Genomic DNA, 110,007 nt, shown 5'->3' on the forward strand with positions numbered 1-110,007 from the left:
TGTTGCAGGGTGCCTTGCGCATCGGGGCGCAGGAAAAAGGTTTCGACGGGCAGGGCCATGGGGCGAAGGTTAGGCTGGCCTTAGGGGGAGTTCAATCTGGCATTACGGCTTGCCGAATTTATCCCCGGGGCCGCGCCCGCACTTCCGTTCGCCCGGCCCCTCGCCTAGAATTATTGCATGAGCATTCCCGCCCCTCTCTTGATCGCCGTAGACGGCGGTGGCACCGGCTGCCGTGCGGCCATCGGCACGCAGCGCGGTGGCATCCTTGGCCGGGCCTCTGGCGGGCGGGCCAATATCGGCAATGACCCGGATCAGACCCTGATCAATATCCGCACCACGGTCGAAGCGGCGGCGGCCTCGGCGGGGCTGCCTGCCGAGGCGCTTGCCGGGGCCACCGCCTTTCTCGGCCTCGCCGGGATGAACGTCGCGCGGGACGCAGCGCGGCTGCGCGCGGCGCTGCCCTATGCCCGGATCATCGCGGAGGATGACCGCCCCGCCTGCGTGGTCGGCGCGCTTGGCGAAGGCGCGGCGGGCTGGGTCTTGGCCATCGGCACCGGCACGATCGTGGCCGCCACGGATGGCACGGCGTTTCGCTATGTCGGCAGTTGGGGGTTTCATCTGGCGGATCAGGGATCGGGCGCTTGGCTGGGCCGCGGCGCGCTGGATCTGGCGTTGCAATGTCATGATGGGGTGTTGCCCCACAGCAACCTGACCCGCGCTTTGATGGCGGATTTCGCAGATGATCCTGAGGCTTTCGTGGCCTTTAGCCTGACGGCGCAGCCGGGGGATTACGCGGCATTCGCGCCCAAGGTCATCGCGGCGGCTGAGGCCGGGGACCATCACGCGCAGGCGTTGATGCGGGAGGGCGCGGCCTATTACACCCGCGCGTTGAAGACGCTGGATTTCGCGCCCGGCGATCCGCTCTGTCTGCTCGGCGGGGTCGGCCCGCATTATGCGCCGTACTTGCCGGAAGACCATTTGGCAGGCCGGATCGCGGCGCGGGGCACGGCGCTCGACGGGGCGTTTCATCTGGCCTGCAAGGCCGCGGCGGAAGAGGTTCTGTGATGAGCGAGATCGCGAAGGTTTTCACCGAGGCCCAGATCCACGACGGCAAGCGGCTGCACCCCGGCAAGGTGCTGGCGCAGATGCAGGACGGCAGCCGCCGCATCCTCACCGCCGAAGAGGTGCCGCAGGGCATCGTGGCGGAGCCTATGGCGGGCGGCGTGCTCTGCCCCGGTTTCGTCGATCTTCAGGTCAACGGCGGCGGCGGGGTGATGTTCAACGACAGCCCCGATGTGGTGACCCTGCGGCGCATGGCCAACGCGCATCGCAGCACCGGTGTCGCAGCGCTGCTGCCCACCCTGATCACCGACACGCCCGACAAGACCGAAGCCGCCATAGAGGCCGCTGTCGACGCCATCGCAGAAGGGGTGCCGGGCATCATCGGGCTGCATCTGGAGGGACCGCATCTGGCGCTTTCGCGCAAGGGCGCGCATGACGGGGCGCTGATCCGCCCGATGCGTGAGGCCGACCTCGCCCTGATCCTACGCGCCGCCGCGCGTCTGCCGAATCTCATGGTCACCGCCGCGCCAGAGAATACCAGCACCGCGCAGATCGCCGCGATGGCCGAGGCGGGGGTCGTGGTCTCGCTCGGCCATAGCGATGCGGATTACGAGACCTGCGTGGCGGCCTTCGACGCGGGCGCGACCTGCGTCACCCATCTGTTCAACGCGATGAGCCAGATGGGCAACCGCGCGCCGGGGCTGGTCGGGGCGGCGCTGTCGCGGGATGGGGTGCATGCCGGGCTGATCGCCGACGGCATCCATGTGCATCCCGCCTCCATGCGCAACGCGCTGGCGGCCAAACCTTCGGGCATTTTTCTTGTCAGCGATGCCATGGCGACGGCGGGGTCGGATATCACGGGCTTCACCCTCAATGGGCGGGAGGTGTATCGCGCCGAGGGCCGGTTGACCTTGGCCGATGGCACGCTGGCGGGGGCTGATCTGGAAATGGGCCGCGCGGTCCATACGCTGACCCATGCAGTGGGGGAGCCGCTGGAGGTGGCACTCGCGCGGGCGATTTCGGGGCCGGTTGCGCTATTGTGCGATGACATGGGGCTGGGCCGGATCGAACGGGCGACCCACCCCTTGGTGCATTTCGATCCCGAAAGCGGCGCGGCGCGGGTGGTGGGTTAGCCCGCCCCGAGCCGCCAGACAAACACCGCGCTCATGCCGAACCCGATGGCGGCGATCAGCCAGCGCACGGTCTCTTTCGGCAAGGCCCGCGCCAAGGGCGCCCCGGCATAGCCGCCCGCCGTGGCCGCCAGCATCATCAGCAGCGCCTGCGGCCATGCAACCAGACCGGCCAAGGCAAAGACCGCCACGGAGATCGAGGAGAGCACGAAGCTCAGCCCGGTCTTGAGGCCGTTCATCCCGTGCAGATCGGTCATCCCCAAAGCGCGAAAAGGGCCAGCAGAACGATGCCCAAACCCCCGTTGAAATAGCCGCCATAGACACTGACCGCAAAGAGGCCGAGCGCGCCTTGGGGTGTCACGGCGCGGGCACGGGCGGCCGCGAAGGTACGGATGCGGTCGCCCAGCAGAAACACCAGCGTTGCCGCGAGCAGTAGGAAAGGCACGACAACGGAAAAGGCCGCGTTGGAAGAGATCAGGAGCAAGCCCGAACCGACCACCCCGCCCGACAGCGTGATGAGGCACAGCCGCAGCAGCGTGCGGCGGTCGAAGCGGCCAAGCTCGTTGCGAAAGCCAAGAGCGCCTGCAAGGTAGCCCGGAAACACCGCCACGGCGCTGGTCGCATTGGCGGCCACGGGAGGCATGCCGGTAAAGACCAGCGCGGGAAAGGTCAGAAAGGTGCCGCCCCCGGCGATGGTGTTCAACACCCCCGCGCCGAAGGCCGCGATCAGCAAGATCGCGATATCGCTTATTGTGGTCATGGTTCCTCCCCGCGCCCTTGGGGCGCTTGATCCCTGTTAGGATCAATTCATGCCGGTGCCAAGGTGAGGGGAGAAGCGGAAACGAAAAAGGGCTCCGACCAATGGTCGAAGCCCCGATAACGCGAAATCGCGCGATGTCAGCCGTTTATGGGCAAGCTGCGGTGTAACGCTGGCCGTTGGCGTTCTGGTAAACGCATTTGCCGGACTGTGTCTGGCCGATGTAGTTGCCAGCCGCCGCACCTGCGAGACCGCCGATGATTGCGCCTTGAACCTTGTCGTCACCGCCTGAAACGGCAGCACCGGTGGCAGCTCCGAGAGCCGCGCCAGTCAGAGCACCTTGGTTGGAGGTGGTGCCGTCACAAGCGGCGAGGCCGGCGATCATCGGAATTGCGATAAGAAACTTCTTCATGTCTTTCTCCCAGTTTACTCATTTGCCAACGCGGGGGGATTGGAAGAGGTTCCCGCGAAGGCGTTACATTTTCAGAAAAATCCCGCGGGTTTCGATCCGCGGCGATCTTTCGGTGCGATGTCATGTTCGGGCAAGACAGGGGTTTAGATAGACGAAGGCGGCACCGGGTCAACCGATGCCGCCTGTCGCATGCCGCAAGACGCGGTTTTACGCCGAAGTGAAGACCCGGCCCAAGGCGCCATCGACCGCCGTGATGATCTCATCAATATCATCGCGGGTGGCGATCAGCGCGGGCGAGAAACACAGCGTGTTGTTCTTGCCGGGCAGGGAGCGGTTGGTGGCGCCGATGATCACCCCTTGGGCCATGCAATCGCCCACCACGGCCTGAATGCGCTTTTCCTCAACAGGGGCGCGGCTGTCGCGGTCCGTCACCAGTTCAGCGCCCAAGAACAGCCCCTTGCCGCGCACGTCGCCGATCACCTTGTGCTTGTCGGCCAGCGCGTGCAGCTGCTCCAGCATGTAGTGGCCCATGTTGGTGGTGTTCTCCAACAGGTTCTCACGCTCGATGATGTTCATGTTTTCGATGCCCGCGGTCGGCCCCGCGGTGCAGCCGCCAAAGGTCGAGATGTCGCGGAAATAGTTCAGCGGATCGCTGGCATCGTCCTTGAACATATCGAAGACCGCATCGGTCGTCACCAGACAGGCGATGGCGGCATAGCCCGAGGCGACGCCCTTGGCCATGGTCACCATGTCGGGCTGGATGCCGTAGTGCTGATAGCCGAACCATGTGCCGGTGCGGCCCACGCCGCAGACAACCTCGTCAATGTGCAGCAGGATGTCGTATTTGCGGCAGATTTCCTGCACGCGCTCCCAATAGCCCTCGGGCGGGCAGATCACGCCGCCGCCTGCTGTGACCGGTTCGAGGCAGAGCGCGCCCACGGTTTCGGGGCCTTCGGTGAGGATCACCTTTTCGATTTGATCGGCGGCCCAGACACCGTAGTTTTCCTGCGGCGCGCCGTCCTGTTCAAAGCTGCGGTATTCAAGGCAATGCGGCACCCGCACGAAGCCCGGTGCGAAGGGGCCGTATTGCGCATTGCGCTCGTCCTGACCGCCCGCCGAGAGACAGCCAAGCGTGGTGCCATGGTAGTCGCGGTCGCGGTAGAGGATCTTGTGCTTCTTGCCGCCGTAGCGCTTGTGCGCGATCTGGCGGACCATTTTGAAGGCTTTCTCATTCGCCTCGGAGCCGGAGTTGCAGTAGTAGACGCGGTCAAGACCCGGCATCTTGTCGAGCAATTTCTCGGCGAAATGGGAGCCGGGGATCGAGCCTGCGGAACCGGCGAAATAGTTCAGCTTGATCAATTGGTCGCGCACCGCATTGGCGATGCTCTCGCGGCCATAGCCGACGTTGACCGTCCAGACCCCGCCCGAGACGGCGTCGAGGTGTTCTTTGCCCTTTTGGTCCCAGACCCGGATTCCCTTGCCTTCGACGATGATGCGCGGGTCGGTGGTTTCATAGGGTTTGTGCTGGCTCAGGTGGTGCCAGATATGCGCGCGGTCGGCTTCGACAACGCGGGAGATGTCGTTCTCGTTGAAATTGCCGTCCATGGGGCAAACCTTTCTTTACGGGTGGGCGAGCCCACGAATGAAGCCCGCGCAAAGGCGGGGTAAACTGTTCCAAGAACACCGCGAATAGGCAAGATCCAGTAGTGCCAGTTTGCCCCCTTCGGTGAGGCCAGAGGGGGCGATTTCTTTGAAGAAATTGCGCCGGATGCAAAAACGCCGGGGTGAGGCCCCGGCGTTTGGTCTTACTTCGATTTCGGGCCACCCTTGCCGCCCTGTTTGCCAATCTTATTCGGCGGGGTGAAGCGTTTGGACGGGTCGGAGGCCCGTTTGTAGGTCTTTTCGCCGCCCGGCGTGGTGGCCGAGGTGGTCGGTTTGCCTTTGCCCTTGCGCGGCGCAGCGCCCGCGGGCTTTTCCTTTTTCCAAACGGCCTTTGCCTTGGGCTTGCCGCTCGTGTCGCCGCCCGATTTGGGCTTGGGCGTCGCGCCGGGTTTCATCGGGCTACGCTCGGTCTTGTGTGACTTCGGCGGGCGTTCGCCCTTGGGCGCGCGGGGTTTATCGAACTTGGGCTTGTCGTATTTCGGCTTGTCGAAAGACGCAGCACCGGGGCCGTCGCTGGATTTCGCGCGGGGTTTGCGCGGCGCGGGGGCGGCATCCGGGTCGTAATCGCCGCGCGGCTTGCGCGGGCCGCGGTCGCCTTTGAAACCGCCGGGTTTCGGGCCGCGTTTGCCGCCGGGTTTGGGGCCGCGCGGCAGGTCCGGGGCCTTGTCCAACTTGGTCAGCACCACGCCGTCTTCCAGCGTCATTTCGCCGCCGAGCGTGTCGAGCAGGCCGGGCACCGAGGCTTCGGCCACCTCTACGAAACTGTGGCTGTCTTGCACGCGGATCGCGCCGATGTCGTCCTTGGTCAGGTCGCCCCGGCGGCAGAGCATCGGCAGCAACATGCGCGGCTCGGCCCCGTCCTTGCGCCCGGTCGAGACCGAGAACCAGACCGATGGGCCAAAGTCGCGGCGCGGCTTGTCCTCGCCCGGCGCGCCGGGGTCGCTCAGCTCTTCCGGGGCGGATTGCCGCTTGCGGTAGAGGTTGACGAAGGCGGTGGCCAATTGCTCGGCGCTGAATTTTTCAACCAGCGAGGTGACGAATTCCGCCGCATCCTCGGGCGCAGGCTCCACCCATGCGGAATCGGCCAGCAGGCGGGCCTCATCGGCGGCGTTGACCTCGGCGGCGGAGGGCGGTGCGGCCCATTCCACTTTCAGCTTGGCCCAGCCCAGAAGCCGGTTTGCCTTGCTGCGCATCTTGGGCGGCACGATCAGGGCCGAGACCCCCTTGCGCCCGGCGCGGCCGGTGCGGCCCGAACGGTGCAGCAGCGTGTCGGAGTTGCTGGGCAGGTCCGCGTGGATCACCAGTTCGAGGTTCGGCAGGTCGATGCCGCGTGCAGCCACATCCGTCGCGATGCAGACCCGCGCGCGCCCGTCGCGCAGCGCCTGCAGCGCGTTGGTGCGCTCGGACTGCGTGAGCTCACCCGAAAGCGCCACGACCGAAAAGCCGCGGTTGGTGAACCGCGTGGTCAGTCGCGCCACGGCGGCGCGTGTGTTGCAAAAGACGATGGCGTTCTTGGCCTCGTAGAAGCGCAGCACGTTAATGATTGCGTTCTCGGTGTCGCGCGGATGCACGTTCAGCGCGCGGTATTCGATGTCGCTGTGCTGCTTGGTCTCGCCCACGGTGGTGATGCGCTGCGCGTCGCGCTGGTAGGATTGCGCGAGCTTCGCAATGGCCGCGGGCACGGTGGCGGAGAACAGCAGCGTGCGGCGTTCCTCGGGGGATTCCGACAGGATGAACTCAAGGTCTTCGCGGAAGCCGAGGTCGAGCATCTCGTCAGCCTCGTCCAGCACTACGGCGCGCAAGGAATCGAGGTCGATGTTGTTGCGCTTAATGTGGTCACACAGACGCCCCGGCGTGGCGACGACGATATGCGCGCCGCGGTCCAGCGCTCGGCGCTCGGTCCGGGTGTCCATGCCGCCGACGCAGGTGGTGACCACCGCGCCCGCCTTGCCGTAAAGCCAGGTCAACTCGCGGCTGACCTGCATGGCCAATTCGCGCGTCGGCGCGATGATCAGCGCCAGCGGCGCGCCTGCTTGGCCGAAATGCGTGTCCTCGCCCAGAAGCGTCGGCGCGATGGCAAGGCCAAAGCCCACCGTCTTGCCCGACCCGGTTTGGGCCGAAACCAGAAGGTCTTGATCGTTCAGCGCAGGGTCTGTGACGGCCTCCTGTACGGCGGTAAGTGTTTCATAACCCTGTTGGGCAAGGGCATCGGCAATAGTCTGGATCACGAAGGCTGTCCTGTCTTGAACGTTGTGCGGGGGGCGGGCACGTGGGGTGCTACCAGCCACGGCAAAGGAATCCGACCGTCGGTAGAGGGTCGGGGATGGAATGTACATGGGGGTTTTGTGGCGAATTGTCACCCTTTTTACCGGTTTGGCGGCTTTCCGGGCCTGAATGGGCGGGGAAGCGCCATTTCCGCTTTGATCCGGCCCGCTCTGATCCGGCCCGCTCACATCTCGGTCAGGCCGATGGCGCGAGCGGGCGGCTTGGGGTAGCTATGATCCAAAGCGGAAAGAGAGAGTGAGGCAATCTGGTGCAAAGCGATCTGCCCCTGACGCGGGATTTGGTGCTGGTGGGGGCGGGCACGCCCATGCGCTGGTGCTGCGCAAATGGGGGATGGACCCGCTGCCCGGCGCGCGGCTGACCGTCATCAACCCCGGCCCCACCGCGCCCTATACCGGCATGCTGCCCGGTCATATCGCCGGGCATTACGACCGCGATGCGTTGGAGATCGACCTGATGCGCCTTTGTCGCCACGCCGGGGCGCGGTTGATCCTTGGGGCGGCGACGGGGATCGACCGCGCGGCGCGGGAGATCACGGTCGAAGGGCGCGGGGCCGTGGCCTATGATTTGGCGTCGATCGACATAGGCATCACGGCCAAGATGGACCTGCCGGGATTTGCCGAACACGCGGTCGGGGCCAAGCCGCTCGATCTCTATGCCGCGCGTTGGCGTGCGTTTCTGGCGGCGGTCAGGGCGGGGGAGCAGCCGCCCGAGGTGGCGGTGATCGGCGGCGGTGTGGCGGGCTGCGAGCTTGCCATGGCGATGGCTTTTGCCCTACGCGACGCGGGGGGGCAGCCTGCGGTAACGGTGGTGGAACATGGGCCGCAGCTTTCCGGCATGGCCCCCGGACCGGGGCGATGGTGCGGCGGCAGATGGCGGAGCTTGGGGTGACCGTGGCGCTTGAGGCCAAGGTCACGCAGATCACCGACCGGCAGGTGCTCTTGGCGGATGGCGCGCCGATCCCTGCGGCGCTTTGCGTGGGGGCTGCGGGGGCGGTGCCGCAGGGCTGGCTTGCCCAGACCGATCTGCCGCTGCACGCGGGGTTCATCCGCGTGGGGGCCGATCTGGGGGTGGTAGATGATGACAGGCTCTTCGCCGTTGGCGATTGCGCGCATATGGAGGCCAACCCGCGCCCCAAGGCCGGTGTCTTTGCCGTGCGGGCGGCGCCGGTGCTGCACGACAACCTGCGCGCGGCGCTCAGCGGCGGGGCACGGCGGGTGTTCAAACCGCAGCGGCATTATCTCAAGCTGATCTCACTCGGCGGGAAAGCCGCTGTGGCGGAGCGGAATGGGCTGGCCCTCGGCGGTGCGCTGCTGTGGCGGTGGAAGGACCGGATCGACCGGAAGTTTATGGACGGGCTCGATGACCTGCCCGAGATGAAGACCGATGCGCTGACGGACCCGGTGGCCTCGGGCGTGCAGGAGGCACTGGCGGGCAAACCGCTTTGTGGTGGATGCGGGGCCAAGGTGGGCGGCGCGGTGCTGGGCGATCTTTTGGCCGAGGTGCAGCCGCCCGTCTCGGGCGATGTGCTCACCGGGGCGGGCGATGATGCGGCGGTGTTGCGCCGCCCCGGCGGCGGCTTTCAGGTGATGAGCACGGATCATCTGCGCGGCTTTGTCGAAGACCCCGCAATGATGGCGCGGATTGCGGCGGTGCATGCCTTGGGCGATGTCTGGGCGATGGGGGCCACACCGCAGGCGGCACTGAGTTCGATCATCCTGCCGCGCATGTCGCCCGCATTGCAGGCCCGGACCCTGCGCGAAATCGCGGTGGCCGCGCAGGAGGTGATGGCGGGTGCAGGCGCGCAGATCGTGGGCGGCCATACGACCATGGGCGCGGAACTGACCATCGGCTTTACGGTCACCGGCACGCGGGGCGCGATGCCCATCGGCCTCGGCGGCGCGCAGCCGGGCGATGTGCTGATGCTGACCCGGCCCATCGGATCGGGGGTGATCCTTGCAGGGCATATGGCGGGCAGGGCGCCGGGGCGGGTGGTGGCCGAAGCACTTGGCGTCATGGCCACACCGCAGGCGCGGGAGGCGGAGATTTTGGGCAAGGCCCATGCGATGACGGATGTGACGGGCTTTGGCCTTGCCGGCCATGTGCAAGCGATCTGCCGTGCCTCGGGACTGGCGGCGGAGCTTTGGGCGGAGGCGGTGCCGCTCTACCCCGGCGCGCAGGCACTGTCGGATCAGGGGGTGGCCTCCTCCCTGCTGGCGGTCAATCAGGCGGATGCCCCGATTGCGGCGGCAGACCCGGTGAACCCGCTTTCCCACGATCCGCAAACCGCCGGGGGACTGCTGGCAGCCCTGCCCGAGGATGCCGCGAAAGCGGCGCAGGCGCGGTTAAGGGGCGAAGGTTTGGCGGGCCATATCATCGGCCGGCTTGAGGCGGGGGTGCCCTCTATCCGCCTGCGGTGAAACGGCTGTGCAGCGTGGCGGCGGTCTCGGCCAATGTGCTGTCATCAAGCCGGTCAAGCGTCAGCCGGGCGCGCGGGGGAGGGGTGCGGCTGGCGGCCTTGGCATAGCGCGGATCGTAATGCTGGCCGATCAGCCCTTCGGCGAGGCTGGCCCAATCGCCCGCGCGGGCTTGGGTCTGCCACTGGGTGATCGTCTCTCCGCTATGATAGGGCCGCAGCTTGTCGATGCGATTTTCGAGCATGGCGGGGTCGGTGGTCAGGTCATCATAGGCCCGGCACAGAAAATCCGCCCGCGCGGCCAAGGGGGCGGCGATCTCAACCCGCGCGGCGTCACGCATCGCGGCCCAAAGCGCAGGCGGAAGGGTGATGTCGCCGATCTTGCTGCTCTCGGCTTCGACCCATGTCACCTGCGCGGGCTCGAGCGGCAATAGCGCTTGGGCGAGCCGGGATTCGAACATCTTTTGATGCGGCTGCCCGCCATCCACCGCACCGAAAAGGGAGCCGCGGTGCTGCGCCAGCCCTTCGAGGTCAAGCACCTGCGCGCCTGTCTTGGCCAGATGGTGCAGCAGCCGTGTCTTGGCGGTGCCGGTGCCGCCTTCGATCAGCATCAGCCGATGCGGCAGGGGCGTGTCGTAGAGCGCGGCGACCACGAGCCGCCGGTAGCTGCGATAGCCGCCGCGCAGCAGTTGCACGCGCCAGCCGACCTGATCGAGGATCGTCGAGAATGCCCCCGACCGCTGCCCGCCGCGCCAGCAATAGACCAGTGGCTGCCAGCCGCCGTCTTTATCCGCCAGCGCCGTTTGCAAATGCCGCGCCGTGTTCTGCGCCACCAGCGCCCCGCCGATCTTGCGCGCGTCGAAGGGGCTGACCTGCTTGTAGATCGTGCCCACTTCGGCGCGCTCCGCGTCCGACAGCACGGGCAGGTTGATGGCGCCGGGCAGATGATCCTCGGCAAACTCCATTGGCGCGCGCACGTCGATGATCGTATCGACGCGGAGCTGGGCGAGGTCCGACAGGGCGGTGAGGGTGCAGGGTGTCATCTGGGGGTCCGGCAAGGCCCCGCGCCCCGTGACAGGGCGCGGGGGAATGGCTCAGGCCTTGGCGGCGATCACCAGCACTTCGACCAGATATTCCGGCGTGGCGAGTTTGGATTCGCCGCAGGCGCGGGCGGGGGCTTGGCCCTCGGGCACCCATGCGTCCCAGACGGCGTTCATGGCTTCGAAATCGGCCATGTCGGCCAGCCAGATGGTGGATTGCAGGATGCGGGTCTTGTCGCTGCCGACTTCGGCCAGAAGGGCGTCGACCTTATCAAGGCAATCTTGGGTCTGCTGGGCCACATCCGCCCCCGCCGTGCCGACCTGACCGGCAAGGTAGATCACATCGCCATGCTCGACGATTTGGCTCATGCGGGTGTTGGTGTGGTGGCGTTTGATCTCGGTCATTCTGTCTCTCCTTTGACGTTGCAAAACTTGTGGCAGCTTTACGTGGGGGAGGCCAGATCAAAGCCTGCGCTTCAAGACCTCTCGATCGGGCCGCCCGCTTTTTCCCAGCCGCCGAAACCGTCTTTCAGATGGGCCGCGTCAAAACCCATGTCTTGCAGCGTCGCGACCGAGATGGCCGAGCGCCAGCCAGAGGCGCAGTGAAAGACGAACTTCTTGTCTTGGGCAAAGACCTCTTTGAAATATGGGCTCTCGGGGTCAACCCAGAACTCCAACATGCCGCGCGGGCAGTGGAAGGCACCGGGGATGAACCCGGTGCGTTCGCGTTCGCGGGGGTCACGCAGGTCGACGAATTGCACGTTTTCGTCCTCCAGCATGGCGATGGCCTCAGTGCTGTCGATCTCTTCGATCCGGGCGCGCGCCTCGGCGACCATTTGCGCGGCGGTTTTCTTGAGGGCCATCGGTCTTCTCCTTACAGTTTGTTCAGCAACTCAGGCGTGGGCCAGCCATCGACGGGCATGCCGAGACGTTCCTGCTCGGCCCGCACCGCACCGCGGGTGCCAGAGCCGAGGATGCCATCCACATCGCCCACGTCATAGCCCTTGGCTTGGAGTTTGCGTTGCAGCGTTTTCATCGCCTCGCCGCCCAGACCGGGGGCCGGATTGCCCGCGTCATAGACCTGCGCGCCTTCCAGCCGGGTGGCGAAATAGGCGGCGGTCATGACGTAGGTAAAGCTCTGGTTCCACTCGAAATAAACGCGGAAGTTCGGATAGGCGATGAAAGCAGGCCCGCCGCGCCCCTGCGGCAGCAGGACAGAGGCGGTCAGCCCCTCGGCCAGCGGTCCGTTGCGGGGGAGACACCCATGGCCTGCCATTCGCTGACGGGTTTTGTGGTCTCCAGCCCGGTTTGCGACCAGTCGAAATCCTGCGGCAGGGTGACCTCGGCCAACCAAGGCTCGCCCGCGCGCCAGCCAAGGCTTTGCAGCATCTTGGCACCCGACAGCAGCGCATCGGGGGCAGATGTCTTGAGCGAGACCGCGCCGTCGCCGTCGCCATCCACCCCGTTCTCGAGGATGTCGCGCGGCAGCATTTGCACCATGCCGATCTCACCGGCCCAAGCGCCGGTGGTGGTGGCCGGGTCGAACGCACCGCGCTCGAAAAGCTCTAGCGCCGCGAAAAGCTGTGGGCGGAACAGTTCGGGGCGGCGGCAGTCATGGGAAAGGGTCGCCAGCGCGTTGGCGGTGTTGAAGTCGCCTTGGAACGCGCCGTAATCCGTCTCGAACGCCCAGAAGGCCAAAAGCACGCCACGGCTGACGCCGTATTCCGCCTCGATCCGGTCGAAGATGGCGTCGTATTTCTCGGCCATGGCGCGGCCTCGGTTGATCCGGTTTTCCGAGATCAGGCGGCGCGAGAATTCGATGAAGGGCTTTTGAAACACCCCTTGGGCCTGATCGGCGCGCAGCACGGCGGGGTCTTGGCGCAGGCTGGCAAAGAAACGCTCGGCCTTGGCGGGATCGGCGCCGTTCGCCACGGCCTCGGCCTTGGCATCGGCGATGAAACTGGAGAAATCCCCGCCGCATTTGGCTTGCGCATAGGCGCTGGCGGGAAGGGTGAGCGCCGCGAGTGCGGCGGCGAGAAACGTGGGGCGCATGGTTACCTCTTTGTCACAGACAGGCCAGAACTAGGGCGATTGCCCACATCACCAACCATGCCTGCCAGAGGCGGGTGATGGCCGCATCGATCTCCAAAGGTCCGATGACGCGCGCCCCGCGCCATGCACCCAAGGAAACTGCTGCACCCGCCCATCATAACTGCGCGGACCGGCGAGGGCCACACCTATGGCCCGCGCCATGGCGGCTTCCGGCCAACCGGCATTGGGCGAGCGGTGCAGCGCCGCGTCGGCCTTGATGTCGCGCCAGCGGTGCAGCACCCCGCCGGGCAAGGCAATCAGGAGGGCGGTCAGCCGTGCGGGGGCGAGGTTCAGAAGGTCGTCCATCCGCGCCGCGGCCCAGCCGAAATCGGCATAGCGCGGGGTGCGGTAGCCGATCATACTGTCGGCGGTGTTAACGATTTTATAGACCAGCAGCCCCGGCAGACCGCCCAGCAGGAACCAAAAGGCAGGGGCGATGATCCCGTCGCTGAGGTTCTCCGCCCCGCTTTCGATTGCCGAGCGGGCGACCGCATCTGCGGGCATCTCGCCAGTATCGCGGCTGACGATCATCGCCACGGCGCGGCGCCCTGCGGGCAGCGACTGGCGCAGCCCGTCGGCCACGGCGCGCAGGTGCTCGACGAGGGAACGTTGCGCCAGCAGGATGGCGGCGAGGATGATCTCGATGAGGGGGCCAAAAAGGCTGAGCGCCCAGCCGAGCAGCGCGGCCCCGATCATCAGCGCCAGCAGCAACGCCACGCCCTTGGCGCGGCGGGCTTGGCCGTGGTTCAGCCGACGGTCCCCCAACCGATCAGCCGCCCCATCAGCACCGCCGGATGCGGCAGGCGGCGCCAGAGCCAGTCCGGCTCTCCAAGCGCCGCGTCCAGCAGCATGGCCAGCGCGAGGATCGCCGCCGTGCTCATGCCAGCGCCCGCTCCAGCCGCGCCCAACCTATCGAGGGGGGCAGGCCAAGGCGCAGCCAGCGGGGGTTATAGGGGAAGACGCGGCTCCAGATATGGTGCCTTGCGAGGCGGGTTTGCCATGCCTGCGCGTCTTCGACCTCATAGAGCCGGAAAAGCGGGGTGCCGCCGACGATCTGCGCGCCTGCTGTGGTCATCAGCCCATCGAGACGCGCGGCCTCGGCCCCCAGCCGCGCCCGCGTGGCTTCGGCCCATGTTTCATCCCGCAGCGCCGCCGCGCCGATATGCAGCGCGGGGCCGCTGACCGGCCATGGCCCAAGCATCTGTTCAAGCCGCGCGACCAAGGCCGGATCGCCGATCACGAACCCCAGCCGCAGCCCGGCCAGCCCCCAGAATTTGCCAAAGCTCTTGAGGATCAACGTGCCGGGCACCGTGGCCTGCGCCATCAGGGTGGCGTTGGGCGTGATGTCGCAAAAGCTCTCATCAATGATGCTGAGCGGGCTGTCGTCTCTGCCATGGGCCACAGGCGCCCGTCGGGGTTGTTGGGATGGACGTGAACGGCGGCTTCGGTCTCGCCCGTCTCGACCACTTGCCAGCCGTTCTCGGCGAAGCTGGCGGCATGTTCGTTATAGGTCGGCCCGGGGATGCGCACGCGGCCCTTCGGGGCCAGCGCCGGGATTCGCGCGATGGCCGAGGAGGCCCCCGGCACGGCGAGGATCGCGGCCCCTTCGGGCACTTGCCAAAAGCCGCGGGCGGCGGCCAGCAGCGCGTCTTGCGCCACCGCGTCGGGGAGGGCAGCCCATGCGCCCGCAGGCAGGGCAGGTATTGGGTAGGGCGCGGGGTTGATCCCAGTGGAAAGGTCGATCCAATCCGACCGCTGCCCGCCGAAACGCGCCGCTGCCGCATCGACACCGCCGCCGTGGTCGCGCTGGTCTGGCTTTTGCATGATCATCCCCTGCCGTCGTCGCTGCGGTGAAAGCGCAAAAGCGCTGCGCGATCAAGCGCCTTCCACGGGGCAGGGGGAGGGGAGGTCAGCCGCGCCCGTGCGGCGCGTCGAAGTCCAGCACCGGATTGATCGGGATGATGCGGTGTGGGTTAATCGTGTCATGGCTGTAGTGATAGTGCCGCACGATATGGTCGAAGTTCACCGTCTCGGCCACGCCCGGCACCTGATAGAGTTCGCGCGTATAGGCCCAGATGTTCGGGTAATCGACGATCCGGTGGCGGTTACATTTGAAGTGCAGGTGATAAACCTTGTCGAAGCGCACCAGCGTGGTGAAAAGCCGCCAGTCGGCCTCGGTCATCCGGTCGCCCGCGAGGTAGCGGTTCTGCGACAGGATGTCTTCGATCCAATCCAACGTGTCGAAGAGCGGATGCACGGCAGCGTCATAGGCCTCTTGCGTGGTGGCGAAACCGGCTTTGTAGACGCCGTTGTTCAGCGTGTCATAGACGCGGGCGTTCACCTTTTCGATGCGGTCGTGCAGGGGGGCGGGGTAATAGTCATCACTGTTGCCGGTGATCGCGTTGAAGGCGCTGTTGAACATGCGAATGATCTCGGCGCTCTCATTGCTGACGATGGTCTCGCGCTCTTTGTCCCAAAGGATCGGCACGGTCACGCGGCCCGTGAAATCGGGATCGGCGCGGGTGTAGATGTCGCGGGCATAGGGCAGGCCGAAGAGCGTGTCGCCCGTGGCACCGGGGAAATCCGTGTCAAAGGTCCAGCCCTCGCCCAGCATATCGGGATGCACGACAGAGACACCGATGTGATCTTCCAGCCCCTTCAACTGGCGGAAGATCAGCGCGCGATGCGCCCATGGGCAGGCATAGCTGACGTAGAGGTGGTAGCGCCCCGATTCTGCCTTGAACCCGCCTTTGCCGCTCGGTCCGGCGCTGCCATCGGCGGTCACCCAGTTGCGAAACTTGGCCTCGCTGCGCTCAAATTTGCCGCCCGAGGATTTGGTGTCATACCATTTGTCTTGCCATTTACCGTCGACCAATAGGCCCATCTTGTTCTCCTTTCCGCGTTTGAGGGTATATCTAGGGCAGGGCGCGGGGGCCGCCCATCTTCATAGGCGCGCAGCCGCTCTGCGCTGATGCAGACTGCCCAAACGTCACCAATTCTTAACTTGAATTTTCTACGCTTTCCGCCAGCTTAGAGGCATCAGCGGGGGATTGTGCATGGAAGAATTTCTGTCGAAAGAAATACAGGCGGGGCTGGATGCCGCGCGTATGGCAAGCCTGCGCAAGGGCGCGCGCCTGCGGCTTGAGGCGGGCGGTGATGTCTACCGCGTGCTGCGCATGTGGAAGACCGGTTTCTCCGTCGATGCACAGGACGCGCCCAAGCTGCGCGGGCTGGTCGATCTCTATGACGGCAGCCTGCATCTGTTCCAATGTCTGATCGTGGCGAGCGAGGAAGAAGCGGGCGAGATGCGTTATGAGTTCAAGCGCGCCACCGCCGTGGCGGACCGTCCGCCGCTTGATTTCGAACGCTCCGCCGATGCGCCGCTGGATCTGATCGAAGACGGCCGCGCCTGATAGGGCGGCACGGCGGGGCTTCCCCGCCGCGCCGTTTCGTTACTGCAAATCACTGAAGGCTTTGGTGAGCCGCTCACAGGCTTCCTCGACCCGTGCGCGCGGGGTGGCGAGGTTGAAGCGCATGAAGCTTTCGCCCCCGTGCCAAAGGTGGCGCCGTGGTTGGCAGCGATAGCGGCGCTTTTCTCGACACGGTCCTGAAACTCTGCGGGCGCCATGCCGGTGCCCGAAAAGTCCACCCAAGCCAGATAGGTCGATTCCAGTGGCATCGAGCTTAGCCCCGGGATCGCGTTCACCGCCTCGTCGAAGATCTGCCGGTTGTTGTCGAGATAGGCGGTCAACTCATCCACCCAAGCGGCCCCTCGGGCGAATAGGCAGCGGTCGCCATGATCAGCCCGAAGGAGTTTGCCGAAACGCCCAAGGCCGCCATGCGCCGGGCTAAGCGCTCGCGCAGCTTGGGGTCATGAATGATGACGTTTCCGGTATGGCCGCCCGCGATGTTGAAGGTCTTGGTCGTGGCGGTCATCATCACCAGACGGTCTTCGATCCCGTCGATCTGGGCCATGGGGATATGCTTGTGCCCCGGCATCACCAGATCGTGGTGGATCTCATCCGAGACCAGCACCAGATCGTGCCGCTTGGCGAAGTCGGCCACGCCTTGCAGTTCCTCACGGCTCCAGACCCGCCCGCCGGGGTTATGCGGCGAGCAGAGGATCACCATCTTCTCATTCCCGGTCATCAGGGCGTCATAGGCGTCAAAATCCATCTCGTAACGGCCCGAGGCATTGGTCAGCGGGCATTCCACCACCCGACGCTCGGCGGCGTTAATCACGCGGGCGAAGGCGTGATAGACCGGGGTGAACAGCACCACCCCATCGCCGGGCTGGGTGAAAGCATCGACGCACATGGCGGTGCCGTTCACCAAACCATGCGTGGTAAAGATCGCCTCGGCGTCGACCTTCCAACCGTGGCGGTTTTCCATCCACCATTGGATCGCGGCGAGGTATTTGCTGTCATCGCCGAAATACCCGTGCACCCCGTGATCAATCTGGGCCTGAAGCGCGTCCTGCACCACCTGCGGGGGCGGAAATCCATGTCGGCCACCCACATGGCGATGCCGGTATCCGCGGGCACGCCATAGATCGCTTCCATCTTGTCCCATTTCGCACAATGGGTGCCGCGCCGGTCGATGATGTCGTCAAAGCTCATGCTGGTCTCTCCTGATATTGCGGCCAAGCTAACGGCTGCCGCAGGCGCTGCAAGCCCCCGGTTGCGCGATGCACGGGCATGGCCTAAATGAGCGGGATGAAACGCCCGATCCTTTTGCACCCCGATCCACGGCTCAAGAAAGCCGCAGCCCCGTCGCCGATCTCAGCGACGAGCTGCGCGTGCTGGGCGATGATATGTTGACCACCATGTATGATGCGCCGGGCATCGGCCTTGCTGCGCCGCAGATCGGCGTGTTGAGCCGGGTGATCGTGCTGGATTGCGTCAAGGAAGAGGGCGAAGCGCCCCGGCCCTTGTTGATGTTCAACCCCGAAATCGTGGCCTCTTCGGACGCGCTCAACACCTATGAAGAAGGCTGCCTCAGCATCCCCGACCAATATGCCGAGGTGACCCGCCCGGCGGAGGTTGAGGTGCGCTGGCTCGACCGTGACGGGAAAGAGCAGCAGGAGGCCTTTGACGGGCTTTGGGCGACCTGCGTTCAGCATGAGATCGACCACCTCGACGGCAAGCTTTTCATCGACTACCTCAAGCCACTGAAGCGCCAGATGATCACCCGCAAGATGGTCAAGCTCAAACGCGAGCTGGCGCGCGGATGAGCGTGCTCGAGGTTCTCCGCTGGCCCGACCCGCGACTGGCCGAGACCTGCGCCCCGGTCGAAGAGATCACGCCCGAGATCGAACGCCTCGCCTCCGATATGCTTGAGACGATGTATGCCGCGCCGGGGCGTGGCCTTGCCGGACCGCAGGTGGGCGCGATGCTGCGCATCTTCGTGATGGATGCGGGGTGGAAAGAGGATAAGTCCGACCCGCTGGTCTGCATCAACCCGATGTTTCAAGAGATCGGCGAAGAGCGGGTGACCAATACCGAAGGCTGTCTTAGCATCCCCGGCATCAGCACCGATATCTCGCGCCCTGCGCAGGTGCAGATGGTCTGGACCGGTCTGAACGGGGGCCGCTATGTGCAGAGCATGGAAGGCGCCGCTGCGCTGATCGCGCAGCATGAGATGGATCACCTTGATGGGGTGGTGACCTTCGATCACCTCGACGCAGAGACCCGCGCCGCCAAGATTGCGGAGTTCAACGCCCAATGACCCTACGCCGCTATGTTCCATGGCCCGACAAACGCCTGCGCAGCCCCGCCGAACCCATCGATGCGGTGACGGATGAAATCCGCACCCTCTGGGACGACATGATCGAGACGATGGACGCCATGCCCGGCGTTGGCCTTGCCGCGCCGCAGATCGGGGTGATGTTGCAGGTGGCGGTCGTCGATGCCTCGGAAGCGCGCAACAAACGCATCCGTCTCGCGAACCCGGTGATCGTCGATGCCTCTGCCGTGTTGCATCCTTACGATGAGGCCAGCCCCAATCTGCCCGGTTTCAGCGCCGTGATCCGCCGCCCGCGCGGGGTGAAGGTGCGTTTCCTTGACGAGACGGGAGCCGAGGTGGAGCGTGATTTCGTCGGGCTGGAAGCGGTGAGCGTGCAGCACCAAATCGACCATCTGGCGGGCAAGATGTATTTTGACAACCTCAGCAAAACCAAGCGCGACATGCTGTTGCGCAAGGCACGCAAACAGAACGGCTGACGGCGCTCTCCAAGGCGCTGTCCGGCAGGAGTGAACAGATGCGACTGATCTTCATGGGCACGCCCGATTTTTCGGTGCCGATCCTCGATGCCCTGGTGCAGGGCGGGCATGAGATCTGTGCGGTCTATTGCCAGCCGCCCCGCCCCGCCGGGCGCGGCAAGAAACCCCGCCCCAGCCCGGTGCAGCAACGCGCCGAAGCGCTTGGACTGCTGGTGCGCCATCCGGTCTCGCTCAAACATCCCGAGCCGCAGGAAGAATTCGCAGCGCTTGAGGCCGATGCGGCGGTGGTCGTGGCCTATGGTCTGATCCTGCCGCAGCCCATTCTCGACGCGCCGAAACATGGCTGTTTGAACATCCACGCCAGCCTGCTGCCGCGCTGGCGCGGGGCAGCGCCCATTCACCGTGCGATCATGGCGGGCGACGAAAAGACCGGCGTGTGCATCATGCAGATGGAAGCGGGGTTGGATACCGGGCCGGTGCTGCTGTGCGAAGAGACCGAGATCGGCAAGGCTGAGACGACGGCACAGTTGCATGACCGGTTGAGCGCCATGGGCGCGGTGGCGATCAACAAGGCGCTGTCGCAACTGACCGATCTGACGCCGCAGCCCCAGCCCGAAGAGGGCGTCACCTATGCCGCCAAGATCGACAAGGCCGAAGCGCGGATCGACTGGACCCGCCCGGCGGTCGAGGTGGATCGCCAGATCCGCGGGCTCTCGCCCTTTCCCGGCGCGTGGTTCGAGATTGACGGCCAGCGGGTGAAAGTCCTTGGCTCGGTGCTGGACGAGGGCACCGGCGCGCCGGGTGAGGTGCTGTCGGACGCGCTGCGCATCGCCTGTGGCGAGGGGGCGGTGCGGCTGACGCGGCTACAGCGCGCGGGCAAGGGCGTGCAGGAGGCGGATGTGTTTCAACGCGGTGCGCAGATCGCAGCGGGTGCGCGTCTTAGCTGAGGCTGAGCGTTCAGCTTTTGGGCGGGGTGCTTTTGTAAACCGGCAGGTGCCAGCCGAAATAAAGCGATCCGGCGCGCAGCACCCAAGTCGTCGCAGCGCAGGCCAGCAGCGGGTAGAGCGTGCCATCGAAATAGGGCGACAGCAGCACGGCAACGGCGGCACCGGAGAGCGCTGCGGTGGCGTAAAGCTCGCCTTGGGTCAGCACCAGCGGCAGCTGCCCCACCACCACATCGCGCATCAGCCCGCCCATGCAGCCGGTGATCATGCCCATGACGATGATGATCGGCGCGGACTGCTCTTGCGCTATCGCCACACCAACCCCCGCCGCGACCGCGACGGCAAGCGCCAGACTGTCGAGCCAGATCAAGGTGCGAAAGCGACTTTCGAGCAGGTGGGCGGTGAAAAACACCACCAAAGCGGCCAGGATGGCCACGCCTAACATGCTGGGGGTTTCGATCCAGAAGATCGGGTTGCGGTCGAGCAGGAGGTCACGGATCGTGCCGCCGCCCACGGCGGTCAGGCAGGCGATAAAGGCAAAGCCCACGATATCAAGCTGCGCCCGGCTGGCAACAAGCGCGCCGGTGATGGCAAAGACCAGCACGGCGGCATAGTCCAGCAGGGCCAGCAGGGTCACTTCTTGGTGCCCGGTTTGAAGGGGGCCATGCCCGCGCGGGCCAGTTCATCGGCGCGCTCGTTCTCGGGGTGGCCAGCGTGGCCCTTGACCCATTTCCACGTCACATTGTGCCGCGCATTCGCGGCGTCCAGCCGTTGCCAAAGCTCGGCATTCTTGACCGGCTTCTTGGCCGCGTTCTTCCAACCGTTCTTTTTCCAGCCGAAGATCCAACCAGTGATGCCGTTCTTGACGTAGTTGCTATCGGTCACCAGCGTGATCTCGGTCGGGCGGCTGAGCGATTCCAGGGCCGAGATCGCGGCCATCAACTCCATGCGGTTGTTGGTGGTCTGCGCCTCGCCGCCTTTCAACTCGCGTTCCTTGACGATCTGGTCCCCGTCCATCGCGCGCATCAGCACGCCCCAGCCGCCGGGGCCGGGATTGCCCGAACAGGCACCGTCAGTATAGGCGTAGAGGTCAGGCATGGGTATCTCCGGCAGTTTCCAGCGCGGTTTAGGCGGCTGGCGCGCGGCGGTCAATCAGGCGGGTTGGCGTAGAACGCGCGGCACTTTGAATTCGACGTTCTCCTGCGCGGTTTCGACCAGATCGGTGGTCACGTCATAACGCGCTTTGAAGGCGTCGATCACCTCATTGATGAGCACTTCGGGGGCCGATGCGCCCGCCGTGATGCCGATGCTGCCGATGCCCTCCAGCGCGCGCCAGTCGATGTCATCGGCGCGCTGCACCAGTTGCGCATAGGCGCAGCCTGCGCGGGCGCCGACTTCGACCAGCCGTTTAGAGTTCGAGGAATTGGGCGCGCCTACCACCAGCATCGCGTCGCATTTCGGCGCCATGGCTTTGACCGCTTCCTGACGGTTGGTCGTGGCGTAGCAGATGTCTTCTTTATGCGGGCCGATGATGGCGGGGAAGCGCGCCTGTAGGGCGGCCACGATATCGGCGGTGTCATCAACGCTGAGCGTGGTCTGGGTGACATAGGCCAAACGCGCGTCATCGCGCACGGCGACTGTGGCCACATCCTCAGGCGTTTCGACGAGCAGCACATCGCCTTCGGGCAATTGGCCCATGGTGCCGATCGTCTCAGGGTGGCCCGCATGGCCGATCATGATGATCTGAAGGCCCGCATCCGCATGGCGCTGCGCCTCGATATGCACCTTGGAGACCAGCGGACAGGTGGCATCGACGTAGATCATGTTGCGCGCCTGCGCCGCCGAGGGCACGGATTTCGGCACGCCATGGGCGGAAAAGATCACCGGGCGGTCGTCGGGGCATTCTGAGAGTTCCTCGACAAAGACCGCGCCCTTGTCGCGCAGCCCATCGACGACGAATTTATTGTGCACGATCTCGTGGCGCACATAGACCGGCGCGCCCCATTTCTCGATCGCCATTTCGACGATCTTGATCGCCCGGTCCACGCCCGCACAGAATCCGCGCGGCGCGGCAAGGTAGAGGGTAAGAGGCGGTTTGGTCATGGCGAAATCTCCGGACGGTTGGCGCAGAGGTAAGGGCTTGGGCCCGCTTCGTCCAGCCCGTCAGTCTGACTTGGGCGCAGGCTCGCCCGCCGTGGCGTGCACCAGCGCAGCCGCCTGCGCCCGGTTGCGGATGCCGAGCTTGCGGTAGCCGGATTTCGCATAGTCCGACACGGTGTGGATAGAGAGGTTGCAGCGGTGCGCGGTCTGCTGGCGGGTGTAGCCGTGGGCCAGCAGGTTCACCACTTCGGCTTCGCGCGGGCTGAGCTTGTCGAAGGCCGAAGGATTCTCGGGCAGGGGCAGGGGCGCGGTGCCGGTCAGGTCTTCGATCCGGCGGTGCATCAGCAGGCAGAAGAGGCGCAGATCCTCGGCAATGTCGCTGAAGGCGCGCTCGAACTCATCAGCCTCCATCCCGTTGCCGACGATGAAGCCGCCAAAACGTTCGGAGCCCTTCAGCCGCATCGGCACGGCGAAGGCAGCATGCAGACCTTCGCGACCTGCGCGGGCGATCAGCGAATGCTCGGACGGGGTGACATCGGGGTAGAGGTGTACGAAGGCCTGGCCGATCGTCAGCACATCATAACTGTTGCACGAGTGGTGCAGGAATGGATCATCCTCGGGCGGGAGGTCATCGTAAAGGTCGGGGATGGTGGACAGAAACTGAGCGTCTTTGAAATCCGCACCCACGCTGATGTGGATGGCATGGGTAAAGCCGGTCTCTCGAAATGTCTTTACGATCCCATCCCAAAGCGCGCTAACATCTTGCAGCTTTTCCAAACGTACAGCGGCATCGAACAGCATCTTCCCTCACTTTTACCCCCTTTTTCGGGGGGTCGTCTACTTCTACGGGAGCAGGTAGTGTGGGATCAAGGGGAACGCATGGGTTCATGTGCTGTATTGTATCTTCCCTGGGGTATTTTAGAAATTTCACAGGCCAGTGACGCCACAGTCGCTGGCCTGGTATTCGTTTGCCCATCATCCTGACGCTGCGCACAATAAGACCGCTGCCGCGCGGGGGCGGCATGGTTCTGCACGAAATGGGGCTGCGTCGATTAGTCGTGCGGTGCGGGATCGCGCGGCGGGCGGCCGATAACGTCACGCAGATCGTCAAGCTCGATAAAGTTGTCGGCTTGGCGGCGCAGATCGTCCGAGATCATCGGCGGCTGGCTGCGGATCGTGGAGACGACGGAGACGCGCACGCCTTGGCGTTGCAGGCTTTCCACCAGCGGGCGGAAATCACCATCGCCAGAGAAGATCACGATGTGATCGACACGCGGGGCCAGTTCCATCGCATCGACGGCCAGTTCGATGTCCATATCGCCTTTGACTTTGCGGCGGCCCATGCTGTCGGTGTATTCCTTGGCCGGTTTGGTCACCATGGAAAAGCCGTTGTAGTTCAACCAGTCGACAAGCGGGCGGATCGGCGAATATTCATCGTTTTCCAAAAGCGCGGTATAGTAGAAGGCGCGCAGCAGCTTGCCGCGGCGCATGAACTCTTGCCGCAGCAGCTTGTAGTCGATGTCGAAGCCCAGCGTCTTTGCCGCGGCGTAGAGGTTGGAGCCATCTATAAAAAGCGCCAACCGCTCATCTTTGTAGAACATTAAACTATCCTTTCGGCAGGCTTCGCCGTATTCCCGGTTTGAACTGTAATCGCCGCGGATTAATAAATCCGTGACCTCTGGCGATGCCCCCACATCAGGGTGCATAACTAAGGCTTTTTAACGATGTCGCAAGACCCGAGGGTATGGAATTAAGCAGTAAAGACCCTATACGAAAGTATAGTCTTCTGGTTGCACTCGGCGGTAACCTTGCATCTTCTGTGGGTAAACCTCAGGAAACGCTAAAATCGGCTTTAAAGCTATTGCAGACGTCCGGCGCGGTGATTCGCGCCACGAGTGCATTCTATCACACTCCGGCCTTTCCCGCAGGGGCGGGGCCAGACTATGTGAATGCCGCGGCCTGGCTCGAAGCGCCGTGGGATCCGCAGACCGCTCTTGGCGTCTTGCACCGGATCGAGGCGCAGATGGGCCGTGCGCGGGTGCAACGCTGGGGCCAGCGGACCTTGGATTTGGATCTTTTGGCCTGTGATGATATCGTGTTGCCAGACCGTCAGACCCACAAGATATGGCGCGAGCTGCCTTTGGAGGCACAGATTGGCCGCACGCCGGAGCAATTGATCTTGCCGCATCCCCGGCTACAGGACCGCGCCTTCGTCTTGGTGCCGCTGGCCGATGTGGCCCCCAACTGGGTGCATCCGCTGATTGGAAAGCCGGTGCGCGCCCTGCTTGAAGCCCTGCCTGAGCGGGATCGTGCCGAGGTGCGGCGGCTGCAATAACGGCTTGTAAATCTGCCCGAGGCGGCTTAAATACTGCACTTCTGGCAGCAAATGAGATATTGGAGGCTTCATGGCCCGCGTCACCGTCGAAGATTGTGTGGATAAGGTTCCGAACCGTTTCGAACTCGTCATGCTGGCCGCACATCGTGCCCGCGAGATCTCTGCCGGATCGCAGTTGACCGTTGACCGTGACAACGACAAGAACCCCGTCGTGTCCCTGCGCGAAATCGCCGAAGAAACACAGTCGGCCGATGACCTGCGCGAGCGTCTGATCGAAAGCAACCAGAGCCAGATCGAAGTCGATGAGCCCGAAGAAGACGCGATGGCGCTTCTGATGGGGGCCGAAGAGGACAAGCCCGAAGAAGACAGCATGTCCGAAGAGATGTTGCTGCGCCAGTTGATGGCCGCACAGGGGCAGGGCTAACCCCCGCGCCCCGGCCGGGGCTATGAGGCAGATGGCATGAACAGCGCCGACATTACTGCCGACGACCTGATCGCTCTCGTTCAAGGCTACAATCCGCGTACCAACGAACCCCTGATCCGCGCCGCTTTCGACTATGGGGCGCGGATGCATGAGGGGCAGTTTCGCCATTCCGGTGAGCCCTATTTCACTCATCCCGTCGCTGTCGCTGCGATCCTCACGGAACAGCAGCTTGACGATGCGACGATCATCACCGCCCTTCTGCACGACACGATTGAAGACACCAAAGCGTCTTATGCCGAGGTGCAAAGCCTCTTTGGCGGCGAAGTGGCAGAATTGGTCGATGGCGTCACCAAGCTGACCAACCTTCAGCTAAACTCGACCGAGACCAAACAGGCCGAGAATTTCCGCAAGCTTTTCATGGCGATGTCCAAGGACCTGCGCGTCATCCTCGTCAAGCTCGCCGACCGTCTGCACAACATGCGCACGATCAAATCCATGCGCCCGGACAAGCAGATCAAAAAGGCGCGGGAGACGATGGACATCTATGCGCCGCTGGCGGGCCGCATGGGCATGCAGTGGATGCGCGAAGAGTTGGAAGACCTCGCGTTTCGGGTGCTCAATCCCGAGGCGCGCGCCTCGATCATTCGCCGCTTCATCACCCTGCAACGCGACACCGGCGATGTGATCCAGCGCATCACCGGCGACATGCGGGTGGAGTTGGAAAAGGCGGATATCGAAGCCGAGGTCTTTGGCCGGGCCAAGAAACCCTATTCGATCTGGCGCAAGATGGAGGAGAAGGAGCAAAGCTTCTCCCGCCTGTCCGACATCTACGGCTTTCGCGTGATTACCGCCTCTGAAGAAGACTGCTACCGCACCCTCGGGGCGATCCATCGCCGCTGGCGCGCGGTGCCGGGGCGGTTCAAGGATTACATCAGCCAGCCCAAGACCAACGGTTACCGGTCAATCCACACCACCGTCTCGGGCCGCGATGGCAAGCGGGTGGAGGTGCAGATCCGCACCCGCCAGATGCATGACGTGGCCGAGACCGGCGTCGCCGCCCATTGGTCCTACCGCGACGGCGTGCGCAGCCGGAACCCCTTTGCTGTCGATCCTGCCAAGTGGATCAGCCAGCTGACCGAACAGTTCGACGCCGAGACCGATCACGAGGATTTCCTCGAAGCCGTGAAGCTTGAGATGTACGCCGATCAGGTGTTCTGCTTCACGCCCAAGGGCGATGTGGTGAAGCTGCCGCGCGGGGCTACGCCGATTGATTTCGCCTATGCGATCCACACCCGTATCGGCAACGCCTGTGTGGGGGCCAAGGTCGACGGGATGCGCGTGCCGCTGTGGACCCGGATCAAGAACGGCCAGTCGATTGAGATCACCACCGCGCAGGGCCAGACGCCACAGGTGACGTGGCTCGACATTGCCACCACGGGCAAGGCCAAGTCGGCGATCCGGCGCTCCCTGCGTGAGGTCGACCGCGAGCGCTTTATCAAACTGGGCCGCGAATTGGCGCGTTCGGCCTTTGCGCAGGTGGGCAAAAAGGCCACCGATAAGGTGCTGCATACCGTGGCCAAGAACATGCGGTTGAATGGCCCCGACGAAGTGCTCGCCCGGCTTGGCAGTTCGGAACTCACGGGCCGCGAAGTGGTGGAATGCGTCTATCCCGACCTTGCCCCGCAAAAGGGCGAACAGATCGACGTGCGCCGCGCGGTCGTGGGGCTGGAGCCGGGGCAGAGCTTTGACCGCGCGCCCTGCTGCACCCCGCTGCCCGGTGAGCGGATCGTCGGCATCACCTTCCGGGGCAAGGGCGTGACTGTCCATGCCATCGATTGTGACCGCCTCTCGGAATACGAAGACCAGCCCGAACGCTGGCTCGATCTGCGTTGGCATGACGGCAGCCATCCGGCGGTCTATACCTGTGCGCTGGACATCACTATCGGCAATGGCGCGGGCGTTCTGGGGCGGGTCTGCACCTTGATCGGCGAAGCCTCGGCCAATATTTCGGATCTGGAGTTTGTGGAGCGCAAGCCTGACTTTTACCGGCTGGTGGTCTATGTGGATCTCCGAGACGTGAGTCACCTGCATTCGCTGATGTCCACGCTCGAAGCCGAGAGTGAGGTCGCCGATGTCAGCAGGCACCGCAATATGAGCATGGGAAAGACCGTCGAAAAGACCACCTGACCCTGCGCAGACGAAACGCCGATACTGGACCTGAGACTTGATTTTCAAACGCCGCGATCCGAAACCGACCCTGCGCGCGCTGGCCGAGTTTCTGTGGCCGCGCGGTGGTTGGACGCGTGCGTTTCACTATGTCAAACACCGCATGCGGCGGCTGCCCGACAGCCCCGAGCGCATCGCGCGCGGCATCTGGGCCGGGGTCTTTACCACCTTCACGCCCTTCTATGGCCTGCATTTTATCGTGGCCGCGTTGATCGGGCGGGTGATGCGGGCCAATATCCTTGCTGCGCTGATGGCGACTTTCTTTGGCAATCCGCTGACCTATGTGCCCATCGGCATCGCGGCCCTGCAAACCGGGCATTGGATCCTTGGCGCGCCTGTGGCGCCGACGGCGCATCGCTCTTTCGGGGGTAAGTTTCTCGACGCCGGGCGCGATCTGAAAGAGAATTTCGTCGCGATCTTTACCGATACCCAGATGGATTGGACCGGGCTGACGGTGTTCTTCCATCAGGTCTTCTACCCCTATCTGATCGGGGGTATCCTGCCGGGGATGATCTGCGCCTCTATCGCCTATTACATTTCGGTCCCGGTGCTGCGCGCCTATCAAAAGCGGCGGCGCGGCATGATCAAAGCCAAGTTCGAGGCGCTCAAGCATAAGGCGGCGCAAAAGGCCGACGCCAAGCGCCACGCCGACTGATCCTGTCGCACCATCAATTTTCGGGAAAAACCGCTTCTCCCTATGGGGTTGGCGAAAGTTCCGACCTATGGTCGGGGCAAGTGATGCAAGGGGAATCGAGATGGCGGATCAACCAAAGCTGAGATTGGGCGTGAACATTGACCATGTGGCGACGGTGCGCAACGCACGGGGCGGCGCCTATCCCGACCCGCTGCGCGCGGCCAAGATCGCGGAAAAGGCCGGGGCCGATGGCATCACCGCGCATCTGCGCGAAGACCGGCGGCATATCTCGGATGCCGATATCGAAGGTTTGATGGAGGTGCTGTCGGTCCCGCTCAACTTCGAGATGGCCGCGACGGATGAGATGCAAAAGATCGCCCTGCGCCACAAGCCCCACGCGGTCTGCATCGTGCCTGAAAAGCGCGAAGAGCGGACCACCGAAGGCGGGCTGGAAGTCGCGCGGGAAGAGAACAAATTGGCCCATTTCATCGCGCCCCTGCGCGAGGCGGGCAGCAGGGTGTCGATCTTCATCGCAGCCGAGCGCGCGCAGATCGAAGCCGCCAACCGCATCGGCGCAGAGGTGATCGAATTGCACACCGGTGCCTATTGCGATGCCTTCGCCGAGGGCCGTTGGGATGAGGCGGATGCCGAACTCAACAAGCTGCGCGAGATGTCGCGTTTCGCCGACTCTCTCGGGCTTGAGGTGCACGCGGGCCACGGGCTGACCTATGACACCGTCACCCCGATCGCCGCTTTCCCCGAGGTGCGGGAACTTAACATCGGGCACTTCCTGATTGGAGAGGCGATCTTCCTCGGGTTGGAACCCGCGATTGCCGAGATGCGCCGCCTGATGGATGAGGCCCGCGAGGGCTGAGCCCGCCGCCCGCCGGTGGCGGAAAATCTCTCAAAGCGTGCCTCCCTCCGGACCTAAAGCGGCCTTGGCCGCGTTGGGCCGCCAGACTGGTTAACAAACCTAAGGAGGCACCAATGAGCGACCATATCGACACGCTGAAGAAACTGCACACCCGCCTGATCGACAGCCGCGACGGCTATCGTGAATCCCGCAAGCAGGTCTCGGACGAAGCGGCTTTTGTCGGCTTCTTCGACCAGCGCATCGCGGAACGTGAGAAGTTCCACACAGAACTGCACCGCCAGCTTGGCGTCGACGGCGTGGATGTATCCGAAGAAGGCTCTGCCGCCGCATCGGCTCACCGCGGTTGGCTGAAGCTGCGCGACGCAGTGACCGGCGACAACGAAGCTGTCTATGACGAGATCATCAACGGCGAATCCGCATTGGTCGAAAACTACGACGATGCGATCAAAGCCACTGCTGGCCGCCCCGGCTATGAGTTCCTGACCGAACAGCGCGCCGCCGTTCAGCGCGCCATCGACGAGGCGAAAGCCGAGAAGGCGCGCCACGTCGCAGCCTAAGCGCCGCGCCTTGTGGTAGGTTCAACGCCGTCCCGTTCCTGCGGGGCGGCGTTTTCGCGTCGGATTGCCGCTTTTCCTCGCTTTCGCCGCGTGATCTATTGAGGGCAAAGGGCCATCGGCCCCGTCACGCGGCAAGAATGGCACTCAATGATCCTCGGCATCGGCACTGATCTGGCAAATATCGAGCGTATCCAAGGCACGCTCGACCGTTTTGGCGACCGGTTTCGCAACCGGGTGTTCACCGAGGTGGAGCAACGCAAGGCCGAGCGCCGCCATGATGTGGCGGGCACCTATGCCAAACGCTGGGCTGCGAAAGAGGCATGTTCAAAGGCGCTTGGCACCGGGCTGCGCATGGGCATCGCTTGGCGCGACATGGCGGTGAGCAATCTGCGCAGCGGTCAGCCGGTGATGGAGGTCACGGGCTGGGCCGCGGACCGTCTCGCCGCGATGACCCCGCCGGGGCATGAGGCGATCATCCATGTCACCCTGACCGACGATCACCCTTGGGCGCAGGCTTTCGTGGTGATCGAAGCGCGCCCTCTTGCCGATTAGGCTGCATAGACTGGCGCACCCCGCCGTTTCGCGTCATATGCACGCGGGGCAGGCCGATCCGGCCCCGCGTCACTTGACTTGGCCCGCACGGCCCCGCATGTAACCCCAAACCTATATGTCAGGAGCGCCGCATGGCCGCTAAGGAAAAAACCGGCAACGCCTTTGTCGAAACCATCAAGACAATCTTTTGGGCGCTGCTGATCGCCGGTGTCTTTCGGACCCTGTTCTTCCAGCCCTTCTGGATCCCCTCAGGCTCCATGAAAGAGACGCTGCTGATCGGTGATTTCCTCTTCGTGAACAAGATGGCCTACGGCTATTCCTACGCCTCTTGCCCCAGCCTGATGCTGCCCGGTGTCGGGATCGAGATTGACGCCAAGGATGTCTGCGGAGTCTTTGATGGGGATAACGAGCGCCTCTTCGGTTCTGAGCCTGAGCGCGGCGATGTGGTCGTCTTCCGTCACCCTGTCTCGGGCCGCGACTATATCAAGCGCCTGATTGGCCTGCCGGGGGACAAGGTGCAGATCAAAAACGGTGTCATCAGCCTGAACGGCACCCCGGTCGAGGTCGAAGATGCCGGCACGTTTGAAGAGGTCATGGCCCCCAAGGCCCGCAACAACTGCGCCCGCGCTGCGAAAACGGCCCCGTGGGCCAAGGGGCGACCTGCGAAAAGAGCCGCCAGATCGAAACCCTGCCCAATGGCGTGTCCTACCCGACCCTGAACATCACCAATCAGCAGTCGGACAACACAGGCGTCTATACCGTGCCCGAGGGGCATTACTTCTTCATGGGCGACAACCGCGACAACTCTGCCGACAGCCGTCTGGCGCAGCGCGCCGGGGGCGTGGGTTTCGTGCCGTTCGAAAACCTCATTGGCCGCGCGGATCGCATCATGTTCAGCTCTGCCGGGCGTTCGATGCTGTTCTTCTGGACATGGCGCGGCGACCGCTTCTTTGAAGCTGTCAGATGAAGCTGAGCGGAGACCTCAAAGCCTTCGAGACGCGGATTGGCCATCACTTTGCCAAGCCGGAGCTGCTGGTGCGCGCGGTGACGCACGCCTCCATGTCCTCGGCCAACCGCGACGACAACCAGCGGTTGGAGTTTCTGGGCGACCGGGTGCTGGGCCTTGTCATGGCCGAAGCGCTGCTGGCGCTTGATCCCGGCGCCAGCGAAGGCCAGTTGGCCCCCCGTTTCAACGCATTGGTACGCAAGGAAACCTGCGCCGATGTGGCGCGTGAGATTGATCTGGGCAAGGTGCTCAAGCTCGGTCGGTCCGAGATGATCTCGGGCGGGCGGCGCAAACAGGCGCTTTTGGGCGATGCGATCGAGGCGGTGATCGCCGCGGTCTATCTCGACGGTGGTTTTGACGCTGCCAAAGACCTCGTGCTGCGGCTCTGGGGTGACCGCCTTAAAACCGTCAAGGAAGACGCGCGCGACGCCAAGACGGCGCTGCAGGAATGGGCGCAGGCGCGCGGGCTGAACCCGCCGCGCTATGTGCAGACCGGGCGCAGCGGCCCGGATCACGCGCCCGTCTTTACCATTACCGCGCGGTTGGACAACGGGGCCGAGGCCGCCGCCACCGCGCCGTCGAAACGCGCCGCCGAACAGGCGGCCGCCAGCACGCTGCTGCGGCAATTGGAGAGCAATACATGACCACCCGTGCCGGATTCGTCGCCCTGATCGGAGAGCCCAACGCGGGCAAATCCACCCTGCTGAACCGCATGGTCGGGGCCAAGGTCTCGATCGTGACACATAAGGTCCAGACCACCCGCGCCCGCATCCGCGGCGTGGCGATGGAGGGCGATGCGCAACTGGTCTTCGTCGACACGCCGGGCCTCTTCCAGCCGCGCCGTAGGCTGGACCGCGCCATGGTCGCCGCCGCTTGGGGCGGGGCCGCGGATGCCGACGTGATCGTGCTGCTGATCGAGGCGCACCGCGGCGTGACCGAGGGCGTGGAGCGCATCCTCGAAGAGCTCGGCAACATCGCCAAAGGCCGCCGCGTGGCGCTGGCGATCAACAAGATCGACCGCGTCGAGGCGCCGGTGCTGCTGGGGCTGGCCGAGAAGATGAACGAGCGGTTTGAGTTTGCCGAAACCTTCATGATCTCCGCCGAGCGCGGTCACGGCACCGATACCCTGCGCGAATGGCTGGCGGGCGAGGTGCCGGAAGGCCCGTGGCTCTACCCCGAAGACCAGATCGCCGACCTGCCGATGCGCAACATCGCCGCTGAGATCACGCGCGAGAAACTGACCCTGCGCCTACATCAGGAACTGCCCTACCAGCTCACCGTCGAGACCGAGAACTGGGAAGAGCGCAAGGACGGCTCGGCCCGGATCGACCAGCTGGTCTATGTCGTTCGCGACGGCCACAAGGGCATCGTGCTGGGCAACAAAGGCGAGACGATCAAGGCCGTGGGCAAGGCCGCCCGAGAGGAACTCGAAGAGTTCCTCGGCCGCAAGGTGCATCTGTTCCTGCAGGTGAAAGTCCGCGCCAATTGGCTGGAAGAGGCCGAGCGCTATTCCGAGATGGGCCTGGATTTCAAAGATGGCAATGACTGACGCCAAAGGTCTGCCATGGCCCGCCTGACCGCGCGCTTCTGGGTCGATGCCTATCTCGCGCGGCTCAGGTTGCAGGACATCCCCGCTTTCGTGGTCGCCCATGGCGATGACACCGGCGGCGCGGTGCTGGTGAAGCTGGCAACGCTCGATGGCCGCGCGGTGCTGTTCCAGCGTTCTTTCGATCTGATGAGCGGCGCGCGTAAGTGGGTCGAACTGGCCGCGGGCGACGAACCTGAGGTCGATGCCACCGTTACCCGCCAACGCAGCTTCGATCCCGACCTCTGGGTGATCGAGGTCGAGGACCGCGCCGGGCGGCACCTTCTGGACGAACCGGGGCTCGCCTGATGGAATGGCGCGATCAGGGCATCCTGCTGAGCGCGCGGCGACATGGCGAGACCTCCGCCATCATTGAGGTCTTCACCCCCGCCCAAGGCCGCCACGCTGGCATCGTCCGCGGCGGCACCAGCCGCAAGATCGCCCCCAGTCTGCAACCCGGCGCGCAGCTTGACGTGGCATGGCGCGCGCGGCTGGAGGACCACATCGGCGCCTTCACCGTCGAGCCTTTGCGCAGCCGTGCCGCCGTGGCAATGCAGGACCGTCTGGCACTGGCGGGGCTGAACGCGGTCACCGCGCTCTTGGCCTTTTGCCTGCCCGAACGCGAGCCGCATCCGGCGCTTTATCGGCGCACCGAGGCGCTGTTGGATATGCTGGGGCAGGGCGATGTCTGGCCGCTGGCCTACCTCAAGTGGGAGCTGCGCCTTTTGGAGGAAATGGGCTATGCGCTCGACCTCGACGCCTGCGCGGTGACGGGGGCGACCGAGGGGCTGATCTATGTCTCTCCCAAGACCGGGCGCGCGGTCTCGGCCAAGGGGGCGGGGGAGTGGGCGGATCGGCTCTTGCCCCTGCCGCCCGTGCTGCGCGGCGGGGCGGGCAATGATGCTGAGGTGGCGCAGGGGCTGCGGACGACGGGGCATTTCCTGACCGTGCATCTGGCGCGGGACTTGGGCGGCAAACCCCTGCCGGAAGCCCGCGCGCGCTTTGTCGAGGCCTTTAGTCGGCGGCTTTGAAAACCAGACGTTCGCCGCTGTCGTCCGACAAGATCATCGTGTCGCCCAGCACGTCTGAAATGGTCACCTCTGTCAGCGCATCGAGGAACGCCGTCTCGCCCGCAAGGTCGGGGCAGGCGCGGCGGGTGACGGCGATATGGCCGGTGTCGAACCACGGGTAGGGCACCGTCATCGCGGCGCTATAGGCGTTGCAGGGGGCCAGCCCGGCGATCTTGCCGGTCTCGGGGAAGGTCAGGGTCGCGCGGGCATCGAAGGGCTTGCCGTCCAACTTCACCAGATGCCATGTCTTGTCGCCCGCGCCATAGGCACGGACGGTTTCATCGCCTTGGCATTGCGGCAGGGCGCTGAGGGCGGCGAGGATCAGAAAGCTGCGCATGGGCTGTCCTTTGGAGTGAAGCGCCGCCTATGTCCCTGACATCGGCAGCGCTTGCAACCCCGGCAGATCAGCCCAGAAGGCGGCGGGCAATAACCTGCGCCTGAATCTCGGCGGCGCCCTCAAAAATGTTGAGGATCCGCGCGTCGCAAAGCACCCGGCTGATCTTGTACTCCAGAGCAAAACCGTTGCCGCCGTGGATTTGCAAGCCGTTGTCGGCCGCCGCCCATGCGACCCGTGCGCCCAGCAGTTTGGCCATGCCCGCCTCTACGTCGCAGCGGCGGCCGGCGTCCTTCTCGAAGGCGCTGTAATAGGTCAGCTGCCGCGCCACCATCAGCTCAACCGCCATCATCGCCAGCTTGCCTGAGACGCGGGGGAAGTTGATCAGTGCCTTGCCGAATTGCTTGCGGTCTTGGGCGTATTGCATCGAGATATCCAGCGCCGATTGCGCCACGCCGATGGCGCGGGCGGCGGTCTGGATGCGGGCGCTCTCGAAGGTCTCCATCAGCTGTTTAAAGCCGCGCCCCTCTTCGCCGCCGAGAAGGTTCTCGCCCTTCACCTCGAAACCGTCGAAACCCAGTTCGTATTCCTTCATCCCACGATAGCCCAGCACCTCGATCTCACCGCCAGTCATGCCGGGGGTGGGGAAGGGGTTGGCATCATCGCCGGGCGTTTTCTCGGCGAGGAACATCGACAACCCGCGGTGATCGCTGGTTTCGGGATCGGTGCGCGCCAGCAGGGTCATCACATGGGTGCGCGCGGCATGGGTGATCCATGTCTTGTTGCCGGTCACCTTGTAGTCGTCCCCGTCCTTGACCGCACGGGTGCGCAGACTGCCGAGGTCGGAGCCGGTGTTCGGCTCGGTAAAGACCGCCGTGGGCAGGGTCTCGGCGCTGGCGATGCGGGGCAGCCATTTCTCTTTCTGCGCCTCGGTGCCGCCGCAGAGGATCAGTTCGGCGGCAATTTCCGAGCGGGTGCCGAGCGAGCCGACCCCGATGTAGCCGCGCGACAGCTCTTCGCTGACCACGCACATCGACGCTTTGGTCAGGCCCAGCCCGCCGTATTCTTCGGGGATGGTCAGGCCGAAGACGCCCATCTCGGCCAGTTCCTCGATCACCTCCATCGGGATCAGCTCATCCTTGAGGTGCCAGTCATGGGCGTGCGGCTCGACCTTTTCCACCGCGTAGCGGCGGAACTGATCGCGGATCATTTCAAGCTCTTCGTCCAGTCCGCTGACGCCGAATGTCACATCGGCGTTGCGTTCCTGCATCAGTTCAACCAGACGGCTGCGCGCGGCTTGGGTGTTGCCCGCGCGGGTCAGACTGGTGATCGCAGGATCGTCGAGCGCGGCCTCATCCTCGGCGCTCAGCCCCAGATCTTGCAGGCGCAGCATCTCCCCTTGGTTCATCTGGATGCCGCCGCGGATCTGGCAGAGGTATTCGCCAAAGGCGATCTGGTGCAGCAGTTGCTCCACCTCGCCAAAGCGCCCCTCACTTTGCAGCCGCTCGGCCCAAAGCTGCATCTGACGCAGGGCTTGGACATAGGTGGCGAGCCAAGCAAGCCCGTGGGCGGCGGTCTGGTTAGCCTCGATCAGCTTGGCCGACACGCGGTCGCCATCGCTCACCTGCGCGCGGACCGCGGCGGTGGCGGTTTCGAGCAACTGGTCGAGCGGCAGCAGGGCCGCGCCGGTCTGCCCGATCAGATCGTCGAGAATTACGCGATGCATCGTCATGTCCTGACCGTCATGTGCCATGGGCTGTCCTTTCTTGCTTGGGACAGGCATAGACCTTTCGCAGTCGCAGCACAACAAAGATACGTTTTGCTGCGGCATTTTGTTCTAATCTTGCGCAGTCATTTTTGACGTGCGGCCCCGGAGGAGGGTGCTATGTAACGGTATGAACAGTATTTTCCCCTTTCTCACCCCGTTCGAATTTTATGCTGCACTTGCAATCGGTCTTTGCGGTGGCTTCGTCAAAGGCGTGGTGGGCTTTGCCCTGCCGCTGGTGCTGATTTCCGGTCTCACGACCTTCATGGCGCCCGATCTGGCATTGGCGGGGCTGATTTTGCCCACGGTGCTGGCCAATGCCTTCCAAGCGCTGCGGCAGGGGCCGCAGGCCGCGCTGCGGTCGATCAAGTTGTTTTGGGTGTTCCTGCTCTGCGGTGGCGTGATGCTGGTGCTCTCCGCCCAGATGGTGCGACTGGTGCCGGCGACCGTGATGCTGCTGATGATCGGCGTGCCGGTGGTGCTGTTTGCGCTGCTGCAACTGTCGAAACATCAGTTTCATCTGGCCCAGCGGTCGACGAAGGTCGAGGCGCTGGTGGGCGGATTTGCCGGGGCCGTTGGGGGGATTTCCGGCATCTGGGGGCCGCCCACGGTGGCCTATCTCACCGCGCTCGGGACCGCGAAACATGATCAGATGCGGATCCAAGGGGTGATCTACGGGCTGGGCGCGGTGGCGCTTCTCGTCGCGCATATCGGCTCGGGCGTTCTGAACGCGCAGACCTGGCCCTTCTCGGCGCTGTTGATTCTACCGGTGATGCTGGGCGTTTGGCTCGGCAGCAAGGTGATGGACCGGGTCGATCCGGTGCTGTTTCGCAAGATGACTTTGGTGGTCTTGATGGTGGCGGGGTTGAACCTGATCCGGCGGGCGGTTTTTTAATCGGTTGAAGTTGCCCCCCCGGGGCCCGGAAACCAGCCGCAGGCGCCGGGCCATCGCTTGCACGCGGGAAGGCGATGACCCTCAGGAAACGATCGCGACGCATCGTATGCAGCTAGGCGCTAGCATTGTCCGATTTTGAGTAGGGTGGGTTTGCGCTCTCATCGCTTCTGCGAAGCGACTGCCGCGCAACGCCTTTTGCTTTGCAAAAGGCTTGGTGGAGCCTAGCGGGATCGAACCGCTGACCTCCTGCATGCCATGCAGGCGCTCTCCCAGCTGAGCTAAGGCCCCATCGTGGATCGTGATCGTGTGATCCGGGTCGTTCTGTGGCGCTGTCTAGGCGCTGGCGGAGGCGGGATCAAGCGGAAAATTGACCCCGCCGCCGATTAATTAATCTTCGTCGTCCGACGCCACATCGGCGAGGTCGTCGAGCGGTACTGTATCGTCATCATCGTCGTCATCGTCGAGGATGTCGTCGTCCAGATCCACATCGACCGCGTCATCGTCATCGACCAAGGATTCCTCATCAACCTTGTCGCCCTTCTTGGCTTTGGCTGTGACCGCATCCTCGGCGTCCGCCGCGATCATGCGCGACTTGGAATTGTCGACCTCGACCTCTTCGCCCGTGTAGGGGCTGATGATCGGATTCTTGTTGAGGTCATAGAAGCGCTTGCCCGTAGTGGGGCACAGGCGCTTGGTTCCCCATTCTTCGTTGGGCATGAAACACCCCTTTATAATATTGCTGTTGCGTGTAGATGATTCCGGCCAAGTGCCATATGAGGGGGGCACTGTCAAAGGCTTTGGCCTCTATCTAGGGACGTTGCTCCGGTAATGAAAGACCCTGTGCTGCCCGGCAACCCGCCGATTCCGCTGATCCTGCGCCGTTCGGCGCGCGCGCGGCGCATCTCACTGCGCATCTCGCAATTGGACGGACGGGTGACCCTGACCATGCCGAAACGGCTGGCAGAGCGTGAGGCGCTGGCCTTTGCCGAAAGCAAACAGGACTGGATTCGCCAACACCTCGCCGCGCGCGGCGAGGATGTGATCGTGGCCCCGGGGGCCGAACTCCCGGTAGGCGGCAAGCTGCTGCGCGTGCGCGGCGGGCAGGGGAGGGGGGTGCGGATCGGCCCCGAAGAGATCCTCGTGCCCGGCCCGGAGGAAAGCCTGGGCAAACGTCTGGCCGCACACCTGCGCGAAGTGGCGCGCGACCGCCTCGCCGGGGCTTGTGACGACTATGCCGCGCTACTGGGCAAGCCCTATGCCCGCATCACCCTGCGCGACACGCGCTCCCGCTGGGGGTCTTGTTCAAGCGACGGGGCGCTGATGTTCTCTTGGCGGCTGATTATGACCCCGCCCGAGGTGCTCGACTATGTCGCCGCCCATGAGGTCGCGCATCTGGCGCAGATGAACCACTCCCCCGCCTTCTGGGCCGAGGTCACGCGGATCTACGGCGATTATCAGGCGCCGCGCCAATGGCTGCGCGACCACGGCGGCGGGCTGCATCGTTACCGGTTCTAGGTGAGCGTGGCGAAACGCGCCTTCAGCAGCGCTTCGGCATATTCATCCTCGGCCGTGCTGTCATGCACCACGCCGCCGCCCACGTTCAGCCGCAGCCGCCCCTCTGGGTGACAGGTCGCCGTGCGGATCGCCACATTGAACTGCATCGCACCCGTGGGGGCGATCCACCCCACCGCCCCGCAATAGGCATCGCGCGGGGCCGGCTCCAAAGCGCGCAGGATCTGCATCGCGCGGATCTTGGGAGCGCCAGTGATCGAGCCGCAGGGAAAGAGCGCGTGAAAAAGGTCGGTCAGCCGCTTTCCCGGCAAGACCTGCGCCGTGATGCGCGAGGTCATCTGATGCAGGGTCTCATAGGTCTCGATCTCGAACAGTTTCGGCACCTCGACACTGCCCACCTCCGCGATCCGGCTGATGTCGTTGCGCAAAAGGTCCACGATCATCAGGTTCTCGGCCATGTTCTTTTCCGAAGCCGCAAGCTCTCCGCGCAGCTTCGCGTCCTCCCCAGCGTCCCGCCCCCGCCGCGCCGTGCCCTTCATCGGGCGGGCGGTGAGCTGCCCCTCGGCGGTGAGCGCGAAAAACAACTCCGGCGAGCGTGACAACAGCACAGGGCCGCCAAGATCGACGAAAGCCCCATGTGCCACGCTTTGCCGCTGGCGCAGCCGGGCATAAAGCGCCGCTGGCGTCCCGGTATAGCGCCCCTCCATCCCGAAGGTCAGATTGGCCTGATAGATGTCCCCGCGCTGATGAAGTCCTGCACCTCAGCAAAGGCGGCCTGATACTGCGCAAAATCCCAATCCGGCGTGAGCGCCGATAGGCTGGCATCACCCGCATCTTCGGCAAAACCATAGGCCTCGGGCGCATCAAAAACGCCGAAACGCAGCAGGGGCAGCCCGCGCGCCGCAGGCATCAACTCGCGCAGCTTGTGCGAGCCGAGATAGCCCAACTCATAACTCGCATAGCCTGCCAACCACGCGCCGCTTTCCTGCGCCGCTTCAAGTGCTGCAAAGGCCGCAGGCACCTCAGCCGGGGTATCGGCACTGATGATCCGCCGCGGCGCGGTGAAGGCCGTGCCGTGCCCCAGCGGGCCAGTGTCGAAAAGAACGCGCGGGCCAGCCATGGCGCGCCTTAAAAGTCCGCAGGCACGCGCATATCGCGTAGGGGCCGCACGATATCGATGGATTCCTGGTAGATCGGATGCGCCTTATAGGCGGTCAGCGCCTCGGCATCCGGGAATTCGGCATAGACGACCACATCCACATCCCCGACAGCGCATCGACACGGGTGTTTTCGCAGATCTCGAAAGTCGTCGAATGCGGAATGTCGGCCAATTTCCAAAGCCCCGCCACGATCGTCGGAATGTCCTTGGGGTCCTTGGCTGAGAAAAAGACCACATGACGGATGAAGTTTCGTTTGGTCACAGCGCGTCTCCTTAAGGCAGTTTGACCTCCGATAAATCGCCGCAAGGCCCGCGACAACGGGTGATCGCGTCTTGGCTGCAAAATGCCGCGCTTGACGGGTGGCTGGTTTGTGATCACAACCGCATCATGAACCTGACTCCACGCCCTGTCGAGGCCACGCCGCTGGCCCATGATCGTGTCTACCGCCGCCTGCGCGCGCGGATCATGCATGGCGATCTGCCGCCCGGTCACGCGCTGACCCTGCGCGGCATTGGCAAGGAATATGAGGTCTCAATGACCCCGGCGCGCGAAGCGGTGCGGCGGCTGGCGGCAGAGGGGGCGCTGACCATGTCGACCTCCGGGCGCATCTCCACCCCCGAACTCAGCAACGAGCGGATCGAGGAGTTGGCCGCCCTCCGCGCGCTCTTGGAGGTCGAGCTTGCCTCTCGCGCCCTGCCACGCGCCCATATGGCGCTGATCGAGCGGATGCAGACGATCAACACCAATATTGCCGAGGCCGTGGCCCACCGCGATGCGGTCAGCTATATCCGCACCAATCTCGAATTTCACCGCACGCTCTACCTGCGTGCCCAAGCGCCCGCTATGCTCGCCATGGCAGAAACGGTCTGGCTGCAACTCGGCCCCACCATGCGCGCGCTCTATGGCCGCCTGCGCCGGACCGAGCCGCCGCATTTCCACCGTCTGATCATCGCCGCCCTGCGCGCCGGCGATGAGCCGGGGCTGCGGCTGGCGGTGCGTTCGGACGTGACCCAAGGGCTGCGCATGCTGGCCAGCTGATCCCGCCCATGGCTTGACAGTCAGGCAGCGGCGGCGCATCAAAGGCATATGGAAAAGACCAGCTTCACATCTGTCTATTACCCCCGCTCCTGACCGGCGCGGCACCCATTCCCATACCCACAAGCCGCCACAGCGCGGCTTATCCTGTCTCCCTGTGGCCTCACAGAAAGAGACGACATGCCCCCCATTCGACCCGCCGTGAAATCCGACCTGCCGATGGTGCTCGATCTGGCCCACGCGCTGGCCGCCTGCCATGGTGACACCGCCACCGTGACGCGCGCCGCGCTGGAACGTGACTGCTTCGGCCCCACACCCTGGGTGACCCTTCTGGTGGCCGAAGGCGCCACCGGCCTGCATGGCTATGCCGCGCTCTGCCCGCAGATGCAGTTGCAATTTGGCGCAAGAGGGATGGACCTGCACCACCTCTTCGTCTGCGACACGGCCCGCGGGCGCGGCATTGGCCGCGCGCTGGTCGAAGCGGCGCTGGACCACGCCCAGAGCCAAGGATGCAGCTATGTCACCGTGGGCACGGATACAAAAAACCGGCGCGCGCAGGGTTTCTACCGCGCCGCCGGTTTCGATCAAATCACGCCCGATCCGCGTTTTCGGCGGCGGCTGGCTTAGGCCGCCAGCCCCTTGCGCCCCATCTCAAGGAACTTGGTCCGGCGTTCCTGAACCAGCGTCTTGCCGTCCTTGCCATCAAGTTCCTTGAGCATCGCTTTGATCGACTTGCCCACGGCCTTGATCGATTCCTCGGCATGGCGATGCGCACCCCCATCGGCTCAGGGATGATCTGGTCGATCACGCCGAGCGTCTTGAGCTCATCAGCCGTCAGACGCATCTGCTCGGCGGCCTCGCGCATCTTCTCGCTGTCTTTCCACAGGATCGACGCACAGCCTTCGGGCGTGATCACCGAATAAACCGAATGCTCCAACATCGCGACACGGTTCGCCGTGGCGAATGCCACCGCCCCGCCAGAGCCGCCTTCGCCCACAATCACGCTGACCAAAGGCACGCCGATCTGCAGGCATTTCTCCGTCGAACGGGCAATCGCCTCGGACTGGCCGCGCTCTTCGGCACCCTTGCCGGGATAGGCGCCGGGCGTGTCGACGATGGTGACCACCGGCAGGTTGAACTTATCCGCCAGTTCCATCAACCGCACCGCCTTGCGATAGCCCTCAGGCCGCGCCATGCCGAAATTGCGCTCGATCCGGCTCTTGGTGTCATTGCCCTTCTCATGGCCAATCACCACGACAGGCGTATCATTGAACCGCGCCAACCCGCCCATGACGGCCAGATCATCGGCAAAGTTTCGATCCCCGGCCAAAGGCGTGAACTCGGTGAAAAGCGCCTCGATATAATCCTTGCAATGGGGCCGCTCCGGATGGCGCGCCACCTGACATTTCCGCCAAGGCGTCAAAGAGCCATAGAGGTCTTCGAGCATCCCGGCGGCTTTCTTATCCAGCGCGCGGGCCTCATCGGTGATGTCCATCTCTTCATTGGACCGGGCCAACGCCCGCAGCTCTTCCGCCTTGCCTTCGATCTCGGCCAGGGGTTTTTCGAAATCCAGATATTGGGTCATTGCATGCTCCGGCTTGTTGCCTGTGTATATGGAGCGCCGCGCGCCGGTTTGCAACGCGGGTTTGCAAGGCAGGCAAGCCCACGCCCCTCCCTCTTCATCCTTTTTCAAATACCCTCGGGGGTCCGGGGGCAGGGCCCCCGGCGGCTTGCCAAAAGCGCTCAGCCCCCGGCGATCATCTCGGACTGGCGCACGATCACCTCAGCCTGTTTGATGCTGGCGATATCCACCAAACGCCCCTTATAGACGGTGGCCCCTTCGCCCTTGGCCTTGGCCTCTTCCATCGCGGCGAGGATTTCGCGCGCTTCGGCCACAGCCTCTTCCGACGGCGTGAACACCTCGTTGCTCAGCGCCACCTGCTTGGGGTGGATCGCCCATTTGCCGACCATGCCCAACGTGGCCGAGCGGCGCGCCTGCGCCCGGAAACCTTCGTCGTCCGAGAAATCGCCGAAAGGCCCGTCGACGGGCAGCACGCCATGGGTGCGGCAGGCGGCGACGATGGCAGCCTGCGCCCAGTGCCACGGGTCCGACCAATGCTTCTGCTCGCCGCGCTGCATATAGTAGTTCTCCTGCGTGCCGCCGATGCCGGTGGTCTGCATCCCCATGGAGGCGGCGAAATCGGCGGCCCCCAGCGACATGGCCTGCAAGCGGGGGAAGACGCGGCGATCTCTTCCACATGGGCGATACCGGCAGCGGATTCGATGATGACCTCAAAGCTGATCTTCTTCTCGCGGCCCTTGGCGGTCTCGACCGCCGTCACCAGCGCGTCAACGGCATAGACATCCGCCGCGCAGCCCACCTTGGGGATCATGATCTGGTCAAGCCGCGGCCCGGCCTGCTCCAGCAGTTCCACCACGTCACGATACCAATAGGGCGTGTCCAGCCCGTTGATCCGCACCGAAAGCGTCTTGTTGCCCCAGTCGATCTCGGAAATCGCCTTGATGATATTGGCGCGCGCGCTGTCCTTGTCCGAAGGTGCCACGCTGTCTTCGAGGTCGAGGTTGATCACATCGGCATCCGACGCTGCCATCTTTTCAAAGATCGCCGGACGGGAACCGGGGCCGAACAATTGGCAGCGGTTCGGACGGGCAGGGGCGGCAGGCTGAATGCGAAAGCTCATGGGGCACCTATGGGTAATATTATTTCAACGTGTGTCTTCATTCTGGTATGAAATTGCGCCGTCAATCGCAAGGAGGTTTTCGCAGTTGCAGCATTTCGAAAGGCCCGCCCTTCGACGAAAGGTGCGCACGAATTTTGCGCAGCCAACGGTAATTCGCGGGAAATGCCGCGCATTTGCATGCAGACGCGTCGACAACGCCACGCACTTGCGTATTCTCGCGCGCAATATGCGGACAAATTCAATGCCGGAGGCTTGCCATGATCAAAACCCCCTATCTGCTCTTTCTGGGCGACGCGCCTGACTCTCTGTCCGCCAAGGTCGCTCAAGGTATCAAGGATTGGCGGCCCGACAATGCGGTCGGCCAGTTCCGCATGGAGGGCTGCAAGGCCGATCTCGGTCTGCAAGACATGACGCTGGCCGAAGCGCGTGAGGCGGGGGCCGAGACATTGGTCATCGGTGTCGCCAACCGTGGCGGTAAAATCAGCGCGGCATGGAAAGAGGTGCTGATTGAGGCGCTGAACATGGGCTTCGACATCGCCTCGGGCCTGCACAACCTGCTGCGCAACGAAGCCGATCTGGTGGCGGCTGCCGAGGCGAACGGCACCACATTGCATGACGTGCGCGTGCCCAGCGTCGAATACCCGATCGCCGACGGTAAGAAACGCAGCGGCAAACGGGTTCTGGCCGTGGGCACCGATTGTTCGGTCGGGAAAATGTACACCGCCCTCGCGCTGGACGAGGCGATGCGCGAGAAAGGCATGAAAAGCACCTTCCGCGCCACCGGCCAGACCGGCATCCTGATCACCGGCGAAGGCGTGCCGCTGGATGCGGTGATCGCCGATTTCATGGCCGGGTCGGTGGAATATCTCACCCCCGCCAATGACGATGACCATTGGGACATCATCGAAGGGCAGGGCAGCCTGTTCCACGTCTCTTATTCCGGGGTGACCATGGCGCTGATCCACGGCGGCCAGCCCGATGCGCTGATTCTGTGCCATGAGCCGACCCGGACCCATATGCGCGGCTTGCCGGAATACAGCCTGCCCAGCCTTGAAGCGGTGCGCGACATGGCGCTGACGCTGGCGCAGGTGCCGAACCCAGACTGCAAAGTCGTCGGTATCTCGGTCAACACCTACCACATGTCCGAGGCCGAGGCGGATGCCTATCTGGCCGAGGTTGAAGAGCGTCTTGGCCTGCCTGCGGTTGATCCCTTCCGCCAAGGGGCGGCGCGACTGGCCGATGCGCTGGCGGCGCTGTGACCATGCAGATCGACGTTACCGCAGATACGTTCAAACTGGCGCAGGTCTTTACCATCAGCCGCGGCTCGCGGACCGAGGCCAAGGTGCTGACCGTCCGCGTAACCGAAGGCGGCGTGACCGGCTGGGGCGAATGCGTGCCCTACGCGCGCTATGACGAGACCCTCGAATCGGTCACGGCTGAAATCAACGGCCTGCCGGGCGATATCACCCGCCAAGCGCTCTATGATCTGCTGCCTGCCGGGGCCGCACGCAACGCGGTCGACTGCGCGCTGTGGGATCTGGAGGCCAAACGCGCAGGCAAGCGGGTGTGGGAGTTGGCCGGGCTGACCGCGCCGGGGCCGGAGATCACGGCCTATACCCTCTCGCTGGACGAACCCGAGGCAATGCGCGCGCAGGCGGCGAAACACAGCTATCGGCCACTGCTGAAGATCAAGCTCGGCACGCCCGATGACATGCCGCGGCTCGAAGCGGTGCGCGCCGGGGCGCCCGATGCCACAATCATCATCGACGCCAATGAGGGCTGGTCGGCTGAGGTCTATGCCGACCTCGCCCCGCATCTGCTCCGTCTGGGTGTGGCGCTGGTCGAACAGCCCCTGCCCGCTGGCGAAGACGACGCGCTTTTGGGGATGGACCGCCCCGTGCCCGTCTGCGCGGATGAAAGCTGCCATGACCGCGCCAGCCTGCCGGGCCTCAAGGGCAAATACGATGTGGTGAACATCAAACTGGACAAGACCGGCGGGCTGACCGAGGCGCTGGCGCTGCGCGATGCAGCGCGGGCCGAGGGGTTTGAGGTCATGGTGGGCTGCATGGTCGGCTCGTCGCTGGCCATGGGACCCGCGACGCTGGTCGCCCAAGGCGCGAAGGTGGTGGACCTTGACGGCCCGCTGCTTCTGGCCGAAGACCGCGCCAATGCTTTGAAATTCGACGGCGCGGGCGTGCATCCCCCCGCCGCAGCGCTCTGGGGGTGACCATGCGAACTGTCTATGTAAACGGCGAATACCTGCCCGAGGATCAGGCCAAGATCTCGATCTTTGACCGGGGATTCCTGATGGCCGATGGGGTCTATGAGGTGACGAGCGTGCTGAATGGCAAGCTCATCGCCTTTGACGGCCATGCCCAGCGTCTGACCCGCTCGATGAGCGAGCTTGACATGCGCGCGCCTGCGACGACCGAAGAACTGCTGGAAATTCACCGCGAGTTGGTGCGTCTCAACGACATCAAAGACGGGTTGATCTATCTTCAGGTGACGCGCGGGTCGGATGGCGACCGCGATTTCGCCTTCCCCGACCCCGAGACGACCGCGCCCTCGCTGGTGCTGTTCACCCAGTCCAAGCCGGGGCTGGCCGACAATCCCGCCGCCCGTGACGGCATCCGCGTGATCAGCATCGAAGACATCCGCTGGGGCCGCCGCGATATCAAAACGGTGCAGCTGCTCTACCCGTCGATGGGCAAGATGATGGCCAAGAAAGCCGGTGTCGAAGACGCTTGGATGGTCGAAGATGGTTTTGTGACCGAAGGCACGTCGAACAACGCCTATATCGTCAAGGACGGCAAGATCGTAACGCGCGAGACCTCGAACGACATCCTGCACGGCATCACCCGCAAGGCGGTGCTGGAACTGGCCCGCGAAGCGCAGATGCAGGTGGAAGAGCGGAACTTCACCATCGAAGAGGCGCAGCAGGCGGATGAGGCTTTTGTCACCTCGGCCAGCGCTTTCGTGACGCCGGTGGTTGAGATCGACGGCGCCAAGATCGGCAGCGGCACGCCGGGCAAGCTTGCGCCCCGTTTGCGTGAAATCTATCTCGAAGAGATGCGCAAAACCGCGATCTGAGTTTCAGAACCGCGATAAAACCAGCCCCGCCGCCACCAGCGCGGCGGCGGCAATGCGGGTGGGGGTGATGGCCTGCACCGACAGCCCCAAAAGCCCCGTGGCATCGATCACCAGCGCCGCGCTCAACTGCCCGAGGATCAGCGCCGAGATCACTGTCAGCGCCCCCAGCGTCGGGATCGCCCAAAGCACCGACCAGACGTAGAAGGCCCCCAACACCCCGCCCAGCAGCAAAACGGGCGAGGCCGAGGTCGCGCGGGGCAGGGCGCTCAACTCGCCCCGCAGCAGCAAGACCCCCAACAGGATCGCAAAGCCGACGCCAAAGGACACCGCCGCCGCAGCGACCCCGCTGCCAATGTTGCGGCCCAAGGCAGCGTTGATCGGGGTTTGCAGGGCCACGGCGGCCCCGGCGATGGCGACGGTGATAAGGGCGAGGATGGGGGTGTTCATGGCGGCTCCGCTCTACTTGGCCCCAGCATGAGAGATGTCCCGCCGGGTGCAAGGGCTTTCGCAGCGAACGCCCGCGCGGCTAGACTGGCGCAAAGAGGAGGCCGCGATGCGCAGAGAGATTGACCGGGCAGAGATGGAAGCCGCCGTGGGCCGTGAGTTGGGCGTCTCGCCGTGGTTCATGATGGATCAGGCGCGGATCGACGCTTTTGCCGATGTGACCGAGGATCACCAGTTCATCCATGTCGACCCGCTCCGCGCGGCCAAGACGGATTTTGGCGGCACCGTGGCGCATGGGATGCTCACCCTGTCGATGATGTCGGGCATGGCTTACGGTGCGCTGCCGGTGGTGACGGGAACGAAGGCATCGATCAACTACGGGTTCGACAGCGTGCGCTTCGTGGCGCCCGTGCATTCCGGCAAGCGGATTCGGGGGCGGTTCACGCTGGCCGAGGCGCAGAGGCGCGGGCGGGGTGACCTGATGACCCGCTTTGCCGCAACGGTAGAAATCGAAGGCACCGCGCGGCCTGCGCTCAAAGCGGATTGGCTTGTGCTCTATCAGTTCTAGGCGAAGCCCTTCAGCGCGCTTGGCCGAGGCAAAGGCGGGCGCACAGGGATGCGCGCCCGCTTTGTGGGTTCATTCAGGCGGGTTGCTCAACCCTTTCCGACATTCTCTTCAAAGGCTGTTTTGAACGCCTCTTTCTGGCTGTCGTTCGCATCGGTCTGATAGTTGGCTTTCCATTCGTCCATCGTCATCCCGTAGAACAATTCGCGCGCCTCGTCCTTGCCCATCTCGATGCCGCGTTCGTTGGCGGCCTCTTGATACCAGCGCGAGAGGCAGTTGCGGCAAAAACCGGCGAGGTTCATCATGTCGATGTTCTGCACATCCGTCCGATCTTCCATCAGGTGTTTCTGCAACCGCCGAAAGGCGGCGGCTTGCAGTTCGATCTCTTGTTGGCTGGGCATGACAGCTTCCTTCTCATATCACTGGACGGAACCGCGATGGACCGTCATTCTGATGAAACCTTTGACAGGCACTCATGGGGGCGCTAGGCCACCGGACAGGCGATGTTATCGTTAACATTCGCTCTGGGGACATAGGACACGAAGGAACAGATATGAGACGTTTGCGCAATGTAAAGATCGTGGCCACGCTTGGGCCAGCCTCTGAAACCCGAGAGGTGATCGCGGCATTGCACAACGCCGGGGCGGATGTTTTCCGCCTGAACATGAGCCACGGAAGCCACGAAGAGATCCGGGAAAAGCACCGGATCATCCGCGATATCGAGAAAGAGACCGGCGGCGCGATCGGCATTCTGGCGGACCTTCAGGGGCCGAAACTGCGCGTTGGCGTGTTCGAGGGCGATGGGCCAACCTTGGAAGAGGGGGCATCCTTCCGGCTTGATCTTGACGAGACGCCGGGCGATGCGACCCGCGTCTGCCTGCCCCATCCTGAGATTTTCGCAGCCCTTGAGCCGTGCGCGAGCCTGTTGATCAATGATGGCAAGATCCGCCTCAAAGTGCGCGACTGCGGCCCGGATTTCGCCGATTGCGAAGTGGTGACGGGCGGTGTCATCTCAAACCGCAAGGGCGTGAACGTGCCCGACGTGCTGCTGCCGCTGGCCGCGCTTTCTGAGAAAGACCGCGCCGATCTGGAGTTCGTCTGCGAATTGGGGGTCGACTGGCTCGCCCTCAGCTTTGTTCAGCGGCCCGAGGATGTGACCGAGGCGCGCGATCTGGTCAGAGGCCGGGCGGCGGTGCTGTCGAAGATCGAGAAGCCCGCGGCGGTGGAGCGGTTCGAGGCGATCTTGGATGTCAGCGACGGCATCATGGTGGCACGGGGCGATCTGGGCGTGGAGCTGCCGGTGCAGAATGTGCCGCCGATTCAGAAACGTCTGGTGCGCAAATGCCGCGCGGCGGCCAAGCCGGTGATCGTGGCGACACAGATGCTCGAATCGATGATCGAAAGCCCGATGCCGACCCGCGCCGAAGTCTCGGACGTGGCCACCGCGATTTACGAAGGCGCCGACGCCGTGATGCTGAGCGCCGAATCCGCCGCCGGGGATTACCCGCTGCAGGCCGTTGCAACGATGGACAACGTGGCTCAAGAGGTCGAAGCCGATTCGACCTATACGCAGATCATCGAATCCTCGCGTACGGCGGATCGCACCACCGTGGCCGATGGCATCGTCGCCGCCGCGCGTGAGATTGCCGAGACGACGGACATCAAGGCGATCTGCTGCTTTACCCAATCGGGCACCACCGCCCTGCTGACCGCCCGCGAACGGCCCCGTGTGCCGATCATCGCCCTGTCGCCGCTGGTCAACACCGCGCGCCGTCTGGCGCTGAGCTGGGGCACGAATTGCATCATCACCGATGGGCATGACCGGTTTAAGCTGGCCGTGCTGAGCGCCGCGCGGGCCGCCCTGTCAGAGGGGTATGCCGGACCGGAGGATCATATCGTCGTCACCGCCGGTGTGCCCTTCAACGTGCCGGGCAGCACCAATATTCTGCGCGTCGCGCCCTGTGACGAACGTTTGATTTACGCCTCCGATCCAGAGTAGCCTTTCCTCAGATAGGGGGATGTTGCGTGGACTCTGATTTGGCAATGGTGGTGGGCATCGTTCTGGCGGTGCTGTCGATCCCCTCGATCCTGTCCGCGGTGACCGACCGTCGGTCGCCGCGCGCCTCGGCCATCACGATCTTGATCGCGGGCGGGCTGATCGTCTTTGCGCTGCGCGAAAACCCGGGGCGCTATTCCTTTGAGAACCTGCCGGAGGTCTTCGTCTCGGTCGCGGCGGACTTCTTGCCCTGAGGGGCTGCGCGAAACCTCTTGCATCCCTGACCGACCGCGCCTATACGGCGCATCTTAGCCTGCACGACCGGCCTCAAGTGGCATGCCGAGTCGTGTTTATACCGAACTCAAAAGACGGAGACGGAAATGCCCAAGATGAAGACGAAATCGAGCGCCAAGAAGCGCTTCAAGGTCTCGGCGACCGGCAAGGTCATCGCCAGCCAAGCCGGCAAACAGCACGGCATGATCAAGCGGACCAACAAGTTCATCCGTAACGCACGCGGCACGACAACCCTGTCGGAAGCCGATGCAAAGATCGTCAAGGGCTTCATGCCCTACGCCCGCTGATTAAGGAGAGCCGAGATGTCCCGAGTTAAAGGTGGTACAGTCACCCACGCGCGTCACAAGAAGATCATCAAAGCCGCAAAAGGCTACTATGGTCGCCGCAAGAACGTCTTCAAGGTCGCCACGCAGGCGGTCGACAAGGCCAACCAATATGCAACGCGTGACCGCAAGAACCGCAAGCGCAACTTCCGCGCCCTGTGGATCCAGCGGATCAACGCCGCCGTGCGCAGCCACGACGAGGCGCTGACATACAGCCGCTTCATCAACGGTCTGACGCTGGCCGGCATCGAAGTGGACCGCAAGGTTCTGGCCGATCTGGCCGTGCACGAGCCCGAAGCCTTCGGTGCGATCGTCAAGCAAGCGCAGGACGCGCTGGCGGCCTAAGCCAAGATTGCTTTGAATGTGCGAAAGCCCTGCCGGATGGCGGGGCTTTTTGCGTTTGGGGGATCTGCGTTTCGGGGCGGGCGCAAGGGCCTTGCCATAATCTTGCCCCGATAATCCCTTGCCACGGCCTTGCCTGCTCCTCACCCCCATGGACAATCTGCCCCAACGACAGGTCACTGTGCAGCCTATCTGCACCGGTGCCGCAGCAATTGGCGCTGTTTGTCGGCAAGTTATTTGTAAAAGGTGGGGACGTTTATGCCCGGAATTGTAATCAATAGGTTGGACGAAGACCCCCATGAGACGGTCTACGGCATTCGCGACGATACCAGTTCGCGCGGCGTCGATCTGGAGGGCGCGCGGATCACGCTGACCTATGCCGATGGCTCGGTCGAGACGCTGACGTGGCACGCAACAGATCCCTATACGAATGGCGCGGCGGTGGGCGAGGATACGCAGATGTCCTTCGGCTATGACTGGCACCATCTTGAGACGACCAAGCCGCTCGCCACAATGGAGATCGACCTTCAGCCCGCCAGTTCCGTTTTCGACACCACCACCACGGCGGACGATGACCCCAATGGCGGCTCGACCCCCACTTCGCTTGAGGGGTTTCCCTTCCGCGTGGAGTCCGGTTCGCGGGACTTGGCCGGTGATCTTGAGGTGACCTATTCCGGCATCGTCAATCTGGCAGGCAGCCCGGCTGCGGGGGATTTGTTCACCACCATGACAGTCGATTTCTCAGACCTGCCCGAGGGCGGGTTATTGGGGAATCTGGCGTGGAAATCCGACATCGACACGATGCGCGAGGAGGGCGATCTGGTCTCGACCGGCGTGGCCTGTTTCGCGCGCGGCACGCTGATCACCACCGAAGCGGGCGATCTCCCGGTTGAGGCTTTGGCCCCCGGCGTGCGTGTGCTGACCCAAGGCCACGGCTATCAGGAGCTTGTCGCGGCGCTGCGCCGCAGGGTCGGGGTGGGGGAGTTGGCGAAGAACCCCAAGCTCTACCCCATTCGGATCAGTGCCGGAGCCTTGGGCGCGGGGCTGCCGAAGCGTGACCTCATGGTCTCAAGACAGCATCGCATGGTCGCGCGTTCAGGCATCGTCAAGCGGATCTGCGGCGCGATGGCCGTGCTCGTCGCCGCGATCCGGTTGACCGAACTGCCGGGGGTGCATGTGGATGAGGGCATCTCACAGGTGGAGTATTTCCACTTGGTCTTTGAAAAGCATCAGATCGTCTATGCCGAAGGCGCGCCGAGCGAGAGCTTTTTGCTGAATGCCGAAACGGTGAAAACCCTCGGTCAGGCGCAGCGCGAGGAGTTCGCGACGCTCTTCCCCGCTTTGGTTGAGGGTGACGGCTTCGGCACCCCCGCGCATCAGATCCCAGCGGGCCCCGTGCAAAAGCGGTTGATTGCAAAGCACAAGAAAAACGGGCGCGCCCTGCTATCGGTTTAGGCTGTCGGGGTCATAGGGATTGTGGCTGGCGGCGGTCAGGTTGATCCCATCCTGTGAGGCGCGATGCGCAATCGCCTCTTCGCTGCGGTTCAGTTGCACCGCGATCACGCTGGTCGCCGTGCCCTCTGCTGCAAGAATGCGAAGCTGTTCGAGGTCTTCGGCGCTCCATGGGGCGCCGGTGCTGCGGTCATAATCTGCCATCTCGGAGGCTCCTTTCACGGGCAAAACACGGCGCGCCCTGTGGCGGTTCCTCCCATGGGGGAGAGGGGGCGCGGTCTTGCGCCCCCCACCTGCCGTCACTTCAAGAGCGCCAGCATCTCTTTCGCCGCTTCCTCGGAAGAGGCGGGGTTCTGGCCGGTGACCAGCTTGCCGTCGACCAGCACATAGGACGCCCAATCGTCGCCCTTGCTGTAGTCGCCGCCGTTTTCCTTCAGCATGTCTTCGACCAAGAAGGGCACCACCTCGGTCAGGCCAACGCCTTCTTCCTCGGTGTTGGTAAAGCCGGTCACGCGTTTGCCCGAAACCAGCGGCTTGCCGTTGGCTTGGGTGTCCTTGAACACAGCAGGCGCGTGGCAGACGGCCCCCACGGGGCGCTCGGAGGCCCAGAAGGTTTCGATCAGGCGCTTGCTGTCGGCGTCATTGGCCAGATCCCACAGGGGGCCGTGGCCGCCGGGGTAGAAGATCGCATCGAAACCATCCGCGTCCACATCGCCCAGCACTTTGGTCGAGGCCAGTGCCTGCTGCGCGGCGTCATCGCCCTTGAACCGGCGGGTGGCGTCGGTCTGCGCGTCTTCGCTGTCGCTATTGGGGTCGAGCGGCGGCTGCCCGCCCTTGGGCGAGGCAAGGGTCACATCCGCGCCCGCGTCCTTGAAAACGTAATAGGGGGCGGCGAATTCTTCGAGCCAAAAGCCGGTCTTGTTGCCGGTGTCGCCCAATTCATCATGCGATGTCAGAACCATCAGAATTTTCATCAGTCTGTCCTTTCGGGGGAGGTTGGGCGCGCCGCTGAAGCAGGGCGCGCCGAGGGGATGCGGCCTAACGCTTTGCAGAGGTGGTGGTTCCCCCGTGGCGCCACAACCCCTACGGCTTGCATTCGAGGGGCGAGAGGGCTAGCAGGACGGGGTATTATTCCAAGGGCCTGTCATGGACGATCTGAAGCAAAAGTACCTGAGCCAAATCGCCGATGCTGGCGACGAATCCGCGCTGGAAGACATCCGGCTGGCCGCCGTGGGCAAAAAGGGCGAAGTCGCGCTGAAAATGCGCGAGCTGGGCAAGATGACCCCCGAGGAGCGTCAGGTCGCGGGCCCCGCGCTGAACGCGCTGAAGGATGAGATCAACTCGGCGCTCTCGGCCAAGAAGGCGGCCCTTGCCGATGCCGCGCTGGACGAGCGCCTGCGCAGCGAATGGCTCGACGTGACCCTGCCCACGCGGCACCAGCGTCAAGGCAGCATCCACCCGGTGAGCCAAGTCACCGAAGAGCTGACCGCGATCTTCGCCGAGATGGGTTTTGCCGTTGCCGAAGGCCCGCGCATCGACACCGATTGGTACAACTTCGACGCGCTAAACATCCCCGGCCACCACCCCGCGCGGGCCGAAATGGACACCTTCTATATGCACCGGGCCGAGGGGGACGAACGCGCGCCCCATGTGCTGCGCACCCATACCTCCCCGGTGCAGATCCGCACCATGGAGGCCGAGGGCGCGCCTTTGCGCATCATCTGCCCCGGCGGCGTCTACCGCGCGGACTATGACCAGACCCACACGCCGATGTTCCATCAGGTCGAAGGTCTGGCGATCGACAAGGACCTGTCGATGGCGAACCTGAAATGGGTGCTGGAGGAGTTCTTCTCGGCCTTCTTCGAAATCGACGGCATCAAGACCCGCTTCCGCGCCTCGCATTTCCCCTTCACCGAGCCTTCGGCCGAGGTCGACATCCAATGTTCCTGGGTCGACGGCCAGCTGCGCATCGGCGAGGGTGACGGCTGGATGGAGGTGCTCGGCTCCGGCATGGTGCACCCCAAGGTGCTCTCCGCCGGCGGGATCGACCCCGAGAAATGGCAGGGCTTTGCCTTTGGCATGGGGATCGACCGGATCGCGATGCTGAAATACGGTATTCCGGACTTGCGGGCATTCTTTGATTCAGACCTGCGCTGGCTGCGGCACTATGGGTTTGCGAGCTTGGATCAGCCGAATTTGCATGGTGGGTTGAGTAGGTGAATGAGACCGGTGAAGTTTTCCAAATTATCGATTGGGCAAGATTTGCTGCTACACTAGTTTCGCCATTTGTAGCACTCGCCGGTGGTATATGGCTTTTCTTCATTAAGGCGTCTCAACAGCGGGCAGATGAGTTGCGGAGAGAGCGTCTTACTGTATATCGGAAATACCTCGCTGTTCTTCAGGAGCATAAGAGCGCAGACTATGATGATCCAGCTTCTGCTGGTTTGGCGCTAATGGAAAAATTATCGCCTTTTCAAGATCAGGTGGCCCTAATGGCACCAGATGACGTCGCGGTTGCGTCACTTAAGCTTCTCAACTCGAACATCGGCGACCACTATTGGCAGAATGGTAAGCGGGTTCAACATCTACACAAACTCGGTCGAACGCCCACGCAGGAGGAGTACGACGCTTTTATGGCTATGAGTATTCCTTTTAGAGAAGCACGTAGGGAGCTGATAAAGGAAATGAGAAAAGACATTGTTCAAGGTACGGGCATCAACGGCAATCTCACCGATGTTGAGGAACTAAATAAATGAAATTCACCCTCTCCTGGCTCAAGGACCATCTCGACACCACGGCGTCGATTGATGAGATCACCTATGCCCTGACCGACCTTGGCCTCGAAGTCGAAGGCGTCGAGAACCCGGCGGCGAAGCTTGCCGACTTCACCCTCGGCTATGTGCAATCGGCCGAGAAACATCCCGATGCCGACCGGCTGAACGTCTGTCAGGTGGAAACCGACGAAGGCGTCATGCAGATCATCTGTGGCGCGCCCAATGCCCGCGCGGGCATCACCGTCGTCGTGGCCAAGCCGGGCGTCTATGTGCCGGGCATCGACACGACCATCGGCGTCGGCAAGATCCGCGGCGTGGAGAGCTTCGGCATGATGGCCTCCGAGCGCGAGATGGAACTCAGCGAGGAACATGACGGCATCATCGAGCTGCCCTCGGGCAAGCCCGGTGACCGTTTCATCGACTGGCTGGCCGAGAACGATCCCGCCAAAGTCGACCCGGTGATCGAGATCGCCATCACTCCGAACCGCCCCGATGCGCTTGGCGTGCGCGGCATTGCGCGTGACCTCGCCGCGCGGGGTCTGGGCAAGCTCAAGCCGCGCGATTGCGATGCGGTCGAGGGCAGCTTTGCCTCGCCGATCTCCGTCAGCATCGACGAGGATACGCTTGACGGCTGCCCGGTGTTCTATGGCCGCTTGATCAAAGGCGTGAAGAACGGCCCCAGCCCGAAGTGGCTGCAGGACCGGCTCCGCGCCATCGGGCTGCGCCCGATTTCGTTCCTCGTGGACGTGACCAACTTCTTCACCTTCGACCGCAACCGCCCGCTGCATGTCTTCGACGCCGACAAGGTCGCGGGCAACCTGCGGGTACACCGCGCCAAGGGCGGCGAGGAGATCGCGGCGCTCGACGAGAAGAGCTACACCCTGCAGGAAGGCCAGATGGTCATCTCCGACGACAGCGGCGTGGAAAGCATCGCAGGCATCATGGGCGGCGAGGCCACCGGCGTGACCGAAGAGACGGTGAACGTCTTTGTCGAGAGCGCCTATTGGGACCCGGTTCAGATCGCCTACACGGGCCGCGCGCTGAAGATCAACTCGGACGCGCGCTACCGTTTCGAGCGCGGGGTTGATCCGGCTTTCACGCCCGAGGGGCTGGAGCTTGCCACGCATATGATCCTCGATCACGCCGGCGGCGAGGCCTCCGAGGTCGTGGTCGCGGGGCAGGTGCCGGACACGTCGCGCGCCTACAAGCTTGATGCCGCGCGGGTGCAGTCGCTCGTCGGCATGACGATCCCCGAAAGCGACCAGCGCGAGACGCTGACCGCGCTCGGCTTCCAGCTCGACGGTGACATGGCACAGGTGCCGAGCTGGCGCCCGGACGTGCAGGGCGAGGCCGATCTGGTCGAGGAAGTCGCGCGCATCGCTTCGTTGACGCAGCTCGAAGGCAAGCCGCTGCCGCGTCTGACCACGGGCGTGCCGCGCCCGGTGCTCTCGCCCATGCAGCGCCGCGTGGTGACCGCCCGGCGCACCGCCGCAGCGCTCGGCTACAACGAATGCGTGAGCTACAGCTTCATCGACCAAGCCTCGGCGGCGCTGTTCGGCGGTGGCACCGATGCGACGCGGCTGGAGAACCCGATCTCCTCGGACATGAGCCACATGCGGCCCGACCTGCTGCCCGGCCTGCTGCAAGCTGCCGCCCGCAATCAGGCGCGCGGCTTTGCCGACATGGCGCTTTTCGAGGTTGGCCCTGCCTTCTCCGGCGGCGAGCCGGGCGAGGAGCAGGTCATGGTCTCCGGTCTTCTGGTTGGCCGCACCGGCCCACGCGACGTGCATGGCGCCGCGCGTGCGGTGGATGTCTATGACGTGAAGGCCGATGCCGAGGCGGTGCTGGCCGCCATCGGCGCGCCCGCCAAGGTGCAGATCCTGCGCGGCGCTGATGAGTGGTGGCATCCGGGCCGTCACGGCAAGATCTGCCTCGGCCCCAAGAAGGTGCTCGGTGTCTTTGGCGAAGTGCACCCGCGGGTGCTGGCGGCGATGGACGTGAAAGGCCCGGCGATGGCCTTCACCCTCTACCCCGCCGAAGTGCCGCTGCCGCGCAAATCCGGCGCCACTCGCCCCGCGCTTCAGATCAGCGACCTGCAGGCGGTCGAGCGTGACTTCGCCTTTGTCGTCGATGCCGATGTGGAAGCACTGGCGCTGGTCAATGCCGCCAAGGGTGCCGACAAGACCCTGATCGAAGATGTGCGCGTTTTCGACGAGTTCATCGGCGGCAGCCTTGGCGAAGGCAAGAAATCCCTCGCCATCACCGTGCGCCTGCAACCCAGCGACAAGACGCTGAAAGACGCAGACATCGAAGCGGTGGGTGCTAAGGTGGTCGAGAAGGTGACCAAGGCCACCGGCGGCGTGCTGCGCGGCTGAACCAAGGAAGGACGGAAGCGATGAAAGTCTATCTCTCCGGTGAAATCCACACCGATTGGCGCGAACAGATCACCGAGGGGGCGCGTAGCCTTGAGGTGACATTTACCGCGCCCGTCACCGACCACGCCGCCAGCGACGATTGCGGCGTGGCGATCCTCGGCGCGGAGGACGACAAGTTCTGGCACGACCGTAAGGGCGCACAGATCAACGCGATCCGCACCCGCAAGGCGATTGCCGAGGCGGATGTCGTCGTGGTGCGTTTTGGTGACCAGTACAAGCAGTGGAACGCGGCCTTCGACGCGGGCTATGCCGCAGCACTTGGTAAATCGCTGATCATCCTGCACGGCCCCGACCACGCCCACGCGCTGAAAGAGGTCGATGCCGCGGCGCTCGCCGTGGCCTCCGAGCCTGCGCAAGTGGTGGAGATTCTGCGCTATGTCTTGACCGGTACGCTGCCGGGGTGACGCGGCAGCGGGGCTAGCCGCGTTAAAATTTAACATCTATCAAGGGTTTAAGCGCGAATCGATTCGGTAGCGTGCTGGACGCCGCTGCTTTGCGGACTAAACCTTCACTAGCTGGAGGTTCATCAGCCGTGATCTGCCCCCCGAAAGGCAGGCCATATCCGTCCCCCGCTGTCGTGCCATAGTCGCGCGGCGGGTTAACTTTGGAAGGAGAAGGTCCATTTTAGCCGACACGCCCGCAGAGCAGGACGAGCGTCTAGAGACGCTCTATTCCTATGATGTTCTTGATACCGAAGCCGAAGCGGATTTCGACGATATCGTCGAGCTTGCGTCCAAAATCTGCGAAACGCCCGTCTCTCTGATCAGTCTGGTTGATGAAAAGCGCCAATGGTTCAAGGCGCGCGTCGGGTTCGAGCCGCATGAGACGGCCCTTGATCAATCGGTCTGCTCTCATGCCATTCTCGACGAGGGCTATACTGAGATCGCGGATATGGGGGCGGATCCGCGCACCTCGGACAATCCGCTTTATGTTGGCGACCCTCGGGTGAAATTCTATGCCGGTGCCAATCTTGTCGCGCCGAACGGCCAGCCGATTGGCACGCTTTGCGTGCTGGATACCAAGCCGCGGACCCTGAATGATTTCCAACGCCAAGCGCTGCAAACCCTGTCGCGCCATGTGATGATGCAGTTGGAACTGCGCAAGAAAATCCGCATCGAAGCGGCGCTGCGCGCCGAGATGGACCACCGGGTTAAGAACTCGTTCCAGACCATCGCCTCATTGCTGCGCATGGCGACACGCAAGGTGCAAGACCCCGACGCCAAGGATGTGCTTGCCCTTGTCGAGCGCCGTTTCGGCGCGGTGGCATCGCTGCACAGCGAGTTGATGGGGCAGGGTGGCCGAAGCAAGGTGCAAACCACCTCCTACCTCGAACAGCTGAACAAGCTCCTCGCTGCCAGCGCGCCGGACCACGTGACCATCTTTTGCGCGGCTGAGCCGGGCGAGTTGCAGGCCGTGCAGGCCTCGGCGCTCGGCATGATCGTGAGCGAATTCGTGGCCAATTCGATCAAACACGCCTTTGCCGGGGACCGGGCGGGGGAGATCAGAATCTCCCTACGGCGGCAGGAGGGGGCCGAGGGCTGGCTTCTGGAATGCCGCGACAATGGCTGCGGCCATGCCAGTGCCGTCTCGGGGGCCGATAGCACGGGGCTGGGGCGGATGTTGATGGCCACGGCAGCCGAGCAGTTGAACGGGCGTCTGACGACCGATTTCAGCCCCGAGGGCGCGCTTTTGCGGGTCTGTTTTCGGGATTGAACGGGCGCGGGCCGTAAAACGCGCGATTTACCGTAAAACTTTATTGACCGTTCTATGTGCCAGTCCGCACTATCGACCGTGATGGCGGGGTTATCGGCGCGCCTTAGAATAGGGACAGAACTGTGATTCAAGAATTCAAGGATTTCATCGCCAAGGGGAATGTCATGGACATGGCCGTTGGTATCATCATCGGCGCGGCCTTCACAGCGATCGTGTCGTCACTGGTGGCCGATCTGATCAACCCGATCATCGGGCTTTTCACCGGCGGGGTGGATTTCACCAATAACTATGCCGTGCTGTCGGGCGATGTGCCTGCGACCGCTTCGCTAGAGCAGGCGCGGGAGGCGGGGGCGTCGGTCTTTGCCTATGGCTCGTTCCTGATGGCCGTGATCAACTTTTTCATCATCGCCTTCGTGGTCTTCATCTTGGTGAAGATGGTGAACCGGGTGAAGGCGGCAGCGGAAAAGCCGGATGAGGTGGCACCAGAGGTCAAGACCGGCCCATCGCAGCTCGATGTATTGCTGGAAATTCGAGACGCTTTGAAGGCGCGCTGAGCGCTGCTTTCGAAATGGAAAGGCCCGCCAATCTGGCGGGCCTTTTGTTTGGCCGCTGACGTTCAGCCCGCGATGGCCTGATCCGCGGTGATGCTGTCGATCCCAAGCGCTTCGCCCACGGCGGCATAGGTCAGCTTGCCCGCGTGGACGTTCAGCCCGGCCTTGAGGTGCGGGTCATCCGCGCAGGCCTGTTTCCAGCCCTTGTCGGCCAGTGCCAGCATGAAGGGCATGGTGGCGTTGCCAAGCGCGATGGTCGAGGTGCGCGCCACGGCGCCGGGCATATTGGCCACGCAGTAGTGCATGATGCCGTCGACCTCATAAACCGGGTCTTGGTGCGTCGTCGCCTTGGAAGTCTCGAAGCAGCCGCCTTGGTCGATGGCCACGTCAACCAGCGCCGCGCCGGGTTTGAGTTCCGACAGTTGCGCGCGGCTGATCAGTTTGGGGGCCGCGGCCCCGGGGATCAGCACCGCGCCGATGATCATATCGGCCTCACGCGCCAGTTCGATGGTGTTGCCCGCGCTGGCATAGGCGGTTTTGAAGGTGCCGCCATAGATGTCATCGAGATAGCGCATCCGGGGCAAGGAGCGGTCGAGCACGGTCACATCCGCGCCCATGCCCGCGGCGATGCGGGCCGCATGGGTGCCGACGACGCCGCCGCCGATGACCATGACCTTAGCCGGGCCGACACCGGGCACGCCGCCCATCAGCACGCCGCGCCCGCCATTGGCCTTTTGCAGCGTCCATGCGCCGACCTGCGGGGCCAGACGGCCCGCGACCTCGGACATTGGGGCCAGCAGGGGCAGGCCGCCATTGCGGTCGGTCACGGTTTCATAGGCAATCGCCGTACAGCCCGAGGCCAGCAGGTCGTGGGTTTGATCCGGGTCGGGCGCGAGGTGCAGATAGGTAAAGAGCAATTGCCCTTCGCGCAGCATCTTGCGTTCGCCCGCCTGCGGCTCCTTCACCTTGACGATCATGTCGGCTGTGGCAAAGATCTCCTCGGCCGTGTCGATGATGCGCGCCCCGGCGGCGGTGTAATCCGCATCTTCGAAGCCCGCGCCGACCCCGGCCCCCGCCTGCACGATAACCTCATGCCCATGGGCGATGGCTTCTTGTGCGGCATTGGGCGTCAGGCCGACGCGGAATTCCTGCGGTTTGATTTCTGTCGGGCATCCGATTTTCATGGGGGTTCCTCCTCCTCCGTAGTGGGACAGGGCTATCATATCTGCCGTGCATATCGCTGCGAAATTGGGGTCGCCAAGGGGCGCATCCTTCGAATATAATCGCGCTGGATTGCTTCCTCACGCGAAAGTATTGCGCATATGGGCTTGGATGAGATTGATCGGCGTGTTTTGCGGGCTTTGCAGCGCAATGGGCGGATGTCCAATGCCGAACTGTCAGAGGTGGTGCATCTGTCACCCTCGGCCTGTCATCGCCGTGTACAGCGGTTGGAGAAGGAAGGGTATATCCGCGATTATGTGGCCCTTTTGGACCCGCGCAAGCTGGATATGCCGACGACGGTCTTTGTGGAGATCACTCTACAGGCGCAGGCCGAAGAGGTGTTGGAGGCCTTCGAGAAGTCGGTCTCGCGCATTCCCGATGTGTTGGAGTGTCACCTGATGGCCGGGACGGCGGATTACCTGTTGAAGATCGTGGCCGAAAATACCGAAGATTTCGCCCGTATTCACCGCCAGCATTTGGCGCGGCTGCCGGGGGTGGCACAGATGCAGTCGAGTTTTGCGCTCAGGACGGTGTGCAAGACCACCGCGCTGCCGGTGTAGTTGGAAAGCCCGGAATCAAGGCCGAAGGCCGCCGGGCAGCGCCAGACCGCCCGGACGGGCTGGCGCTTTTGCTGAGGTCGTGCCGTCCTGAAGTATTTCTCAAGCGCAGCTACCATAAACTGCCCAATCGAAGGGATTTCGAGCGCCTTCCCGCGGTCTGGCGCCGCCCGGCTCCGCTGCGCTCCCCCACAAAACAAAACCCCCGCTGCCATGGGCACCGGGGGTTCTATATCTGTCGCGTGTCGCGGGGATGATTTACATCATACCTTCGCGTTGCGCTTTTTTGCGTGCCAGTTTACGGGCACGGCGGATCGCTTCAGCTTTCTCGCGCGCTTTTTTCTCGGACGGTTTCTCGAAATGTTGCTTGAGCTTCATTTCACGGAAAACGCCTTCGCGCTGGAGCTTTTTCTTCAGAGCCCGGAGGGCCTGATCGACGTTGTTGTCGCGAACACTAACCTGCATGTGGTTGTCACCACCTTTCTAGGATAAAGTTGCAAGGAATTGCAGGAAATGGGCCTATAACAGCCTATATCACGTTTGTCTACCCCATCACGCCCCGATAGGAGCCCGCCATGACACCGCCCAAGGCCGACCCAAAGGACCAATTGCTGGATGCCGCATTGATGCATGTGCCGTTTGACGGCTGGTCGCCCGCGACCTTCAACGCCGCGATCAAGGACAGCGGTCTGGACCCGGCGCTGGCCCGTGCGGTCTGCCCGCGCGGGGCGGTCGATCTCGCGGTGGCCTATCACCGGCGCGGCGATGCCAAAATGGTCGAAGGTTTGACGCAGGCCGATCTGTCGGCGCTGCGCTTCAGGGACCGTATCGCCAAGGCCGTGCGCTTGCGGCTCGAAGCGGGGGATCGTGAGGCGATCCGCCGGGGCAGCACACTGTTTGCTCTGCCGCATCACGCCCCCGAAGGGGCCGGGCTGATCTGGGAGACCAGCGATAAGATTTGGACCGCGCTTGGCGATACCTCGGAGGATGTGAACTGGTACAGCAAACGGGCCACGCTGTCGGGGGTCTATTCGGCCACGCTGCTTTACTGGCTGGGGGATGCCAGTGAGGGGCATCAGGCGACATGGTCGTTCCTCGACCGGCGCATCGACGATGTGATGCAGATCGAAAAGCTCAAATCCCATGTGCGCGAAAGCCCGACGCTGAGCCGTCTCATGGCCGGGCCGAACTGGCTGTTGAGCCATATCAAGGCCCCGCGCGGGCAAGGTGACCCCGATCTGCCGGGCCGTTGGACGCCGCCGAGCTAAGGCGCGCTGCGGGCTTCCCCGCCCGCGCGGCAGGTGGTAGGGCGGGGCACCCGGTTTTACCACAGGCACCCGATGACCAACCCGACCCTTCCGCTCATCGATATTGACAGCATCAGCTACACCCCCGGCGGCGCGCCGGTGCTGCGGGGCGTGAGCCTGAGCTCAGATGCCGCGCGGATCGGCATCGTGGGCCGCAACGGCTCGGGCAAGACCTCTTTCGCGCGGGTTCTGTCGGGGCTGGTGGCTGCCGATGAAGGGCAGGTGCGGATTGCCGGGGTCGATGTGGCCCGTGACCGCCGCCGCGCGATCGGGGCGGTGGGCATCCTGTTTCAGAACCCGGACCATCAGATCATCTTTCCCACCGTGGAAGAGGAAATCGCCTTTGGTCTGCGGCAGATGGGCCAATCCAAGGCCGAGGCCGCGCGGGGCGTGGCGGCGATCCTTGGTCAATTCGACAAGCGCCATTGGGCGCAGGCGTCGATTCACCAACTCTCCCAAGGGCAGCGGCAGTTGGTTTGCCTGATGGCAGTCTTGGCGATGCAGCCGCGGGTGGTGGTGTTGGACGAACCCTTTGCCGGGCTCGACATCCCCACGCGGTTGCACCTCGAACGGGTTTTGGCGGGGCTGGACCTGACGCTGGTCCATATCACCCACGATCCGGCGGCGGTGGCGGCATACGATCACGTTCTCTGGCTGGAGCGCGGCGAGGTCGTTCAGCAAGGCAGCGCCCGCCCGGTGCTGCGCGCCTTTGAGACGCGGATGAAGGAATTGGGGGCGAGCGATGATCTCTCTGACCTCGCCGGTTGAAACCCGCGCCCATGGCTGGCCCGCCGGGGCCAAACTGGGGGCGCTCTGCGTGGCCACGCTGCTGCTCTTCGGGGTGGAGGAGCCGGTTTGGCAAATCCTCTTCTGCGCTGGGATGCTGCTGCTCTATGCCCTGCCGGGGCGGGCCTTCCTGCGGGCCGGGTTGGGGCGTCTGTGGATGCTTTGGCCTTTCGTCGGGCTGATCCTGCTGTGGCATGTCCTGACCGACGATGCGGAGGCGGGGCTTGTGATCGCGCTACGGATGGTCACCGCCGTGGGGCTTGCGAACCTCGTCACCATGACCACCAAGCTCAGCGATATGATGGGGGTGGTGCATTGGCTCGCCGCCCCGCTGCGCCGTTTCGGGCTGCGCACGCGCAGCCTTGAGTTGGCCGTGGCGCTGGTGGTGCGTTTCACCCCGGTGCTGGCGGCCAAGGGGCAGATGCTGTCGCTGGCGTGGCGGGCGCGGTCGCGCAGGCGGGCGGGCTGGCGCGTGGTGATGCCCTTCACGGTTCTGGCCATCGACGACGCCGAACATGTGGCCGAGGCGCTGCGCGCGCGGGGCGGGCTGTAATGCTTGACCGGGGCAGGGGGGTGGCCTAGGCAATGGAAAATTCAACCCAAGGATCCTTCCAATGGAACGCAATCTGACCATGATCGCCCTCTTTGCCGCGTTGATCGCGGCGCTGGGCCTGATTCCGAAATTCACGCTTGGCTTCGGCGTGCCAATCACAGCGCAGTCGCTGGGCGTCATGCTCTGCGGCACGGTGCTGGGCGCATGGCGCGGTGGCCTTGCGGCGCTTTTGTTCGTGGCGCTGGTGGCGCTGGGCCTGCCGCTTCTGGCCGGGGGCCGTGGCGGTCTGGGCGTCTTTGCCTCGCCGACCGTGGGTTTCCTCGTCGGCTTCCCGATCGGGGCTTTCGTGACCGGCTTTATCATGGACCAGTGGCGCAGCGCGCCGGTGGGCCTCGCGGCTGGGGTTTCGGCGGTCTTGGGCGGCATCCTTGTGGTCTATGCCTTCGGCATCTTCGGCATGATGATGACGCTGAACAAAACGATGGTCGAGGCGACCCTGCTGGTTCAAGCCTTCATTCCCGGTGACCTGATCAAGGCTGTGCTGGCGGGGTTCATCACCTCCGGTCTGGCCAAAGCGCGCCCGGCAAGCCTGCTGTCGCGCAGCTAAGCTAAACGATTGGCCCGCTCCCCAAGGGGCGGGCCGCTACAGCCGCATCAGCGCGGCAGAGCCGATCCCCCGGCGGCGGCAATCGCCGCCAAGCCGGTGCCTGATCCCCGCGCCACCAACTCATGCCAAAGCCGCACCGCATTGATCGCGCCCGAGGCGCCAATCGGATGCCCGCGCGCCAAGGCGCCGCCACCCCTGTTGACGATCCGCGGCGCGATCTCCGCGCCGGTGACGCAGGCGATGGCCTGCACGGCATAGGCCTCCATGATCTCGGCGCGGTGCAGGCCGCTGGCTTTCAATCCGCTTTGACGAAAGACTTCTCCGATGGCCACCAATGGGGCCAGTCCCGGTTCTTCGGGTATGCTGCCTTTCGTCGCCGCTGAGATAAGTTCGACTTTCGGCAGGGCGAGGTCCGCTGCCACCCGCTCTGACACGACGATGCAAAAGGCCGCGGCATCGGCGGCGACGGCGGCATTGGCGGCGGTGATGTCGCCGGAAAGCACCTTGGCCCGGCTGCAAAGCGCGGGGGAGCCGGCGGGTGAAGGCATCGGTTGAGACGCCCGCGAGCGGCACCAGTTCCGCTTCGGTTGGGGGCTGTGCGCGGGCTTTCGCGTGGCTTTCCACGGCCCAGTCATCCTGTTCTGCGCGGGAAATGCCTTGGGACCGGCCAAGCGCCGCGGCGGCCTCCGCCATGTCGGGGTCGCGTTCGGGCCATGGGGTAAAGGGCGCTTGGGTATAGGCCTCAGCCGGGCGGCCATCGGCGAAAGTGCGGTAGCGCAGCGGCTGGCGAGAGTAGCTCTCGGCCCCGCCCGCCACGACGATATCGGCGGCACCGGAAAGGACCATCTGTCGGGCCAGCGCCAGCGCATCCAATCCCCCGCGCATTGCCGGTCGATGCTCAAGCCTGCCACCTGTTCGGGCAGCCCCGCGGCCAAAGCGATGCTGCGCGCGGGGTTGCCGCCGGGGCCGAGGGCGGTGCTGCAAATCACCTCGTCGACCTGCGCAGGGTCCAGCCCCGCGCGGCTAAGGGCAGCAGAAAGGACCGGCGCGGCAAGCTCGGGTAGGGAAAGATGTGCCAACGCACCGCCGCGCGGGGCGACCGGGCTGCGGCAGGCCGAGACGATATAGGCGCGGGTCACCTTTGGCCCTCCACCCAGTCCGAGAGGGCGCGCAGGTCGGGCTTGCCCGAGGGCAGCAGGGGCAGGTCGGGGCAGAAGTAGACGCGCCGGGGGGAGGTGAGGGGCCCGAGCGTCGCGCGGCAATGGGCAATGATCTCTTCGGCGCGCGGCTCCCCTGCCGTGGCTTCGACTACCGCGACCAGATGCTGCCCTCGCAGCGCATCGTCTCGGGGCAGAACCGCGCAGGGCAGACCGGTTTCGGCGCTGATCACGGCCTCTACCGTTTCGGGGAAAACCATCTGGTCGGCGATCTGCACCATGCGCTGCCGCCGCCCCCTGATCCAGAGGTTGCCCTTGGCATCCAGCGCGCCCATCTCACCCACGGTCACGAAGCCCTCCTGCCAGCGGGTCTCATCGCTGTGGCCCAGGGCGTAGCCATCGAAGAGGTAGGGGCTGCGCACCCAGATCTCACCAACATCAGTAGCGGGTTCACCCTCCGCATTCATCAAACGCAGCTCGACACCGGGGTAGGGGCGGCCCACCGCGCCTTCGGGCGTATTGGCATCGGCCAGCGTGATAAAACTCGTCTCCGCCGCGCCGTAGAAAACATGCACCGCCGCCTGGGGGCAGAGCCGCCCCAGCACCGCCCGGGTTGCCGTATCGAGCGCGCCACCGCCGCAAAGGACCAAGCGCAGCGATGGCAGCGGGGTGGCGGCAGCGCGGGCAAGCAGGCGCAGCTGGGTCGGCGTGGCATAGAGGGTCGTCGCCCCGGCCTCGGCGATCCGCTCTGCCTGCCGTCGGGGGGCGTGATCCGCCAGCACATGCGCGTCGAGGCCAAGATGCAGCGCTTCCAGCACCGCATAGAGCGATAGCGAATGGCTGAGCTGCCCCAACACGGCGACGCTGTCGCGGGGGGTAAAGGCGAAACGGTCAGCATTGACCTCAAAACTGGCGATCCAAGAGGCTTGGCTGCGTCGGACCGCCTTGGGCCGCCCCGACGCGCCGCCGGTGAGGGTGAGAAAGGCAGCGGGCGGGCAGGCGATGTCATCGGGCAGGGGCCGGTCGCTGAGGCAAAAGGGGGCCTGCTGGGTGATCGCTGTGGTTAGGGCCGCCAGCGCGTCGAAGGCCGGAGTGGCGGGCAGGGCGCGGAAGCTGTTGTGCTGGCCTTCGGGTGCGCGGGGCAATTCGCGCTCCCCTGCATAAAGCCGCGCGGCCTCATGCCATTTGAACCTGTCTTGCCCGCGCATCCGCCTCTCCCTCTTCCGTCGGCTCTCAAATTCCGGGTGCACGCCCCGGGGCCGCCCGTTAGGCTGCGGCGAAACCAGACCCGAGGATACTTCAGACATGACAGAGACCATGCGTGCAATCGAAATCACCGAACCCGGCGGTCCGGACGTTCTGCAAGGCACCACCCGCCCGCGGCCCCAGCCGAAACACGGTCAGGTCATCATCAAGGTCGCCTATGCCGGGGTGAACCGCCCCGATGCGCTGCAACGCGCGGGCCGCTACGCGCCGCCTGCCACCGCCAGCGATCTGCCGGGGTTGGAGGCCTCGGGCGAGGTGGTCGAAGTCGGGCCGGGGTAACGACACTGGCCCCGGGCGATCTGGTCTGCGCCCTGCTGCCCGGCGGCGGCTATGCCGAATATGTCGCCACCCCCGCGGCGCATTGCCTGCCCATTCCCGAAGGCATGGGGCTGAAAGATGCCGCTTGCCTGCCTGAGACCTTCTTTACCGTCTGGTCGAACCTTTTCATGCGCGGTGGGCTGAAGGCCGGGGAGAAAGTGCTGATCCACGGCGGCTCTTCCGGGATCGGCACCACGGCGATTCAACTGGCGCGCATTTTGGGCGCGCGGGTCTTCGTGACCGCGGGCACCGATAGCAAATGCGCGGCCTGTATGAAGCTGGGGGCCGAGGTGGCGATCAACTACCGGGACACGGATTTCGTCGATGTTGTGCAGGCCGAGGGCGGCGCGGATGTGATCCTCGACATGGTGGGCGGCAGCTATATCAACCGCAACCTCAAGGCCTTGGCCGAGGACGGCAGGCTGGTGCAAATCGCGTTTCTGCAAGGGGCCAAGCAAGAGGTGAACTTTGTCACGCTGATGACCCGCCGCCTGACCATGACCGGATCAACCCTGCGCCCGCAGAGCGATCTGGCCAAGGCCCGGATTGCAGAGGAGCTTTTGCAGAATGTCTGGCCCCTGTTGGAGCAGGGCCGCGTCGCGCCGGTGATGGACAGCACCTATGATCTGTCCGAGGCGAATGACGCGCACCGCCGGATGGAAGCCAGCGGCCATATCGGCAAGATCGTCCTGAAGGTGGGCGGTGAACTGCAGGGTGAAGAAGATCAGTAAAACTTGAGACAGTAACGAATTGTTAACCAGTAATTCGTTTACTGAAGGCACGGGTGGCCGGGACGCTGACCACCCGTGTTGGAGAGAGAGCCGAAAGGCATTGAATGCGGGGGAGGAAATTACGCCTCTCCCGCTTTCGCCAGACTATCGGCTCGGATGGGTCTAGCGCAGAGGGGTGAACAGCGCGTTATCAAGCGTGCAGTCCCGCCGAACGTCCGGTCCGCAGGGGATGAACTCAAGGTCGCGGGACAGGCAGATGCGCGCCTCTTGGATGTGCCCTTGCTTGCAGGTGATGGTGATCCCCCGCGCGGTCAGGTCCGGGTTCGCTTTGAGGAAGGCCTCTTCCACCACCGCGGCGGGGAGGGACACGGTACGGTCGAGCTTGCGAAAGACCTCGGGGCGCTTGATGCGGGCGTAGGCCTCCCGCGAGAGGGCGAAATAATCCGCCGGGTCCAACCCGCTGCAAGACCCGTGTTTCTTCCACTGGTGCCATGCCAAGCCACCGGTGCCCATGATATCGGCCATCGCCCCGGTCTGGGCACGGCTGGGCGGGCGACGGCCACTTTGGCAATAGGACGGGTATCCCCGTGTGAACTGGGGCCAGAGGCCATGCAGGGTCCAACCGTGGTCTTTCGCGGCGTCGCATTGCGGAGATTGCCGCGCGTCGCCGGTCAATTCGCACCAATTGGGCGACCATGACAGGGACATGACGTAGTAGTCGAATTCGCCCGAACGCTCCCCTTCGGCCAGCGTGGCGGTGGGGGCGATCAGCCCGAGGATCAGCAGACAGGCGCGCAGTGGCCGCATTGGGTCTTCCCTTATGACGTTTAAGCCAGTATACAGCCGCCAACTTCCCCGACAATGGAGACCGTTCTGCCAAGCAGGACAGCCTTTCAGGCGACGGGAAAATTGCGTTTTTAGGAGAGTGACATGGCAAAACCGATTATGGCCAAAGCCACCGCCGTCTGGCTCGTGGACAACACCACCATCAGCTTCAAGCAGATCGCCGATTTCGTCGGCATGCATGAGTTGGAAGTGCAGGGCATCGCCGATGGCGACGTGGCGCAGGGGGTGAAGGGGTTTGATCCGGTTGCCAACAACCAGCTGACGCAGGAAGAGATCGACGCGGCGCAGGACAACCCGCTGCACAAGCTGAAGCTCAAGTTCAACGCCGCCGCCGAAGGCGAAGAGAAACGCCGCGGCCCGCGCTACACCCCGCTCAGCAAACGTCAGGACCGCCCGGCGTCGATCCTGTGGCTGGTCAAGTTCCACCCCGAACTGTCCGACGGTCAGGTCAGCAAACTGGTGGGCACCACCAAGCCGACGATCCAAGCGATTCGCGAGCGCACGCACTGGAACATCGCCAACATCCAACCGATCGACCCGGTCGCACTGGGCCTGTGCAAACAGTCCGAGCTTGATGCCGCCGTGCAAAAAGCTGCCGCGAAAAAGGCTGCCGCGGGCGAGGTGATGAACGACGATGAGCGCCGCAAACTCGTCTCGACCGAGCAGAGCCTCGGCATGGAGAGCGAGCCGAAAATCCCCACGGCCATCGAAGGGCTGGAAACCTTCACCCTCTCCGGCAACAGCACGGATGACGAGGAAGAAGAGAGCCACACCAAGGGCGATTACTCCGACGCCGACAGCTTCTTCTCGCTGCCCGACAGCACCGATGAAGACGATGAGGACGAAGACAAAGCCAAGGGCTAAGCCCCCTCAAGGCGGTGTGGCGAAAGGAACTTTCGCCGTAAAGATGTGTTAGAATGACAGGGCGTCGGGTTTTCCGGCGCCCTGTTTTGCTTTGTAAAAAAGGCGCGGCGCGCCGGGGGATGGATTTGGAAACGGCATTGGACTTGGTGATCTGGGGACTGGCGGGGGTGCTGATACTGGGCAGCCTGCTGCCGCTGAGCAAATTGCCCTTCGGGGCGATCCGCGGGCTGGCCTTTCCTCGGGAACAATTCCTCGGCTTGGCACTGTTGCTGGCAATCGGGTTCGCCCTGTCGCAGGGGGTGATGACACCCTCGGGCATGGCCGGGATCGCGTTGATGCTGGGGTCGCAGCGCTTCACGCACTTTACATCACCAAGTTTACCCCGCTGTGGCGCAAGCAATCTTTGGCGGCCTCGCCCGAGTTGCGCCGCGCGACGGACCGGCATTTCAGCCTGCTGGCCGCCAATGTCAAAATGTCCAACCGTGACTATGGCAAGCTGATTGCACTGGCCGAGGCGCGGGTGCCAGATATCTTCATGGCGATCGAGGTGGATCAGGCTTGGATCGACGCACTGGATGACGGTCTGGGCAAGAACTACGAGCATCGCGTCGACGTGCCGCTCGACAATGGCTATGGGCTTTGCCTCATGTCGAAACTGCCGCTGTCGGAGGTCGAGGTGCGCGAGTTGGTCACGGAAGAGGTGCCCTCCATCCGCGCCCGTGTGCACCTGCCGGTGGGGGAGGATTTCCGCCTCTACGTCGTCCACCCCGAACCGCCCGTGATCGAACATGACACCAAAGGGCGCGACAGCGAGATCGCCTTGGTCGGTATCGAGGCTGAGAAGGACCCGCTGCCCGCCGTGGTCTCGGGGGATCTGAACGATGTGGCTTGGTCGACCACGACCCGGCGCTTTCAGCGGCTCTCGGGCCTTTTGGACCCGCGGGTGGGGCGCGGCATGTACAACACATTCAGCGCGACGATGCCTTGGATGCGCTGGCCTTTGGACCACCTTTTCCACGATCCGCAGTTTCGTCTGCTAGAGATGGACCGCTTGGACAAGATCGGGTCGGACCACTTCCCGATGTGGTTCGTCCTCGCCATGGCCGAGACCGAAGCCGCCGAGAGCGACCCCGAAGAAACCGACCCCGAAGAAGAGCGGGAGGCCAAGAATATGATCAAAGAAGAACGGAAAAGAGACCGCGACCCCATCGGCAGCGATTGGGAAGACGAGGAAAACTAACAATTTGCCCTAGGGGCAATTTTACCCCTTGTACGAATCCAAAAACGGCGTATGTGGCGCGTTACAGACGCCAACGCACGCGCCTCTGGCCGGTCAGTTCCCACTCTGACTGACCCGCGTTTATGTAGCGACGGTAACGTCTCTTGAAACGACACGCGGGGAACCAGCCCCACCTGCTCTTTGGAGATGACCATGAATGCTACAGTCCCCGGCGCCCTGCGCGCCGCACCGTCCTTTCACGCCGACCCGGCTGCGGCCTATATCGCCGCCAACAGCTTTGACAAGCCGACACTGGTGATCAGCCGTGACCGTGTGGCCGCGCAATATGACGCGCTGCACAAGGGCTTGGGCGCGGCGCATATCCACTACGCGGTGAAGGCGAACCCGGCGCCGGAGATCATTCGTCTGCTGGTTAAGAAAGGCTCCGGCTTCGACGCGGCCTCGCGGGCCGAGATCGAGCTGTGCCTGAGCCAAGGGGCGAAGCCCGGGAATATCTCTTTCGGCAACACCATCAAACGCGCCTCTGACATCGCTTTCGCCCATTCGGCGGGGGTGACCCTGTTCGCAGCCGACAGCGAAGCCGAGCTGGACAAGATCGCCGCCCATGCGCCGGGCGCGCGGGTCTATCTGCGGTTGATCGTCGAAAACTCCATGGCCGACTGGCCGCTCAGCCGGAAATTCGGCTGTGCCGGTTCGGCGCTGCCAGCGCTGCTGAACCACGCGGTTGCGGTGGGCCTCGTGCCCTTCGGCCTGTCGTTCCACGTCGGCTCGCAAACCCGCAAGGCAGAGTTTTGGAACCCGGTGCTGGATCAGGTGGCGCCACTGTGGCACGCCGCCCGTGCGGATGGCCATGACCTGCAACTGCTGAACCTCGGCGGCGGCTTCCCGGCCTTTTACGGCGAAAGCATCGAAGCGCCCCGCGCTTATGCTGCCGCTGTGATGCGCGCGGTCAAAGCCCGCTTTGGCGATGTCCCGCAGGTGATGGCGGAGCCGGGCCGTGGTCTGGTGGCCGAAGCCGGGCATATCGCTGCCGAAGTCATGCTGGTCAGCCGCAAATCCGCGGATGATCTGCACCGCTGGGTCTATCTGGATATCGGTCGTTTCTCGGGTCTGGCCGAAACTGAGGGCGAAGCGATTCGCTATCAGATCGTCACACCGCATGACGGGGAAGAGACCGGACCCTGCGTTCTGGCCGGTCCGTCCTGCGATTCGGCGGATATTCTCTACGAAAAACGCCCGATCCACCTACCTTTGGCTCTGCGCGATGGCGATAAAGTGATGATTCGTGCTTGCGGAGCCTACACAAGCTCGTACAGTTCGGTTGGGTTTAACGGATTTCCGCCGCTTGATGTGATCGTGCTCTGACAGCACGATCTGCGTCGCCCCGGAAAAGGGCCGTCTGCTTTGGGAGGAGCGGGCGGCCCGCTTTGATTCTGGGGGTTAAAGAGACTTGCGGGCCTGCATCGCGGCGGTGATCGTCCCGTCGTCGAGGTAGTCCAACTCCCCGCCGATCGGCACGCCTTGGGCGAGCGACGTCAGCCGCACGCGGTCTTCCAATTGATCCGCGATGTAATGTGCCGTGGTCTGCCCATCGATCGTGGCGTTGAGTGCGAGGATCACCTCTGTCACCCCTTCGGTATCAATCCGGTCCACAAGGCGCGGGATGCGCAATTCCTGCGGGCCAATGGCGTCGAGCGCCGAGAGCGTGCCGCCCAGCACATGATAGCGCCCTTTGAACACGCCAGAGCGTTCCATCGCCCAGAGGTCGGCCACGTCTTCGACCACGCAAAGCTCTCCGTTCGCGCGTTTTTCCGAGGTGCAGATGTCGCAGATGTCGGCGGTGCCGACGTTGCCGCAGTTCAGACATTCGCGTGCCGTGGCGGCGACGGTCTGCATCAAGTCGGACAGGGGCGTCAGCAAAAGCGCCCGTTTGCGGATCAAGTGCAGCACCGCGCGCCGGGCCGAGCGGGGGCCAAGGCCGGGCAGTTTCGCCATCAGCTCGATCAGGGCGTCAATATCGCGGGTAGAGCTCAAGAATGGCACCTATGGGCGTTGAAAGAGGGGCGGGACCGGCCCGCCCCACCGGGATCAGAAGGGCAGTTTCATGCCCGCGGGAAGGCCCATGCCTTCGGTCAGCTTGCTCATCTCGGCCTGTGCGCGTTCCGAGGCTTTGCTCTGCGCATCTTTGATGGCGGCGAGGATCAGGTCTTCGACCACTTCCTTTTCGTCTTTGTTGAAGATCGACGGGTCGATATCCAGCCCCTTCAACTCACCCTTGGCGCTACAGGTCGCTTTGACGAGGCCCGCACCGGATTCACCTTCGACGGTGATGTTGTGCATCTCCTCTTGCAGTTCGGCCATCTTGCCCTGCATTTCCTGCGCTTTTTTCATCATCCCGGCCATATCGCCGAGGCCGCCTAATCCCTTGAGCATCTGGGTCTCCTTGTTGCGTTGTCGTTTATATGTGGCGCGGGGGCCGGGGATCAACCGTCCTCGAACGGATCCCATTCGTCTTCGACTTCGGGCAGCGCCTCTGCCGTAGCGGCGGCGGCGATGTCTTCGGGGGTGCGGATCGCGGTGATCCGGGCCTTGGGAAACTGCGCCAGCACCGCCTGCATCATCGGGTGGTCCTCGGCCTGTTTCTTCAGCGCCAGTTCACGCGCATCGCGGACCTGCGCGATGGTCTCGGCCCCGCCCTCGTTCACCAGTGAGACGGCCCAGCGGTTGCCGGTCCAGAGTTGCAGTTTCTGTCCCAGCCGCTGCGCCAGATCGCGCGGCGCGTCGTCGGTGGGGACAAACTCGATGCGGCCGGGCTGGTAGGCGGCGAGTTGCACGCAGGTCTCGACCTCTACCAGCAGCTTCACGTCGCGGTTCACGCGGACCAACTCGACGACATGTTCGAATGTCGGAAAGCGGGCCAGCGCAGCGTTGAGGTCTTGCGCCAGTGCTGTGGTCTGCCCCTGCGGGCCGGGGTTGGACGCCATGCGCTGCTGCGCCTGTTGCACGGCCTGCGCGCCGGTGCTGCCCTGTGCCGCCCCATTGCCACCGCCGCTGCCGCCACCGCCAACGGGGCCGGGGGCGGGGGCGGGCTGCTGTTTTGCAGCTTGCGCACCAGTTCCTCGGGCGAGGGCAGATCGGCCACATGGGTGAGGCGGATCACGGCCATTTCAGCGGCCATCATCGCGTTGGGCGCGGCTGCGACCTCGTCCAGCGCCTTCAGCAGCATCTGCCAGAGCCGCGTCAGCACCCGCATCGGCAGGGTCTCGGCCATCTGCTGGCCGCGGGCGCGTTCCTCAGGCGCGATGGTGGGGTCTTCGGCGGCATCGGGCGTGATCTTCACGACCGAGACCCAATGGGTGATCTCGGCCAGATCGCGCAGCACCGCCATCGGGTCGGCCCCATCGGCATATTGCGCCGAAAGTTCGGTCAGCGCGGCACCTGCATCGCCGCGCAGCACCATGTCAAAGAGGTCCAGCACCCGGCCACGGTCGGCCAGCCCCAGCATGGCGCGCACCTGTTCGGCCCCGGTCTCGCCCGCGCCGTGGCTGATTGCCTGATCCAAGAGCGAGGTGGCATCGCGGGCCGAGCCTTCGGCGGCGCGGGTGATCAGCGCCAGCGCGTCATCGGTGATTTCGGCACTCTCGGCGGTGGCGATCTTGCGCAGGAGCGCGATCATCACCTCTGGCTCAATCCGGCGCAGGTCGAACCGTTGACAGCGCGACAGCACCGTCACCGGCACCTTGCGGATCTCGGTGGTGGCGAAGATGAATTTGACGTGTTCCGGCGGCTCTTCCAGCGTCTTGAGGAGCGCGTTGAAGGCGCCGGTCGAGAGCATGTGCACTTCGTCGATGATATAGACTTTGTACCGGGCCGAGGCGGCGCGATAATGCACCGAATCGATGATCTCGCGGATGTTGGCGACGCCGGTGTTCGAGGCCGCGTCCATCTCCATCACGTCGACATGGCGGCCTTCCATGATGGCGGTGCAATGTTCGCAAACGCCGCAGGGATCGGTCGTCGGCCCGCCGTTGCCGTCCGGCCCGATGCAGTTCATCCCCTTGGCGATGATCCGCGCCGTCGTCGTCTTGCCGGTGCCGCGGATGCCGGTCATCACAAAGGCCTGCGCGATCCGGTCGGCGGCAAAAGCATTTTTCAGCGTGCGCACCATGGCGTCTTGGCCAACGAGATCGGCAAAGGTTTCGGGCCGGTATTTGCGGGCCAGAACGCGGTAGGCGGATGTATCTGTCATGGTGCCCCAAGTCGGATTCGGTCAAGGCCGTAAACTATGCGCTCCGCGCCGTGGCGTCTACCGTGCTTGCGGAAGGCTCAGAGCATCCAAAGGATCGCCCCGACCCCGGCTGAGGCGAAGGCGAGGATCGCCGCCAGAACCTTCATGCGGCTGTTGGGCTGGGCATGGGCGTGATGGTCGCTCAGCCGCTTTTGGGTTTTCGCCGCCGAGGCTTGCGCGGCCCAATAGACGTAAAGCGCGGCTAAAATGAAGACCGAGGCCACGGCTTTCGCCACCCATGTCGGCTCGAACTCACCGAAAACGGCGCGCAGACCGATGGCCACGGCGACGGCGGCCATGCCGGTGCGCATCCAGCCCGCAAAGGTGCGTTCATTGGCAAGGATCGTGCGATCCTCGGCCCAGTCGGTGCGGTCTTCGGCCAGGTCATTCTTATCACTCATTGAACCAAACTGCGCCTTGCGCGTTCATGTGGCAATAGGCTTTGACATAACGAGGGACGGTTCATGCGGTTGGGTGGAATTGGGCGGAGCAAGAATGTCATCCGCCGCAGCGGACGGGCCGGCAAGGCCGGGGGTCTTGGATTGGTCGGCGTTCTGGCAGTCATGGCGATTGGCTATTTCACCGGGATCGATGTGACGCCGCTGTTGACCGGCCAGGGCGGCGGTCAGGTCCAGCAGTCCCGCCCGCTAAGCGACAGCGAGGATCCGCAGGTCGATTTCGCCGCCCGCGTGCTGACTACGACCGAACAGGTCTGGAGCCGGATTTTTCAAGAGCAATTGGGTGAAACCTATACGCCGCCCAAGCTTGTGGTTTTTGAGAATGTGACCCAAAGCGCCTGCGGCGGGGCTTCGGGCGCGACGGGACCGTTTTACTGCCCGGCGGACAATATGGCCTATCTCGACACCGCGTTTTTCCGCACGTTGGACCAGCGTCTTGGTGCCGGGGGCGATTTCGCGGCGGCCTATGTGATTGCCCATGAGGTCGCGCACCATGTCCAGAACGAGATCGGCGTTCTGCCGCAGGTCGCCCGGATGCGGCAGCAGTCTTCCGAGGTTGAGGCGAATGCCCTGACCGTACGGCTTGAACTGATGGCCGATTGTTTTTCGGGGATTTGGGCCTCGAATGTCGAAGGGCTGATGGATAAGGGCGACCTTCAGGAAGCGCTCAATGCGGCGCGGATGATCGGGGATGATCATTTGCAGCGGCAGGCCGGTCAGGTGCCGCAGCCGCATACTTTCACCCATGGTACGTCAGAGCAGCGCGCGCGGTGGTTTGAGCGGGGATTTGAGAGTGGTCAGATCGCGGCTTGTGATACGTTTGAGGCGGATCGGCTATAAGACGCAAAGGGCAGCGCCCTCCCTGGGGGGCGATGCTCCGGGTCTGGCTGCCGGTTCGGTCCTGCAAACGCTTACAGTGTAATCATTTGAAGCGCTGCAAAATCGCCCTCCGGGGGGAGGGAGGGCGATGCCCGTGGTGCCCACGGGCGGGCGCATCCCAGAATGTCGGTATAATTCAAAAATGTCTGCTACCCCTCTCATCGCTTCTGCGAAGCGACTGTCGGGGCGTTGCATTGCTGCGCAATGCAACGGTGGTGAGAGGCTGATAACGACCCAAGCGGGGCTCGTTACGGCTGCTTCCTTCCGGATCTGACCGGGTTGGCGAGGCGCTTGCCCGCACCAACCTCTCAAGGCCCATATAGGAGGGCATGGAGCGAAGTGCAAGCCTCACAAGCGGATCGTGATTTGGGCGAAGCCCGAGGCGGTCATCCCTCGCGGGGTGGGCGACAGATGGGCGATGTCTTGCAAGAAGGGCAGGGCCTCGGGCGAGGTATAGAGAACCGCCTGCGCCCCGCCGCATCGAAGCGCCACGGCGGCGCGTCGGCCCATGGACACGCCTGCAGCGTAGCGAGAGCGGCAATCAGCGCGTCGGACAGCGAAAGCGGGCTGCGCAGAGCTACGTCATCCTTCGCCGCGCGGTCAAACCCGCCGCCGCCCGCCGCGCGGAACTGGTTGGTCGCGAGTAGAAACTTCTGGTCCGGCCTCACCGGTGCCCCTTGCCATGACAGCGCAGTGATCCGTCTGCCGCGGGGGCGGCAGGGGTCGATGGCATAGGTGACGCCAAAAATCGTGTCGCAGTGGAACGGCGGGCGGCAGGGGTCGAGTAGCGGGCCCGGGGTGCTGCCGAGCGGGGCAAACACCTCTGCCGCTTTTTCCAAACGGCGCCGCAGGTCGGCACCGGTGAGGCGCAACGCCCAGACCGCGTTTTGATAGGGAAGCAGCCCGGCGATATGGCGGCGTTGCACCGCGCCCGGCGGGATATGCAGGAAATGCCCCGGCCCGCCGCGCCCGCCTGCCGTATGTGCCGCCGTGGCGGCGAGGATCGGGAGCTTGCTATCCGCCGTGCCTGCGACCCCTTGGCGGATCACCTCGGCCTGCGCGCGGGCGCTCAGCGCGTCGATGGGGGTGGGCATGGCGAGCGCAAAGTAGTTGTGCAGCGCGATGTCGGTATGGCCGACCACCTCCTCCAGATGCCTGCGCACGCCAATGTGGCTCACCCGGGCCGCGCTCAGCACCGTGGGATCGGCCAGCGTTTTTGTGCTGTTGTCGCGCAGGTGGCTTTGATGGCCCGAGACCGTCCAGCGCCCCTGCGCATCCCGTTCAAGGGCCAGATCCAGCACCGCCAAATCGGACCCGCCAAAGCCCGGCATCGCCGCCGGACGGCCGGACAGCGTGCCGGCCTGCGTGTCGACCCCCTCGCGCGGGCCGTGGTCCTCTCCGGGAAAACGAAGATGGGTGTGGCCGGTGATCACCGCGTCGATCCCGTCGATCTTGGCCAAAGTGCAGATGTCTTCTTCGGTGGTAATTTCACCTTCATGGGCGATACCCATATGGGCCAGCAGCACGGTCAGATCGGCGCCCTCTGCCCGCAACGTCAGTGCGGCGCTGCGCAGGCTTTCGAGCGGGCAGATGATCTCGGCCTCATTCTCCAAAACCTCGCGGTTCCAGATCGCGGTTCGGCCCGGCAGGACGGAAACCAGGCCCACCCGCAGCCGGGAAGAGGGATGCCCCGCAACGGCAGGCAGCAGACACGAGACGACGGCCCAACGGCGCAGCGGGCCGGGTTCGGTCAAATGCAGATTGGTCGAGATCAGCGGCATGTCCAGCGCCCCGGCCACGGCGCGCAGATAGGGCAGCCCATGGTCAAGGTCGTGATTGCCCAATCCCAGACCGTCATAATGCAGATGGTTCACACAGGCGACGAGCGGATGCGTATGGGTGACCGGCATCTGCGCCAGTTGGTCGCCCAAGGCATTGCCCTGCAACAAATCGCCATTGTCGAGCAGGATACAGGCGGCCCCCTGTTCCGCCGCCTCTGCCCGGGCGGTGCGGATCAAGGTGGCAATTCCGGCCAGACCGTGATGGCCCACCGAACGGTCGCCCACATAGTCATGCCCCACGATCTGCATATGCAGATCCGTCGTGGCCAGTATGCGCAGACGTGCCTCGGCCGGGATGCCACCCTCAGGGGGAACGACACCGGTCGAGGCATATGTGCTGCGCCTGTTCACCGAAAAGGTAAGTACTCGTTAAATTTTGCAACTTAAAGATGTTTTGATATGACCAGATTTCAACCGATCTGGCAAGGGGGCTTGGGATTGCCAATCTCGCATGCGCCGTGGCATGGCTGGGCAAAACGCCAAAAGCCTGTATCGGGCCTGTATCGGGAGAGCGCCATGCGTCACGCGGAGACGGTAACCTTTGGAGGCTCGGCCCTTGATCGGGCGGGGGAGATACGCGGCAATCCGGAAGCCTTGGCGCAGTTGCGCGCCGACCCGGCGGCCCGGGCGGTGGTCTTTTGGCGCGGTAAGCCGCTGATCGCGCCCGAACGCCCCGCCGCTTTGGCGCGATTGGCGATGGATCACCCCGTCTTGCAAGAGGCCGAAGGCACGGCGATCTTGCTGGGGCGTGAGGATGGGGCGCCGCGCTTTGCCGTGGATATCTCGAGCTGGGAACCCGCCGATCTGGATCAATCGCAACTGGGCGCGTTCCTTGACCCAGCGAACAGCGCCATCCGCTTTTGGGCGATGACATGGCCTTTGCCGAATTGCGGCGGGTAATGACATGGCTTGATCCGCGCGGTGCCGAACTGGCGGCCAGCGGCAAGGCGATCCTCGGCTGGCACGAGACCCACCGCCATTGCGCGCGCTGCGGCGGCGCCACCGATCTGGCGCAGGGTGGCTGGCAACGGGTCTGCCCCGATTGCGGCGGCGCCCATTTCCCGCGCACCGATCCGGTGGTCATCATGCTGATCACCCACGGCAACTCGGTCCTCATGGGCCGCTCCCCCGGTTGGCCCGAGGGGATGTATTCCCTGCTGGCGGGCTTTGTCGAGCCGGGTGAGACGGTAGAGGCCGCCGTGCGGCGCGAGGTTTTTGAGGAGGCGGGCGTGCAGGTCGGCGCGGTGAGCTACCTCTCCAGCCAGCCATGGCCCTTTCCGGCGTCCCTCATGCTGGGCTGTGCGGGACAGGCGCTGAGCCGGGAGTTGACCATCGACCCGGTTGAGATCGAAGACGCGCTTTGGGTTACCCGCGAAGAGATGATGGAGGCCTTTGCCGGAAGCCATCCGCGGCTTCTGCCCGCCCGCCGCGGTGCCATCGCGCATTTCTTGCTGGAAAACTGGCTTGCGGATAGACTGACCTGACACACCGCGCTGACGGGCCCGGACAAAGCGGCGCGGGTGGCAAATGCGAGCAGAAGAATTGGAACGGACCGAATGAAATTCTCCACCAAAGAAGACGTCGAAGCGCCGATTGAGGCGGTCTTTGACATGTTGTGCGATTTTGAGAGCTTTGAGCGGGCAGCGATGCGGCGCGGGGCCGAGGTGCAGCGCGCCGATGCCCTGCATCAGCCCGGCGTCGGGATGACATGGAAGGCGGTCTTTCCCCTGCGCGGAAAGCGGCGCGAGTTGACGCTAGAGATGGTGACCTTCGACCGGCCCAACGAGATGGTGATCGACAGCATGTCGCAGGGGTTGGCGGGGCAGATGTCCTTTGAATTGATGCCCCTGTCGCGCAACAGCACGCGTGTCTTGGTGGCGCTTGAGGTCAAGCCGCTGACCCTGTCGGCGCGGCTTTGGGTGCAATCGCTCAAACTGGCCAAGACCACGCTGACCCAGAAATACAAAGACCGCGTGGCGGAATATGCCCGCGGGATGGAAGAACGCTACGCCAGCGGCGTCAAGGTCTGAGCCTGCGCGCCCCGCCTCACATCCCGGTCGGCGCGCCCCGGCCAGGATGGGCGGGGTAGGCGCCGAGAATTTCCAGCTTGTTGGTGAAATACCCCAGTTCATCCAGCGCGCGTTTCACCGCCGGGTCTTCGGGATGGCCTTCGATATCGGCGTAGAACTGCGTCGCGGTGAAGGAGCCGCCGACCATATAGCTTTCCAGTTTGGTCATGTTGACGCCATTGGTCGCAAAGCCCCCATCGCCTTGTAAAGCGCAGCGGGAATGTTGCGCACCTCGAAGACGAAGGTGGTCAGCATCCGCTCGGCCCGGCGCGAAAGGTCGATCTTGGGCGCCATCAGCAGAAAGCGGGTGGTGTTATGGTCCATATCCTCGATGTCGCGGGCCAACACGGTGAGGCCGTTGATCTCTGCCGCGACCTCGCCTGCCAGCACGCCATCGGCGCTGCCCTCGGTCGCGGCCAGTTCGGCGGCGGCCCCGGCGGAATCGGCGGCGGGTTCAGAGGTGATGCCATGTTGCTGCAAAAAGCTGCGTGCCTGCGGCAAAAGCACCAGATGCGCGCGGACATGTTTGATGTCTTCCAATGCCACGCCGGGGCGGGCCATCAGGGCGATGCGCACCCGCACGAAGGCTTCGCCGATGATATGCAGCCCGCTTTCCGGTAGCAGGCGGTGAATGTCGGCCACCCGGCCATAGGTCGTATTCTCGACCGGCAGCATGGCCAGTTCGGCGCGGCCCTCGTTCACGGCCCGGATCACGCCTTCGAACGATTGGCAGGGCACCGGTTCCATGTCGGGGCAGGCCTGAAGGCAGGCCTCGTGACTATAGGCGCCAAGGGCCCCTTGGAAGGCGATGCGCGGCGTGGTCTGGGCGGTCATGGATCGTATCCTGCTGCAAAAGGAGCGGAGAAGGGCAATTGGTCGCGGTAACTACACCTTGCCTGCGCCAAGGGAAAGCAATAGATACGCGGGCAACGATGCCAAGAACCATGGCCCGCCCATGGTGCCAATACCAAGTGATGGACCCTGACGCATGTTCGATACAATGACCCTGACCAAAATCGCAGCCGGCGTATTCGGCGCCTGGTTGGTACTTCTGCTGGGCAAATGGGCGGGTGAAGAGATTTACCACGCCGATGCACATGGGGAAGCGTCCTATGTCATCGAAGTGGCCGACGCCGGTGGTGACGATGGCGGCGAAGAGATCGATTTTGCAGCCGTGATGGCCGAAGCCGATGCCGACAGCGGGTCGAAAGTGTTCCGCAAATGCGCCGCTTGCCACAAGGTTGACGGCACCAACGCCGTTGGTCCGCACCTTGACGGTGTCGTTGGCCGTGACATCGCGGCGGTTGATGGTTTTGGCTATTCCGGCGCGCTGACCTCGCTCGAAGGGGATTGGACCCCGGAAGAGCTGAGCGCTTTCTTGGAAAGCCCAAAGGCTACGCGCCCGGCACCACCATGGGCTTCGCCGGTCTGCGTAAGGTCGAAGATCGCGCCGACGTGATCGCTTACCTGCAAAGCGTTTCCAACTGATACCCCGCGCCATCGCATGAGAGAAAGCCGCCCCTCGGGGGCGGCTTTTGCGTTTGGGCGGGGTGGAACGTCTTATCCGTGCAGGTGTTGGGCCATGAAACGTCCACACCGAAAGGAGACGCGCCATGCAAAGCCACAAAACCACGGTCGATGGAATCGAAATGCGGTGGGAAGAGACGGGGGCGGGGGATCCCGTGATCCTGCTTCACGGCATTCCCACCTGTCCCGCGCTTTGGCGGGATGTCGCGCCCAAGATTACGGGCCGTCGGGTGCTCGCTTGGGAGATGCCGGGCTATGGGGCCTCAATCCCGCAGGGCGAGGGCCGCGATATCTCGGTCGCCAAACAGGCGGATTATCTGGTCGCTTGGATGCGCGATCAGGGCATTACCCGCGCGATCCTCGCGGCGCATGACCTCGGCGGCGGGGTCGCGCAGATTGCGGCGGTGCGTCACCCTGAGATGGTCAGCGGGCTGCTTTTGACCAATGCAATCAGCTATGATTCGTGGCCCGTTCCGCTGGTCAGCGCGGTGGCCAAGACCGGCGGCGTGGCGAAACATGCGCCCGATGGCTCATTCCACCAGTTGCTGAAGATGATGTTCTCGAAAGGGCATGAGACCGACGCTGCCGCCGAGGCGGCCTTTGACGCCCACGCGCCGCATTACGCGCAGCACGGAGAGGCCGAAGCCTTTGTCCGGCAGGCGCAGTCGCTGGACGTGGAAGACACGAAAGCCATCGCGGACAAGCTGCCCACGCTTAACATCCCCGCGCGGATCGTCTGGGGCGCTGCGGATGACTTCCAGAAGATCGAATATGGCGAGCGATTGGCGAAAGACCTGAATGCGCCTCTGCGCCGGATCGAAGGGGGCAAACACTTCACGCCGGAGGATCACCCCGGCGTGCTGGCGGATGAGATCAACGCGCTGATCCGTACGGTCGACGGGCAGTGATTGGACGCGGGGCGCAACATAGCGCGCGCCCCGTTTCGACTTTACTGAGCGGCGATCACCGGGGCGGTGGCATTCGCGGCGGCGATCCCGCCGATGTCGCAGCGCCAAGCGGGCAGGCGGATGACGGCGCGGCTTTGGCCCGCTTCCACATGCACCTCGAAATCCCCACCGTGCATTTCGATCAGCTTACGGGTCAGCGGCAGCCCAAGGCCGAGCCCGCCCTTCGTGCTGCGGTGCTCCATCATGCCGCCGACGACAAAGGGTTTGTAAAGCTCGGCCAGATCGACGTGACCGTCGAATGAGCCGTTGTCGATGATCGAAATCTCGATATTGCCCTCGGCGTCCTTGAACGTCTCCAAGGCGATCTCGCTGCCGCCATGCAGGACGGAGTTCAACACAAGTGCCGTGACCGCCAATTCGATCTGGTCGCCGTCGATGTGCATTTCTTCGAGCGGGAGACTGTCGCGCAGCGTGATGGTTTTGGCCGTCGCATCCGTGGTGGCGAAATGCAGGGCGGAGACCGATTGCAGAAGGTCGCTCAGGTTGCATTTCCGCTCGTTCAGGCGCAGCTCGCCGGTGCTGACATTGCTGTAGGAAATGATCGTCTCGATCAGGGCGCTCAGATGGTCGACAGACCGACGGGCCGAGCGGATCAGCAGCGGATTGACCCCCTGTTCGGCTTTGGCCTCCAACATGCGCAGACTGCCGAAAAGAACCGTCAGCGGGGTGCGGAGTTCGTGGCCCACCAGCGTCAGGAAAGTGGCTTCGGCGCTGTTGTCGGCCTCCTGCCCGGACGCGTCCGGCTGGGAGCGTTCAAGGGCCGCGACTACCATGCGGCCCATATCTTCCAATAGGGCGATCTGCTTCTCAGAGGGCGCTTCATGCGGTTGCAGGTCCAGCGCGCACAGGCTGCCGAAGCGGTGGCCCGACGACAGGATCAGCGGCACACCGCAGTAATAGCGCGCCTCGGGGCCGCCCTCGGCGACCATGGGGTGTCGTGCGAACCGGGGGTCTTTGCTGAGGTCTGGTACCACCAGCGGCGCGTCGGACATGATTGTATGGCTGCAAAACCCGGTATCTTTCGGCATCGGCCCCAGCGGGTAGCCGACCACGGATTTGTACCACTGGGTATCTGCCTCCACGACACTGATATGTGCGATCGGACAGTCAAGCAGGCGGCGCGTGGCCTCGCAAATGGTGTCGAACAGTGCTTCGTTCTCGGCGGTGAGGCCGGGCACATCGAAAACGGCGCGCAGACGGGCTTCTTCGTTAAAGGGAATCGGGTAGGTTCTCATGCTCAGCTCCAGTTTACGCATCGTTAACCTGAGTGAAGAATCTGTTAACTTTAGGGCGAGAAACGGGCTGGGCCGCGAAGATACAGGGGCAGCGGGCTACACTTTGTCGCGAGCGGGGCGGGGGAAACCGCCAATCCACGGGGCCTGTTTTGCGGTGGACCGCCCGTGCGGGGCAACCTTACATATTCGCAACTTGTATCTTGGCGTCGCACAGCGTTAGCCTAGATGACGCCTATCCGGACTACGCCACGCCAAGGAGTGACCTATGCCCCGTGCCCAGACCCGCGCCGCGACCCGTCCTTCGGTCATTGATGACCTGCCGCTCTGGCTCGCGACGCTGACGCTGATGGTGGCGGCCCTGCTGGCCGGTGCCGCCGCGGCGCAGGAGCAGAAGATCATCAAAAGCCACGGTTATTCCTTTTACGGCGATCTGACCTATCCGGAAGATTTCAAGCATTTCGACTATGTGAACCCCGATGCGCCCAAGGGCGGGGAGATCTCGATCCCCTTCGTCGGCACGCTGGATTCGATGAACCCCTATTCCGGCAAGGGCCGCGCGCATCTGTTCTCGATCTTCGGCTTTGAGAGCCTGCTGGGCGAGGCCCCTTCGGGCGAGCCGCTGCCGGCGGATGTCTATGGCGAGAGCTACTGCCTGCTCTGCGAGAGCCTCGAATACCCCGAGGACAAATCCTGGGTCACCTTCCACATGCGTCCCGAGGCGCGCTTCTCGGACGGCACGCCGGTAACGGCGCATGATATCGTGTTTTCGCACAACCTGCTGCTGGACGAGGGGCTGAAGTCCTACGCCGACGCGGTGCGCAAGCGCATCCCGAAGGTTGAGGCGCTGGATGATCACACGGTGAAGTTCTACTTCGCCGACGGCATCTCGCGCCGCAGCCTGATCGAGACGGTGGGCGGCGTGCCCGCATGGCCGAAACATTGGTTCGAAGAGACCGGCAATACCCTCAAAGACAGCTGGATGGACCCACCCCCGGATCGGGCGCCTATATGGTCGAAAGCGTCGATCTGACCAAGCGCATCGTGCTGAAACGTAACCCGGACTACTGGGGTAAGGACCTGCCGATCAACCGTGGCCGCATGAACTTCGACCGTATCCGGTTGGAAATCTTCAGCGACGACACCTCGGCTTTCGAGGCCTTCAAGGCCGGCGAATACACCTTCCGCGCCGAGGGGGATTCCAAGAAATGGGCCACGGGCTATGACTTCTCCAAGGTGAGCGACGGTGCCATCGTGAAGGCCGAACTGCCCGACGGCTCGCCGCCCACGCCCTCGGGCATCATCTTCAACCTTGGTCGCGAGACGCTGCAGGACCGCCGCGTGCGCGAGGCCGTGGCGCTGATGTTCAACTTTGAATGGACCAACGAGTCGCTGCAATACGGGCTGTTCAACCACCGCGCCTCCTTCACGCAGGACACGCCGCTGATGGCGCAGGGCACGCCCGAGGGGGCCGAGCTGGCGCTTCTGGAGAGCCTCGGCGATCTGGTGCCGGACGCGTTGCTGACCGAGCCCGCCGTGGTGCCGCATAGCTCCGACCCCGCGCGCCTGTTGGACCGCCGCAACGCGCGCCGCGCCTCCAAGCTGCTGGAAGAGGCGGGCTGGACCGTGCAGAACGGCATGCGCGTCAACGAGGCGGGCGAGCCCTTGCGGCTGAACTTCCTGATGAATTCCGCCGGGTCGCCGACGATCTCGGCAGTGATCGAGAACTTCGTCGGCAACCTCACGTCCATCGGCATCGACGCGCGGCTCGAGAAGGTGGACAGTTCGCAATACACCGCCCGCGAGCGCGACCGCGACTACGACATGATCTATGACGCCTATGCGGCCTTCCTCGGCACCGGCACCGGTCTGGCACAGCGCTATGGCTCGGAGGCGGCGGAGTTTTCACTCTTCAACCCGGCAGGCCTCGCTAGCCCCTTGGTGGACGCGATCATCGAGGCATCGCTCGATGCCGAAACGGCTGAAGAGGAAGACGCCGCCCTCATGGCCCTCGACCGGGCGCTGCGGCACGAGTTCTTCATGATCCCGACGTGGTACAACGACAGCTACTGGGTGGCCTATTACGACCAATACGACCACCCGAGATCCCGCCCTATGCTTTGGGATACCTCGATTTCTGGTGGTACGACGAAGAGGCCGCCCAGCAGTTGCGCGCCTCGGGCGCCTTACGGTAAGGCGACCAAATGGGTGCCTATATCCTCAGACGGCTTTTGCTGGTGATCCCGACGTTGTTCGGCATCATGCTGGTCAACTTCGCACTGGTGCAATTCGTGCCCGGTGGCCCGGTGGAGCAGGCCATCGCCCGGATTCAGGGCGGCGGTGACGTCTTCGGCGGTTTCGCCGGGGGCAACAACGATGCCGGGGTCGATACCATGGCCCGCGGGTCCGACAGCACCTATGTCGGCGCACGCGGCTTGCCGCCCGAGTTGATCGAGGAATTGGAGAAGGAATTCGGCTTCGACAAACCCCCGGTGGAGCGGTTCTTTCACATGCTGTGGAACTACATGCGGCTGGATTTTGGCGAGAGCTATTTCCGCGCCATCAGCGTGATCGACTTGATCAAGGAAAAGCTGCCGGTCTCGATCACGCTAGGTCTCTGGTCGACGCTGATCGCACACTTGGTCTCGATCCCCTTGGGCATCCGCAAGGCGGTGCGCGACGGCAGCCGGTTCGACACATGGACCTCGGGCGCGATCATCGCGGCCTATGCGATCCCCGGGTTCCTGTTCGCCATCTTGTTGTTGGTGCTCTTTGCCGGTGGCTCCTACTGGCAGATCTTCCCCCTGCGCGGCCTGACCTCGGATAATTTCGACAGCCTCAGCCCTCTGGGCAAGGTGGCCGATTACTTCTGGCACATCACCCTGCCGGTGCTGGCCTCCACGATCTCGGCCTTTGCCACGCTGACGCTGCTGACCAAGAACAGCTTTCTGGACGAAATTAAAAAGCAATATGTCATCACCGCCCGCGCCAAGGGCCTGTCCGAGAGCAAGGTCCTCTACGGCCATGTCTTCCGCAACGCGATGCTGATCGTGATCGCGAGCTTCCCGGCGGTCTTCATCTCGGTTTTCTTCGGCGGGTCGATCATCATCGAGACGATCTTCAGCCTCGACGGGTTGGGGCGCTTGGGCTTTGAGGCGGCGGTGGCGCGGGACTATCCGATTGTCTTCGGCACGCTCTTCATCTTCGGCCTCATCGGCCTTGTCGTCGGCATCCTGTCGGACCTGATGTATGTGCTCGTCGACCCGCGCATCGACTTCGAGAAGAGGGAAGGCTGATGGCGCTCTCTCCGCTGAACCAGCGCCGCTGGCGCAATTTCACCGCGAACCGGCGCGCCTATTGGTCGCTGTGGATCTTCGCCATCCTGTTCGGGATTTCGCTGCTGGCCGAGTTCGTGGCGAACGACAAACCGATCCTCGTCAGCTACCGCGGCGAATATTACACGCCGATCTTCAACTTCTACCCCGAGACCGCCTTCGGCGGCGATTTCCAGACCGAGGCCGCCTACCGCGATCCGGAGGTGCAATGCCTCATCGCCACCGGCGGGCTGGACCTCTGTTTCGACGATCCGGAGGGCTACATCCTCGACGCCGAGGATGGCGAGATCGAGGGCGAGGCGATCGAGAAGGGCTGGGCACTCTGGCCTGTCATCCCCTATTCCTACGACACCGCGGTGGACCGACCCGGCGCCGCACCCCTGCCGCCCAATGGGCAGAACTGGCTCGGGACCGACGGCACCAAGCGCGACGTCATGGCCCGCGTGATCCACGGCTTCCGCCTGTCGGTGGTCTTCACCCTGATCGTGACCGGGGCGGCCTCGCTCATCGGCATCCTCGCGGGCGCGGTGCAAGGCTTCTTCGGCGGCTGGCTCGACCTCATTTTCCAGCGCATCATCGAGATCTGGTCTTCGACCCCGTCGCTCTACGTGATCATCATCATGTTCGCCATTCTGGGCCGAAGTTTCTGGCTTCTGGTCGTGCTGCTGGTGCTGTTCTCATGGACTGCATTGGTGGGCGTGGTGCGGGCTGAGTTCCTGCGCGCGCGCAACCTCGAATACGTCCGCGCGGCCCGGGCGCTCGGCGTGGGCAACGGGACCATCATGCTGCGCCACATGCTGCCCAATGCCATGGTGGCGACGCTGACCATGCTGCCCTTCATCATCACTGGCACGATCTCCACGCTGGCGACGCTCGACTTCCTCGGCTTCGGCCTGCCGTCCTCGGCCCCGTCGCTGGGCGAGTTGACGCTGCAGGCCAAGCAGAACCTGCAGGCGCCGTGGCTTGCTTTCGCGGCCTTCTTCACCTTTGCCATCATGCTGTCGCTTCTGGTCTTCATCTTCGAGGGCATCCGCGACGCATTCGACCCCAGAAAGACCTTCTCGTGACTGCATTGTTGGACGTCAAAGACCTGCAAGTCTCCTTCCGGCAGGACGGGCAGCTGATCCCGGCGGTGCGCGGGGTGAGCTTTGCCGTCAACCGCGGCGAGACGGTGGCGCTGGTGGGCGAAAGCGGCTCGGGCAAGTCGGTCTCGGCGCTGTCGACCGTGTCGCTTCTGGGCGAAAGCGCTGAGGTGAGCGGGTCGGTGACCTACAACGGCCAGCAAATGATCGGGGCCGACGACAAGCTGTTGCGCGACGTGCGTGGCAACGACATCTCCTTCATCTTCCAAGAGCCGATGACCTCGCTCAACCCGCTGCACACGATCGAGAAGCAATTGGCGGAATCGCTCGCGCTGCATCAGGGGCTGCAAGGAGAAGCGGCGCGGGCGCGGGTGCTGGAACTGCTCCAGCAGGTCGGCATCAACGACGCGGAAAGCCGCATGGGCGCCTATCCGCACCAGTTGTCAGGCGGGCAGCGGCAGCGCGTGATGATCGCCATGGCGCTGGCCAACAAGCCCGACATCCTGATTGCGGACGAGCCGACGACGGCGCTCGACGTGACCATTCAGGCCCAGATCCTCGACCTGTTGAAGGATCTGAAAGACGAGATGGGCATGGGGCTTTTGTTCATCACCCATGACCTCGGCATCGTGCGGCGCGTCGCCGACCGGGTCTTCGTCATGCAAAAGGGGCTGGTGGTCGAGGAAGGCCCGACGGCGAAGATTTTCGACAACCCGCAGCACCCCTACACCCGCAAACTGCTCGGCGCCGAGCCCACCGGTGCGCCCGCGCCCGTGGCCGAGGATGCGCCCGAAGTGCTGCGCACCGACAACCTCAAGGTCTGGTTCCCGATCCAGAAGGGCCTGCTGCGCCGGACCGTGGGCCATGTGAAGGCCGTCAACGACACCAGCTTGTCGATCCGTGCGGGCGAGACCTTGGGCATCGTGGGCGAAAGCGGCTCGGGCAAGACCACGGCGGCGCTGGCGATCATGCGGCTCATCGGCTCGGAAGGCGAGGTGACCTTCCGCGGCGAGGACCTGCGCAAATGGTCGACCAAGAAGCTGCGCCGGCTGCGCGCCGACATGCAGATCGTTTTCCAAGACCCCTTCGGCTCGCTCAGCCCGCGGATGACCTGTTTCCAAATCATCAGTGAGGGGCTCGCGATCCACAACATCGACAAGGGGCGCGACAAGCGCGAGTTGGTCGCCGAGGTCATGACCGAAGTCGGCCTCGACCCCGCGACGATGGACCGCTACCCGCATGAGTTTTCCGGCGGTCAACGCCAGCGCATCGCCATCGCCCGCGCCATGGTGCTGCGCCCGAAACTGCTGGTTCTGGACGAGCCGACCTCGGCATTGGACATGACCGTGCAGGTGCAGATTGTTGATCTTTTGCGGGATTTGCAGGCGAAATACGGGCTGGCCTATCTCTTCATCAGCCACGACCTGAAAGTGGTGCGGGCGATGTCGCACAAGGTGATGGTGATGAAACGCGGTGACGTGGTGGAATATGGGGATGTCGACGCGCTTTATGACAATCCGCAGACGGAATACACACGGAACCTGTTGCAGGCGGCAGGGTAAGCGGGCGTTGCATTTGCGGAGAGGGTAGGGGGGCGCTGCCCCCATCGCGCCGGGGGCGCGATTCCCCCGCGGTATTTTTTAAAGGATGAAGTTGATTTGGTGGCGCTTTGGCCGCCCGGTGGTGGTTTAGCCTTCGCTGGGGCCGATCATGAAGCAGCTGACATTGCGCGCGGCCAGACGGCGGCAGGCGAGGTCGGCGCTTTCGCGGGACATGCCGAGGAAGTTCGCGTCAAAGCCTTGTGGGCGGCGCACGACTTTGCGCAGCGTGCCGTCAAGGGTCGACATTTCGGCCAGTGCGGTTTTCAGCAGGACCTTCTCGGCGGCGTAGCGGCTGGGGAAACGGCCCACGTTCACGCCCCAGTGGCGCCCGCCGGAGGTGGAGACGCGGGTCACGATCTCTTGCTCTACCGCCTGTTGTACCGCCAGCGTCACGTCCTTGGGGCGCGGTTCGGGGCGGGGGGAGGCTTTGGCGGTGGCGATGACGAGCTCGGCCTCCTTGGCCTCTGGGGTGGGCGCGGCGGCGGGCGGGGTTGGTGCCGTCTCAACCGCTTCGCGCAGCGCTGCGGTGATATCGCTGTTGGAGACCACGCTCGTTGCTTCGGGCGCGGCGGCGGTGGCCACGACCACGACATCGCTGCGGGGGCGCAGTTGCGGGCGTTTGGAGGTGGTGACGGCGCCGACGAGGCGGATCGTTTTGCCTGCGGCGCCGGGGGCGGTTTCCACATCGGCATAGACGGGCGGGACCGGTTTGCTCAGCGGCGCGGAGGAGGGCGCGCGGCGGAAGCCGAGGTCCATAAGCTCGGCCACTTTGGCGTTGCGCGAGGCGGTGGATTTGCCGCCGAAGACGGTCACGATGATGCGCTCATTGCCCCGTTCGGCCGAGGCGGTGAGGTTGAAGCCAGCGGCGCGGGTGTAGCCGGTCTTGATGCCGTCCGCCCCTTTGTAGGACCCCAGAAACCGGCGATTCGTATGGGAGACCTTGCGCACGCCCGCATCGGCGGTGATGCGCGAGAAGAGGTTGTAGTATTGCGGGTAATCATAGAGCAGGTGTCGGCCCATGCGGGTCATGTCGCGGGCGGTGGAGAGGTGGCCGCTTTCGGTCAGCCCGTGCATGTTTTTGAACGTGGTGCGCGTCATGCCAAGCTGTTTGGCGGTGCGGTTCATCCGGCGGGCGAAGGCGGCCTCAGAACCGCCGATGGCCTCGCCGATCGCGGTGGCGGCGTCATTGGCGGATTTTACGGCGGCGGCGCGGATCAGATAGCGTAGGGCGATCTTTTGGCCCGGGCGCATGCCCAATTTGCTGGGCGGCTCGGAGGCCGCGTTTTTCGAGATCGTCACTTGGGTATCGAGAGAGATTTCCCCCCGTTCCACCGCTTGGAAGGCGATATAGAGGGTCATCATCTTGGTCAGGGAAGCCGGGTGCAGGCGGGTGTCGGCATTCTCGGCGTGGATTTCTTTGCCGGTGCGGGCGTCGATGACATAGGCGGCGTAGGGGGCAGCGATCGCGCTGAGGGGCAGGAGAACCAGAACCCAGAGTGCTGCGAATAGAAATAGCCCGTAACGGGCCGGCTGAATGCGCCGAGCCTTCATATTTGCCTGCCTTTTACTGCCTCAGGTCGCCGATTTCTGGCTGACCATTTATTAATTGGTTCGAGGCTAGCATAGGACGCCGCATCGCGGAAGCCGTCGAATCCAGTGAACAGGGGAAAAAGGGGCGGATCTCTCCTCCAATATGTAGAGGCTTGCACACATCTACCCACTATAAGCGCGAATAAGGCAAGAATTGGGCGGAAATTGGCCCGCAGTGCGGCATTTTTGGCGATGTGTCAGAACGACTCAGGCGCGGGGGCGAGTCACCCCGACACGATCTTTTCGATCGTTTCTGGGAGGCCTGAGAGGTCGCTGATCTCGGCAAAACGGGGGGAATTGGTTGGTGCTTCGGCATGTTCCATCGCCCATATGAGGTCATGCGGCACATAGACGCCCCAGCCGCCTGCCGCGATCATCGGGCGCACGTCGGAGGCCATCGAGTTGCCAACCATCAGCCCCCGTTCGGCACCTTGGCCATGCTGCTCAAAAATGTGGCGATAAGCGGCTTCGGTCTTGTGAGAGACGATTTCGACCGCGTCGAACCTGTCGCGCAGGCCCGATTGCGCCAGTTTGCGCTCTTGGTCCAGCAGGTCGCCTTTGGTCACCACGATGAGCCGGTAGGCGCCGCGCAGGTTTTCCAGCACGTCTTCGACATGGGGCAGCAGTTCGATGGGGTGGTCCAGCATGTCACGCCCGGCGGCGAGCAGATCGTTGATCACCTCGGCGGGGACTTTGCCCTCGGTCACCTCGATCGCGGTCTCGATCATCGACAGGGTGAAGCCTTTGATCCCATAGCCGTAATGCGGCAGATTGCGCCGTTCGGCCTCCAGCAGCCGGGCCATCAGGTGGTCGCGTTCACTATGTTCGGCGAGAAGGGCTGCAAAACGGTCGTGAGAGAGTGCAAAGTAGCGTTCATTATGCCACAATGTGTCATCCGCATCGAAACCGATGGTGGTGAGTGCCCCGCCCATATGTGCTGCCTCTTTCCTAAATTGGTTCAGGGGTTATATAGACGGCTGCACGACGAACAAGCTCTACCCCCAGCCGCAGGAGCAGCAATGCACCGTGACGACGTGAAAGCAGATTGGACGATCCAGCCCGCAGGCCGGTCCGCGCCGGGCGCGTGGATGATGGCCGACGGCCCCAAGGATGACGACGACAGCGAGTTGCTGACCAAGACCCGCCCCAAGACCAAACGCCCGCCGCTCTACAAGGTGATGTTGCTGAACGACGATTTCACCCCGATGGAATTCGTGGTGCATGTCTTGGAACGTTTCTTCGGCCTGAACCACGCGCAGGCGTTCGAGATCATGTTGACGGTTCACAAGAAGGGGCTCGCCGTGGTTGGCGTCTTTAGCCACGAGATCGCGGAGACGAAAGTGGCGCAGGTGATGGATTTTGCCCGGCGTCACCAGCATCCGCTGCAATGCACCATGGAAAAAGAAGAATAACACGTGATTGATCCGCGCCTGGAACTGGCCCTGAACGGCGGTGGGCTAGACCTGCCCGAAACTGGGGTGATCGCTGTTTTTCAGCCCCCTGTGGATGCGGATCTGGCCGGTCTTCCGCCCGAGCGTTGCAAGATCATTCACGATTTCAAACCTGCCTATGACGCGTGGACGGCGCGGGGCTATGAGGCGGCGCATTCGATCGAGGGGCGCTATGCTGCCGCCATCGTCTGCCTGCCGCGTGCCAAACATGAGGCCCGCGCTTTGGTGGCCCAAGCCTGCGCCGTGAGCGACGGGCCGGTGGTGGTTGACGGGCAAAAGACCGATGGCGCAGATTCCATCCTGCGCGAGATGCGGGCGCGGGTGACGGTGCAGGGGCCGATCTCCAAGGCGCATGGCAAGCTTTACTGGATCGACGCGGGCGCGAGCGATTTTTTCACCGATTGGGAGGCTGGTCCGGCCCAGACGGAAGGCGGCTTTTGGACCGCGCCGGGGGTGTTCTCTGCCGATGGGGTCGATCTGGCCTCGGCGCTTTTGGTGGATGTGCTGCCCGATAACCTCGGGGCCGAAGTGGCCGATCTGGGGGCGGGCTGGGGGTTCCTTTCAGCGCATGTTCTGACGCGGCCCAAGGTGAAGACGGTGCATTTGGTCGAGGCCGGGCATATGGCGCTGGAATGCGCGCGCCATAACGTGACCGATGACCGCGCCGTGTTCCATTGGGAGGATGCCACCGAATGGCAGCCGCCGCACCGGATGGATACCGTGGTGATGAACCCGCCTTTCCACACAGGCCGCGCTGCTGAGCCGCAGATCGGTCAGGCCTTTGTCGCCGCGGCCGCGCGGATCCTCTCGGGGCAGGGCGATCTGTGGATGGTGGCCAACCGGCATCTGCCCTATGAGGCGGAACTGAAGAAACGCTTTGCTCAGGTGGCCGAGCTTGGAGGCGATGCGCGGTTCAAACTGTTCCACGCTACACGCCCGCTGACCCGGCGCCGCTGAGCCTTAAGGGGGTATCCCGATGTCATTCTCGATCTCAGGTAAAACAGCCATCATCACCGGCGCGGCGGACGGGATCGGCCTTGCCATCGCGCGGCATCTGGCCGACCGGGGCGCAAATGTGATGTGCGCCGACTCCAACGAGAAAAAGCTGATGGAAGAGTTGGGCGACACGCCGGACGACGGCAATATCCGCGTCTTTGCCGGTGATCTGCGCCAGCGGCTGACCATCGCCAACCTCGTCTCGGCCACGATCGACGCTTACGATCAGGTCGATATCCTCGTGAATGCCTCGCGGCAGGTGATGCCGACCGATCCGTTGGATGTGGAGGATGGCTCGGTCGAGACGTTGTTGCAGCAAAACCTGATGACGGCGCTGCAACTGTCACAGCAGGTGGCGCGGCGGATGATCAAACAGGCCGAGGGCCAGACCGAGGGGCAGGTGGGGTCGATCATCAACCTCAGCTCTATCGCGGCACAGCGCCACCAGCCGGATATGATGGGCTATGCCATCGCCTCGGCGGCGGTGCAGCAGATGACCCGCTCTCTGGCGCTGGTGCTGGCGCCGCATCGGATACGGGTGAATGCGATCTCTTTCGGTTCGGTGATGAGCGCGTCCCTCCGCGCTGCCGTGGCCGAAAACCGCGACTGGCGGGACGACATCCGCGCGCATACGCCGCTTGGCCGGATCGCCGGGCCGAATGAGCTTTGCGAGGCGGTGCAATTCCTCGCCGCTGAAAGTTCGGGCTTCATGACGGGCGAGATCATGACCATCGACGGCGGGCGCACGCTGCTTGATGTGGTCTCGGCCCCCGCGCATTGAGGGCGGGCGGCAGTTTTCTGCGGCAAAAGTGAAATCATCCAGATTTCGCCCTTGACCCCAATGCCAAGCTGCCTTATCCGACGCGCCACGGCGTTATAGCTCAGTTGGTTAGAGCGAACGACTCATAATCGTTAGGTCCCTGGTTCAAATCCAGGTAACGCCACCATCCTCCCCCTTTGTTTCAGATGAACATCCGGCGTCAGCTCTGCTGCGTGCGCGCCGCGCTTGGGTTGCGCATGGGGCTGGAAGGGATAGAAGATAGCCCATGCCCCGCGCGGGTTTGAGCAGATGAAAGCAGCCTTATGACCACGGAAAACTTCGTTCACGAGATCAACGTCACTTGGGGCGATTGTGACCCGGCGCAGATCGCCTATACCGCGCGGCTGCCCTATTTCGCGCTGGATGCGATCAACGCGTGGTGGGAGGCGCATTTTGACGGTGACGGCTGGTTTCAGCTTCAGATCGACCGCAATATCGGCACGCCTTTCGTCAACCTGTCGATGGATTTTCGCAGCCCGGTCACCCCGCGGCACAAGCTGATGTGCGAAACCTATCCAACACGGCTTGGTAATAAATCCATCACCTTCGGCATGAAGGCGCGGCAGAATGGGGTGCTGTGTTTCGAAGGGTCTTTCACCTGCGTCTTCACCATCGCGGATGTGTTCAAAAGCCAATCCGCGCCCGAAGAATTGGCTCGTGTGATCAAACCTTTGGTCCGCGCCGACCTCGCCTGAGGCAATTGCGCCGCGAGCAGTTGAAGTTCCCCCGATTGCAGCGTCTTATCGCGCAGCACATTGAGGGAGACGAAGATGACGATCAGGACTGCGGTAATCGGATTGGGGATCATGGGCCGGCGCATGGCCGAGAACATGGTGCTGCACCCTGACTTCACGGTCACCACTATGTGGGATCCCGACCCCGCGGCCTGCGCCGCCGCGCAGGAGGTCGCGCCGGAAGCGGTTGTCTCCGCCACCGCGTCCGAGGCGATGGCCGATGTCGATCTCGTTTACCTCGCCTGCCCCCGGTGCCGCGCAAAGCCTATGCGCTTGAGGCCGCGGCAGCGGGCAAGGCGATCTTTCTCGAAAAACCGCTTGGTGTGGACATTGCAGAGAGCCGTGCCTTGGTGGCCGAGTTGCAGGCCGCAGGCGTTCCGGCGGCGGTCAACTTTACCCAAGCGGCGGGGGCGGCGCTGACCGATCTGACGCGGTCGATCCAAGAGGGCGCGCTTGGCGATCTTTGCGGCATCGACATCATCGTGACCTATCCGGCATGGCCCCGCGCGTGGCAGGTGGATGCCGATTGGCTGCGCTTTGCCGCTGAGGGGGGTATGACGCGCGAGGTGATCTCGCATTTCCTGTTCCTGAGCGAGCGGGTGTTGGGGCCGCTGACCCTGCAATGGGCCCATGCGGAATACCCCGACGACAAGCTCTGCGAGACCCATGTGGCGGCGCGGCTGGTCAATTCGGAGGGCTTGCCGGTTTCGATCCTCGGCTCTGTCGGCGGCGCGCAGCCGGACCGGCAGGAGGTGACGGTGAAAGGCGCGAAGGCCAGCCGCCGCATCTCGGAATTCTCTATCGACACCGTCTCGACCGGTGAGAATTTCGCGCCGACCAGCGACGCCCCCGCCGACACCCGCGCCGCCAGCCTCAAGGCGCAGCTTGACGACATGGCGCTGTTGATGGCGGGCAAGCCCAGCCGTCTGGCCACGCCAGAGGAAGCGCTGCGGGTGCAAGAACTGATCGAAGGCATCTTGGCCAACCGGGGGGTGCAGTCATGACCGCCACGCTGCAATCTTCGCCCGAGACCTGCCATTGGGGCTATTTCGAGGCCAGCCGCCCGCCTGCGCTGACGATCCAAAGCGGCGAAGAGGTGATCATCAACACGGTCTCTGGCGCGCCCAATTGCCTGCCGCCCGAGGGCTTCCACGTCCCCCCCGAACTCTACGACATCCACAAGGCAGGTCCGCCGCCGATGCCTGGCCATATCCTGACCGGGCCGGTCGCCGTCGAAGGCGCGATGCCCGGCGATGTGCTGAAGGTCGAAATCCTTGATGTCGCGCTGCGGCAGGACTGGGGTATAACTTCATCCGCCCCTTGGCAGGCACGCTGCCGCAGGATTTCCCCGAGACCTATCACAGCAATATCCCGCTGGATGCAGAGCGGGGCGTCGCCCGGCTGCCTTGGGGGCTGGAACTGCCCTTGGCCCCGTTCTTTGGCGTGATGGCCGTGGCGCCGCCGCCCGAATGGGGCCGGATCGCGACGATCGAGCCGCGCAAGCATGGGGGCAATCTGGATAACAAGGAACTGGTGGCGGGCAGCACGCTTTACCTGCCGGTCTTCAACGAAGGGGCGCTGTTTTCCTGCGGGGATGGGCATGGCGCGCAGGGCGATGGGGAGGTCTGCGTCACGGCGATTGAGACCGCGCTACAGGGGCGCTTCCGTCTGACCGTGTTAAAGGACCGCACAGTCAGCTATCCGCAGGCCGAAACGCCGACCCATGTGATCACCATGGGCATGGCCCCCGACCTCGACCGCTGCGCGGAGATGGCCCTGCGCGAGATGATCGCATTGGTCTCAGCACGCGCGGGGATCAGCCGCGAGGATGCCTATGTGCTCTGTTCGCTGGCCGGTGATCTGCGGATCACCCAGACGGTGAACCGTGAAAAGGGCGTGCATATGATGATGGCGAAAGAGTTGATCGGCGGTTAACCGCACCGCCTCGCCAAGAAAAAGGGCCGCATCGCTGCGGCCCTTTCGCGTGTCTACTTAGCGGCAGATCATTCTTCCGCCCAAGCCATCCGGGCCGGGTGGTATTCGAACCCGATGTGATGCGCGGCACCCACCAGCCCCTCGCGGGTGTGGTTGTAAAGCGAACGCCAGTAGGGCTGGATCGTGACGCCATCGTCTTGCAGCATCTTCTCACCCTTCGCCATGATCTCGCGCCGTGCTTCGACATCCGCCGTGGCCAGCGCCTCTGACAGCAGGGCGTCGAACTCAGGGTTGGCATAGCCGAACTCGTTCCATGCCTCGCCCGAGCGATAGGCCAGCGCCCAGATTTGCACGCCCAGAGGCCGCGCGTTCCAGTTGGTGGAGGAGAAGGGATATTTCACCCAGTCGTTCCAGAAGGTGGAGCCGGGCAGGATGGTGCGTTTGACCTTGATGCCCGCGTCACGCAGTTGGGCTGCCACGGCATCGGTGGTGTCTTTGCGCCATGCATCGTCGATCGAGAAGAGCTCATGCTCGTAATCCGCCATCCCCGCCTCTTCCATCAGCGCGCGGGCGGCTTCGGGGTCGGTCTTGGGCGGCTCGATCTCGGCGTATTCGGGATGCATCGGGCCGACGTGGTGGTTCTCGGCGACGAGGCCGCGCCCGGCGTAGCCCAGTTCCAGCAGCACGGCATTGTCGACCGCGAGTTGCAGCGCGTTGCGCACGCGCTTGTCCTCGTAAGGTTTCATGCCGTCGACTTCGGCTAATTGGTTGGGGCGGATCACGATGGTCGCCGCCGTGGCGATCTCGTTCTCGACCCAGCCGTCCAGCGTGCTCATCACGTCGATATATTCGCCTTCCATGGAGTAGAATGCGTCAACCTCTTCGGCCTCGGCCGCGGCGATCCATGCGGAAGGATCGGTGCCGTAGTCGATATATTCCAAACGATCAATGTAGGGCCCGCCGAAGACCTCGGTGCCCCACCATGTGTGATCGGGGTTCTTGACCAGCACGCTTTTCACGCCAACTTCGAGCGACTCGGGCAGGTAGGGGCCGGTGCCTTTGGGGTTTTCCAGCATCGTGTCGGGGTCGAACCCTTCGGGCGTGATGGCGGCGGGGTAGTCGGCCATGCCGGGGATCAGCGTGATGTCGGATTTGGGGAGCGTGAGCTTGACGGTGTGGTCATCCACCACCTCGATCGCGCCTTCGATGGCCTTGCCGGTTTCCTCATCCACCAGTGTGGCGAAACGGCCCGCCATGGAGTTGCCTTCGAGCGACTTGTCGCACCAGCCTTCGATGTTGCGTGCCACGTCCTGCGCGGTGAAGGCGGTGCCGTCGTTCCATGTCACGCCCTTGCGGACGTTCAGCGTGTATTCGGTGGCGTCGTCGTTGATCTCCCAGCTTTCCAGCAGGCCGGGGGTGAAGGTGCCGTCATTCTCCCAGATGGCGAGGTATTCCAGCCAGCCGCGGCTGAAGTTGGCGATCTGAGACCAGTCATAGGTGCGCGGATCTTTCAGGGCACGCACCTCCATCTGCATCCGCACGGTGCCGCCTTCCTTGAGGTTGGCATGGGCCGCCGCACGCGCGGGCGCGGCCATGCCAAGCATCCCGTAGGCTGTGGCGGACGTGGCCCCGAAGGCGCTCGCAATCGCCAGAAACTCGCGTCTGCTGACGGGGTCTTTCTTGGCGTTCTCGGCTGATTTCAGCACGGATTGCGGCAGCGGTTTTCCGGTGCGTGTCAAAAATTCCATGATTTTCCTCTCTGTTGGTGCGTTGGCCGGGCCATCGCGAATCCCCACTTTTCACGGTGGGGCAGGTGATGCAGTTAACCTGCTTTTGTCGCCTCTTGAGGTGGGCGCGGGGTGTTTAGTCTGCCGATCAGGCGCGTTGCGTCAAGCCTGTCGCGGGAAGTTGAGCAGCAAGCTAGCGCAGGAAAGCGGCCCGGCAAGCGCGGGCGTGGGGGAAAAGTGTTGTGAAGCTGGCGGGTTAGACCAGATCGCGCGCGGCTTTGAAAAGCGCCGCAAGCCGGGAGGGATCGCCGAGTTCATTGGCCAGCATCAGAACCAATCGGGCGTTGAGGGCGTGGCTTTCCGCCTCGGTCAGCCCTTCGTGGGCGGCCATGAGGGCGGCATAGACGCTGTCGCCCTCGGCGCCGAGGTTGTCTTCGAGGATCATGCGGTGGCTCCTTTCGCACGGTCATAGGCGCGGGCAATCGCGGCGCTGTCGGGCCGGTCGAAGACGGCGCAGACATGGCCATCGGGGCGCAGCAGATAGAGGAACCCGCTGCCATAGCGCCGCTGCGCGTGGCCGTCCTTTCCCTGAAAACAGGGGTAAGCATCATGGGATTGATCGATGCCGATCCGGGCAAGGCCGGGGAGGTCGGGGGCGGTGATCTCGCCCACGGCGAGGAGGGCGAACTGGCCCTGAACCGCGCCCAACAGCCAGCAATCCCCGCAGGCCCGACCAATGGCGCGTCGATCAATGCGCTGCCGGGGCGCAGGGGCGCGTCGCCTGCGGTTTGCAGCGGGCTATGGGCCTGCGTGCAGGGCTGCGACAACCGGCCTGAGTTGATCAGTTTGCGCGCGAAAGGTTGCTTTGCTGCGAGGTTTAGCACCTCGTTGCGAAACAGGGTCTCGATGGGGGATTTCGGCGTCATGAAATTGGTCGCGCGGGCGGAGTTGCGCATGTTCTCATCCGCGCCATGGCCGCGTTCGATGTCATAGCTTTCGATCAGGCTTGGCGGCGCTTCGCCCTGCACAACAGCCGCCAGCTTCCAGCCGAGGTTGTCGACATCCTGCACCCCGCCATTGCCGCCCCGCGCCCCGAAGGGGCTGACCACATGGGCGCTGTCGCCGACAAAGACGACGCGGTCATGCACGAACCCCTCCAGCCGCGCGCAGCGGAACTTATAGACGCTCATCCAATCCAGCCGGAACGGCGCATCGCCCAGCATTTGTTTCAGGCGGGGGACGACCTTCTCTTCGGTCGCTTCGGCTTTTGGGTCGGTCTCTGGCCCCAGTTGCAGGTCGATGCGGTAGATGTTGTCGGGCTGTTTGTGCAGCAGGGCGGATTGGCCGTTGTGAAAGGGTGGGGCGAACCAGAACCACCGCTCGGGCGTGTCATGGTCGCCGAAGGGGGAGGTCTCCATCTCTACATCGGCGATGAGGAAATGTTCGTCAAAGGTCTGCCCCTCGAAGGGCAGGTTCATCCGTTTGCGCGTGGCCGAGCCTGCGCCATCGCAGGCGATGTACCAGTCGGTCTCAAGCCGGTAGGGGCCATCCGGCGTCTCGACCGTCAACTCGACATGATCGGCGTGGCCCTTGTGATCAGTCACCTTGTTGAGAAAACGCAGGTCGATCAGATCGGGGAACTCCTGCGCGCGTTCAATGAGATACTCTTCAACGTAATATTGCTGAAGGTTCACGAAGGCCGGATATTTATGCCCCGGCTCGGGCAGCAGGTCGAAGTTGTAGACCTCCTGTTCCCCGTGAAACTGGCGGCCCACTTTCCACGTCACGCCCTTTTCCAACATCCGCTCGCCGATGCCGAGCCTGTCGAAAATCTCCAGCGTCCGTTTCGCCCAGCAGATCGCGCGGGAGCCGAGGGAGACGACGTTGTTGTCATCCAGCACGACCGATCTGACCCCGCGCAGGGCCAAGTCCACGGCCATCGACAGGCCGATAGGGCCAGCGCCTACGATCACCACCGGGTGCCGCGGCTCGGGCGCGGTCAGGCCGGGTGGGGGGCTGTAGGGGAAGGGGGTGTAGGCATAGGCCATGGCGGTATCCTCAGAGAAGGGCGCGCAAGATCAGCAGGGCCAGCAAGGCCAGTGTCACCAGCGCCACCCGGCGGCGCGCACCGCGATATTCGGGCGCGCGCAGCATCTTTGACCAAACCTGCGCCGCATCGCGCAGCCCGGCGTAGGGCTGCCCGCTGCGGCGCGCCGCATGGCGGCGGTGCTCCATCACCAGCGCGAAGACCAGATAGAACCAGAGTGCCAGCGCCAGCACGATCAGGGCAGGAAGAAGCGCGGTCAGGGACATCAGTCCGACAGCGCCTCCCACATCTCTTTGTCGCGCGCCGCCGTCCAGATGCGCGGCGTGTCGATGTCGAGCGCTTCGTCATAGGCACGGGCGACGTTGAAGGGCAGGCAGTGCTCATAGATTGCATAATCGCCGAACTTGGGGTCGCATTCGGCGCGCACGGCGTCCCAAGCCTCTTTCAGCGTGCCGCCACGCAGGGCCACGCGGGCCGCCGGGCGGTAGGTGGAGCGGACGAAATCGGCGGTGCTGTCGATCGCGGCATTAACCATCTCGCGCCCCACCAGCGCGTCGCCCCGGCCCGGCGCGATGGCGTCGAGGTCGAAGGCGCGGATGCGTTCCAGCGTGTCGGGCCAGTCGTGGAAATGCCCGTCGCCGCAGTAGCAGGCGGAGTGATATTCCACGATGTCACCGGTGAACATGACGTTCTGATCGGGCACATAGATCACCGCGTCACCGGCCGTATGGGCGCGACCCAGCTGCATGATATCGACCCGGCGTTTGCCGAGGTAGACGCTCATCCGTCCGTCGAAGGTAGTGGTGGGCCACGTCAGGCCGGGGATGCTCTCGTGACCTTCGAAGAGGCGGGGGAAACGCTCGAATTCGCTGTCCCAATCCTCTTGCCCGCGTTCGGCGACCATGGCGCGGGCCTTCTCGGACATGATGATCTGCGAGGTACCAAAGGCGGAGGCTCCGAGCACGCGCACGGCGTGGTAATGGGTCAGCACCAGATGGCTGATCGGCTTGTCGGTGACCGAGCGGACGCATTCGATGACCTTATTCGCCAGTCGCGGTGTCGCCTGCGCTTCGATGATCATCACGCTGTCGTCGCCGATGATCACGCCGGAGTTCGGATCGCCCTCGGCGGTGAAAGCGTAGAGACCCTCACCCACCTCGGTAAAAGAGATCTCTTTTTCGGTCATATCGCCTTGGGATGCGAATTGCTTGGCCATGTGTTGTCCTTCTGTCTTGCTTCGCCAGCGCGGATGCGCGGTCTGTTCAGGAAAAGTCGATTGCCGGGCGGACCTTGCCGGTGCAGGCGCCGAAACCCACGCGAAAGCCATCGCCCTGCGCGTGGCCGGTGAGGGTCAGCGTGTCGCCGTCTTCGACAAAGCTGCGGGTGCTGCCGTCTGCGAGGGTGATCGGCTCCTTGCCGCCCCATGACAGTTCCAGCAGCGACCCGCGTTGCGATTTTTCGGGGCCGGAGATCGTGCCGGAACCCAGCAGATCGCCCGCGTTCATCGCACAGCCCGAAGAGGCATGATGCGTCAACTGCTGCGCGGCGGAGTAATACATCTCGCGATAATTGGTGCGGGCGATTTCCTCGGCCTCGCCGCCCTCAGGCTGGAGCATCACCGACAGGTCGATGTCAAAAAGGCCGGGTTTGCTCTCGCGCAGATAGGGCAGCAGGTCTTTCTCCCGCGCGGGCGTCGAGGTTCGGAAGGGCTCCAACGCGTCGCGGGTCACGATCCAAGGTGAGATCGAGGTGGCGAATGCCTTGGCCTGAAACGGGCCGAGCGGTTGGTATTCCCACGCCTGAATGTCCCGCGCCGACCAGTCGTTCAGCAGGACATAGCCAAAGATCATTTCATCCGCCGCGTCGATGCGGATCGGCTGGCCCATTTCGGTTGAGGTGCCGACGATCGCGCCCATCTCCAACTCGATATCGAGCTTCTGGCAGGGGCCGAAATGCGGCGCTTCGGCCTCGGGGGCTTTTAGCTGGCCGTTGGGCCGCGTGATCTCGGTCCCCGAGACGACGACGGTGGAGGCGCGGCCATTATAGCCGATGGGGATGTGCAGCCAATTCGGCGGCAGGGCGTTCTCGGCCCCGCGAAACATGGTGCCGACATTCGTGGCGTGATGCTTGCCCGCGTAGAAATCCGTATATTCGGAAACCATCATCGGCATGTGCAACTGTGCTGCGCCCATCGGCACCAGATGGGGCGCCACAGCCGCCTGATCCGGTGCATCGGCGCTGAGGAGTTCGATCAGCCGGGAGCGCAAGGAAGCCCAAGCCGTGGGGCCAAGGTCCATCACATCGTTCCAATAGGGCACATCGAACAGCGGCTCTTCGGCGAGGGTGATCAGCCCCTCTTCCTCAAGCGCGGCCATGTCCACGATCTGATCGCCTATGGCCACGCCGCAGCGCGCCTCAAGCTGATTGGTCGAAAAGACGCCGTAGGGGAGGTTGTTCAGCGGGAAATCGGTGGTGGCCGAATTGGCGCTTTCCACCCAAGAGGTCATCAGGGTCATTTTGGTCCTTTCGCGGACAGCGGTCACTTCTTGCCCGGGGTGCCGTCGAATTTCTTCTCAAGGCTCTCCCAGCAGTCGATGTAATCGTCCTGCAACGGCGCCTCGCGGGCGGCGAATTCGGTCAGATGCTGCGGAAAGCGGGTCTCGAACATGAAGGACATTGTGTTGTCGAGCTTATGGGGTGCCAACTCGGCATTCGACGCGCCCTCGAATGCGTTCCGGTCCGGCCCATGCGGCAGCATCATGTTGTGCAGGCTCATGCCGCCGGGAACGAAGCCCTTGGGCTTGGCGTCATACTGGCCGTGGATATTGCCCATCAGCTCGGACATGATGTTCTTGTGATACCACGGCGGGCGGAATGTATCCTCGGCCACCATCCAGCGGTCGCGGAACAGCACGAAGTCGATATTGGCCGTCCCCTCCACGCCCGAGGGCGCGGTCAGCACGGTAAAGATCGACGGGTCCGGGTGATCGAACAGCACCGCGCCCACGGGGCAATAGGTGTTCAGGTCGTATTTCACCGGCGCATAATTGCCATGCCATGCAACAACGTCGAGCGGCGAATGCCCGATATGGGTCTCGTGGAACTGGCCGCACCACTTGATGGTGACGGTGGAGGGCACCTCGCGGTCCTCAAAAGCCGCCACGGGGGTCTTGAAGTCACGCGGGTTCGCCATGCAGTTGGCGCCGATCGGGCCGCGGGCTGGCAGGTGGAACTTCTGGCCGTAGTTCTCGCAGACAAAGCCGCGCGCGGGGCCGTCCAGCACCTCCACCCGGTAGACCAGCCCGCGCGGGATGATGGCGATCTCCTGCGGGGCGATGTCCATGACACCCAGCTCGGTGCAAAAGCGCAAGCAGCCCTCCTGCGGGACGATCAAAAGCTCGCTGTCGGCAGAGTAGAAATAGCTGTCCACCATGCTCTCGGTCACCAGATAGATATGGCTCGCCATGCCGACTTGGGTGTTCACATCCCCCGCCGTGGTCATCGTGCGCATGCCGGTCAGCCAAGTCAGCGGCGTGTCGGAATGCGGCACCGGATCCCAACGGTATTGGCCAAGGCTAGTCACATCCTGCGGCTGATGCGGCGCGGACTTCCAATAGGGCAGGTCGATCCGCGTGTAGCGCGACGAATGTTTGACCGAGGGCCGGATGCGGTAGCACCACGTACGCTCGTTCTGATGAGAGGGCGCGGTAAAAGCCGTGCCGGAAAGCTGTTCGCCATAGAGGCCGTAGTTGCATTTCTGCGGGGAGTTCATGCCCTGCGGCAGGGCGCCGGGCAGGGCTTCGGTTTCGAAATCATTGCCGAAACCCGGCATATAGCCCGGATGCGTGCCCGATGTGGTGGCCGCGGTTGTCATCGTCGATGGCTTGGACTGGCTGGTCATCTGTGCCCCCTTGCAGAATCTGTTACAAGCGTAATAGTTGAATTTGTAACTAACAAGCGGCGCAGCATGGCGGACGGTGACTTTCAGCTTCAGTATTTCCTGCCCTACCTGCTGAACCAAGCGGCGGAGGCGTCATCGCTTGAGTTTCAGCAGATCTACAAAAGCCGCTATGGCATGCTGCGCACCGAATGGCGGGTCTTGTTCCACCTCGGGCTCTATGGGCAACTCACGGCGAGCGAAATCGGCCAGCGCGCGCGGATGCATAAGACCAAGATCAGCCGCGCCGTGCACCGCCTGACCGAGCGGCGCTTCGTCACCCGCAGCCGCGACCCAGAGGATCGGCGGGTGGAGCATCTGTCGCTGACCCGGCAGGGCCAAGCGGCCTATGACGATCTGCGCGCCGTGGCGCAGCGCTACAATGCCGCGCTGATGGATGCGCTCGACCCTGCCGAGGCGGCGGTGCTGCGGCGGGCGCTGCTCAAGCTGTCGGATGTGGGGCAGGGGGGCTTTACTTAGCCCGTGGAAACCGCCACCGATGGCGCATGACCGATCAGACCAAAGGCCTCTTGCTCACCTTTCTTGGGGTGATGTGCATCGTTCCCGAAGCGCTTTTCGTGCGCGTCATCGACGCGCCGATGCTGACGCTCGCCTTTTGGAAGGTGACCCTCGTGGGCATGGCGATTGGCGCGGGCCTGCTGCTGGCCCAAGGCACCGCCCCCTTTCGCGCCCTCAGCCGCGCCGGATGGGCGAGCGCGATATACATCGGCGGCGTGGCCTGCGCCGGGGTCGGCTTCGTGCTGGCCGTGCGCCTGACCTCGGTCGCGAATGTGGTCTTCATCCTCGCCTCGCTGCCGGTCTTTGCTGCGATCTATAGCCGGGTCTTTCTGGGCGAGCCGATCAGCCGGCGCATGTTCTTTACCATCGCGGCGGTGCTCGCTGGCTTGGCCGTGATCGCCTTCGGCTCGGGCGAGACCGAGAATGCCTCGCGCACAGGCGATCTGCTGGCCCTGTCGATCTCGGCCATCTTCGCCGGAGCGCTGACAGCGGCGCGCCACGCGCGCGCGGTGTCGATGGTGCCGGCGGTGGCATTGGCCTATCTGCTGGCCGGGGCGGTGCTGCTGCCCGTGGCGCAGCCGCTGCACATGCCCACCGCAGAACTGCCGCAGATTCTGCTCTACGCGGCGTTCATGGCCGCCAGCGCCGGGCTCATCGCGCTTGGCCCGCGCTATATCTCAAGCGCCGAAGTGGGCCTGCTCGTTTTGTTGGAATCCGTGCTGGCGCCGCTGCTGGTCTGGGCGGTGCTGGGCGAAGACCCCGGGATCTATGCGTTGATCGGCGGGGGATCGTCGTGGGCGCGCTGTTCCTGTCGAACCTCATCGCCCTGTCGCGCCGCCGCCGGGTCGTTCCCCGCTGCCGCGCCACTAGGATCAAAAGTCGGGGCTGACGCCCGGCAACTCCAACGCCTTGATCAAATCACGCAGCTCCTGCCGCGCGGCGATGTTCGAGATATTGAGCTGTTTCACCCCGATATCCTTGAGGTCCAGCAAGGTCAGACCGCGCGGGAAAAGCTCCCGAAAGATCACCCGCTCATTGAACCCCGGCGCGGTGCGAAAGCCGATCCGCTTGCTGAGGTTGTTGATCGCGCGCTCCATCTTCTCCTTATTGACCATGCGCTGCGCCCCCAAACGGTTGCGCACCACGATCCAATCGATCGCCGACAGCCCGGCCTGCGCCCTGAGCTGCCGCGCGTTCCAAACCATCTCGGAATAGACGGAGGGGCCGGTGATCTTTTCGCCATTGGCATCGATATGGGCCAAAAGATCAAAGTCGATGAAACTGTCGTTCAGCGGCGTGATCAATGTGTCCGCCAGCGAATGGGCCACCTGACTGAGCCGCGTGTGCGATCCGGGGCAGTCGATCAGAATGAAATCATTGTCTGGCTCCAGCGCCGCCACCGCCGCGCTCAGACGATGGTCATACATGTTCTCGCCGGGGCGCAGGCTGCTGGCCTCCACATCCGGCAATTCGCACAGCGTCGGACTGGCCAGCGTCAGGCCGGACTCGCGCATGAAGGCACTGCGGTTCTCGATATAGCGCCCAAAGGTCCGTTGCCGCAGGTCGAGGTCCAGCCCGCTGACCTTATGGCCAAGCCGCGCCAAGGCCGTCGCCACATGCATGGAAACGGTCGATTTGCCCGCGCCGCCTTTTTCGTTACCGACGACGATAATATGCGCCATACTGCTGTCCCTTCGCGCCTGCCCTTCAAGACAGGATATTGTTGAGCCGCACTATATGTAGGGTTCACGCCTTTGGAAAGTGGCGAGGCCGCTTGTTCAGCCCGACCGTGGCAGCCCTGCCGCGTTTGGACATCGCGCACATTTGCGCTATTTTCACCGCCCAAGGCGCCGTGTAACACCGCGCCTTACCGCGCGCCCGCGCACCCCAACGAACCGCTCAAGCAAGGCCTTCCTCATGCCAGATCACCACCCCACCACATCGAAACCAACAACTGCCCGCGGCGTGCTGCCGTCTCTGGGCATGGTGATCGCGGAATTCGCGCTGGTTTGCCTGCTGGTGGCGCTGGTGCCTGTGACGGTCTACCTCGATACGGCCGTTCTGGGCGAGGGCGTCACCGAAGACTCGCTGACCGAACATATGCACAACACCCTGCTGGCCATCGCGGCTGGGGTTTTCATGATGGGCGCTTATCAACACGTGGGCATGCGGGGGTATCTCACGCTGGCGGCCACGCTCTTCGCTTGCATGTTCCTGCGCGAATATGACGCCGCGCTCGACCGTATCCAACATGGGTTCTGGATCTACCCCGCCCTCGTGACTCTGGCAGTGGGCAGCTTTATCGCATGGCGCAATCGCGGCACCACGCTGCTGCCCATGCTGCACCACCTGCAAACCCGCTCCGCCACCTTCGTCTATATCGGCGTGGTGCTGCTGCTCTTCTTCTCGCGGATTTTCGGCACCGGCGCCCTGTGGGAGGCCGTCATGGGCGCCGCCTATGACCCGCAAATCAAAACCACCGTCCAAGAGGGCACAGAACTGCTCGCCTATCTGCTGATCGCCTATGGCGCGGTGCTGTCACACCTGCACGGCTACGGCGCCCAAGCCGCCCTACAAGAACGCCGCCTCTAACCCGGCCTCCCCCATGCGCGCCGGCCCCCACCGGCACGCATACCCCTTAACTTCATCCTTTCAAAAATACCTCCACACCGCTTGCCGCACACACCCGGCCCCGGCCCCATCCACTGCCCCAGCCCCCAAACGCAAAAGGCGCGACCCCGAGGGGCCGCGCCTTTGTTTCGCACTGTCGGTAAGGCTTAGAAGCCCAGACCTGCGTATTTGTTCTTGAACTTCGACACGCGGCCGCCGGTGTCCATGATGCGGCCAGTGCCGCCGGTCCAGGCAGGGTGCACGGAGGGGTCGATGTCGAGCGACAGCTGGTCGCCTTCTTTGCCCCATGTCGATTTCATTTCCACAACGGTGCCGTCGGTCATTTTGACGTTGATGATGTGGTATTCGGGATGTGTATCGGTTTTCATCGACCAGTCCTTTATGCGTTCGCGCCGGAAAGCGGCTTGTAGTGGACGTTTTCGGCGATCCGTGCGGATTTGCCGCGGCGGCTGCGCAGGTAGTACAGCTTGGCACGACGCACGCGACCACGGCGCACGACGGTGATGCTGTCGATGTTGGTCGAATGCAGCGGGAACACACGCTCCACGCCTTCGCCAAAGGAAATCTTGCGCACGGTGAAGGACCCGGCGATGCCGTGACCGTTCTTGCGCGAAATGCAGACGCCTTCGTAGTTCTGCACACGGGTGCGGGTGCCTTCGGTGACTTTAAAGCCAACACGAACGGTATCACCGGCACGGAAGTCGGGGATCTCTTTCCCCAGTTCGGCGACTTGTTCCGCCTCGATCTCTGCGATCAGGTTCATCTGACCATTCTCCTATGATGTTCGCGGTATTCCACGAAATTATGTCGCGACCCAGAGCTTCGGGTTCTATCGGGCAGCGCTGCAATCGTTTCCGATCAAGGCCCCCCGCCGGAGGTATCGTCGTCATTACTTAGTTTTCTGCGTAAAACGCAAAGCACCGGAGCCGCCAAAGCGATTCCGGATGCGCGGGGTATAGGGGCCAAAAGCGATAGGATCAAGGGGGCTGTGGCCACCTTGATCCTCAGTGTTTCAGACCTCTGCGCGCTGGCGCGTCAGGCCAGCGCGATCACGCCCAAGACAACGAGCAGGAACAGCACCAGCACGATGCCGATCAGCACTTTCGCCCCGGTCATCGCGGCACCCGATACGCGGCCAAAGCCCAAGAGTGCTGCAACGGCGGCGACGATCAACAGAATAAGAATAAGTTCAAGCATTTGGATTCTCCCTCCGATATGGGAGATCAACGCGCCGCGCAGGGGCGGGTTCCGTATCGGGGCGCGGGCTCAGTCCTTGCTCTCGAACGCGGCCCACATGTCAGGGCGGCGCTTGCGGGTCAGCTCTTCGGCCTGCGCCTGCCGCCATTTCGCGATCTCGCCATGGTTGCCCGACATTAAAACGGGCGGAATCTCGCGCCCTTCCCATTCGGCGGGGCGGGTATATTGCGGATGTTCCAGCAAGCCCGAGGCGTGGCTTTCCTCTTCGATGCTCTCGGCATTGCCCAGCACGCCGGGCAAGAGGCGCACAGTGGCGTCGATCATCGCTTGGGCGGCCAACTCGCCCCCCGTCATGACGAAATCGCCCAAGCTGACCTCGGTGATGCCGAAATGCTCGATCACCCGCTCGTCGACCCCCTCGAACCGCCCGCAGAGCATTGTCACCCCGCGCAGCTTGCCAGATCGCGCGCCATGGCCTGATCGAACCGCCGCCCGCGCGGCGACATGTAGAGGATCGGCCAGCGCCCATGTGCGTGGCTTTGCGCGCGCGCCAGCGCCGGGCCGACCACATCGGCGCGCATGACCATGCCCGCCCCGCCGCCTGCGGGGGTGTCATCGACATTGCGGTGCTTGCCGATGCCAAAGTCGCGCAGGTCATGGGTGTGCAATTGCCAACGCCCTTCATGCAGCGCCTTTCCGGTCAGGCTGGCGCCCAGCACACCGGGGAAGAGATCGGGAAACAGCGTGACGATCCGGGCCTGCCAGACATCGGCGTAATCGGGCGCGTCTTGCATCAGGGCGCGAGGTTTGAGGCTGGGCCGTGCGCTTTGACGTCCGTGAGAGCGGGTGGGTTTCATGCGGTTCCTGCCTGTTGCAATAGGGCGGTCTTGGCGCGGCGGCGCGCCTCGGGGTCATCGGCGTGTTGGC

Annotated in this window: 104 protein-coding genes, 2 tRNA genes, 1 other RNA gene and 25 pseudogenes (2 of these 132 running past the window's edge); 69 read left to right on the top strand and 63 right to left on the bottom strand. The window is 63.8% G+C overall.

Annotated features, from left to right (window positions below):
• Positions 1–59: pseudogene (pdxR, locus tag CUR85_RS09020) on the bottom strand (MocR-like pyridoxine biosynthesis transcription factor PdxR); it reaches 1,402 nt to the left of the window's first position.
• Positions 60–177: 118 nt separating this feature from the next.
• Between pdxR and CUR85_RS09025 the strand changes: the two are divergent.
• Together CUR85_RS09025 and nagA are read left to right on the top strand one after the other, a co-directional pair.
• Positions 178–1,065: a glucosamine kinase nucleotide-binding domain-containing protein gene (locus CUR85_RS09025; RefSeq protein WP_067265646.1), complete on the top strand. Its 888-nt coding sequence runs from the start codon at positions 178–180 to the stop codon at positions 1,063–1,065.
• Positions 1,065–2,195, top strand: coding sequence for an N-acetylglucosamine-6-phosphate deacetylase (gene nagA / locus CUR85_RS09030; protein ID WP_067265643.1), 1,131 nt, complete (start codon positions 1,065–1,067; stop codon positions 2,193–2,195). The genes CUR85_RS09025 and nagA overlap by 1 nt, the downstream gene beginning before the upstream one ends.
• On the opposite strand, the pseudogene CUR85_RS09035 reads toward nagA, so the two are convergent.
• The 4 genes and pseudogenes from CUR85_RS09035 to CUR85_RS09050 form a co-directional block, all read right to left on the bottom strand.
• Positions 2,192–2,952, bottom strand: a pseudogene (locus CUR85_RS09035) (sulfite exporter TauE/SafE family protein). The gene nagA and the pseudogene CUR85_RS09035 sit on opposite strands and share 4 nt — an antisense overlap.
• Positions 2,953–3,097: 145 nt before the next feature.
• Positions 3,098–3,361: a glycine zipper 2TM domain-containing protein gene (locus CUR85_RS09040; protein ID WP_067265639.1), complete on the bottom strand. Its 264-nt coding sequence runs from the start codon at positions 3,359–3,361 to the stop codon at positions 3,098–3,100.
• Positions 3,362–3,568: 207 nt separating this feature from the next.
• Positions 3,569–4,966 (bottom strand): aminotransferase family protein, encoded by a 1,398-nt coding sequence (locus CUR85_RS09045; RefSeq protein WP_067265637.1) that lies wholly within the window; start codon positions 4,964–4,966, stop codon positions 3,569–3,571.
• A gap of 200 nt (positions 4,967–5,166) precedes the next feature.
• A complete protein-coding gene (locus CUR85_RS09050) occupies positions 5,167–7,251 on the bottom strand; it encodes a DEAD/DEAH box helicase (protein WP_067265634.1) in 2,085 nt (694 codons plus the stop codon).
• Positions 7,252–7,556: 305 nt separating this feature from the next.
• On the opposite strand from CUR85_RS09050, the pseudogene selD reads away from it, so the two are divergent.
• Positions 7,557–9,726: pseudogene (selD, locus tag CUR85_RS09055) on the top strand (selenide, water dikinase SelD).
• Here the strand turns inward: selD and mnmH are convergent.
• From mnmH to CUR85_RS09090, 8 genes and pseudogenes are all read right to left on the bottom strand, one after another.
• Entirely contained in the window at positions 9,710–10,765 is a 1,056-nt protein-coding gene (mnmH, locus tag CUR85_RS09060) for a tRNA 2-selenouridine(34) synthase MnmH (RefSeq protein ID WP_067265629.1), read from the bottom strand. The pseudogene selD and the gene mnmH overlap by 17 nt on opposite strands.
• Positions 10,766–10,816: 51 nt before the next feature.
• On the bottom strand, positions 10,817–11,167 hold the full coding sequence (locus CUR85_RS09065) for a RidA family protein (RefSeq protein WP_067265627.1): 351 nt from the start codon (positions 11,165–11,167) through the stop codon (positions 10,817–10,819).
• Positions 11,168–11,238: 71 nt separating this feature from the next.
• Positions 11,239–11,625, bottom strand: a complete 387-nt coding sequence (locus CUR85_RS09070; protein WP_067265622.1) for a rhodanese-like domain-containing protein — start codon at positions 11,623–11,625, stop codon at positions 11,239–11,241.
• Positions 11,626–11,636: 11 nt separating this feature from the next.
• Complete coding sequence (locus tag CUR85_RS20540; protein ID WP_425520156.1) at positions 11,637–11,885, bottom strand: peptidoglycan-binding domain-containing protein; 249 nt, start codon at positions 11,883–11,885, stop codon at positions 11,637–11,639.
• A gap of 39 nt (positions 11,886–11,924) precedes the next feature.
• A pseudogene (locus tag CUR85_RS09075) lies at positions 11,925–12,814 on the bottom strand (lytic murein transglycosylase); the annotation flags it as partial.
• Positions 12,815–12,827: 13 nt separating this feature from the next.
• Positions 12,828–13,734 (bottom strand): annotated as a pseudogene (gene cbiB / locus CUR85_RS09080) (adenosylcobinamide-phosphate synthase CbiB).
• Positions 13,731–14,683: pseudogene (gene cobD / locus CUR85_RS09085) on the bottom strand (threonine-phosphate decarboxylase CobD). The pseudogenes cbiB and cobD overlap by 4 nt, the downstream one beginning before the upstream one ends.
• A 79-nt stretch (positions 14,684–14,762) precedes the next feature.
• A complete protein-coding gene (locus CUR85_RS09090) occupies positions 14,763–15,737 on the bottom strand; it encodes a glutathione S-transferase family protein (protein ID WP_067264642.1) in 975 nt (324 codons plus the stop codon).
• Between the two features lie 172 nt (positions 15,738–15,909).
• On the opposite strand from CUR85_RS09090, the gene CUR85_RS09095 reads away from it, so the two are divergent.
• Positions 15,910–16,266, top strand: coding sequence for a hypothetical protein (locus CUR85_RS09095; RefSeq protein ID WP_067264640.1), 357 nt, complete (start codon positions 15,910–15,912; stop codon positions 16,264–16,266).
• Positions 16,267–16,305: 39 nt separating this feature from the next.
• On the opposite strand, the pseudogene CUR85_RS09100 reads toward CUR85_RS09095, so the two are convergent.
• Positions 16,306–17,472 (bottom strand): annotated as a pseudogene (locus CUR85_RS09100) (MalY/PatB family protein).
• Positions 17,473–17,568: 96 nt separating this feature from the next.
• On the opposite strand from CUR85_RS09100, the pseudogene def (CUR85_RS09105) reads away from it, so the two are divergent.
• From def (CUR85_RS09105) to fmt, 4 genes and pseudogenes are all read left to right on the top strand, one after another.
• Positions 17,569–18,086, top strand: a pseudogene (gene def / locus CUR85_RS09105) (peptide deformylase).
• A complete protein-coding gene (gene def, locus CUR85_RS09110; protein ID WP_067264632.1) occupies positions 18,083–18,580 on the top strand; it encodes a peptide deformylase in 498 nt (165 codons plus the stop codon). The pseudogene def (CUR85_RS09105) and the gene def (CUR85_RS09110) overlap by 4 nt, the downstream one beginning before the upstream one ends.
• Positions 18,577–19,074: a peptide deformylase gene (def, locus tag CUR85_RS09115; RefSeq protein ID WP_067264629.1), complete on the top strand. Its 498-nt coding sequence runs from the start codon at positions 18,577–18,579 to the stop codon at positions 19,072–19,074. The genes def (CUR85_RS09110) and def (CUR85_RS09115) overlap by 4 nt, the downstream gene beginning before the upstream one ends.
• Before the next feature lie 38 nt (positions 19,075–19,112).
• Positions 19,113–20,021 (top strand): methionyl-tRNA formyltransferase, encoded by a 909-nt coding sequence (fmt, locus tag CUR85_RS09120; protein ID WP_067264626.1) that lies wholly within the window; start codon positions 19,113–19,115, stop codon positions 20,019–20,021.
• A gap of 10 nt (positions 20,022–20,031) precedes the next feature.
• Here the strand turns inward: fmt and CUR85_RS09125 are convergent, their stop codons facing one another.
• The 5 genes from CUR85_RS09125 to CUR85_RS09145 form a co-directional block, all read right to left on the bottom strand.
• Complete coding sequence (locus CUR85_RS09125) at positions 20,032–20,655, bottom strand: trimeric intracellular cation channel family protein (RefSeq protein WP_067264624.1); 624 nt, start codon at positions 20,653–20,655, stop codon at positions 20,032–20,034.
• Positions 20,652–21,116, bottom strand: coding sequence for a ribonuclease HI (rnhA, locus tag CUR85_RS09130; protein ID WP_067264616.1), 465 nt, complete (start codon positions 21,114–21,116; stop codon positions 20,652–20,654). The genes CUR85_RS09125 and rnhA overlap by 4 nt, the downstream gene beginning before the upstream one ends.
• 54 nt (positions 21,117–21,170) lie before the next feature.
• A complete protein-coding gene (gene ispH, locus CUR85_RS09135; RefSeq protein ID WP_067264614.1) occupies positions 21,171–22,121 on the bottom strand; it encodes a 4-hydroxy-3-methylbut-2-enyl diphosphate reductase in 951 nt (316 codons plus the stop codon).
• A 60-nt stretch (positions 22,122–22,181) separates the two neighbouring features.
• Positions 22,182–22,919, bottom strand: coding sequence for a helix-turn-helix transcriptional regulator (locus CUR85_RS09140; RefSeq protein ID WP_067264611.1), 738 nt, complete (start codon positions 22,917–22,919; stop codon positions 22,182–22,184).
• A gap of 251 nt (positions 22,920–23,170) precedes the next feature.
• Positions 23,171–23,719 (bottom strand): LabA-like NYN domain-containing protein, encoded by a 549-nt coding sequence (locus tag CUR85_RS09145; protein WP_067264609.1) that lies wholly within the window; start codon positions 23,717–23,719, stop codon positions 23,171–23,173.
• A 143-nt stretch (positions 23,720–23,862) separates the two neighbouring features.
• Between CUR85_RS09145 and folK the strand changes: the two genes are divergently transcribed.
• The 12 genes and pseudogenes from folK (at position 23,863) to recO (ending at position 33,342) form a co-directional block, all read left to right on the top strand.
• Complete coding sequence (folK, locus tag CUR85_RS09150) at positions 23,863–24,453, top strand: 2-amino-4-hydroxy-6-hydroxymethyldihydropteridine diphosphokinase (RefSeq protein WP_067264654.1); 591 nt, start codon at positions 23,863–23,865, stop codon at positions 24,451–24,453.
• Positions 24,454–24,523: 70 nt separating this feature from the next.
• Positions 24,524–24,877: a DNA-directed RNA polymerase subunit omega gene (gene rpoZ / locus CUR85_RS09155; RefSeq protein WP_067264606.1), complete on the top strand. Its 354-nt coding sequence runs from the start codon at positions 24,524–24,526 to the stop codon at positions 24,875–24,877.
• 36 nt (positions 24,878–24,913) lie between these two features.
• Positions 24,914–27,064: a RelA/SpoT family protein gene (locus tag CUR85_RS09160; protein ID WP_067264600.1), complete on the top strand. Its 2,151-nt coding sequence runs from the start codon at positions 24,914–24,916 to the stop codon at positions 27,062–27,064.
• Positions 27,065–27,101: 37 nt separating this feature from the next.
• Entirely contained in the window at positions 27,102–27,758 is a 657-nt protein-coding gene (locus CUR85_RS09165; protein ID WP_067264597.1) for a DUF2062 domain-containing protein, read from the top strand.
• Positions 27,759–27,858: 100 nt separating this feature from the next.
• Positions 27,859–28,611, top strand: coding sequence for a pyridoxine 5'-phosphate synthase (locus tag CUR85_RS09170; RefSeq protein ID WP_067264594.1), 753 nt, complete (start codon positions 27,859–27,861; stop codon positions 28,609–28,611).
• 113 nt (positions 28,612–28,724) lie between these two features.
• Complete coding sequence (locus tag CUR85_RS09175; protein ID WP_067264591.1) at positions 28,725–29,168, top strand: PA2169 family four-helix-bundle protein; 444 nt, start codon at positions 28,725–28,727, stop codon at positions 29,166–29,168.
• Between the two features lie 147 nt (positions 29,169–29,315).
• Positions 29,316–29,720: a holo-ACP synthase gene (gene acpS, locus CUR85_RS09180; RefSeq protein ID WP_067264589.1), complete on the top strand. Its 405-nt coding sequence runs from the start codon at positions 29,316–29,318 to the stop codon at positions 29,718–29,720.
• A 131-nt stretch (positions 29,721–29,851) separates the two neighbouring features.
• Positions 29,852–30,687: pseudogene (gene lepB, locus CUR85_RS09185) on the top strand (signal peptidase I).
• Entirely contained in the window at positions 30,684–31,370 is a 687-nt protein-coding gene (gene rnc, locus CUR85_RS09190; protein WP_067264583.1) for a ribonuclease III, read from the top strand. The pseudogene lepB and the gene rnc overlap by 4 nt, the downstream one beginning before the upstream one ends.
• Positions 31,367–32,275 carry a GTPase Era gene (era, locus tag CUR85_RS09195; protein ID WP_067264580.1) on the top strand — a complete coding sequence of 303 codons (909 nt, stop codon included), beginning with the start codon at positions 31,367–31,369 and terminating at the stop codon, positions 32,273–32,275. The genes rnc and era overlap by 4 nt, the downstream gene beginning before the upstream one ends.
• Before the next feature lie 15 nt (positions 32,276–32,290).
• Entirely contained in the window at positions 32,291–32,620 is a 330-nt protein-coding gene (locus CUR85_RS09200) for a DUF1491 family protein (RefSeq protein WP_067264577.1), read from the top strand.
• Positions 32,620–33,342, top strand: a complete 723-nt coding sequence (gene recO / locus CUR85_RS09205) for a DNA repair protein RecO (RefSeq protein WP_067264572.1) — start codon at positions 32,620–32,622, stop codon at positions 33,340–33,342. The genes CUR85_RS09200 and recO overlap by 1 nt, the downstream gene beginning before the upstream one ends.
• Here recO and CUR85_RS09210 read toward each other — a convergent pair.
• Complete coding sequence (locus CUR85_RS09210) at positions 33,326–33,718, bottom strand: META domain-containing protein (protein ID WP_067264568.1); 393 nt, start codon at positions 33,716–33,718, stop codon at positions 33,326–33,328. The two genes, recO and CUR85_RS09210, sit on opposite strands and share 17 nt — an antisense overlap.
• Before the next feature lie 67 nt (positions 33,719–33,785).
• Positions 33,786–35,468: an acyl-CoA dehydrogenase family protein gene (locus CUR85_RS09215; RefSeq protein ID WP_067264565.1), complete on the bottom strand. Its 1,683-nt coding sequence runs from the start codon at positions 35,466–35,468 to the stop codon at positions 33,786–33,788.
• A 142-nt stretch (positions 35,469–35,610) separates the two neighbouring features.
• On the opposite strand from CUR85_RS09215, the gene CUR85_RS09220 reads away from it, so the two are divergent.
• Positions 35,611–36,375: a sulfite exporter TauE/SafE family protein gene (locus tag CUR85_RS09220; RefSeq protein ID WP_067264563.1), complete on the top strand. Its 765-nt coding sequence runs from the start codon at positions 35,611–35,613 to the stop codon at positions 36,373–36,375.
• A gap of 212 nt (positions 36,376–36,587) precedes the next feature.
• Here CUR85_RS09220 and CUR85_RS09225 read toward each other — a convergent pair.
• Positions 36,588–36,663 (bottom strand) — tRNA-Ala (locus CUR85_RS09225).
• Positions 36,664–36,762: 99 nt separating this feature from the next.
• A complete protein-coding gene (locus CUR85_RS09230; RefSeq protein ID WP_067264560.1) occupies positions 36,763–37,092 on the bottom strand; it encodes a TIGR02300 family protein in 330 nt (109 codons plus the stop codon).
• Between the two features lie 111 nt (positions 37,093–37,203).
• On the opposite strand from CUR85_RS09230, the gene CUR85_RS09235 reads away from it, so the two are divergent.
• The gene (locus tag CUR85_RS09235) at positions 37,204–37,890 is read left to right on the top strand and encodes a M48 family metallopeptidase (RefSeq protein ID WP_067264558.1); all 687 of its coding nucleotides are present in this window, start codon (positions 37,204–37,206) and stop codon (positions 37,888–37,890) included.
• Here CUR85_RS09235 and CUR85_RS09240 read toward each other — a convergent pair.
• Positions 37,887–39,007: pseudogene (locus CUR85_RS09240) on the bottom strand (aminodeoxychorismate synthase component I). The gene CUR85_RS09235 and the pseudogene CUR85_RS09240 sit on opposite strands and share 4 nt — an antisense overlap.
• 8 nt (positions 39,008–39,015) lie before the next feature.
• Positions 39,016–39,308: pseudogene (locus tag CUR85_RS09245) on the bottom strand (Dabb family protein).
• A 126-nt stretch (positions 39,309–39,434) separates the two neighbouring features.
• Between CUR85_RS09245 and CUR85_RS09250 the strand changes: the two are divergent.
• Positions 39,435–40,085, top strand: a complete 651-nt coding sequence (locus CUR85_RS09250) for a GntR family transcriptional regulator (RefSeq protein ID WP_067264652.1) — start codon at positions 39,435–39,437, stop codon at positions 40,083–40,085.
• A 177-nt stretch (positions 40,086–40,262) separates the two neighbouring features.
• Entirely contained in the window at positions 40,263–40,709 is a 447-nt protein-coding gene (locus tag CUR85_RS09255; RefSeq protein WP_067264547.1) for a GNAT family N-acetyltransferase, read from the top strand.
• On the opposite strand, the pseudogene CUR85_RS09260 reads toward CUR85_RS09255, so the two are convergent.
• Positions 40,706–41,667, bottom strand: a pseudogene (locus CUR85_RS09260) (acetyl-CoA carboxylase carboxyltransferase subunit alpha). The gene CUR85_RS09255 and the pseudogene CUR85_RS09260 sit on opposite strands and share 4 nt — an antisense overlap.
• Positions 41,668–41,825: 158 nt before the next feature.
• A pseudogene (locus CUR85_RS09265) lies at positions 41,826–42,784 on the bottom strand (L-malyl-CoA/beta-methylmalyl-CoA lyase).
• A gap of 257 nt (positions 42,785–43,041) precedes the next feature.
• Here CUR85_RS09265 and dgcN point away from each other — a divergent pair.
• Genes dgcN through CUR85_RS09280 form a run of 3 tightly spaced genes read left to right on the top strand, consistent with a single transcriptional unit; the run spans position 43,042 to position 45,874 of the window.
• A complete protein-coding gene (gene dgcN / locus CUR85_RS09270) occupies positions 43,042–44,043 on the top strand; it encodes an N-acetyltransferase DgcN (protein WP_067264538.1) in 1,002 nt (333 codons plus the stop codon).
• 2 nt (positions 44,044–44,045) lie between these two features.
• Positions 44,046–45,011 carry an N-acetyl-D-Glu racemase DgcA gene (dgcA, locus tag CUR85_RS09275; protein WP_067264650.1) on the top strand — a complete coding sequence of 322 codons (966 nt, stop codon included), beginning with the start codon at positions 44,046–44,048 and terminating at the stop codon, positions 45,009–45,011.
• A 2-nt stretch (positions 45,012–45,013) separates the two neighbouring features.
• The gene (locus CUR85_RS09280; protein ID WP_067264531.1) at positions 45,014–45,874 is read left to right on the top strand and encodes a D-amino-acid transaminase; all 861 of its coding nucleotides are present in this window, start codon (positions 45,014–45,016) and stop codon (positions 45,872–45,874) included.
• Positions 45,875–45,877: 3 nt separating this feature from the next.
• On the opposite strand, the gene CUR85_RS09285 is transcribed toward CUR85_RS09280, so the two are convergent.
• Positions 45,878–46,321 carry a DMT family transporter gene (locus CUR85_RS09285; protein WP_067264528.1) on the bottom strand — a complete coding sequence of 148 codons (444 nt, stop codon included), beginning with the start codon at positions 46,319–46,321 and terminating at the stop codon, positions 45,878–45,880.
• A gap of 106 nt (positions 46,322–46,427) precedes the next feature.
• Here CUR85_RS09285 and CUR85_RS09290 point away from each other — a divergent pair, with 106 nt between their 5' ends.
• Positions 46,428–46,886 (top strand): MaoC family dehydratase, encoded by a 459-nt coding sequence (locus CUR85_RS09290; RefSeq protein WP_067264647.1) that lies wholly within the window; start codon positions 46,428–46,430, stop codon positions 46,884–46,886.
• An 86-nt stretch (positions 46,887–46,972) separates the two neighbouring features.
• Here the strand turns inward: CUR85_RS09290 and CUR85_RS09295 are convergent, their stop codons facing one another.
• The gene (locus CUR85_RS09295; RefSeq protein ID WP_067264526.1) at positions 46,973–47,284 is read right to left on the bottom strand and encodes a DUF1244 domain-containing protein; all 312 of its coding nucleotides are present in this window, start codon (positions 47,282–47,284) and stop codon (positions 46,973–46,975) included.
• 152 nt (positions 47,285–47,436) lie between these two features.
• On the opposite strand from CUR85_RS09295, the gene pyk reads away from it, so the two are divergent.
• The 5 genes from pyk (at position 47,437) to CUR85_RS09320 (ending at position 51,293) form a co-directional block, all read left to right on the top strand.
• Positions 47,437–48,882, top strand: coding sequence for a pyruvate kinase (gene pyk, locus CUR85_RS09300; RefSeq protein WP_067264517.1), 1,446 nt, complete (start codon positions 47,437–47,439; stop codon positions 48,880–48,882).
• Positions 48,883–48,908: 26 nt separating this feature from the next.
• The gene (locus CUR85_RS09305; RefSeq protein ID WP_067264509.1) at positions 48,909–49,133 is read left to right on the top strand and encodes a hypothetical protein; all 225 of its coding nucleotides are present in this window, start codon (positions 48,909–48,911) and stop codon (positions 49,131–49,133) included.
• 126 nt (positions 49,134–49,259) lie between these two features.
• The gene (gene rpmI, locus CUR85_RS09310; RefSeq protein WP_067264506.1) at positions 49,260–49,460 is read left to right on the top strand and encodes a 50S ribosomal protein L35; all 201 of its coding nucleotides are present in this window, start codon (positions 49,260–49,262) and stop codon (positions 49,458–49,460) included.
• Positions 49,461–49,475: 15 nt separating this feature from the next.
• The gene (rplT, locus tag CUR85_RS09315) at positions 49,476–49,841 is read left to right on the top strand and encodes a 50S ribosomal protein L20 (RefSeq protein WP_067264504.1); all 366 of its coding nucleotides are present in this window, start codon (positions 49,476–49,478) and stop codon (positions 49,839–49,841) included.
• Positions 49,842–50,096: 255 nt separating this feature from the next.
• Positions 50,097–51,293, top strand: coding sequence for a Hint domain-containing protein (locus CUR85_RS09320; RefSeq protein ID WP_082852060.1), 1,197 nt, complete (start codon positions 50,097–50,099; stop codon positions 51,291–51,293).
• Here the strand turns inward: CUR85_RS09320 and CUR85_RS09325 are convergent.
• Complete coding sequence (locus CUR85_RS09325) at positions 51,282–51,494, bottom strand: hypothetical protein (RefSeq protein WP_067264502.1); 213 nt, start codon at positions 51,492–51,494, stop codon at positions 51,282–51,284. The genes CUR85_RS09320 and CUR85_RS09325 overlap by 12 nt on opposite strands.
• 95 nt (positions 51,495–51,589) lie before the next feature.
• Positions 51,590–52,264 carry a type 1 glutamine amidotransferase domain-containing protein gene (locus tag CUR85_RS09330; protein WP_067264500.1) on the bottom strand — a complete coding sequence of 225 codons (675 nt, stop codon included), beginning with the start codon at positions 52,262–52,264 and terminating at the stop codon, positions 51,590–51,592.
• A 172-nt stretch (positions 52,265–52,436) separates the two neighbouring features.
• On the opposite strand from CUR85_RS09330, the gene pheS reads away from it, so the two are divergent.
• From pheS to CUR85_RS09350, 4 genes are read left to right on the top strand one after another with little or no spacing between them, the layout of a single operon-like run.
• Positions 52,437–53,510, top strand: coding sequence for a phenylalanine--tRNA ligase subunit alpha (pheS, locus tag CUR85_RS09335; RefSeq protein ID WP_067264498.1), 1,074 nt, complete (start codon positions 52,437–52,439; stop codon positions 53,508–53,510).
• Positions 53,507–54,046, top strand: a complete 540-nt coding sequence (locus tag CUR85_RS09340) for a hypothetical protein (RefSeq protein WP_136720221.1) — start codon at positions 53,507–53,509, stop codon at positions 54,044–54,046. Before pheS ends, CUR85_RS09340 begins: the two co-directional genes overlap by 4 nt.
• Positions 54,043–56,439, top strand: coding sequence for a phenylalanine--tRNA ligase subunit beta (pheT, locus tag CUR85_RS09345; protein WP_067264493.1), 2,397 nt, complete (start codon positions 54,043–54,045; stop codon positions 56,437–56,439). The genes CUR85_RS09340 and pheT overlap by 4 nt, the downstream gene beginning before the upstream one ends.
• Before the next feature lie 20 nt (positions 56,440–56,459).
• Positions 56,460–56,903: a YtoQ family protein gene (locus CUR85_RS09350; RefSeq protein WP_067264490.1), complete on the top strand. Its 444-nt coding sequence runs from the start codon at positions 56,460–56,462 to the stop codon at positions 56,901–56,903.
• A 253-nt stretch (positions 56,904–57,156) separates the two neighbouring features.
• On the opposite strand, the gene CUR85_RS09355 is transcribed toward CUR85_RS09350, so the two are convergent.
• Positions 57,157–57,321, bottom strand: a complete 165-nt coding sequence (locus CUR85_RS09355) for a hypothetical protein (protein ID WP_156505690.1) — start codon at positions 57,319–57,321, stop codon at positions 57,157–57,159.
• Between CUR85_RS09355 and CUR85_RS09360 the strand changes: the two genes are divergently transcribed.
• Together CUR85_RS09360 and mscL are read left to right on the top strand one after the other, a co-directional pair.
• A complete protein-coding gene (locus CUR85_RS09360) occupies positions 57,262–58,212 on the top strand; it encodes a histidine kinase dimerization/phosphoacceptor domain -containing protein (protein ID WP_343245472.1) in 951 nt (316 codons plus the stop codon). The two genes, CUR85_RS09355 and CUR85_RS09360, sit on opposite strands and share 60 nt — an antisense overlap.
• A 122-nt stretch (positions 58,213–58,334) precedes the next feature.
• A complete protein-coding gene (mscL, locus tag CUR85_RS09365) occupies positions 58,335–58,766 on the top strand; it encodes a large conductance mechanosensitive channel protein MscL (protein WP_067268553.1) in 432 nt (143 codons plus the stop codon).
• 62 nt (positions 58,767–58,828) lie between these two features.
• Here mscL and ald read toward each other — a convergent pair whose 3' ends face one another.
• Complete coding sequence (gene ald / locus CUR85_RS09370; RefSeq protein WP_067268554.1) at positions 58,829–59,947, bottom strand: alanine dehydrogenase; 1,119 nt, start codon at positions 59,945–59,947, stop codon at positions 58,829–58,831.
• A 138-nt stretch (positions 59,948–60,085) separates the two neighbouring features.
• On the opposite strand from ald, the gene CUR85_RS09375 reads away from it, so the two are divergent.
• The gene (locus tag CUR85_RS09375; protein ID WP_067268556.1) at positions 60,086–60,544 is read left to right on the top strand and encodes an Lrp/AsnC family transcriptional regulator; all 459 of its coding nucleotides are present in this window, start codon (positions 60,086–60,088) and stop codon (positions 60,542–60,544) included.
• Between the two features lie 255 nt (positions 60,545–60,799).
• Here CUR85_RS09375 and rpsU read toward each other — a convergent pair whose 3' ends face one another.
• On the bottom strand, positions 60,800–61,006 hold the full coding sequence (gene rpsU / locus CUR85_RS09380) for a 30S ribosomal protein S21 (protein ID WP_007118112.1): 207 nt from the start codon (positions 61,004–61,006) through the stop codon (positions 60,800–60,802).
• 110 nt (positions 61,007–61,116) lie between these two features.
• Here rpsU and CUR85_RS09385 point away from each other — a divergent pair, with 110 nt between their 5' ends.
• The 4 genes from CUR85_RS09385 (at position 61,117) to CUR85_RS09400 (ending at position 63,794) form a co-directional block, all read left to right on the top strand.
• A complete protein-coding gene (locus CUR85_RS09385; RefSeq protein WP_067268558.1) occupies positions 61,117–61,809 on the top strand; it encodes a COQ9 family protein in 693 nt (230 codons plus the stop codon).
• 72 nt (positions 61,810–61,881) lie between these two features.
• Positions 61,882–62,616: an energy-coupling factor ABC transporter ATP-binding protein gene (locus CUR85_RS09390; protein WP_067268560.1), complete on the top strand. Its 735-nt coding sequence runs from the start codon at positions 61,882–61,884 to the stop codon at positions 62,614–62,616.
• Positions 62,591–63,187: an energy-coupling factor transporter transmembrane component T family protein gene (locus CUR85_RS09395; RefSeq protein WP_067268562.1), complete on the top strand. Its 597-nt coding sequence runs from the start codon at positions 62,591–62,593 to the stop codon at positions 63,185–63,187. Before CUR85_RS09390 ends, CUR85_RS09395 begins: the two co-directional genes overlap by 26 nt.
• A gap of 61 nt (positions 63,188–63,248) precedes the next feature.
• The gene (locus CUR85_RS09400) at positions 63,249–63,794 is read left to right on the top strand and encodes a biotin transporter BioY (RefSeq protein ID WP_067268563.1); all 546 of its coding nucleotides are present in this window, start codon (positions 63,249–63,251) and stop codon (positions 63,792–63,794) included.
• A gap of 47 nt (positions 63,795–63,841) precedes the next feature.
• Here the strand turns inward: CUR85_RS09400 and CUR85_RS20150 are convergent, their stop codons facing one another.
• The 4 genes and pseudogenes from CUR85_RS20150 to CUR85_RS09410 form a co-directional block, all read right to left on the bottom strand.
• The gene (locus CUR85_RS20150) at positions 63,842–64,429 is read right to left on the bottom strand and encodes a hypothetical protein (protein ID WP_343245473.1); all 588 of its coding nucleotides are present in this window, start codon (positions 64,427–64,429) and stop codon (positions 63,842–63,844) included.
• Positions 64,416–64,679: pseudogene (locus tag CUR85_RS20155) on the bottom strand (thiolase family protein); the annotation flags it as partial. The pseudogene CUR85_RS20155 and the gene CUR85_RS20150, both read right to left, overlap by 14 nt.
• A 53-nt stretch (positions 64,680–64,732) precedes the next feature.
• A pseudogene (locus tag CUR85_RS20160) lies at positions 64,733–64,933 on the bottom strand (thiolase family protein); the annotation flags it as partial.
• On the bottom strand, positions 64,930–66,159 hold the full coding sequence (locus CUR85_RS09410) for a class I adenylate-forming enzyme family protein (protein ID WP_169306054.1): 1,230 nt from the start codon (positions 66,157–66,159) through the stop codon (positions 64,930–64,932). The gene CUR85_RS09410 and the pseudogene CUR85_RS20160, both read right to left, overlap by 4 nt.
• Positions 66,160–66,256: 97 nt before the next feature.
• Here CUR85_RS09410 and CUR85_RS09415 point away from each other — a divergent pair.
• Positions 66,257–67,266, top strand: a pseudogene (locus CUR85_RS09415) (NAD(P)H-quinone oxidoreductase).
• 162 nt (positions 67,267–67,428) lie between these two features.
• Here the strand turns inward: CUR85_RS09415 and CUR85_RS09420 are convergent.
• Positions 67,429–68,073, bottom strand: coding sequence for a ribonuclease T2 family protein (locus CUR85_RS09420; protein ID WP_067268568.1), 645 nt, complete (start codon positions 68,071–68,073; stop codon positions 67,429–67,431).
• Positions 68,074–68,196: 123 nt separating this feature from the next.
• On the opposite strand from CUR85_RS09420, the gene CUR85_RS09425 reads away from it, so the two are divergent.
• The 3 genes from CUR85_RS09425 (at position 68,197) to CUR85_RS09435 (ending at position 71,581) form a co-directional block, all read left to right on the top strand.
• Positions 68,197–68,976 carry a DUF1013 domain-containing protein gene (locus CUR85_RS09425; protein ID WP_067268570.1) on the top strand — a complete coding sequence of 260 codons (780 nt, stop codon included), beginning with the start codon at positions 68,197–68,199 and terminating at the stop codon, positions 68,974–68,976.
• A 403-nt stretch (positions 68,977–69,379) separates the two neighbouring features.
• Complete coding sequence (locus CUR85_RS09430) at positions 69,380–70,216, top strand: endonuclease/exonuclease/phosphatase family protein (RefSeq protein ID WP_280322610.1); 837 nt, start codon at positions 69,380–69,382, stop codon at positions 70,214–70,216.
• A gap of 186 nt (positions 70,217–70,402) precedes the next feature.
• Complete coding sequence (locus CUR85_RS09435) at positions 70,403–71,581, top strand: type III PLP-dependent enzyme (protein WP_067268573.1); 1,179 nt, start codon at positions 70,403–70,405, stop codon at positions 71,579–71,581.
• A 75-nt stretch (positions 71,582–71,656) separates the two neighbouring features.
• Here CUR85_RS09435 and recR read toward each other — a convergent pair whose 3' ends face one another.
• The 5 genes and pseudogenes from recR to CUR85_RS09460 all read right to left on the bottom strand — a co-directional run bounded on the left by recR (position 71,657) and on the right by CUR85_RS09460 (position 74,905).
• Positions 71,657–72,250 (bottom strand): recombination mediator RecR, encoded by a 594-nt coding sequence (recR, locus tag CUR85_RS09440; RefSeq protein ID WP_067268574.1) that lies wholly within the window; start codon positions 72,248–72,250, stop codon positions 71,657–71,659.
• A gap of 54 nt (positions 72,251–72,304) precedes the next feature.
• Positions 72,305–72,649 (bottom strand): YbaB/EbfC family nucleoid-associated protein, encoded by a 345-nt coding sequence (locus CUR85_RS09445; RefSeq protein WP_007118099.1) that lies wholly within the window; start codon positions 72,647–72,649, stop codon positions 72,305–72,307.
• 50 nt (positions 72,650–72,699) lie between these two features.
• Positions 72,700–73,170: pseudogene (locus tag CUR85_RS09450) on the bottom strand (DNA polymerase III subunit gamma/tau); the annotation flags it as partial.
• Entirely contained in the window at positions 73,089–74,465 is a 1,377-nt protein-coding gene (locus CUR85_RS09455; protein ID WP_280322612.1) for a DNA polymerase III subunit gamma/tau, read from the bottom strand. The gene CUR85_RS09455 and the pseudogene CUR85_RS09450, both read right to left, overlap by 82 nt.
• 77 nt (positions 74,466–74,542) lie before the next feature.
• A complete protein-coding gene (locus CUR85_RS09460; protein WP_067268578.1) occupies positions 74,543–74,905 on the bottom strand; it encodes a YidH family protein in 363 nt (120 codons plus the stop codon).
• 63 nt (positions 74,906–74,968) lie between these two features.
• On the opposite strand from CUR85_RS09460, the gene ypfJ reads away from it, so the two are divergent.
• Positions 74,969–75,802, top strand: coding sequence for a KPN_02809 family neutral zinc metallopeptidase (gene ypfJ, locus CUR85_RS09465; protein ID WP_067268586.1), 834 nt, complete (start codon positions 74,969–74,971; stop codon positions 75,800–75,802).
• A gap of 252 nt (positions 75,803–76,054) precedes the next feature.
• Here the strand turns inward: ypfJ and ffs are convergent.
• Together ffs and CUR85_RS09475 are read right to left on the bottom strand one after the other, a co-directional pair.
• Positions 76,055–76,152: signal recognition particle sRNA small type (gene ffs / locus CUR85_RS09470), an RNA gene on the bottom strand.
• Positions 76,153–76,227: 75 nt separating this feature from the next.
• Positions 76,228–78,033, bottom strand: a complete 1,806-nt coding sequence (locus CUR85_RS09475) for a 5'-nucleotidase C-terminal domain-containing protein (protein WP_280322613.1) — start codon at positions 78,031–78,033, stop codon at positions 76,228–76,230.
• Between the two features lie 165 nt (positions 78,034–78,198).
• Between CUR85_RS09475 and nudC the strand changes: the two are divergent.
• Positions 78,199–79,166 (top strand): annotated as a pseudogene (gene nudC / locus CUR85_RS09480) (NAD(+) diphosphatase).
• A gap of 72 nt (positions 79,167–79,238) precedes the next feature.
• The gene (locus CUR85_RS09485; protein WP_067268594.1) at positions 79,239–79,712 is read left to right on the top strand and encodes an SRPBCC family protein; all 474 of its coding nucleotides are present in this window, start codon (positions 79,239–79,241) and stop codon (positions 79,710–79,712) included.
• Between the two features lie 16 nt (positions 79,713–79,728).
• Here CUR85_RS09485 and CUR85_RS09490 read toward each other — a convergent pair.
• Positions 79,729–80,585 (bottom strand): annotated as a pseudogene (locus CUR85_RS09490) (prephenate dehydratase).
• A 154-nt stretch (positions 80,586–80,739) separates the two neighbouring features.
• On the opposite strand from CUR85_RS09490, the pseudogene CUR85_RS09495 reads away from it, so the two are divergent.
• Positions 80,740–81,239, top strand: a pseudogene (locus CUR85_RS09495) (c-type cytochrome).
• A gap of 125 nt (positions 81,240–81,364) precedes the next feature.
• Entirely contained in the window at positions 81,365–82,186 is an 822-nt protein-coding gene (locus CUR85_RS09500) for an alpha/beta fold hydrolase (protein WP_067268600.1), read from the top strand.
• A 41-nt stretch (positions 82,187–82,227) separates the two neighbouring features.
• Here the strand turns inward: CUR85_RS09500 and CUR85_RS09505 are convergent, their stop codons facing one another.
• Positions 82,228–83,481 (bottom strand): GAF domain-containing sensor histidine kinase, encoded by a 1,254-nt coding sequence (locus CUR85_RS09505; protein WP_067268645.1) that lies wholly within the window; start codon positions 83,479–83,481, stop codon positions 82,228–82,230.
• Between the two features lie 265 nt (positions 83,482–83,746).
• Here CUR85_RS09505 and CUR85_RS09510 point away from each other — a divergent pair.
• From CUR85_RS09510 to CUR85_RS09525, 4 genes and pseudogenes are all read left to right on the top strand, one after another.
• Positions 83,747–85,673, top strand: a pseudogene (locus CUR85_RS09510) (extracellular solute-binding protein).
• A gap of 9 nt (positions 85,674–85,682) precedes the next feature.
• Positions 85,683–86,774: a microcin C ABC transporter permease YejB gene (locus CUR85_RS09515; protein WP_067268603.1), complete on the top strand. Its 1,092-nt coding sequence runs from the start codon at positions 85,683–85,685 to the stop codon at positions 86,772–86,774.
• Positions 86,774–87,880 (top strand): ABC transporter permease, encoded by a 1,107-nt coding sequence (locus tag CUR85_RS09520; RefSeq protein ID WP_067268605.1) that lies wholly within the window; start codon positions 86,774–86,776, stop codon positions 87,878–87,880. Before CUR85_RS09515 ends, CUR85_RS09520 begins: the two co-directional genes overlap by 1 nt.
• On the top strand, positions 87,877–89,457 hold the full coding sequence (locus CUR85_RS09525; RefSeq protein WP_067268607.1) for an ABC transporter ATP-binding protein: 1,581 nt from the start codon (positions 87,877–87,879) through the stop codon (positions 89,455–89,457). Before CUR85_RS09520 ends, CUR85_RS09525 begins: the two co-directional genes overlap by 4 nt.
• A gap of 126 nt (positions 89,458–89,583) precedes the next feature.
• Here the strand turns inward: CUR85_RS09525 and CUR85_RS09530 are convergent, their stop codons facing one another.
• Positions 89,584–91,047 carry a D-alanyl-D-alanine carboxypeptidase family protein gene (locus tag CUR85_RS09530; RefSeq protein WP_067268610.1) on the bottom strand — a complete coding sequence of 488 codons (1,464 nt, stop codon included), beginning with the start codon at positions 91,045–91,047 and terminating at the stop codon, positions 89,584–89,586.
• A gap of 263 nt (positions 91,048–91,310) precedes the next feature.
• Entirely contained in the window at positions 91,311–92,018 is a 708-nt protein-coding gene (locus tag CUR85_RS09535; RefSeq protein WP_067268611.1) for an HAD family hydrolase, read from the bottom strand.
• Between the two features lie 156 nt (positions 92,019–92,174).
• On the opposite strand from CUR85_RS09535, the gene clpS reads away from it, so the two are divergent.
• From clpS to CUR85_RS09580, 9 genes and pseudogenes are all read left to right on the top strand, one after another.
• Entirely contained in the window at positions 92,175–92,498 is a 324-nt protein-coding gene (gene clpS, locus CUR85_RS09540; protein ID WP_067268646.1) for an ATP-dependent Clp protease adapter ClpS, read from the top strand.
• A gap of 3 nt (positions 92,499–92,501) precedes the next feature.
• The gene (locus CUR85_RS09545) at positions 92,502–93,494 is read left to right on the top strand and encodes a class I SAM-dependent methyltransferase (RefSeq protein ID WP_067268613.1); all 993 of its coding nucleotides are present in this window, start codon (positions 92,502–92,504) and stop codon (positions 93,492–93,494) included.
• A gap of 19 nt (positions 93,495–93,513) precedes the next feature.
• A complete protein-coding gene (locus CUR85_RS09550; protein WP_067268615.1) occupies positions 93,514–94,314 on the top strand; it encodes an SDR family NAD(P)-dependent oxidoreductase in 801 nt (266 codons plus the stop codon).
• Between the two features lie 89 nt (positions 94,315–94,403).
• A tRNA-Met gene (locus tag CUR85_RS09555) sits at positions 94,404–94,480 on the top strand.
• A 136-nt stretch (positions 94,481–94,616) separates the two neighbouring features.
• Entirely contained in the window at positions 94,617–95,048 is a 432-nt protein-coding gene (locus tag CUR85_RS09560; RefSeq protein ID WP_067268618.1) for an acyl-CoA thioesterase, read from the top strand.
• A 135-nt stretch (positions 95,049–95,183) separates the two neighbouring features.
• Positions 95,184–95,282: pseudogene (locus tag CUR85_RS20165) on the top strand (gfo/Idh/MocA family oxidoreductase); the annotation flags it as partial.
• A 56-nt stretch (positions 95,283–95,338) separates the two neighbouring features.
• A complete protein-coding gene (locus CUR85_RS09570; protein WP_280322898.1) occupies positions 95,339–96,091 on the top strand; it encodes a Gfo/Idh/MocA family oxidoreductase in 753 nt (250 codons plus the stop codon).
• Complete coding sequence (locus CUR85_RS09575) at positions 96,088–96,534, top strand: acetamidase/formamidase family protein (protein WP_280322614.1); 447 nt, start codon at positions 96,088–96,090, stop codon at positions 96,532–96,534. Before CUR85_RS09570 ends, CUR85_RS09575 begins: the two co-directional genes overlap by 4 nt.
• Positions 96,534–97,022 carry an acetamidase/formamidase family protein gene (locus CUR85_RS09580; RefSeq protein ID WP_280322876.1) on the top strand — a complete coding sequence of 163 codons (489 nt, stop codon included), beginning with the start codon at positions 96,534–96,536 and terminating at the stop codon, positions 97,020–97,022. Before CUR85_RS09575 ends, CUR85_RS09580 begins: the two co-directional genes overlap by 1 nt.
• A gap of 68 nt (positions 97,023–97,090) precedes the next feature.
• Here the strand turns inward: CUR85_RS09580 and CUR85_RS09585 are convergent, their stop codons facing one another.
• The 7 genes and pseudogenes from CUR85_RS09585 to hmgA all read right to left on the bottom strand — a co-directional run bounded on the left by CUR85_RS09585 (position 97,091) and on the right by hmgA (position 104,697).
• Positions 97,091–98,770, bottom strand: coding sequence for an ABC transporter substrate-binding protein (locus tag CUR85_RS09585; protein ID WP_067268623.1), 1,680 nt, complete (start codon positions 98,768–98,770; stop codon positions 97,091–97,093).
• Between the two features lie 235 nt (positions 98,771–99,005).
• On the bottom strand, positions 99,006–99,194 hold the full coding sequence (locus CUR85_RS09590) for a DUF2783 domain-containing protein (protein ID WP_067268625.1): 189 nt from the start codon (positions 99,192–99,194) through the stop codon (positions 99,006–99,008).
• A gap of 346 nt (positions 99,195–99,540) precedes the next feature.
• Positions 99,541–100,797 (bottom strand): annotated as a pseudogene (locus CUR85_RS09595) (FAD-dependent monooxygenase); the annotation flags it as partial.
• Between the two features lie 10 nt (positions 100,798–100,807).
• The gene (locus CUR85_RS09600; RefSeq protein ID WP_067268629.1) at positions 100,808–101,062 is read right to left on the bottom strand and encodes a hypothetical protein; all 255 of its coding nucleotides are present in this window, start codon (positions 101,060–101,062) and stop codon (positions 100,808–100,810) included.
• Positions 101,062–102,012, bottom strand: coding sequence for an MBL fold metallo-hydrolase (locus CUR85_RS09605; protein ID WP_067268630.1), 951 nt, complete (start codon positions 102,010–102,012; stop codon positions 101,062–101,064). The genes CUR85_RS09600 and CUR85_RS09605 overlap by 1 nt, the downstream gene beginning before the upstream one ends.
• A gap of 46 nt (positions 102,013–102,058) precedes the next feature.
• Positions 102,059–103,312 (bottom strand): fumarylacetoacetase, encoded by a 1,254-nt coding sequence (gene fahA / locus CUR85_RS09610; protein WP_067268632.1) that lies wholly within the window; start codon positions 103,310–103,312, stop codon positions 102,059–102,061.
• Between the two features lie 23 nt (positions 103,313–103,335).
• Entirely contained in the window at positions 103,336–104,697 is a 1,362-nt protein-coding gene (hmgA, locus tag CUR85_RS09615) for a homogentisate 1,2-dioxygenase (RefSeq protein WP_067268634.1), read from the bottom strand.
• A 66-nt stretch (positions 104,698–104,763) separates the two neighbouring features.
• Between hmgA and CUR85_RS09620 the strand changes: the two genes are divergently transcribed.
• Together CUR85_RS09620 and CUR85_RS09625 are read left to right on the top strand one after the other, a co-directional pair.
• Complete coding sequence (locus CUR85_RS09620; protein ID WP_067268636.1) at positions 104,764–105,213, top strand: MarR family winged helix-turn-helix transcriptional regulator; 450 nt, start codon at positions 104,764–104,766, stop codon at positions 105,211–105,213.
• Between the two features lie 71 nt (positions 105,214–105,284).
• Positions 105,285–105,980, top strand: a pseudogene (locus CUR85_RS09625) (EamA family transporter); the annotation flags it as partial.
• A 144-nt stretch (positions 105,981–106,124) separates the two neighbouring features.
• Here CUR85_RS09625 and CUR85_RS09630 read toward each other — a convergent pair.
• The gene (locus CUR85_RS09630) at positions 106,125–106,934 is read right to left on the bottom strand and encodes a division plane positioning ATPase MipZ (RefSeq protein ID WP_067268640.1); all 810 of its coding nucleotides are present in this window, start codon (positions 106,932–106,934) and stop codon (positions 106,125–106,127) included.
• Between the two features lie 235 nt (positions 106,935–107,169).
• Here CUR85_RS09630 and CUR85_RS09635 point away from each other — a divergent pair, with 235 nt between their 5' ends.
• Positions 107,170–107,844, top strand: coding sequence for a hypothetical protein (locus tag CUR85_RS09635; protein WP_156505818.1), 675 nt, complete (start codon positions 107,170–107,172; stop codon positions 107,842–107,844).
• Positions 107,845–108,029: 185 nt separating this feature from the next.
• Here CUR85_RS09635 and rpmE read toward each other — a convergent pair whose 3' ends face one another.
• The 5 genes and pseudogenes from rpmE to CUR85_RS09660 form a co-directional block, all read right to left on the bottom strand.
• On the bottom strand, positions 108,030–108,251 hold the full coding sequence (gene rpmE, locus CUR85_RS09640; protein ID WP_067262252.1) for a 50S ribosomal protein L31: 222 nt from the start codon (positions 108,249–108,251) through the stop codon (positions 108,030–108,032).
• Between the two features lie 11 nt (positions 108,252–108,262).
• Positions 108,263–108,646 (bottom strand): 50S ribosomal protein L19, encoded by a 384-nt coding sequence (gene rplS / locus CUR85_RS09645; protein ID WP_067262249.1) that lies wholly within the window; start codon positions 108,644–108,646, stop codon positions 108,263–108,265.
• Positions 108,647–108,918: 272 nt separating this feature from the next.
• A complete protein-coding gene (locus tag CUR85_RS09650) occupies positions 108,919–109,080 on the bottom strand; it encodes a DUF1328 family protein (protein WP_082849512.1) in 162 nt (53 codons plus the stop codon).
• Positions 109,081–109,149: 69 nt separating this feature from the next.
• Positions 109,150–109,937 (bottom strand): annotated as a pseudogene (gene trmD, locus CUR85_RS09655) (tRNA (guanosine(37)-N1)-methyltransferase TrmD).
• Positions 109,934–110,007, bottom strand: the 3' portion of a protein-coding gene (locus tag CUR85_RS09660) for a hypothetical protein (RefSeq protein WP_280322615.1). 721 nt of this gene lie beyond the right edge of the window; the window shows 74 of its 795 coding nt (coding positions 722–795); the start codon falls outside the window, past its right edge; its stop codon occupies positions 109,934–109,936. The pseudogene trmD and the gene CUR85_RS09660 overlap by 4 nt, the downstream one beginning before the upstream one ends.

Origin of the sequence: Sulfitobacter faviae, assembly GCF_029870955.1 — a bacterium.
Classification (GTDB): Bacteria; Pseudomonadota; Alphaproteobacteria; order Rhodobacterales; family Rhodobacteraceae; genus Sulfitobacter; species Sulfitobacter faviae.

What these genes read in the sequence shown, in the direction of transcription:
- CUR85_RS09025 (WP_067265646.1), top strand. Translation starts at nt 178, where the DNA reads ATGAGCATTCCCGCCCCTCTCTTGATCGCCGTAGACGGCGGTGGCACC.
- nagA (WP_067265643.1), top strand. Translation starts at nt 1,065, where the DNA reads ATGAGCGAGATCGCGAAGGTTTTCACCGAGGCCCAGATCCACGACGGC.
- CUR85_RS09040 (WP_067265639.1), bottom strand. Translation starts at nt 3,361, where the DNA reads ATGAAGAAGTTTCTTATCGCAATTCCGATGATCGCCGGCCTCGCCGCT.
- CUR85_RS09045 (WP_067265637.1), bottom strand. Translation starts at nt 4,966, where the DNA reads ATGGACGGCAATTTCAACGAGAACGACATCTCCCGCGTTGTCGAAGCC.
- mnmH (WP_067265629.1), bottom strand. Translation starts at nt 10,765, where the DNA reads ATGACACCCTGCACCCTCACCGCCCTGTCGGACCTCGCCCAGCTCCGC.
- CUR85_RS09065 (WP_067265627.1), bottom strand. Translation starts at nt 11,167, where the DNA reads ATGACCGAGATCAAACGCCACCACACCAACACCCGCATGAGCCAAATC.
- CUR85_RS09070 (WP_067265622.1), bottom strand. Translation starts at nt 11,625, where the DNA reads ATGGCCCTCAAGAAAACCGCCGCGCAAATGGTCGCCGAGGCGCGCGCC.
- CUR85_RS20540 (WP_425520156.1), bottom strand. Translation starts at nt 11,885, where the DNA reads ATGACCGCCGCCTATTTCGCCACCCGGCTGGAAGGCGCGCAGGTCTAT.
- CUR85_RS09090 (WP_067264642.1), bottom strand. Translation starts at nt 15,737, where the DNA reads ATGGGCCTATTGGTCGACGGTAAATGGCAAGACAAATGGTATGACACC.
- CUR85_RS09095 (WP_067264640.1), top strand. Translation starts at nt 15,910, where the DNA reads ATGGAAGAATTTCTGTCGAAAGAAATACAGGCGGGGCTGGATGCCGCG.
- def (WP_067264632.1), top strand. Translation starts at nt 18,083, where the DNA reads ATGAGCGTGCTCGAGGTTCTCCGCTGGCCCGACCCGCGACTGGCCGAG.
- def (WP_067264629.1), top strand. Translation starts at nt 18,577, where the DNA reads ATGACCCTACGCCGCTATGTTCCATGGCCCGACAAACGCCTGCGCAGC.
- fmt (WP_067264626.1), top strand. Translation starts at nt 19,113, where the DNA reads ATGCGACTGATCTTCATGGGCACGCCCGATTTTTCGGTGCCGATCCTC.
- rnhA (WP_067264616.1), bottom strand. Translation starts at nt 21,116, where the DNA reads ATGCCTGACCTCTACGCCTATACTGACGGTGCCTGTTCGGGCAATCCC.
- ispH (WP_067264614.1), bottom strand. Translation starts at nt 22,121, where the DNA reads ATGACCAAACCGCCTCTTACCCTCTACCTTGCCGCGCCGCGCGGATTC.
- CUR85_RS09140 (WP_067264611.1), bottom strand. Translation starts at nt 22,919, where the DNA reads ATGCTGTTCGATGCCGCTGTACGTTTGGAAAAGCTGCAAGATGTTAGC.
- CUR85_RS09145 (WP_067264609.1), bottom strand. Translation starts at nt 23,719, where the DNA reads ATGTTCTACAAAGATGAGCGGTTGGCGCTTTTTATAGATGGCTCCAAC.
- folK (WP_067264654.1), top strand. Translation starts at nt 23,863, where the DNA reads ATGGAATTAAGCAGTAAAGACCCTATACGAAAGTATAGTCTTCTGGTT.
- rpoZ (WP_067264606.1), top strand. Translation starts at nt 24,524, where the DNA reads ATGGCCCGCGTCACCGTCGAAGATTGTGTGGATAAGGTTCCGAACCGT.
- CUR85_RS09160 (WP_067264600.1), top strand. Translation starts at nt 24,914, where the DNA reads ATGAACAGCGCCGACATTACTGCCGACGACCTGATCGCTCTCGTTCAA.
- CUR85_RS09170 (WP_067264594.1), top strand. Translation starts at nt 27,859, where the DNA reads ATGGCGGATCAACCAAAGCTGAGATTGGGCGTGAACATTGACCATGTG.
- CUR85_RS09175 (WP_067264591.1), top strand. Translation starts at nt 28,725, where the DNA reads ATGAGCGACCATATCGACACGCTGAAGAAACTGCACACCCGCCTGATC.
- acpS (WP_067264589.1), top strand. Translation starts at nt 29,316, where the DNA reads ATGATCCTCGGCATCGGCACTGATCTGGCAAATATCGAGCGTATCCAA.
- rnc (WP_067264583.1), top strand. Translation starts at nt 30,684, where the DNA reads ATGAAGCTGAGCGGAGACCTCAAAGCCTTCGAGACGCGGATTGGCCAT.
- era (WP_067264580.1), top strand. Translation starts at nt 31,367, where the DNA reads ATGACCACCCGTGCCGGATTCGTCGCCCTGATCGGAGAGCCCAACGCG.
- CUR85_RS09200 (WP_067264577.1), top strand. Translation starts at nt 32,291, where the DNA reads ATGGCCCGCCTGACCGCGCGCTTCTGGGTCGATGCCTATCTCGCGCGG.
- recO (WP_067264572.1), top strand. Translation starts at nt 32,620, where the DNA reads ATGGAATGGCGCGATCAGGGCATCCTGCTGAGCGCGCGGCGACATGGC.
- CUR85_RS09210 (WP_067264568.1), bottom strand. Translation starts at nt 33,718, where the DNA reads ATGCGCAGCTTTCTGATCCTCGCCGCCCTCAGCGCCCTGCCGCAATGC.
- CUR85_RS09215 (WP_067264565.1), bottom strand. Translation starts at nt 35,468, where the DNA reads ATGGCACATGACGGTCAGGACATGACGATGCATCGCGTAATTCTCGAC.
- CUR85_RS09220 (WP_067264563.1), top strand. Translation starts at nt 35,611, where the DNA reads ATGAACAGTATTTTCCCCTTTCTCACCCCGTTCGAATTTTATGCTGCA.
- CUR85_RS09230 (WP_067264560.1), bottom strand. Translation starts at nt 37,092, where the DNA reads ATGCCCAACGAAGAATGGGGAACCAAGCGCCTGTGCCCCACTACGGGC.
- CUR85_RS09235 (WP_067264558.1), top strand. Translation starts at nt 37,204, where the DNA reads ATGAAAGACCCTGTGCTGCCCGGCAACCCGCCGATTCCGCTGATCCTG.
- CUR85_RS09250 (WP_067264652.1), top strand. Translation starts at nt 39,435, where the DNA reads ATGAACCTGACTCCACGCCCTGTCGAGGCCACGCCGCTGGCCCATGAT.
- CUR85_RS09255 (WP_067264547.1), top strand. Translation starts at nt 40,263, where the DNA reads ATGCCCCCCATTCGACCCGCCGTGAAATCCGACCTGCCGATGGTGCTC.
- dgcN (WP_067264538.1), top strand. Translation starts at nt 43,042, where the DNA reads ATGATCAAAACCCCCTATCTGCTCTTTCTGGGCGACGCGCCTGACTCT.
- dgcA (WP_067264650.1), top strand. Translation starts at nt 44,046, where the DNA reads ATGCAGATCGACGTTACCGCAGATACGTTCAAACTGGCGCAGGTCTTT.
- CUR85_RS09280 (WP_067264531.1), top strand. Translation starts at nt 45,014, where the DNA reads ATGCGAACTGTCTATGTAAACGGCGAATACCTGCCCGAGGATCAGGCC.
- CUR85_RS09285 (WP_067264528.1), bottom strand. Translation starts at nt 46,321, where the DNA reads ATGAACACCCCCATCCTCGCCCTTATCACCGTCGCCATCGCCGGGGCC.
- CUR85_RS09290 (WP_067264647.1), top strand. Translation starts at nt 46,428, where the DNA reads ATGCGCAGAGAGATTGACCGGGCAGAGATGGAAGCCGCCGTGGGCCGT.
- CUR85_RS09295 (WP_067264526.1), bottom strand. Translation starts at nt 47,284, where the DNA reads ATGCCCAGCCAACAAGAGATCGAACTGCAAGCCGCCGCCTTTCGGCGG.
- pyk (WP_067264517.1), top strand. Translation starts at nt 47,437, where the DNA reads ATGAGACGTTTGCGCAATGTAAAGATCGTGGCCACGCTTGGGCCAGCC.
- rpmI (WP_067264506.1), top strand. Translation starts at nt 49,260, where the DNA reads ATGCCCAAGATGAAGACGAAATCGAGCGCCAAGAAGCGCTTCAAGGTC.
- rplT (WP_067264504.1), top strand. Translation starts at nt 49,476, where the DNA reads ATGTCCCGAGTTAAAGGTGGTACAGTCACCCACGCGCGTCACAAGAAG.
- CUR85_RS09320 (WP_082852060.1), top strand. Translation starts at nt 50,097, where the DNA reads ATGCCCGGAATTGTAATCAATAGGTTGGACGAAGACCCCCATGAGACG.
- CUR85_RS09325 (WP_067264502.1), bottom strand. Translation starts at nt 51,494, where the DNA reads ATGGCAGATTATGACCGCAGCACCGGCGCCCCATGGAGCGCCGAAGAC.
- CUR85_RS09330 (WP_067264500.1), bottom strand. Translation starts at nt 52,264, where the DNA reads ATGAAAATTCTGATGGTTCTGACATCGCATGATGAATTGGGCGACACC.
- pheS (WP_067264498.1), top strand. Translation starts at nt 52,437, where the DNA reads ATGGACGATCTGAAGCAAAAGTACCTGAGCCAAATCGCCGATGCTGGC.
- pheT (WP_067264493.1), top strand. Translation starts at nt 54,043, where the DNA reads ATGAAATTCACCCTCTCCTGGCTCAAGGACCATCTCGACACCACGGCG.
- CUR85_RS09350 (WP_067264490.1), top strand. Translation starts at nt 56,460, where the DNA reads ATGAAAGTCTATCTCTCCGGTGAAATCCACACCGATTGGCGCGAACAG.
- CUR85_RS09355 (WP_156505690.1), bottom strand. Translation starts at nt 57,321, where the DNA reads ATGCGGCTCGAACCCGACGCGCGCCTTGAACCATTGGCGCTTTTCATC.
- ald (WP_067268554.1), bottom strand. Translation starts at nt 59,947, where the DNA reads ATGAAAATCGGATGCCCGACAGAAATCAAACCGCAGGAATTCCGCGTC.
- CUR85_RS09375 (WP_067268556.1), top strand. Translation starts at nt 60,086, where the DNA reads ATGGGCTTGGATGAGATTGATCGGCGTGTTTTGCGGGCTTTGCAGCGC.
- rpsU (WP_007118112.1), bottom strand. Translation starts at nt 61,006, where the DNA reads ATGCAGGTTAGTGTTCGCGACAACAACGTCGATCAGGCCCTCCGGGCT.
- CUR85_RS09385 (WP_067268558.1), top strand. Translation starts at nt 61,117, where the DNA reads ATGACACCGCCCAAGGCCGACCCAAAGGACCAATTGCTGGATGCCGCA.
- CUR85_RS09390 (WP_067268560.1), top strand. Translation starts at nt 61,882, where the DNA reads ATGACCAACCCGACCCTTCCGCTCATCGATATTGACAGCATCAGCTAC.
- CUR85_RS09395 (WP_067268562.1), top strand. Translation starts at nt 62,591, where the DNA reads ATGATCTCTCTGACCTCGCCGGTTGAAACCCGCGCCCATGGCTGGCCC.
- CUR85_RS09400 (WP_067268563.1), top strand. Translation starts at nt 63,249, where the DNA reads ATGGAACGCAATCTGACCATGATCGCCCTCTTTGCCGCGTTGATCGCG.
- CUR85_RS20150 (WP_343245473.1), bottom strand. Translation starts at nt 64,429, where the DNA reads ATGACTGGGCCGTGGAAAGCCACGCGAAAGCCCGCGCACAGCCCCCAA.
- CUR85_RS09410 (WP_169306054.1), bottom strand. Translation starts at nt 66,159, where the DNA reads ATGCGCGGGCAAGACAGGTTCAAATGGCATGAGGCCGCGCGGCTTTAT.
- CUR85_RS09420 (WP_067268568.1), bottom strand. Translation starts at nt 68,073, where the DNA reads ATGCGGCCACTGCGCGCCTGTCTGCTGATCCTCGGGCTGATCGCCCCC.
- CUR85_RS09425 (WP_067268570.1), top strand. Translation starts at nt 68,197, where the DNA reads ATGGCAAAACCGATTATGGCCAAAGCCACCGCCGTCTGGCTCGTGGAC.
- CUR85_RS09435 (WP_067268573.1), top strand. Translation starts at nt 70,403, where the DNA reads ATGACCATGAATGCTACAGTCCCCGGCGCCCTGCGCGCCGCACCGTCC.
- CUR85_RS09445 (WP_007118099.1), bottom strand. Translation starts at nt 72,649, where the DNA reads ATGCTCAAGGGATTAGGCGGCCTCGGCGATATGGCCGGGATGATGAAA.
- CUR85_RS09455 (WP_280322612.1), bottom strand. Translation starts at nt 74,465, where the DNA reads ATGACAGATACATCCGCCTACCGCGTTCTGGCCCGCAAATACCGGCCC.
- CUR85_RS09460 (WP_067268578.1), bottom strand. Translation starts at nt 74,905, where the DNA reads ATGAGTGATAAGAATGACCTGGCCGAAGACCGCACCGACTGGGCCGAG.
- ypfJ (WP_067268586.1), top strand. Translation starts at nt 74,969, where the DNA reads ATGCGGTTGGGTGGAATTGGGCGGAGCAAGAATGTCATCCGCCGCAGC.
- CUR85_RS09485 (WP_067268594.1), top strand. Translation starts at nt 79,239, where the DNA reads ATGAAATTCTCCACCAAAGAAGACGTCGAAGCGCCGATTGAGGCGGTC.
- CUR85_RS09500 (WP_067268600.1), top strand. Translation starts at nt 81,365, where the DNA reads ATGCAAAGCCACAAAACCACGGTCGATGGAATCGAAATGCGGTGGGAA.
- CUR85_RS09505 (WP_067268645.1), bottom strand. Translation starts at nt 83,481, where the DNA reads ATGAGAACCTACCCGATTCCCTTTAACGAAGAAGCCCGTCTGCGCGCC.
- CUR85_RS09515 (WP_067268603.1), top strand. Translation starts at nt 85,683, where the DNA reads ATGGGTGCCTATATCCTCAGACGGCTTTTGCTGGTGATCCCGACGTTG.
- CUR85_RS09520 (WP_067268605.1), top strand. Translation starts at nt 86,774, where the DNA reads ATGGCGCTCTCTCCGCTGAACCAGCGCCGCTGGCGCAATTTCACCGCG.
- CUR85_RS09530 (WP_067268610.1), bottom strand. Translation starts at nt 91,047, where the DNA reads ATGAAGGCTCGGCGCATTCAGCCGGCCCGTTACGGGCTATTTCTATTC.
- CUR85_RS09535 (WP_067268611.1), bottom strand. Translation starts at nt 92,018, where the DNA reads ATGGGCGGGGCACTCACCACCATCGGTTTCGATGCGGATGACACATTG.
- clpS (WP_067268646.1), top strand. Translation starts at nt 92,175, where the DNA reads ATGATGGCCGACGGCCCCAAGGATGACGACGACAGCGAGTTGCTGACC.
- CUR85_RS09550 (WP_067268615.1), top strand. Translation starts at nt 93,514, where the DNA reads ATGTCATTCTCGATCTCAGGTAAAACAGCCATCATCACCGGCGCGGCG.
- CUR85_RS09560 (WP_067268618.1), top strand. Translation starts at nt 94,617, where the DNA reads ATGACCACGGAAAACTTCGTTCACGAGATCAACGTCACTTGGGGCGAT.
- CUR85_RS09575 (WP_280322614.1), top strand. Translation starts at nt 96,088, where the DNA reads ATGACCGCCACGCTGCAATCTTCGCCCGAGACCTGCCATTGGGGCTAT.
- CUR85_RS09580 (WP_280322876.1), top strand. Translation starts at nt 96,534, where the DNA reads ATGGCCGTGGCGCCGCCGCCCGAATGGGGCCGGATCGCGACGATCGAG.
- CUR85_RS09585 (WP_067268623.1), bottom strand. Translation starts at nt 98,770, where the DNA reads ATGGAATTTTTGACACGCACCGGAAAACCGCTGCCGCAATCCGTGCTG.
- CUR85_RS09590 (WP_067268625.1), bottom strand. Translation starts at nt 99,194, where the DNA reads ATGATCCTCGAAGACAACCTCGGCGCCGAGGGCGACAGCGTCTATGCC.
- CUR85_RS09600 (WP_067268629.1), bottom strand. Translation starts at nt 101,062, where the DNA reads ATGTCCCTGACCGCGCTTCTTCCTGCCCTGATCGTGCTGGCGCTGGCA.
- CUR85_RS09605 (WP_067268630.1), bottom strand. Translation starts at nt 102,012, where the DNA reads ATGGCCAAGCAATTCGCATCCCAAGGCGATATGACCGAAAAAGAGATC.
- fahA (WP_067268632.1), bottom strand. Translation starts at nt 103,312, where the DNA reads ATGACCCTGATGACCTCTTGGGTGGAAAGCGCCAATTCGGCCACCACC.
- hmgA (WP_067268634.1), bottom strand. Translation starts at nt 104,697, where the DNA reads ATGACCAGCCAGTCCAAGCCATCGACGATGACAACCGCGGCCACCACA.
- CUR85_RS09620 (WP_067268636.1), top strand. Translation starts at nt 104,764, where the DNA reads ATGGCGGACGGTGACTTTCAGCTTCAGTATTTCCTGCCCTACCTGCTG.
- CUR85_RS09630 (WP_067268640.1), bottom strand. Translation starts at nt 106,934, where the DNA reads ATGGCGCATATTATCGTCGTCGGTAACGAAAAAGGCGGCGCGGGCAAA.
- CUR85_RS09635 (WP_156505818.1), top strand. Translation starts at nt 107,170, where the DNA reads ATGCCAGATCACCACCCCACCACATCGAAACCAACAACTGCCCGCGGC.
- rpmE (WP_067262252.1), bottom strand. Translation starts at nt 108,251, where the DNA reads ATGAAAACCGATACACATCCCGAATACCACATCATCAACGTCAAAATG.
- rplS (WP_067262249.1), bottom strand. Translation starts at nt 108,646, where the DNA reads ATGAACCTGATCGCAGAGATCGAGGCGGAACAAGTCGCCGAACTGGGG.
- CUR85_RS09650 (WP_082849512.1), bottom strand. Translation starts at nt 109,080, where the DNA reads ATGCTTGAACTTATTCTTATTCTGTTGATCGTCGCCGCCGTTGCAGCA.